Annotated in this window: 92 protein-coding genes and 12 pseudogenes (2 of these 104 running past the window's edge); 44 read left to right on the forward strand and 60 right to left on the reverse strand. The window is 58.3% G+C overall.

Annotated elements, in window-relative coordinates; genetic code table 11:
• Positions 1-3,712, forward strand: the 3' portion of a protein-coding gene (locus FS819_RS25980; protein WP_156551335.1) for a helicase-like domain-containing protein. 1,376 nt of this gene lie to the left of the window's left edge; the window shows 3,712 of its 5,088 coding nt (coding positions 1,377-5,088); its start codon lies beyond the left edge, outside the window; its stop codon occupies positions 3,710-3,712.
• A gap of 172 nt (positions 3,713-3,884) precedes the next feature.
• Here FS819_RS25980 and ligD read toward each other — a convergent pair whose 3' ends face one another.
• On the reverse strand, positions 3,885-4,931 hold the full coding sequence (ligD, locus tag FS819_RS25985; RefSeq protein ID WP_156551334.1) for a non-homologous end-joining DNA ligase: 1,047 nt from the start codon (positions 4,929-4,931) through the stop codon (positions 3,885-3,887).
• A 325-nt stretch (positions 4,932-5,256) separates the two neighbouring features.
• Between ligD and FS819_RS25990 the strand changes: the two genes are divergently transcribed.
• The 3 genes from FS819_RS25990 (at position 5,257) to FS819_RS26000 (ending at position 8,975) form a co-directional block, all read left to right on the forward strand.
• Positions 5,257-6,972, forward strand: a complete 1,716-nt coding sequence (locus FS819_RS25990) for a ParB/RepB/Spo0J family partition protein (RefSeq protein WP_156551333.1) — start codon at positions 5,257-5,259, stop codon at positions 6,970-6,972.
• 82 nt (positions 6,973-7,054) lie between these two features.
• Entirely contained in the window at positions 7,055-7,705 is a 651-nt protein-coding gene (locus FS819_RS25995) for a DUF7007 domain-containing protein (RefSeq protein WP_156551332.1), read from the forward strand.
• Between the two features lie 685 nt (positions 7,706-8,390).
• Positions 8,391-8,975 (forward strand): hypothetical protein, encoded by a 585-nt coding sequence (locus FS819_RS26000; RefSeq protein ID WP_197434243.1) that lies wholly within the window; start codon positions 8,391-8,393, stop codon positions 8,973-8,975.
• Positions 8,976-9,195: 220 nt separating this feature from the next.
• On the opposite strand, the gene FS819_RS26005 is transcribed toward FS819_RS26000, so the two are convergent.
• Both FS819_RS26005 and FS819_RS26010 read right to left on the reverse strand, forming a co-directional pair.
• Positions 9,196-10,551, reverse strand: a complete 1,356-nt coding sequence (locus FS819_RS26005) for a phospholipase D family protein (RefSeq protein ID WP_156551331.1) — start codon at positions 10,549-10,551, stop codon at positions 9,196-9,198.
• Between the two features lie 50 nt (positions 10,552-10,601).
• Positions 10,602-11,273 carry a hypothetical protein gene (locus FS819_RS26010; RefSeq protein WP_234624973.1) on the reverse strand — a complete coding sequence of 224 codons (672 nt, stop codon included), beginning with the start codon at positions 11,271-11,273 and terminating at the stop codon, positions 10,602-10,604.
• A 490-nt stretch (positions 11,274-11,763) separates the two neighbouring features.
• Here FS819_RS26010 and FS819_RS26015 point away from each other — a divergent pair, with 490 nt between their 5' ends.
• Complete coding sequence (locus FS819_RS26015) at positions 11,764-12,075, forward strand: DUF736 domain-containing protein (protein ID WP_156551330.1); 312 nt, start codon at positions 11,764-11,766, stop codon at positions 12,073-12,075.
• Positions 12,076-12,120: 45 nt separating this feature from the next.
• Here the strand turns inward: FS819_RS26015 and FS819_RS26020 are convergent, their stop codons facing one another.
• From FS819_RS26020 to traC, 6 genes are all read right to left on the reverse strand, one after another.
• The gene (locus FS819_RS26020; protein ID WP_012648969.1) at positions 12,121-12,399 is read right to left on the reverse strand and encodes an HU family DNA-binding protein; all 279 of its coding nucleotides are present in this window, start codon (positions 12,397-12,399) and stop codon (positions 12,121-12,123) included.
• Between the two features lie 83 nt (positions 12,400-12,482).
• Complete coding sequence (locus FS819_RS26025; protein ID WP_156551329.1) at positions 12,483-12,749, reverse strand: WGR domain-containing protein; 267 nt, start codon at positions 12,747-12,749, stop codon at positions 12,483-12,485.
• Between the two features lie 94 nt (positions 12,750-12,843).
• Positions 12,844-13,287 carry a thermonuclease family protein gene (locus FS819_RS26030; RefSeq protein ID WP_156551328.1) on the reverse strand — a complete coding sequence of 148 codons (444 nt, stop codon included), beginning with the start codon at positions 13,285-13,287 and terminating at the stop codon, positions 12,844-12,846.
• Positions 13,284-15,254 carry a Ti-type conjugative transfer system protein TraG gene (gene traG, locus FS819_RS26035; protein WP_156551327.1) on the reverse strand — a complete coding sequence of 657 codons (1,971 nt, stop codon included), beginning with the start codon at positions 15,252-15,254 and terminating at the stop codon, positions 13,284-13,286. Before traG ends, FS819_RS26030 begins: the two co-directional genes overlap by 4 nt.
• A complete protein-coding gene (gene traD, locus FS819_RS26040; RefSeq protein WP_197434242.1) occupies positions 15,241-15,456 on the reverse strand; it encodes a type IV conjugative transfer system coupling protein TraD in 216 nt (71 codons plus the stop codon). Before traD ends, traG begins: the two co-directional genes overlap by 14 nt.
• Positions 15,457-15,460: 4 nt before the next feature.
• Positions 15,461-15,757, reverse strand: coding sequence for a conjugal transfer protein TraC (gene traC / locus FS819_RS26045; RefSeq protein WP_156551326.1), 297 nt, complete (start codon positions 15,755-15,757; stop codon positions 15,461-15,463).
• Positions 15,758-16,014: 257 nt separating this feature from the next.
• Between traC and traA the strand changes: the two genes are divergently transcribed.
• The 4 genes from traA to FS819_RS26065 are packed head-to-tail and all read left to right on the forward strand — an operon-like array spanning position 16,015 to position 21,673.
• Positions 16,015-19,317, forward strand: a complete 3,303-nt coding sequence (gene traA / locus FS819_RS26050) for a Ti-type conjugative transfer relaxase TraA (protein ID WP_234624972.1) — start codon at positions 16,015-16,017, stop codon at positions 19,315-19,317.
• Positions 19,314-19,841, forward strand: coding sequence for a conjugative transfer signal peptidase TraF (gene traF / locus FS819_RS26055; protein WP_156551325.1), 528 nt, complete (start codon positions 19,314-19,316; stop codon positions 19,839-19,841). Before traA ends, traF begins: the two co-directional genes overlap by 4 nt.
• Before the next feature lie 16 nt (positions 19,842-19,857).
• Positions 19,858-21,027: a conjugal transfer protein TraB gene (locus FS819_RS26060; protein WP_156551383.1), complete on the forward strand. Its 1,170-nt coding sequence runs from the start codon at positions 19,858-19,860 to the stop codon at positions 21,025-21,027.
• A gap of 13 nt (positions 21,028-21,040) precedes the next feature.
• Positions 21,041-21,673 (forward strand): TraH family protein, encoded by a 633-nt coding sequence (locus FS819_RS26065; RefSeq protein WP_156551324.1) that lies wholly within the window; start codon positions 21,041-21,043, stop codon positions 21,671-21,673.
• 15 nt (positions 21,674-21,688) lie between these two features.
• Here FS819_RS26065 and FS819_RS26070 read toward each other — a convergent pair whose 3' ends face one another.
• Genes FS819_RS26070 through FS819_RS26080 form a run of 3 tightly spaced genes read right to left on the reverse strand, consistent with a single transcriptional unit; the run spans position 21,689 to position 22,489 of the window.
• Positions 21,689-22,012: a type II toxin-antitoxin system RelE/ParE family toxin gene (locus FS819_RS26070; protein ID WP_156551323.1), complete on the reverse strand. Its 324-nt coding sequence runs from the start codon at positions 22,010-22,012 to the stop codon at positions 21,689-21,691.
• On the reverse strand, positions 22,009-22,263 hold the full coding sequence (locus FS819_RS26075; protein WP_156551322.1) for a type II TA system antitoxin, ParD family: 255 nt from the start codon (positions 22,261-22,263) through the stop codon (positions 22,009-22,011). Before FS819_RS26075 ends, FS819_RS26070 begins: the two co-directional genes overlap by 4 nt.
• 55 nt (positions 22,264-22,318) lie before the next feature.
• Positions 22,319-22,489, reverse strand: a complete 171-nt coding sequence (locus tag FS819_RS26080) for a hypothetical protein (RefSeq protein WP_156551321.1) — start codon at positions 22,487-22,489, stop codon at positions 22,319-22,321.
• Positions 22,490-22,867: 378 nt separating this feature from the next.
• Here FS819_RS26080 and FS819_RS26085 point away from each other — a divergent pair, with 378 nt between their 5' ends.
• A complete protein-coding gene (locus FS819_RS26085) occupies positions 22,868-23,176 on the forward strand; it encodes a transcriptional repressor TraM (RefSeq protein WP_156551320.1) in 309 nt (102 codons plus the stop codon).
• A gap of 275 nt (positions 23,177-23,451) precedes the next feature.
• On the opposite strand, the gene traR is transcribed toward FS819_RS26085, so the two are convergent.
• The 8 genes from traR to FS819_RS26125 form a co-directional block, all read right to left on the reverse strand.
• Positions 23,452-24,156, reverse strand: a complete 705-nt coding sequence (traR, locus tag FS819_RS26090; protein ID WP_156551319.1) for an autoinducer-binding transcriptional regulator TraR — start codon at positions 24,154-24,156, stop codon at positions 23,452-23,454.
• Between the two features lie 296 nt (positions 24,157-24,452).
• Positions 24,453-25,757, reverse strand: coding sequence for a DUF3422 domain-containing protein (locus tag FS819_RS26095; protein WP_156551318.1), 1,305 nt, complete (start codon positions 25,755-25,757; stop codon positions 24,453-24,455).
• Between the two features lie 19 nt (positions 25,758-25,776).
• Positions 25,777-26,838 carry an ornithine cyclodeaminase gene (gene ocd, locus FS819_RS26100; protein ID WP_156551317.1) on the reverse strand — a complete coding sequence of 354 codons (1,062 nt, stop codon included), beginning with the start codon at positions 26,836-26,838 and terminating at the stop codon, positions 25,777-25,779.
• A 47-nt stretch (positions 26,839-26,885) separates the two neighbouring features.
• On the reverse strand, positions 26,886-27,968 hold the full coding sequence (locus FS819_RS26105; protein WP_156551316.1) for an NAD/NADP octopine/nopaline dehydrogenase family protein: 1,083 nt from the start codon (positions 27,966-27,968) through the stop codon (positions 26,886-26,888).
• A 76-nt stretch (positions 27,969-28,044) separates the two neighbouring features.
• A complete protein-coding gene (gene rocF / locus FS819_RS26110; protein WP_156551315.1) occupies positions 28,045-29,001 on the reverse strand; it encodes an arginase in 957 nt (318 codons plus the stop codon).
• A 47-nt stretch (positions 29,002-29,048) separates the two neighbouring features.
• Complete coding sequence (locus tag FS819_RS26115) at positions 29,049-30,467, reverse strand: FAD/NAD(P)-dependent oxidoreductase (protein ID WP_156551314.1); 1,419 nt, start codon at positions 30,465-30,467, stop codon at positions 29,049-29,051.
• Positions 30,464-30,757, reverse strand: coding sequence for a (2Fe-2S)-binding protein (locus FS819_RS26120; RefSeq protein WP_003523884.1), 294 nt, complete (start codon positions 30,755-30,757; stop codon positions 30,464-30,466). Before FS819_RS26120 ends, FS819_RS26115 begins: the two co-directional genes overlap by 4 nt.
• Positions 30,754-31,872 (reverse strand): NAD(P)/FAD-dependent oxidoreductase, encoded by a 1,119-nt coding sequence (locus tag FS819_RS26125; RefSeq protein WP_156551313.1) that lies wholly within the window; start codon positions 31,870-31,872, stop codon positions 30,754-30,756. The genes FS819_RS26120 and FS819_RS26125 overlap by 4 nt, the downstream gene beginning before the upstream one ends.
• 611 nt (positions 31,873-32,483) lie before the next feature.
• Here FS819_RS26125 and FS819_RS26130 point away from each other — a divergent pair.
• The gene (locus FS819_RS26130) at positions 32,484-34,520 is read left to right on the forward strand and encodes a hydantoinase/oxoprolinase family protein (protein WP_156551312.1); all 2,037 of its coding nucleotides are present in this window, start codon (positions 32,484-32,486) and stop codon (positions 34,518-34,520) included.
• 3 nt (positions 34,521-34,523) lie between these two features.
• Complete coding sequence (locus FS819_RS26135; RefSeq protein WP_156551311.1) at positions 34,524-36,479, forward strand: hydantoinase B/oxoprolinase family protein; 1,956 nt, start codon at positions 34,524-34,526, stop codon at positions 36,477-36,479.
• A 118-nt stretch (positions 36,480-36,597) separates the two neighbouring features.
• On the opposite strand, the gene FS819_RS26140 is transcribed toward FS819_RS26135, so the two are convergent.
• From FS819_RS26140 to nocP, 5 genes are all read right to left on the reverse strand, one after another.
• Positions 36,598-37,518: a LysR family transcriptional regulator gene (locus tag FS819_RS26140; RefSeq protein ID WP_156551310.1), complete on the reverse strand. Its 921-nt coding sequence runs from the start codon at positions 37,516-37,518 to the stop codon at positions 36,598-36,600.
• Between the two features lie 112 nt (positions 37,519-37,630).
• Complete coding sequence (gene nocM / locus FS819_RS26145) at positions 37,631-38,356, reverse strand: nopaline ABC transporter permease NocM (RefSeq protein WP_080868320.1); 726 nt, start codon at positions 38,354-38,356, stop codon at positions 37,631-37,633.
• Position 38,357: 1 nt separating this feature from the next.
• Complete coding sequence (gene nocQ, locus FS819_RS26150; RefSeq protein WP_045025159.1) at positions 38,358-39,068, reverse strand: nopaline ABC transporter permease NocQ; 711 nt, start codon at positions 39,066-39,068, stop codon at positions 38,358-38,360.
• Between the two features lie 72 nt (positions 39,069-39,140).
• Positions 39,141-39,992: a nopaline ABC transporter substrate-binding protein NocT gene (gene nocT, locus FS819_RS26155; RefSeq protein ID WP_156551309.1), complete on the reverse strand. Its 852-nt coding sequence runs from the start codon at positions 39,990-39,992 to the stop codon at positions 39,141-39,143.
• A 65-nt stretch (positions 39,993-40,057) separates the two neighbouring features.
• A complete protein-coding gene (gene nocP, locus FS819_RS26160) occupies positions 40,058-40,831 on the reverse strand; it encodes a nopaline ABC transporter ATP-binding protein NocP (protein WP_156551382.1) in 774 nt (257 codons plus the stop codon).
• 252 nt (positions 40,832-41,083) lie between these two features.
• Between nocP and FS819_RS26165 the strand changes: the two genes are divergently transcribed.
• Positions 41,084-41,986: a LysR family transcriptional regulator gene (locus FS819_RS26165; RefSeq protein WP_156551308.1), complete on the forward strand. Its 903-nt coding sequence runs from the start codon at positions 41,084-41,086 to the stop codon at positions 41,984-41,986.
• A gap of 136 nt (positions 41,987-42,122) precedes the next feature.
• Here FS819_RS26165 and trbI read toward each other — a convergent pair whose 3' ends face one another.
• Genes trbI through traI form a run of 12 tightly spaced genes read right to left on the reverse strand, consistent with a single transcriptional unit; the run spans position 42,123 to position 52,437 of the window.
• Positions 42,123-43,439 (reverse strand): IncP-type conjugal transfer protein TrbI, encoded by a 1,317-nt coding sequence (trbI, locus tag FS819_RS26170; RefSeq protein ID WP_156551307.1) that lies wholly within the window; start codon positions 43,437-43,439, stop codon positions 42,123-42,125.
• An 11-nt stretch (positions 43,440-43,450) separates the two neighbouring features.
• Positions 43,451-43,927, reverse strand: coding sequence for a conjugal transfer protein TrbH (trbH, locus tag FS819_RS26175; protein WP_156551306.1), 477 nt, complete (start codon positions 43,925-43,927; stop codon positions 43,451-43,453).
• Entirely contained in the window at positions 43,927-44,778 is an 852-nt protein-coding gene (trbG, locus tag FS819_RS26180; protein WP_156551305.1) for a P-type conjugative transfer protein TrbG, read from the reverse strand. The genes trbH and trbG overlap by 1 nt, the downstream gene beginning before the upstream one ends.
• Before the next feature lie 16 nt (positions 44,779-44,794).
• On the reverse strand, positions 44,795-45,472 hold the full coding sequence (locus tag FS819_RS26185) for a conjugal transfer protein TrbF (RefSeq protein ID WP_156551304.1): 678 nt from the start codon (positions 45,470-45,472) through the stop codon (positions 44,795-44,797).
• Between the two features lie 17 nt (positions 45,473-45,489).
• A complete protein-coding gene (gene trbL / locus FS819_RS26190; protein WP_156551303.1) occupies positions 45,490-46,677 on the reverse strand; it encodes a P-type conjugative transfer protein TrbL in 1,188 nt (395 codons plus the stop codon).
• Positions 46,671-46,898 carry an entry exclusion protein TrbK gene (gene trbK, locus FS819_RS26195; RefSeq protein ID WP_234624971.1) on the reverse strand — a complete coding sequence of 76 codons (228 nt, stop codon included), beginning with the start codon at positions 46,896-46,898 and terminating at the stop codon, positions 46,671-46,673. The genes trbL and trbK overlap by 7 nt, the downstream gene beginning before the upstream one ends.
• Positions 46,895-47,665: a P-type conjugative transfer protein TrbJ gene (trbJ, locus tag FS819_RS26200; RefSeq protein ID WP_234624970.1), complete on the reverse strand. Its 771-nt coding sequence runs from the start codon at positions 47,663-47,665 to the stop codon at positions 46,895-46,897. Before trbJ ends, trbK begins: the two co-directional genes overlap by 4 nt.
• A 10-nt stretch (positions 47,666-47,675) precedes the next feature.
• Positions 47,676-50,144, reverse strand: a complete 2,469-nt coding sequence (locus tag FS819_RS26205; protein WP_156551300.1) for a conjugal transfer protein TrbE — start codon at positions 50,142-50,144, stop codon at positions 47,676-47,678.
• Positions 50,145-50,147: 3 nt separating this feature from the next.
• The gene (locus FS819_RS26210; RefSeq protein WP_156551299.1) at positions 50,148-50,447 is read right to left on the reverse strand and encodes a conjugal transfer protein TrbD; all 300 of its coding nucleotides are present in this window, start codon (positions 50,445-50,447) and stop codon (positions 50,148-50,150) included.
• Positions 50,440-50,844, reverse strand: a complete 405-nt coding sequence (gene trbC / locus FS819_RS26215) for a conjugal transfer pilin TrbC (protein WP_156551298.1) — start codon at positions 50,842-50,844, stop codon at positions 50,440-50,442. The genes FS819_RS26210 and trbC overlap by 8 nt, the downstream gene beginning before the upstream one ends.
• Entirely contained in the window at positions 50,834-51,805 is a 972-nt protein-coding gene (gene trbB, locus FS819_RS26220; protein WP_234624969.1) for a P-type conjugative transfer ATPase TrbB, read from the reverse strand. The genes trbC and trbB overlap by 11 nt, the downstream gene beginning before the upstream one ends.
• Positions 51,802-52,437: an acyl-homoserine-lactone synthase gene (traI, locus tag FS819_RS26225; protein WP_156551296.1), complete on the reverse strand. Its 636-nt coding sequence runs from the start codon at positions 52,435-52,437 to the stop codon at positions 51,802-51,804. The genes trbB and traI overlap by 4 nt, the downstream gene beginning before the upstream one ends.
• Before the next feature lie 367 nt (positions 52,438-52,804).
• Between traI and repA the strand changes: the two genes are divergently transcribed.
• The 5 genes from repA (at position 52,805) to FS819_RS26250 (ending at position 57,729) form a co-directional block, all read left to right on the forward strand.
• Positions 52,805-53,992: a plasmid partitioning protein RepA gene (gene repA / locus FS819_RS26230; protein ID WP_156551295.1), complete on the forward strand. Its 1,188-nt coding sequence runs from the start codon at positions 52,805-52,807 to the stop codon at positions 53,990-53,992.
• A gap of 74 nt (positions 53,993-54,066) precedes the next feature.
• The gene (gene repB / locus FS819_RS26235; protein ID WP_156551294.1) at positions 54,067-55,053 is read left to right on the forward strand and encodes a plasmid partitioning protein RepB; all 987 of its coding nucleotides are present in this window, start codon (positions 54,067-54,069) and stop codon (positions 55,051-55,053) included.
• A gap of 153 nt (positions 55,054-55,206) precedes the next feature.
• The gene (repC, locus tag FS819_RS26240; protein WP_156551293.1) at positions 55,207-56,421 is read left to right on the forward strand and encodes a plasmid replication protein RepC; all 1,215 of its coding nucleotides are present in this window, start codon (positions 55,207-55,209) and stop codon (positions 56,419-56,421) included.
• A gap of 231 nt (positions 56,422-56,652) precedes the next feature.
• Positions 56,653-56,958 carry a hypothetical protein gene (locus FS819_RS26245; protein WP_234624968.1) on the forward strand — a complete coding sequence of 102 codons (306 nt, stop codon included), beginning with the start codon at positions 56,653-56,655 and terminating at the stop codon, positions 56,956-56,958.
• A 126-nt stretch (positions 56,959-57,084) separates the two neighbouring features.
• The gene (locus FS819_RS26250) at positions 57,085-57,729 is read left to right on the forward strand and encodes a hypothetical protein (RefSeq protein ID WP_234624967.1); all 645 of its coding nucleotides are present in this window, start codon (positions 57,085-57,087) and stop codon (positions 57,727-57,729) included.
• A gap of 334 nt (positions 57,730-58,063) precedes the next feature.
• Here the strand turns inward: FS819_RS26250 and FS819_RS26255 are convergent, their stop codons facing one another.
• From FS819_RS26255 to FS819_RS26280, 6 genes and pseudogenes are all read right to left on the reverse strand, one after another.
• A complete protein-coding gene (locus FS819_RS26255; protein ID WP_234624977.1) occupies positions 58,064-62,977 on the reverse strand; it encodes a glycosyltransferase in 4,914 nt (1,637 codons plus the stop codon).
• 259 nt (positions 62,978-63,236) lie between these two features.
• A complete protein-coding gene (locus FS819_RS26260) occupies positions 63,237-63,707 on the reverse strand; it encodes a hypothetical protein (protein WP_156551291.1) in 471 nt (156 codons plus the stop codon).
• Between the two features lie 99 nt (positions 63,708-63,806).
• Positions 63,807-64,082, reverse strand: a pseudogene (locus FS819_RS26265) (Tn3 family transposase); the annotation flags it as partial.
• 139 nt (positions 64,083-64,221) lie between these two features.
• Positions 64,222-64,956 (reverse strand): IS21-like element helper ATPase IstB, encoded by a 735-nt coding sequence (gene istB / locus FS819_RS26270; protein ID WP_156551621.1) that lies wholly within the window; start codon positions 64,954-64,956, stop codon positions 64,222-64,224.
• A pseudogene (gene istA, locus FS819_RS26275) lies at positions 64,889-66,455 on the reverse strand (IS21 family transposase). The gene istB (FS819_RS26270) and the pseudogene istA (FS819_RS26275) overlap by 68 nt, the downstream one beginning before the upstream one ends.
• A gap of 101 nt (positions 66,456-66,556) precedes the next feature.
• A pseudogene (locus FS819_RS26280) lies at positions 66,557-69,262 on the reverse strand (Tn3 family transposase); the annotation flags it as partial.
• Positions 69,263-69,406: 144 nt separating this feature from the next.
• On the opposite strand from FS819_RS26280, the gene FS819_RS26285 reads away from it, so the two are divergent.
• Together FS819_RS26285 and FS819_RS26290 are read left to right on the forward strand one after the other, a co-directional pair.
• The gene (locus FS819_RS26285) at positions 69,407-69,979 is read left to right on the forward strand and encodes a recombinase family protein (protein ID WP_156551614.1); all 573 of its coding nucleotides are present in this window, start codon (positions 69,407-69,409) and stop codon (positions 69,977-69,979) included.
• Positions 69,980-69,986: 7 nt separating this feature from the next.
• Positions 69,987-70,757, forward strand: a complete 771-nt coding sequence (locus tag FS819_RS26290; RefSeq protein ID WP_156551615.1) for a hypothetical protein — start codon at positions 69,987-69,989, stop codon at positions 70,755-70,757.
• Positions 70,758-70,813: 56 nt separating this feature from the next.
• Here the strand turns inward: FS819_RS26290 and FS819_RS26295 are convergent, their stop codons facing one another.
• The 3 genes from FS819_RS26295 to FS819_RS26305 all read right to left on the reverse strand — a co-directional run bounded on the left by FS819_RS26295 (position 70,814) and on the right by FS819_RS26305 (position 72,988).
• On the reverse strand, positions 70,814-71,320 hold the full coding sequence (locus tag FS819_RS26295) for a GNAT family N-acetyltransferase (protein ID WP_156551616.1): 507 nt from the start codon (positions 71,318-71,320) through the stop codon (positions 70,814-70,816).
• A gap of 8 nt (positions 71,321-71,328) precedes the next feature.
• On the reverse strand, positions 71,329-71,586 hold the full coding sequence (locus tag FS819_RS26300) for a YjhX family toxin (RefSeq protein ID WP_156551617.1): 258 nt from the start codon (positions 71,584-71,586) through the stop codon (positions 71,329-71,331).
• Positions 71,587-71,932: 346 nt separating this feature from the next.
• Positions 71,933-72,988 (reverse strand): tyrosine-type recombinase/integrase, encoded by a 1,056-nt coding sequence (locus tag FS819_RS26305; protein ID WP_492437105.1) that lies wholly within the window; start codon positions 72,986-72,988, stop codon positions 71,933-71,935.
• Between the two features lie 124 nt (positions 72,989-73,112).
• On the opposite strand from FS819_RS26305, the gene FS819_RS26310 reads away from it, so the two are divergent.
• The 4 genes from FS819_RS26310 to FS819_RS26325 all read left to right on the forward strand — a co-directional run bounded on the left by FS819_RS26310 (position 73,113) and on the right by FS819_RS26325 (position 76,227).
• Positions 73,113-74,066, forward strand: coding sequence for a DUF1403 family protein (locus tag FS819_RS26310; RefSeq protein WP_197434251.1), 954 nt, complete (start codon positions 73,113-73,115; stop codon positions 74,064-74,066).
• Positions 74,067-74,068: 2 nt separating this feature from the next.
• Positions 74,069-74,767 (forward strand): SMC-Scp complex subunit ScpB, encoded by a 699-nt coding sequence (gene scpB, locus FS819_RS26315; protein WP_156551574.1) that lies wholly within the window; start codon positions 74,069-74,071, stop codon positions 74,765-74,767.
• 285 nt (positions 74,768-75,052) lie between these two features.
• A complete protein-coding gene (locus FS819_RS26320) occupies positions 75,053-75,667 on the forward strand; it encodes a LysE family translocator (RefSeq protein ID WP_156551570.1) in 615 nt (204 codons plus the stop codon).
• A 140-nt stretch (positions 75,668-75,807) separates the two neighbouring features.
• On the forward strand, positions 75,808-76,227 hold the full coding sequence (locus tag FS819_RS26325) for an NUDIX hydrolase (RefSeq protein WP_322192782.1): 420 nt from the start codon (positions 75,808-75,810) through the stop codon (positions 76,225-76,227).
• Between the two features lie 64 nt (positions 76,228-76,291).
• On the opposite strand, the gene FS819_RS26330 is transcribed toward FS819_RS26325, so the two are convergent.
• Positions 76,292-76,987 carry a hypothetical protein gene (locus FS819_RS26330; protein WP_234625142.1) on the reverse strand — a complete coding sequence of 232 codons (696 nt, stop codon included), beginning with the start codon at positions 76,985-76,987 and terminating at the stop codon, positions 76,292-76,294.
• Between the two features lie 594 nt (positions 76,988-77,581).
• On the opposite strand from FS819_RS26330, the gene istA (FS819_RS26335) reads away from it, so the two are divergent.
• The 6 genes and pseudogenes from istA (FS819_RS26335) (at position 77,582) to FS819_RS26360 (ending at position 83,415) form a co-directional block, all read left to right on the forward strand.
• Positions 77,582-79,105 carry an IS21 family transposase gene (gene istA / locus FS819_RS26335; protein ID WP_156551572.1) on the forward strand — a complete coding sequence of 508 codons (1,524 nt, stop codon included), beginning with the start codon at positions 77,582-77,584 and terminating at the stop codon, positions 79,103-79,105.
• Positions 79,095-79,742, forward strand: a pseudogene (gene istB, locus FS819_RS26340) (IS21-like element helper ATPase IstB); the annotation flags it as partial. The gene istA (FS819_RS26335) and the pseudogene istB (FS819_RS26340), both read left to right, overlap by 11 nt.
• Positions 79,675-80,259, forward strand: coding sequence for a DUF5372 family protein (locus FS819_RS26345; RefSeq protein ID WP_409050160.1), 585 nt, complete (start codon positions 79,675-79,677; stop codon positions 80,257-80,259). The pseudogene istB (FS819_RS26340) and the gene FS819_RS26345, both read left to right, overlap by 68 nt.
• The gene (locus tag FS819_RS26350) at positions 80,253-82,358 is read left to right on the forward strand and encodes a recombinase family protein (RefSeq protein ID WP_060716681.1); all 2,106 of its coding nucleotides are present in this window, start codon (positions 80,253-80,255) and stop codon (positions 82,356-82,358) included. The genes FS819_RS26345 and FS819_RS26350 overlap by 7 nt, the downstream gene beginning before the upstream one ends.
• 1 nt (position 82,359) lies before the next feature.
• Positions 82,360-82,518: pseudogene (locus FS819_RS26355) on the forward strand (ATP-binding protein); the annotation flags it as partial.
• Between the two features lie 283 nt (positions 82,519-82,801).
• Positions 82,802-83,415, forward strand: a pseudogene (locus tag FS819_RS26360) (LysE family translocator).
• A gap of 273 nt (positions 83,416-83,688) precedes the next feature.
• On the opposite strand, the pseudogene FS819_RS26365 reads toward FS819_RS26360, so the two are convergent.
• Positions 83,689-85,081 (reverse strand): annotated as a pseudogene (locus FS819_RS26365) (IS1182 family transposase).
• A gap of 63 nt (positions 85,082-85,144) precedes the next feature.
• On the opposite strand from FS819_RS26365, the gene FS819_RS26370 reads away from it, so the two are divergent.
• On the forward strand, positions 85,145-85,903 hold the full coding sequence (locus tag FS819_RS26370) for a hypothetical protein (protein ID WP_071205905.1): 759 nt from the start codon (positions 85,145-85,147) through the stop codon (positions 85,901-85,903).
• Between the two features lie 182 nt (positions 85,904-86,085).
• Positions 86,086-87,151: pseudogene (locus FS819_RS26375) on the forward strand (IS5 family transposase).
• 140 nt (positions 87,152-87,291) lie between these two features.
• Here the strand turns inward: FS819_RS26375 and FS819_RS26380 are convergent.
• Positions 87,292-87,426, reverse strand: a pseudogene (locus FS819_RS26380) (DUF2867 domain-containing protein); the annotation flags it as partial.
• 236 nt (positions 87,427-87,662) lie between these two features.
• On the opposite strand from FS819_RS26380, the gene FS819_RS26385 reads away from it, so the two are divergent.
• Positions 87,663-90,905 carry a response regulator gene (locus FS819_RS26385; RefSeq protein ID WP_234625145.1) on the forward strand — a complete coding sequence of 1,081 codons (3,243 nt, stop codon included), beginning with the start codon at positions 87,663-87,665 and terminating at the stop codon, positions 90,903-90,905.
• A gap of 48 nt (positions 90,906-90,953) precedes the next feature.
• On the opposite strand, the pseudogene FS819_RS26390 reads toward FS819_RS26385, so the two are convergent.
• Positions 90,954-91,553 (reverse strand): annotated as a pseudogene (locus FS819_RS26390) (IS630 family transposase); the annotation flags it as partial.
• A 74-nt stretch (positions 91,554-91,627) separates the two neighbouring features.
• On the opposite strand from FS819_RS26390, the gene FS819_RS26395 reads away from it, so the two are divergent.
• Positions 91,628-92,659, forward strand: coding sequence for an IS110 family RNA-guided transposase (locus FS819_RS26395; RefSeq protein ID WP_060716676.1), 1,032 nt, complete (start codon positions 91,628-91,630; stop codon positions 92,657-92,659).
• Between the two features lie 207 nt (positions 92,660-92,866).
• On the opposite strand, the gene FS819_RS26400 is transcribed toward FS819_RS26395, so the two are convergent.
• Together FS819_RS26400 and FS819_RS26405 are read right to left on the reverse strand one after the other, a co-directional pair.
• Positions 92,867-93,253, reverse strand: coding sequence for a helix-turn-helix domain-containing protein (locus FS819_RS26400; RefSeq protein ID WP_060716675.1), 387 nt, complete (start codon positions 93,251-93,253; stop codon positions 92,867-92,869).
• Positions 93,254-93,682: 429 nt separating this feature from the next.
• Positions 93,683-95,473, reverse strand: a complete 1,791-nt coding sequence (locus FS819_RS26405; RefSeq protein WP_060716674.1) for a methyl-accepting chemotaxis protein — start codon at positions 95,471-95,473, stop codon at positions 93,683-93,685.
• A gap of 176 nt (positions 95,474-95,649) precedes the next feature.
• On the opposite strand from FS819_RS26405, the gene FS819_RS26410 reads away from it, so the two are divergent.
• Complete coding sequence (locus FS819_RS26410) at positions 95,650-95,853, forward strand: COMM domain-containing protein (protein WP_060716673.1); 204 nt, start codon at positions 95,650-95,652, stop codon at positions 95,851-95,853.
• A 6-nt stretch (positions 95,854-95,859) separates the two neighbouring features.
• Here the strand turns inward: FS819_RS26410 and FS819_RS26415 are convergent, their stop codons facing one another.
• From FS819_RS26415 to FS819_RS26440, 6 genes and pseudogenes are all read right to left on the reverse strand, one after another.
• Positions 95,860-96,822 carry an HD-GYP domain-containing protein gene (locus FS819_RS26415; protein ID WP_060716672.1) on the reverse strand — a complete coding sequence of 321 codons (963 nt, stop codon included), beginning with the start codon at positions 96,820-96,822 and terminating at the stop codon, positions 95,860-95,862.
• Positions 96,823-97,286: 464 nt separating this feature from the next.
• Positions 97,287-97,409 (reverse strand): hypothetical protein, encoded by a 123-nt coding sequence (locus tag FS819_RS26420; RefSeq protein ID WP_267967346.1) that lies wholly within the window; start codon positions 97,407-97,409, stop codon positions 97,287-97,289.
• Positions 97,395-97,682 (reverse strand): annotated as a pseudogene (locus FS819_RS26425) (transposase); the annotation flags it as partial. The pseudogene FS819_RS26425 and the gene FS819_RS26420, both read right to left, overlap by 15 nt.
• Positions 97,657-98,262, reverse strand: coding sequence for a LysE family translocator (locus FS819_RS26430; protein WP_060716671.1), 606 nt, complete (start codon positions 98,260-98,262; stop codon positions 97,657-97,659). The gene FS819_RS26430 and the pseudogene FS819_RS26425, both read right to left, overlap by 26 nt.
• 104 nt (positions 98,263-98,366) lie before the next feature.
• A complete protein-coding gene (locus tag FS819_RS26435) occupies positions 98,367-98,852 on the reverse strand; it encodes an asparagine synthase C-terminal domain-containing protein (RefSeq protein ID WP_060716670.1) in 486 nt (161 codons plus the stop codon).
• Positions 98,812-99,072, reverse strand: a complete 261-nt coding sequence (locus tag FS819_RS26440; RefSeq protein WP_060716669.1) for a class I SAM-dependent methyltransferase — start codon at positions 99,070-99,072, stop codon at positions 98,812-98,814. The genes FS819_RS26435 and FS819_RS26440 overlap by 41 nt, the downstream gene beginning before the upstream one ends.
• Positions 99,073-99,498: 426 nt before the next feature.
• On the opposite strand from FS819_RS26440, the gene FS819_RS26445 reads away from it, so the two are divergent.
• The 8 genes and pseudogenes from FS819_RS26445 to FS819_RS26480 all read left to right on the forward strand — a co-directional run bounded on the left by FS819_RS26445 (position 99,499) and on the right by FS819_RS26480 (position 110,138).
• Complete coding sequence (locus FS819_RS26445) at positions 99,499-101,577, forward strand: putative bifunctional diguanylate cyclase/phosphodiesterase (protein WP_234625146.1); 2,079 nt, start codon at positions 99,499-99,501, stop codon at positions 101,575-101,577.
• A gap of 28 nt (positions 101,578-101,605) precedes the next feature.
• Positions 101,606-102,490: an amino acid ABC transporter substrate-binding protein gene (locus tag FS819_RS26450; protein ID WP_234625150.1), complete on the forward strand. Its 885-nt coding sequence runs from the start codon at positions 101,606-101,608 to the stop codon at positions 102,488-102,490.
• A gap of 61 nt (positions 102,491-102,551) precedes the next feature.
• Positions 102,552-103,421, forward strand: a complete 870-nt coding sequence (locus FS819_RS26455; RefSeq protein WP_234823941.1) for an amino acid ABC transporter substrate-binding protein — start codon at positions 102,552-102,554, stop codon at positions 103,419-103,421.
• 177 nt (positions 103,422-103,598) lie between these two features.
• Positions 103,599-103,751, forward strand: a pseudogene (locus FS819_RS26460) (transposase); the annotation flags it as partial.
• Positions 103,752-104,235: 484 nt separating this feature from the next.
• Positions 104,236-107,670, forward strand: a complete 3,435-nt coding sequence (locus FS819_RS26465; protein WP_060716665.1) for a response regulator — start codon at positions 104,236-104,238, stop codon at positions 107,668-107,670.
• Positions 107,667-108,506 carry a CheR family methyltransferase gene (locus FS819_RS26470; protein ID WP_060716664.1) on the forward strand — a complete coding sequence of 280 codons (840 nt, stop codon included), beginning with the start codon at positions 107,667-107,669 and terminating at the stop codon, positions 108,504-108,506. Before FS819_RS26465 ends, FS819_RS26470 begins: the two co-directional genes overlap by 4 nt.
• Positions 108,503-109,069: a chemotaxis protein CheB gene (locus FS819_RS26475; RefSeq protein ID WP_234625147.1), complete on the forward strand. Its 567-nt coding sequence runs from the start codon at positions 108,503-108,505 to the stop codon at positions 109,067-109,069. Before FS819_RS26470 ends, FS819_RS26475 begins: the two co-directional genes overlap by 4 nt.
• A 7-nt stretch (positions 109,070-109,076) precedes the next feature.
• Entirely contained in the window at positions 109,077-110,138 is a 1,062-nt protein-coding gene (locus tag FS819_RS26480; protein WP_060716663.1) for a response regulator, read from the forward strand.
• Between the two features lie 184 nt (positions 110,139-110,322).
• Here FS819_RS26480 and FS819_RS26485 read toward each other — a convergent pair whose 3' ends face one another.
• Positions 110,323-110,904: a recombinase family protein gene (locus FS819_RS26485; protein WP_060716698.1), complete on the reverse strand. Its 582-nt coding sequence runs from the start codon at positions 110,902-110,904 to the stop codon at positions 110,323-110,325.
• Between the two features lie 137 nt (positions 110,905-111,041).
• Between FS819_RS26485 and FS819_RS26490 the strand changes: the two genes are divergently transcribed.
• Positions 111,042-114,008 carry a Tn3 family transposase gene (locus FS819_RS26490; protein ID WP_070167330.1) on the forward strand — a complete coding sequence of 989 codons (2,967 nt, stop codon included), beginning with the start codon at positions 111,042-111,044 and terminating at the stop codon, positions 114,006-114,008.
• On the opposite strand, the gene FS819_RS26495 is transcribed toward FS819_RS26490, so the two are convergent.
• On the reverse strand, positions 114,009-115,343 hold the 3' portion of the coding sequence (locus tag FS819_RS26495; protein WP_156551590.1) for an ABC transporter substrate-binding protein. The gene runs 15 nt beyond the window's last position; the window shows 1,335 of its 1,350 coding nt (coding positions 16-1,350); its start codon lies beyond the right edge, outside the window — the gene reads right to left on this strand; it ends in the stop codon at positions 114,009-114,011.

The raw sequence follows: 115,343 nt of genomic DNA on the forward strand, positions 1-115,343 counted from the left end.
AGGCAGCTATTTCATCGGCAAGGCCACGGCGCTGATGCAGGTGGTGGACGGCGTCGCTGTCCCGGTCGAGGTCAGGAAGGGCCGGAGCACCGATGGCATCTTCGCCAAGCATGCTCTCATTATCCGCAAGCTCATCCCGATCCGCGATGCGGTCCGGCTCATTCTCAAGCTTCAGGAACGCGACCAGCCCTGGCAGAAGGCGCAGGTGTCGCTGCGCATTGGCTGGTCGAGTTTCGTGCGCGAATTCGGCCCGATCAACTTCACCTCCGTCTCGACATCGGAGGATCCGGAAACCGGTGAGATCAGGGAGGTCCATCGCCGGCCGAACCTCGCGTCCTTCCTCGACGATCCCGATTGCTGGCTGGTGGCCTCGATCGAGGACTATGATCTGGAGACAAACACCGCCAGACCCGGGCCGATCTTTACCGAGCGCGTCATCGCGCCGCCGCCGGCACCAGTGATCACTTCGGCGCTCGATGCGCTCGCGGTTGTTCTGAACGAACGCGGCCATGTCGATCTCGATCATGTTGCCGAGCTGCTGCATCGCGACGTTGAGAACGTTCTCGGCGAGCTGGGCGGGGCGATCTTCTGCGATCCATCCGATGGCTCCTGGCAGATGGCCGACGCATATCTGTCCGGTGCGGTCCGGTCGAAGCTCACTGTTGCTCGCGCCGCCGCCGAACTCGATCCCGCCTTCGCCGGTAATGTCGCAGCGCTTGAGCGGGTGCAGCCAGCCGATCTCAGGCCCTCGGATATTACCGCACGCCTTGGCGCCCCATGGATCCCGGCCGATGATGTCGTCGCCTTCGTCAAAAAGATGATGGAGGCCGACATCTCCATTCATCATCTGCCGGAACTGGCGACCTGGACGGTCAATGCCCGTCAGCTGGAATGGTCGGCATCCGGCACCACCGAATGGGGCACCCATCGCCGCCATGCCGGCCAGCTGCTGTCAGACGCTCTCAACTCGTCCGTGCCGCAGATCTTCGACACGATCCGCGATGGCGAGACCGAGCGCCGGGTGCTGAACACGGTAGAAACGGAGGCGGCCAAGGAAAAGCTCGCCAAGATCAAGTCCGCCTTCCAGTCGTGGATCTGGTCCGATCCGGATCGCACTGATCGCTTAGCGCGGGTCTATAACGATACATTCAACAACATAGCGCCGCGATCTTTCAATGGCGACCACCTGCAACTCCCTGGCGCCTCTGGCGCCTTTTCTCTTTATGGGCATCAGAAACGCGGCATCTGGCGGATCATCTCAGCCGGCGCCACCTATCTCGCTCATGCCGTCGGTGCCGGCAAGACGCTGACCATGGCAGCGGCCATTATGGAACAACGCCGGCTGGGTCTGATCAACAAGGCGATGCTCGTCGTGCCAGGCCATTGCCTGGCGCAGGCTGCCCGTGAGTTCCTGGCGCTCTATCCCAATGCCCGCATTCTGGTCGCTGACGAAACGAACTTCGCCCGAGAAAAGCGTCATCGCTTCCTGTCACGGGCGGCGACCGCCAACTGGGACGCGATCATCATCACCCATTCGGCGTTTCGGTTCATCGCGGTGCCATCGGCCTTCGAGGCGCAGATGATTCAGGACGAGTTGGAGCTCTACGAGGAGCTCCTGGTCAAGGTTGATAGCCAGGATCGGCTTTCGCGCAAGCGCATCGAGCGCATGAAGGAAGGTCACAAGGAGCGGTTGGAGGCGTTGGCAACACGGAAAGACGATCTGCTGACCATCTCCGAACTCGGTATCGACCAGATTATCGTCGACGAGGCGCAGGAGTTCCGCAAGCTGTCCTTCGCCACCAACATGTCGACCCTGCGCGGTGTCGATCCGAACGGCTCGCAGCGCGCCTGGGACCTGTTCGTCAAATCCCGCTTTATCGAGACGAAGAACCCGGGCAGGGCGCTGGTACTGGCCTCGGGAACGCCGATCACCAACACGCTCGGCGAGATGTTCTCCGTGCAGCGGATGATGGATCCGGCAGCATTGTCGGAACGTGGTCTGCACGAGTTCGACGCCTGGGCCTCGACCTTCGGCGATACCTCGACCGAACTTGAACTGCAGCCGTCTGGCAAATACAAGCCCGTCACGCGCTTCAGCCAGTTCGTCAACGTGCCGGAACTCATCGCCATGTTCCGCTCCTTCGCCGACGTCGTACTGCCCGTCGATCTCAGAACCTATGTGAAGGTGCCCGAGATATCTGGTGGCAAACGACAGATCATCACGGCCGAGCCAACCGCTGCTTTCAAGGCGTACCAGAAGCAACTTGACGCGCGGAACAAGGCGATCGAGATGCGCGATGGTCCGGCCAAGCCCGGTGACGACATTCTGCTTTCCGTCATCACCGATGGCCGCCATGCGGCGATCGATCTGCGGCTGGTCGATCAGGCCATGGGCAACGAGACCGCCAACAAGCTGAACGCACTTGTCACTAACACCCACCGCATCTGGCAGGAAACCGGAGAGGCGGAGTATCGTCGCAAGGACGGCAAACCGTTCGACCGGCAGGGCGCCGGCCAGTTGATCTTCTCCGACCTCGGCACGATTAATGTGGAGGCATCCCGCGGTTTTTCCGCATACAGATGGATCCGCGATGAGCTCGTCCGCCTTGGCGTGCCGGCTTCCGAAATCGCTTTCATGCAGGATTACAAGAAGTCGGATGCCAAGCAGCGCCTGTTCAACGACTTTAATGCCGGAAAAGTTCGCGTACTGATCGGCTCGTCGGAAACCATGGGCACCGGCGTCAACGTTCAGGCTCGTTTGAAAGCTCTGCACCACCTCGATGTGCCGTGGTTGCCATCGCAGATCGAGCAGCGTGAAGGCCGTATTATTCGCCAGGGCAACCAGCATGACGAAGTCGATGTCTTCGCCTATGCGACACTCGGCAGCCTCGATGCTACCATGTGGCAGAACAATGAGCGCAAGGCCCGCTTCATTGCGGCTGCCCTGTCCGGCGACACCAGCGTTCGACGGCTGGAGGATATGGGCGAGGGGCAGGCAAACCAGTTTGCCATGGCCAAGGCGATCGCGTCCGGCGACGAGCGGCTGATGCAGAAGGCGGGGCTGGAGGCCGAGATTGCCCGTCTCGACCGCTTGCGGGCCGCGCATATCGATGACCAGCACGCCATCCGCCGGCAAATCCGCGACGCCGAACGGGATATCGAATTTTCCAGCCGCCGGATCGAGGATGTGGGCAAGGATATCGAGCTGCTGGCCCCAACATCTGGCGACGCCCTTGTCATGCAAGTTGGCGAAGACACATTCGACGAGCGCAAACTCGCTGGCCGCGCGCTGATGAAGGAAATCCTGACGCTGGTGCAGCTTCAGCAGGAGAAAGAGGTGATCATCGCCACCATCGGCGGCTTCGATCTCGCCTATCAGGGCGAGCGGTTTGGCAAGGATGGTTATCGCTATGACACCCTGCTCCAACGCACAGGTCGCGACTACGAGATCGATTTGGCCGTCACCACCACGCCGATCGGCGCGATCTCCCGGCTCGAACATGCGCTTGGCGGGTTTGAACCGGAACGCGAGAGCCATCGCAATCGGCTCACCGATGCCAAGCGACGGCTCGCCTCCTACACGCCGCGTCTGGGAGAGAGCTTCTCGTTGGAAGCCGAGCTCGAACTCAAGCTGAGCCAACTCGACGAGATCGAAAGGGATCTGGCGGCAACCGCCGACGAACCAGAGGAGGATCGCCAGGAAGCCGCGTGAACAGCGGCATACCCACCGTCACTTGAAACGAGGTCGGCCGATACACATCTATCGGTTATCACTCGTTTCGATGGTTTCCTGCAGTGGCGATTGCCGCGCGTTTGAAACCGTCCGGGTTGGAAGGGCGCTCCCCGAAAGGGTCGAGCGCCCTTTCGTTTTTTGCCTACAGGCGCTATTCCGGGAGTTTGTAGATCGCTGCGTTATCCTGCAGTTCCCGCAGGCCCTTGTACGAGGCGTGCCGCAATTTGCCGTCGTCGGTCCATGCGCGGTATTCGATCTCCGCAATCAGTGTCGGCTGAACGAAGACGGCCCCCTTCTTGTCGACGGCCACTGGAGCACGCCTGGTCTTCAGCGTGTCCAGCATCCGGCGCAGTTCGATTGCCTCTTTCTCTTTGAAGCCAGTCCCGACCGAACCGATATAGACGAACGCGTCGCCTTGGTAGGCCGCCAGCAGCAGACTGCCGATCCCGCCGCGTGCTGCAGAGGATGGCTCGTATCCGACAATCACAAAGCTTTCACTCTGGATGCATTTGATCTTCAGCCAGTCGCCGAGCCGGCCCGATCGATAAGTGCTGTCGCGGTGCTTGGCGATGATGCCTTCCAGGCCGTGCTCGCGCGCGGCCTCCAGAAGTGTCGCGCCATCCGCTTCGACCTCCTGCGAGACGCGGATCGTTCCTTCGCTCTCGCCGATCAGGTCTTCCAGCAGGTGACGACGTCCGGAAAGCTCCATCTTCGTCAGGTCGTGGCCATCGAAATACAACAGGTCGAATGCGTAGAGGATGGCATCGCCGGAGGCTTGTCTGCCCCCACGCCCGCCAAGCGACCGCTGCAGCGCGCCAAAATCCGAGCGGCCCTCGGCATCGAGCACGACGGCTTCCCCATCGAGAATGGCGGTCCCCACCCCGAGCTTGCGCGCGGCGGCTGCAATTGCCGGAAACCTGTCGGTCCAGTCATGACCGCCACGTGTGATGATCCGTGCGGAGTTCGGCTCGATGTGAACCGCAATACGATAGCCGTCCCATTTGATCTCGTAGATCCAGTCCGGTCCGGACGGCGGCTTTGCTTTCAGCAGCGCCAGGCACGGTTCGATACGATCGGGCATCGGGTCGAAGGGGAGCTGGGGTTGCGCCGGATCGCGTGGTTTGCGCGGTCGCGAGCGGATCGGGAGATCCGTCTCCCGCAAAAGCGGCTGGGATTTTTGGCGCGGTGGCTTTGTCATGGCCAGAGTTCAGCAGCAATTGCTTAAAATCGTGTGACATCGCTGGAAAATGGAAGGGAGGACGAGAGGGAGGGGAAGGAGAAGGACGAGGAGAAGGAAACCGGTTCGCTGGACGGTCCGACGGCTGCCGGTTCCCTCAATCGCGCCGGTCGCCGAGACCGGGCCAGCTTGTTTCGCAAGGCAGGTGTGCCTCGCTCTCCCGCAAGCCAGGTCTGCTCCGCCGCAATTGCAGCCGCCGTCCCGTCCTGCGGTTCGGAGGATGTCTTCGAGAAGAAGATGAGGAGGCAAGGACAGTCCGTCCGCCCGAAACCGAAAGGTCATTCCCATGCAGTTGATTACAGCCGATCCGCGCAGCCTGAAGGACAATCCCGGCCGGTCCCGCCAGTCGAAATCTTCGCCCCAGTCCGACGCACTGCTCTGCGCATCGATCCGGGCCATCGGTGTCGTCCAGCCGCCGATCGTCAAACTCGATCCGGATGGCGGCAACAGCTACATCATCGTCTTCGGCCATCGCCGTGCAGCACAAGCCATTGCCGCGGATCTCGTGGAAATCCCTCTGCTGCTGGCCGATCCTTCCGACGATCTCGGCGCCATGCAGTCGTTTGCGGAAAACATCGCCCGCGAACCGCTGAATCCGGTCGACCAATGGCGCGCCATCGAGCGGCTGGTAGCTCTCGGTTGGACCGAGGAGTCGATCGCCATGGCGCTGGCACTTCCGAGCCGGCAGATCCGCAAGCTGCGGCTTCTGGCCAACATCCTGCCGGCCATGCTCGACCAGATGGCGCGCGGCGACATGCCGAACGAGCAGCAGCTGCGCACCATCGCTGCCGCTTGCCAGGACGAGCAGGCCGAAGTGTGGAAGAAGTACAAGCCGAAGAAGCAGGATCCGCAGGTTTCGTGGTGGGAGGTCGCCCGCGCGCTGACCACGACCCGGATGCTGGCCAAACATGCAAGCTTCGGTGACGAACTGGCGCAGGCCTATGGCATCACCTGGGTCGAGGACCTGTTTGCGCCCGCCGACGAGGACAGCCGCTATACGACAGATGTCGAGGCATTCCTCGGTGCCCAGCAGGAGTGGCTTGCCAACAACCTGCCCAAGCGTGGTTCGGTCATCGAGGCCAACGAATACGGCCAGGCCAAGCTCCCCGCGAAGGCGCAACAGGTCTATGGCAAATCGGGCAAGGGTGACCTGACCGGCTGGTATATCAACGCGCGCGACGGCTCAGTTCAATCGGTTGCCTATCGCATGCCGGAGGCGAAGAAGCCCAAGCTGGTCAAGGAAGCCGATGGTGTCGAAACCGTCGTTGACGAAGTCGAGGTAACCAAGGCGCGGCCCGACGTGACCCAGAAGGGTCTCGACATGATCGGCGATCTGCGGACTGACGCTCTCCACGAGGCGCTTGCCCGCGCGCCGATCGAAGACGACACGCTGATGGCTCTGCTCATTCTGGCCTTTACCGGCACGAATGTCACGGTCGCCAGCGGCGCATCGGACAATCCCTATAGTCATGCGAAATGCGGGCCGCATGCTGCCCGGTTGATCGGCGAGAACGGCAAGCTGTCCTTCGATCGCGAGACACTGTTGCAAGCTGCGCGCTCGGTGCTGATCGAAGTCCTGTCTCTGCGGCGCAATCGCTCCGATAGCGGTCTGATCGCCCGCATTGCCGGGGATGCGATCGGCGCCGATCAATTCCTGCCCAATATGGCGAACGAAGACTTCCTCTCATGCCTGTCACGCATTGCGCTGGAGGCGACCGCGGAAACGGCGGGCGTGCCCGGTCGGATCAAGGTGAAGGATACCCGTGCGGCTCTGGTCGAGCATTTTGCCGAGGGAAAGCTGGTGCATCCGGCAGCGCTGCTGCCCCCATCCACGGACGACGTGCGGTCGTGGATTGGACGTTACACCAGCATCGACAGCGGATTGGAGGATGCCGACGACGTTCCCGATACGCTCGAAGATCAGCTTTCCGGTGGTGAGATTGTGGACCATTCTGCCGCCGAGGAAGAGGCGGACGAAGGTTTCCGCGAGGCTGCCGAATAGCATCGGTCGAACGAGTCTGAACCCGACGCCGCTGGCTGATGCTGGCGGCGTTTCTGTTTCGAGCAATCAGAAGGAGTTTGTCATGGCAAAGATCCGTGATGACATGGCCACAGAAAGAGCGGTGCATGAGGCGGAACTACGGACATTGGACCGGCCCACGATACAAGCAGGAGCGTCGACGCTTTGGGGCGTGGCGCAGGTCTCGCGGCGATATGCCGACGGTATCGTTCTGCATTCGACCGCCAGCCATGGTGGTTTCCATCTCGCCGAGAATGCCAATGCCATCGTCCATGCCCTCTATCGTAATGACGACGGATTCTACGAGGAGGATTGTGAATGGGCGAAGGTTGCCCATGCCTTTCCACAGTTGTTCACCGCCTATGAGCGGCGCTTAGCCGATCGCACACTTCGCGACTATTGCCCTGATGCCTACGAGCGCGTCACGGGCGCAATACTGAACGGCAGTCAGTCTCACATGCGGGACGCCCAAGAATTCGAGAGTGTCCACCGCAACGACTGGGTGGTGATCGCAGCTCTCAATTCCGATCAACAGCCTAGCTTTGTCGAGTGCATCGCGACGCTGGGCGGGATCCGTGGCGAGGTCGGCGAACGACGGTTCCTGGTTCCACGCTCTGACTACGTGATCGGCCGGCATGGCTTCGTCATCGATCCACTGAAGCACAAGCCATATGACGGTCCGTCCAGCTTCGTGACCTGGGCGGCAAGGCAATGACTGTCGCGTGTACCGGCATTCACCCTCCCCAAAATCAGGTGATCGATTTTATCGAGCTCTATCGCAGGATCTGGGCACGGCAGCAGGATCTCCGCTCCCGGCGGGTAGAGCGGACACTAAAAACGAAGGCGCGGTGGAAATGCAAGCACCGCATGGCCGCGTACCGATCACGGCAAGTAGATCAACGGAGCCGGGTGAGAGCAGAAAGTCCCGTCCAAGTCGAGGGCGCTGTGACGCTTTGATCGAAGGTGGAAGCCAGGGCAAGGCGGCAACTCGCTTGCGCTGGAGTGTGGTGTGGTCGAGATTTGTCGGGCCCCTTGTGAATGACGCAGCGGTGCCAAGTTCGGAGCGCCATGGCGATTGCATCATGCTGCCGAGCCAGTTCGTCGGCCGGCACAGCACCTCGGTTTTGCTGCGGTCTGACATGGGCGCGTCCCGGTCAAAGGCCGCTGGCGCGCCGCGTTGCGGCAGGTTCATCGCCTCGTCGCAAGGCAGGCCCGCGTCTGTTGCAGCCCGCAAGTGCGGGCAGCACCATCCGCAAACCATCCTCGCTCCTCCTGGCAATGCCCTGACCTTGGGCCGGGCCGCTGACGCCCATGTCCTTTTGCCCGCACCCGAGGGGCTGAGCCGGACGACAACCGGCACCCCGGGCTTCGCTGAAACATCGCTCATAAAGGATCCGATCATGGCACCGCTCAACCGCTCCACCCAGAAAAACCGTCCCGCCAAATCCCAGCGCGCCACCACACTCGAAATGGTCAGGCTCGCCTGCCCCGACGCCACCCAGGCACTGCGCATCTCCGAAAGCTTCGGCCTTGCCCTCATCGACAGCGAGGGGGTCCGCGACCTCCATCGCGGCCAGTTGATCGAAAGCGCCGATGCCCTGAAGGATGGACTCGCCGAAAAGGCCATGCAGATCCACATGCAGCGCATCGTCGGATCCTTCGTCGGATCCGCCTACGGCGCCGGTCAGTTCTACAGCCGCGCGGTCACAGAAGCCCGCGATCTCACCACGAAACTCTCCAACGATACCAGAGACGAGGACCTCGACGGCCCGGTCGGCTTCGACAGCCGCGCCCAGCGCAAGCGCGAGTTCGCAGCCGATATGGGCCTGCAGGCCCACGTGCTTCGAATGGCCGCCGAGGGTGCTGTCTCCGCTTACGAGGATATCACTGGCGAAACTTGGAAGCCTTACGAGCGCACGGTCGAGCAGCCTGCCAACTCGGTCGACAGGCAAGCCGCCACTGCCCAGATGTCAGCATTCGAATAAATGTTACGGCGGGGCCAAGGCCCCGCTTTCATTGCCGCTAACAGATCTTGCTCAGTCTCGCGAGCAAGAACGATAGCGTTTTAAGAGCAAACAAGAGGCCGAACTACCGGTCCGGTCTCACGGTCGCAGCCGGAAATCCATGCACAAGACCAATTAGTGCCCGAATGAATGAAATCATGATTATCCAGATGACGCTTTTGGTAAACCGTCTTCAATCTGATCACCCGACATGGACGGTTACGTCGTAGCCCAGAGACCGCAGTGCCTTGCTGGTTCGTCCGTTGCGAGGAGGAAACCGATCCGGAAGCGCCCAGCCGACAATCTCGCCGAGTGCGCTAACGCCTATCAACTCGATTTTCCTTTTCGGGTCGACTATGGCATCCCACAGACGTTGCGGAACATCGTCGATGCGCCCGCCGTAAAGGATGTACGACAAGGTCTCCAGAGCGGAAACACCGCCTCGTGTCGGAGCGCGATAGATTTGCCTTGCCAGAGCGTCCACCTTTTCAGGAATGTCATACGGCTGGCCGCCCTTGAGGCCAATTAGGCGATTGGGCGCACGGCGCGCGTATTCGCGAGTTGCATGGACTTTGCCAAGCACCTTGACGAACTGATCTTCAGTCAGGTGGGACAATAACTCCTCGGAAAACGCCCGACGCAGTGCCGGCGCTGTTTTGTTGAGCATCCTGTTTTCCGCAGAACTGTCCGGGAGTTTACGCCACCACTTAATCGTGGCTTCAACGGCAGCATCGGGGTCGTTGCGGTTTTTCGTAAAATGGCTTTCAAAGTCGGCCCGACGCCCGTCAAACGTGTTTTGGTAATAATGGGCATGCAGGAACTGATCGGCCTGAGCGCCCAGCGGAGCAGTGGCTCCCACCCAGGAAGGCCTATTGGCGTCGACGGAAATCTTAGCCGCAATGTCCCGGATGGTCTGAATCGTGCTGTTCCACTCGTCAAGGAAGGCTTGGCGGCGTTTTTCGTTGGCAGATTTGGTGCTCGTCCGAGCCAGTCCCGGAAAATGGGGAACTAGAGTTGTGGCGTTAAATGCTTCATCGGCTTCTTTGTGGGCTAACTTGCGCCTGGTAAGTTCCTTGTTGCGCGCCGACAGGAGATCGAAAAGTTCTTGGGTTAAAGGCGCAGCGTGCGCCTCGATTTGCGCGAAAAACTGCTCAAGCTCTAAATCGTGGCCGCCGTCGACAAGCTCCGTTTCACTTAGAAATACACCGGCTTCGACGTTGTTCCACCACGCGCTCTGAGTGAGATTTGCGGACCCGATGTAGGCACCGAAGCCTCTCCACCAGATGACCTTCGGATGAAACTGGCGAACGAGCTTGCAGACATACCTTCCGGATTTTCGGGATAAGAAACGTTCTAGTATCGGAATGCTGACGGGCACCTGCTCATCGAAACGCCCCCAAAATCGAAGGGGTAATTTGTTTTCCCAGCACCAGTCGAAAAGCAGATCATTCTCAGTTGCATAGGCCACTGCGGCATCGACGCGGTGCGTCTCTTCTGTGGCTTGGAGCAGAATATTGCGCAGGTAGTTTCCGTTAATCCCGTTCAGAAGCAGTTCCAAAACAAATCCTTTGTCGCGTTGACGTGCGTCGGTCTTTGGCTTCAATCCGATCAGAACTGGGTCGGTAGACCAGCTTCCAGTGCCGCTTCGCGCTCTGCCTGTTCCGGAAGCCACGTTGCGTTCGCTCGAATAAATAGGATGACCGTCAAGACCTCCGACAACATGTCAGAGTGGCCATCGTCGAGATCGTCGAAGTTTGCTTGACCAAACTTCAGGGCGACAGCGACGCGGCCAGCTGCGGCAAGTATCAGGTCGGGAACGTCATCGTAACCAATCGCAGCCTGTTCGAGTAGCCCGCCGATGGCGGATTTTCCGAGAGGCTCACCGGTCCTACGATCACGCCATCTTTTCCCTTCCAGATATATAAAGCTGTTTTCTGGCCCATTGCGCAATCGAATGACCGCATCCTCGTGCCCATGATAGTCGGCGGGCGGCGTTGCCATGGAAATGTCCCCGATGAGAGTATTCATGAGACCCGCCAGGCTCTCTTCCTCTTCCATGAAGACACCGATTGTTCCCGTGCGACGAAGTTCCCAGCAGGATGCGATGTGGGAAAGCGGGCGAAGAACAAACTCGTCGAGCCAATTGCTTCGTCCGAAGAAAGAAACGACCGCTTCAGATGACCAGGCGATTTCATTTTTAGATTGTCGTTTGTGTACCACGGGCTTTTCCTCTTGGCCGGATCTACCCGGACGATCTTTTATCGCACCACCGAGGATCATCTGATCTGGCATCGTACAGGACTGTACCGCGACAATCGACCCGGCTGGTTTCCAGCATCGCCCACTTTCAAATGCCCTGCTTCGGTTTCCGAGTCGATTTGATTGCGACAATGAAAAGCGTTGGTTCAGTCCACTATTGCCGCGCTATTTGCTGGCCTCGTTATGAACCTGTTGCAATGTATTCCGCCCAGATGGTTGCCATTGCCGTACCCCTTTATCTGCTAGCTGGCACGTCCACTGCGGTCTCGATGGGGCATGTCTGACCAAAGATCGCCTCACTGCTTTCGGCTCGATCGGCATCCGCAACGGCCGGATCGTTTTCTTCCCCTGTCGGCTTTGCCGTCATTCCTCGCGAGACAAGAAAGCCTCTCCTTTGGCCGTCCTCCACTCCGTTTCGGCCTTTCAGGTGCAGGCCGATCGTCCCCGGTCCTATCGACTGCCATCGAGGCCGCGATGGACGCGGCCCGAACAACCGAAAAGGAATACGACAATGGCAACCATCGGCTCTTTCACCGCCTCCAGCAACGGCTTCTCCGGCACCATCAAGACCCTCAACCTCAACGTCAAGGCAACCATCCGCACTGTTGAGCGCACTTCCGAAAAGGGCCCGGACTACCGCATCCTCGCAGGAGCTACGGTCGAATTCGGCGCAGCCTGGAAGAAGACCTCGAACGAAGGCCGCGACTACCTCTCGGTCAAGCTCGACGACCCGAGCTTCCCGGCCCCGATCTACGCAACGCTGATCGAGGTCGAAGGCGAGGAAGGCCTCTCCCTCATCTGGTCCCGATCGAACCGGGACTGATACCGGATGCCCCGCCCGCCAAGGCGGGGCTCTCCACGTCAGGGATCACTTGTTCAGTGCATCCTTGAGCGCCTTGGCAGGCGCAAAGGTCAACTTCTTCGAAGCGGCAACAGTCATCTTTTCTCCGGTCGCAGGATTGCGGCCCTCGCGCTCAGGTGATGCTTTCACCTTAAACTTGCCGAAGCCTGGGATCGACGTTTCTGCATCAGAGCCTGCGGCATCGGCGATGGCCTGGAACACGGCCTCGACAATACCCTTGGCCTGAACTTTCGTCAGGCCGTTGTCGGCTGCAATCTTGTCGGCGATTTCATTGGTGGTGGTCATGGAATTCCTCGTATCTTGTTGTCAAAGACAAAATCCGTGCCAGCTTCTGACCGGATTGTCATTGGCGACCACGGGGACGAGGATCAGATCCGCTGGATGTCCACAGGTGGTTTCGGCCGATAGCCCCGCTTACGCTTCTCGCGAAGGACATTGAGGAACAGGTTGATGGCCTGGCTCTCGTTGTCGAACAGATGCACCATCTGCTGTCCGCGCGTTCCGATCCGGCCCCAGGCGCGCACAAGAGACACCTCGCCAAACAGTGTCGGCTGAACGGCCAATGCGTAAAACCGCGCCATGTTCTTTTCTGGCGCGATACGCTCGACATAGAGGTGGTAGGGCTGCGTGATCATAACAGAAGAATCGCGCGTTCGGATTCGGCCGTCCAATGAGAGTTTTGAATCGGACAGGCATTATCGATTCACGACAGTGATCCGTGCATCCGTTTCATTCGCACCAACTCCGTCGTGATCCTTCCCACTTCCGAGCCAAGCCTTCGGCGACGAGAATATCGCCGACCGATCGTCGCTCGCGGTAGACGATCCTGAGCTTGCGACCGAAGCGATCTTCATCTCTGGCGGTCGTCTTGAACGAGACCGGACCCGAATTGAGGATGTCGAGCAGACGCTGTTTCGCCGCAAGTCCGCGCTCGCGTTCGCGCTCGCATCTTGGCGGGCTGAGCTCCGGCGTGTCGATGTCGGCGATCCTGATCTTCTCACCTCGAAACCAGAACGTATCACCATCCACCACGCAGGTGATCCTATGGCCGCCGTTGCACATCGAGAAGGTTTCACTTGCACTGCTTGAAGGCTGGGCTGAGGCGACAGATGCGAGGAAGCCAATGGCTAAGGGGGATAGGCTGGCAATTGCCGTAAAAAGTCTCAATGTCATGTCGCCTCTGTGTCTGTCGTCGGAGCGGCCTTATAGCTCTTCACCCCTTCTGTGATTTGCTTGTGAAAACGGTTTTCTCCAACGGACGCGCTCATATCCTTGCGTCTGAACCAGATGGCGCGTCCACATCTGAGCGGCGGATTGCCTGACGTGAACACGATCTGCTCGTCAGCGCGCATGCGCAGCACCTCATGCGGCAGCATCAGCGGCCGGCGGCTGAGCTGCCGGGAGCGTGAGCGCGACGATCCCTTCATCCCTGAAGAGCGGTTTGTCTGGTCGACTTCGACTGTCGTATCGCCGCAGCGTTTCGAGATATAGTCGGCCGTGTCGGGATCGTTGATCGCGGCAAACGAGATCCACGACGCGGATTCGAACCACTTGCTCGTCGCGTCCCGCCCGCCATAGGCCTCGCGCATCTGGCCGATGGACTGGAAGATCATCGTCAGCGTGATGCCATATTTGCGCCCGGCGTCGCGCGCGGTCTCTAAGATCCGCAGATAGCCGAGCCTGGCGACCTCATCAAGCAGGAAGAGCGCGCGACCTTTGACATCGCCATTTCGATTGTAGATGGCATTGAGCAGCGATCCGATAACCACACGCGCCAGTCCCGGATGGGCTTCGAGTACCTTCAGATCGAGCGCGATGAAGATGTCTGTCCCGCCATCGGCGAGATCGTCGGTCGAGAAACTGTCGCCCGAGACGAGCGCGGCATAGTTGGGATAGGACAGCCAGTGGGTCTCCTTCACCGCATTGGCGTAGACCCCGGAAAAGGTCTCGGGTGTCATGTTGACGAAGACCGAAACATTCTCCTTCACGAAGTCCGATTCCGACTGTTCGTAGATCTTGGTCAGGCGCGCCCGCAGCTGTGGCTCTGGCTCCGAAAGATTCTTCCGCACACGGCGCAGCGTCTGGTCTTCCTCGTCCGTGTGACCGGACAGGCAGACGTCTGCGATCAGGGCTGTCAGAAGCTGCATCGCCGATGCCCGGAAGAAGTCGTCGCGGGCAGACGCTGATCGCGGATTGTCGGTCATGATCCACGTTGCGACTGCGACGATGTCTTCTTCCTTCGTGCTGCCGTGTCGCCCGATCCAGTCGAGCGCATTGAAGCCGATGCCTGACGTCGAGGGATCGAGAATGATCACCTTCCGGCCAGCCTTGCGGCGATGCTCCGATACCATCGGCGCGACCTCGCTCGACGGGTCGAGGACGACGAGGCCGCCACCCCACTTGAGCGCGGTCGGGACCGTGACCGACGTCGTCTTGAAACCGCCTGAGCCGGCGAAGACGATGCCATGCGAGGAGCCGAAGGAGCCGTCGAAGCATAGGAGCGGGCTCTTGCCTCCCGCGCCCCAGGTCGACGGATCATCGGCGCGGAACGACACAGCCGCAACGCTATCGCGATCGACGCGATACCGTTCGCCGACGACGACGCCGCCTGGATCGGGGAAGAGCTTTGCAGCCTCCTGCACCTTCATCCAGTCGGCCTCGCCATGCACCGCTCGCTTTCCCCCAATCCGCCGTGGTGCGGCTTTGGCAAAAGCTGCGTTACCCTTCATCGCGACGCGCAGCGCGAAGACACCGGCAAGGAACGTTGTCGATGCGCCAAGCATCGTTGCGGGATCCACATATCCGAGCACGGATTGTCCTTCCGGAATTTCGCCGGCGATCCCGGCCAGGCGAACCCCCTCGCGCAGGAGAGCGATGAGGATTGCCACTCCATTTCCGCTGAAGACGCCCCATCCCGCAGCCTTGATACCCACTGCGCCATTTGCCGCGAACAGAAAGATCGTGCCGATTGCAGCCGCGATGGCATAGGGCAGCGCGAGGCCGATACGCCCGAGCATCAGTTTGGCCTGCGCCGTCTTTCCGAACGCGGCGAGCCAGTGTTCGACGCCCGGCATTAGAACCACTACGACGATCATCGTCGTGGCCGGGATGACGGCGAGGAACACTTTACTCGCCGTCATGAGCGAACGCCTCCGCGCCTATCGCCGTGAGGCGCGATTGCTCCGCATCGTCGCCCTTCAGGCGACGACTGGCATCGATCAGCAGGCCCAGCAGTAGTGCCCGCTTCTCATAGCGCAGTCCTGCCTTGACGATGAGGCCACCGAGCTCGATTTTTTCGCGCGTGTCTTTCTTTCGCGCGTCAGTCGTCAACGTGCGGGCCATCCGTTCAAGCCTCACCAGGCCTGCCCGCAGCCGCGCCAGACGCGATCGTCGCGGATGTTTCACCACCGGTACGACCATCCCCGGAATTCTTCTTCCCGGTCGCAACTCCTTTGACTCCGCGAAACCGCCCGGTGATCTCCTCGAACGCCGCCTGTAGTTCGGTCTCCTCGATCTCGATCTCACCGAGACCGGCCTTCAGCGCGATCCGGCCAATGCGTTCGGCCTCGCGTGTGTCTGCTTGTCTCAGCTGATCCTGCAATCTGGCGATTTCTTCCCTGATCTTCGATGATGGTTTCTTCATTCCGGTCGCATCTCCCTGGGAATCTTGCGGCGTTTGTCTCGCTGCAAGATTTCCCCAAAAGCACTTCCGAAGGAATGTGCAGATCTGCACGTCGGCAAGGCCGACACTTTGGAGGATGATCCCGCCGTTCCGAAGGAGCGGATCCAAGGGCGCAATTATACGTCGCTGATGCGACGTGCTTGCCCACGGCCCTGGCGGGGCCGTCGTAGGGTGGCCGCTCCCGACGAACGAAGTTCGAACCGGGAGTGCTTTACGCCGTGGCCATCGCCCATTTCTCAGCCAGCATCGTCAGCCGCGGCGGCGGCCGCAGCGTGGTGCTGTCTGCCGCCTACCGGCACTGCGCGAAGATGGAATATGAGCGCGAGGCCCGCACCATCGACTACACCCGTAAAGAGGGGCTTGTGCATGAGGAATTCCTGCTCCCGGCCGATGCCCCGAAATGGGTCCGCGCGATGATCGCCGACCGCTCTGTCGCCGGAGCTTCGGAAGTCTTCTGGAACAAGGTCGAGGCGTTTGAGAAGCGCTCCGATGCGCAGCTTGCCCGGGACCTGACAATCGCTCTTCCGCTGGAGTTATCGACCGAGCAGAACATCGCTCTGGTGCGTGACTTCGTTGAGAAGCATATCCTCGCAAAAGGTATGGTCGCCGACTGGGTTTACCATGATAATCCCGGCAATCCGCATATCCATCTGATGACCACATTGCGCCCGCTGACCGAGGACGGGTTCGGATCGAAGAAGGTGGCGGTCATCGGCGAGGACGGCCAGCCAGTCCGCACGAAGTCCGGGAAAATCCTTTATGAGCTTTGGGCGGGTTCGACAGACGACTTCAACGTCCTGCGCGATGGATGGTTCGAGCGGCTGAACCATCACCTGGCGCTTGGCGGGATCGATCTCCGTATCGACGGCCGTTCCTACGAGAAGCAGGGGATCGACCTCGAACCGACGATCCATCTCGGCGTTGGCGCCAAGGCGATCGAGCGCAAGGCGCAGGAGCAGGGCGTCCGGTCAGAGCTTGAGCGCCTCGAATTGAACGAAGAGCGGCGGAGCGAAAACACCCGCCGCATTGTGAACAATCCAGCCATTGTGCTTGACCTGATCACGCGAGAGAAGAGCGTCTTCGATGAACGCGATGTCGCCAAGGTTCTGCATCGTTATGTCGATGACCCGGCTGTCTTCCAGCAGATGATGTTACGCATCATCCTGAACCCCGAGGTTCTCCGGCTGCAGCGCGACACGATCGACTTTTCCACCGGGGAGAGGGTGCCCGCCCGTTATTCGACCCGGGCGATGATCCGGCTGGAAGCGACGATGGTGCGGCAGGCGTTATGGCTGTCGAACCGGGACGGTCATGCTGTCTCTGAAGCAGCTCTGGCCGCAACGTTCCGGCGGCATGAGCGGCTCTCGGAAGAGCAGAAAACCGCGATCGTGCGGATCGCCGGTCCCGCCCGGATCGCGGCCGTGGTTGGACGCGCCGGTGCTGGCAAGACCACGATGATGAAGGCGGCGCGTGAGGCATGGGAACTGGCCGGCTATCGTGTGGTCGGTGGCGCGCTTGCGGGCAAGGCGGCTGAAGGTCTGGAGAAGGAGGCTGGCATTCAGAGTCGCACGCTCGCGTCGTGGGAGCTGCGCTGGAACCGTGGTCGAGACGTTCTCGATGACAAGGCAGTCTTCGTCATGGACGAGGCCGGCATGGTCGCCTCAAAACAGATGGCCGGCTTCGTCGATACCGTCGTCAGGGCAGGCGCCAAGATCGTACTGGTTGGCGATCCCGAACAACTCCAGCCGATCGAGGCGGGTGCTGCCTTCCGCGCCATCGTTGACCGCATCGGTTATGCCGAACTCGAGACGATCTATCGCCAGCGCGAGGACTGGATGCGCAAGGCATCGCTCGATCTGGCCCGAGGCAACGTGGAAAAGGCGCTGACCGCCTATGATGCCAATGTCAGGATCACGGGAACGCGCCTCAAGGCCGAGGCGGTCGAGCGGCTGATCGGTGACTGGAACAACGATTACGATCAGTCGAAGACAACGTTGATCCTCGCGCATCTGCGCCGCGACGTGCGGACGCTGAACATTATGGCCCGCGAAAAACTCGTCGAACGCGGCATTGTCGGTGAGGGCCATGTCTTCAAAACGGCTGACGGCATTCGCCAGTTCGACGCGGGCGACCAGATCGTCTTTCTGAAGAACGAAGGGTCGCTCGGCGTCAAGAACGGCATGATCGCTCATGTCATTGAGGCCGCACCGAACAGGATCGTCGCTGTCATCGGAGAGGGTGATCAGCGACGGCACGTCATCGTTGAGCAGCGCTTCTACAGTAATCTCGATCATGGTTACGCCACCACGATCCACAAAAGCCAGGGCGCTACCGTCGACCGCGTGAAGGTGTTGGCAAGCCTCTCCCTCGACCGGCATCTGACCTACGTGGCGATGACCCGCCATCGCGAGGATTTGCAGCTTTACTACGGCCACCGGTCCTTCGCCTTCAATGGCGGCCTGGCCAAGGTACTCTCCCGAAAGAATGCCAAGGAGACCACGCTCGATTACGAACGCGGAAAGCTTTACCGCGAGGCGCTCCGGTTTGCGGAAAGCCGCGGGCTCAACATCGTCCAGGTGGCCCGCACCCTTGTCCGAGACCGGCTCGACTGGACGCTGCGCCAGAAGACGAAATTGGTCGATCTCGGGCAGCGCCTTGCCGTCTTTGCAGAGCGTCTCGGTCTGCACCACCCCTTAAAAATCCAAACAATGAAGGAGGCCGCGCCCATGGTCGCAGGCATCAAAACCTTTTCCGGTTCCGTCGCCGATACGGTGGAGCACAAGCTCGACACCGATCCAGCCCTCAGACAACAATGGGAAGAGGTCTCGACCCGTTTTGCTTACGTCTTTGCTGATCCCGAGACCGCCTTCCGGGCGATGAACTTCGATGCGGTTCTAGCGGATAAGGAAACGGCTAAACTGGCGCTTCAGACGCTGACGACCGCCCCGGCGTCGATCGGACCGCTGAAGGGCAAGACCGGCATTCTTGCCAGCAAGACTGAGCGCGAGGACCGTCGCGTTGCGGACCTCAATGTTCCGGCCTTGAAGCGCGATCTTGAGCAGTATCTGAGGATGCGCGAGACCGCCGTGCAGCGGCTGCAGGCTGACGAGCAGGTATTGCGTCAGCGCGTGTCGATCGACATCCCGGCACTGTCGCCGGCAGCGCATGTGGTGCTGGAGCGCGTGCGTGATGCGATCGACCGCAACGATCTGCCGGCGGCTATGGCCTATGCACTCAGCAATCGCGAAACTAAGACTGAGATCGACGGGTTCAACCAAGCCATCACCTCACGCTTCGGCGAGCGTACCCTGCTCACCAATGCAGCGCGTGAGCCGTCCGGAAAGCTGTTTGACAAACTCTCCGAAAGGATGCAGCCCGAGCAGAAGGAGCGTCTGAAGGACGCCTGGCCGATCATGCGCACGTCCCAGCAGCTCGCCGCTCACGAGCGCACGGTCCAGACCCTGCGGCAGGCCGAGGATTTGCGTCTCGCCCAGCGCCAGACGCCGGTGATGAAGCAATGAGGCGGCGGCTTCTTCTGTTCCTGGCCGGCGCGGGCGGGGCGATCGCCGCACTAGTGGCAGTCGCCTATATGGGCGGCTTTCGGTTGAACCTGACGCCGAGCGAGCCGCTTGGGCTCTGGCGTATCGTGGCCCTGCAGCGTCCGGTCGAAGCCGGCGATCTCGTGTTCATCTGCCCACCGGTGACCGCCTCATTCGAGGAGGCACGCCGCCGCGGCTATGTCAGGCGTGGCCTCTGCCCCGGCGGCTTTGCGCCGCTGATCAAGACAGTCGCGGCACTTCCCGGACAGCATGTCGAGATCGGCGTGAATGTCACTGTCGACGGCAGGCCTCTCGCCTCATCGATCGTTCGCGCGAGCGATGGCGAGGGCAGGCCGATCACACCGTTCAAAACCGGCATCGTGCCACTGAGAAATCTGTTCCTTCACTCATCCTTTGCGAGCTCCTATGATAGTCGGTATTTTGGGCCGGTTCCCGACGCGGGCCTTCTCGGCCTGGCGCGGCGGGTCCTCACTTTCGAACCGTAGTTGGCGGCGTTCCTGCCTGCTCATCGCGGTATCCGTCGCTTGCGGCTGGACTGCCTGGAGCGGTCATGTGCTGGCCCTTCCTGTCGCTGTGTTGTTCCCGACGCTCTGGGCGATGTCGCCGTCGCGGCTGACGGCGGTGCTCGTGTCGGCCGGATATTTTCTGGCTGCCTCGCGTGGGTTGCCGCAGGGCGTTGCCAACTTCTATGCCGCCGATCTCTGGCCTGGGCTTCTGCTTTGGGCAGCTGCTTCGCTCTCCTTCGCCGGCGTGCATGCAGCGCTCTGGAAGGCGCGACCGGAAGGCAAGTCTCCGGGAGAAGGTCGAACGGTAATGGCAATGGCGGCGCGCTATCTGGCGGCGGCGATGCTCATGGGATTGCCGCCCCTCGGCATCACCGGCTGGGCACATCCGCTGACCGCTGCAGGCGTGCTCTTTCCGGGATGGGGATGGTGGGGGCTGGTCGCGATGACAGCCGGCCTCGCGATGATGACATCGCAATATTGGCCGGCTGCCGCCATCGCCCTGGGAGGGTTCTGGCTCTGGTCCGCCGCTACGTGGACATCCCCTAATCTACCCGAGGGATGGAAGGGCGTCGACCTCGAACAGGGCTCGAGCCTCGGACGAGACGGCTCGCTCGACTATCACCGTGACCTGATCGCAACGGTGCGCGCGGCTGCGGGAGAGAAAATCCGCTTCGTCGTCCTTCCCGAAAGTGCACTGGGCTTCTGGACGCCGACCGTCGCGAGGTTTTGGCAGCAAGGTTTGCGAGGCTCCGAGCTCACTGTGATCGCCGGCGCGGCCGTCATTGATCCGGGCGGCTACGACAATGTCATGGTGGCGATTTCGGCTAACGAAGCTCGAATTCTCTATCGCGAACGCATGCCGGTCCCGGTGTCCATGTGGCAGCCATGGCGGGCATGGACCGGGCAGGGCGGAGGAGCCCGCGCCAACCTCTTCGGCAATGCAGTTGTGCAAAGCGACGGCCAGAAGCTTGCCGTGCTGATCTGCTACGAACAACTCCTCCTTTGGCCGGTCCTGCAGTCGATGCTGCATTCCCCCACCGCAATCGTCGCCCCGGGCAACGGATGGTGGACCGCGGGAACGTCGATCGTCGCGATTCAGAACGCGAGCGTGATCGCCTGGGCAAAACTGTTCGGACTGCCCGTCGTCACGGCGTTCAACAGATAAGGAATTGTTCGCGATGGTCGATGCCGCCCTCATCAAGGAATGCAGCGATCCCGGCCTGAAGCCGGCGATCGTCGAACAGTTCATCGAACGGGCAGGGGCACCGGACCCACTCGCTGTCGCAGTCCGCTCCGGCAACCGGGTGGTGCTCGTGCCCAGGCCGAAGACAGCGGAGGAGGCGTTGGCGCTGATCCGAGACAACCTCGGTCGCAATACCGTTCGCGTCGGGATCACACAATATCCCGCCGGGCTCGGCATCGTGGAGGCGGGCGAGCTGAAGCCGGACCTGGTCGATGCTTGCGAGAACATGCGCATGGGCACTGCACTGTTCGCCAAGGTCTACCGTATCGTCATCAAATGGTATGGAAATCCGACGGCCAAGGATGTCCTGCCGCAAGTGTTTGACGATGCGATCATCGCCTGGCAGACGGGATATTTCGAAGGAACGGCAGTGTTTCGGGCGGAGGATCCCGGTAAGATGAAACTCACCGATCCCGGGCCTGTGAAAAAGGACGGAACTGAACGGGCCAGCATTGAGGCTCCGGCCGGTGACGACGTCGAAAGTGCTAAACAGGGCGAAACTCCGTCCGATCCGAACACGGCCGGCATTCGCATCGATCTGTCAGGGCTTGGCGCTCGCAAACCGTAGGACTGGGCCGGGACCTTACGTGTTGGTCACACCCAGCCTTTCGCTCAGCCTCGTCATCAGGTCCATGCGCTCATGGAAAATCCCGACAATCAGCGCGGGCCCGTTGTCGCGCGGCAGGCAGAAGACATAGTGGTGCTCGCAATGGGCCATGCGCAGTGTCGGATAAAGGACGCCCACGTCTCTGAAAGGTTGTTGCCCCGAGGCAAGTGCGACAAAACCTTGCTCTAGCTTGGTAATGTAGCGGCGGACCTGCGCATCGCTCCACTGCTTGCGCGTGTATCGGATAATTTCGCGCAGGTCGGTTTCCGCGCCATTCGCCAGAACATAGGTTGTGGTCAACCGCGGCTATCCTTGGCCAGTTCCTCGTCAAGAACCTCGCTTACGCTACGGGTGGACACTTTTCCCGCCAGACTTTCATCGATGCGATCGCTCAGCAGCGATTTCAACTGCTGCCATGCCACTTCACCATCCGCGTCCCCGGGAAACAGGCGTTCGAGCGCATATTGCTTGATTGTCTTTCCCTGTAACGCGGCAGTTGCCTTCAGAGATTGGTGCTGCTGGTCGGTAATATCGATGGTCAGTCGGCTCATACAACAAGCTCCAGATGTAGTCACAAACCCACATTAGCACAAATGTCGGTCCCGGTCACTTAGCATTGAAGGTTTGCCTTGGGCCATCGCGATAATTCACGACCGCCCGCGTTTCACCAGCCGGCGTTGCGGCGGCAAGATTGTGTATGCGGCAGTTGGGCCCGGCGAAATGGTGTGTTTCTTCAACCGCAGTCAATGTCCAGTTCAGATGAGAAGGAATGTCCATCTCTTGTCCTAGGGATGGAACAGGTTTGTCCCATAAGAGCGTGGCATGGTCTAGGATGCCTTTAGCAGAAGATCGCATGTGAAGATTTGCACCACGGCGATTTCGATCCTCACTGGCGTCGTTCTGAAATTTTTCTTATAAGAGGGGCATGCAGTACGTGCTGCATTGCGGCTTAGAATCCGCAGATGAACGGTTGGCGCTGACCGGAATGGCGCCAGGAACCCTCTGACCTTGTGTCCGGGGGCCTGTGACGTATGTCCAGGCTCCGGCTAAAGGTCGCAGGGCCGATTCATCTCGGATTCTAACCCCCGGGCAAGGGTTCACAGGGTTCAACGTCAGCGGGGGCGCACCGCGGACAAAACCAGGGTTAGGTCACGAATGGAATCGAAAGATGCAACATTGACGAAAAAGGTCGAGCTTCGCCCGCTGGTCGGGCTGACGCGCGGACTACCTCCGGTGGAGCTGGAAGCGATCACGATTGATGCTATCCGGACGCACCGGCAGTTGGTGGAGAAAGCTGACGAACTGTTTCAGGCGCTTCCTGAGGCGTACAAAACCGGAAAAGAAGCTGGCGGTCCGCAGCATGTTCGCTACATCGAGGCAAGTATCGAGATGCATGCCCAGATGAGCGCGGTAAGTTCCCTGATCAGCATCCTCGGTTACCTCCCGAATGTGACCGTGAACTGATCCTGTTTCAGGACCAAGCCTGGTGATAGCCCATAAAAAGCTTTTGTGAGCTGGAAGGGTAAAGGTGTTGATTTCCACGCAGAACTGAGCCGGCGCCTAACCGGCTCAGTTCTGCGTGGAAACCAACAAGAAGGTATAAAATGTGTAGCATGTCCGTTCTGGCACATTTCCTCCATGAATCTCCGAAGGCGTGAAACCGCGACCGTGTTGGCCTATTCGATCGCCGCAAGACGGCGCGGATGGGTGTCACGCTTCACGGTGCGGTTTGGTTGCCCTCAAATCAGCTTTTTCCGTACTGCGAGCGCGGTTAGATGGGCCTTGCTTCGCACGTCGAAGCGCTTCATGGCTTCGCGAAGCTTGACGCGGACGCTGTTGTATTTGACGCCCTCCACGTCAGCTATCTCTTCCATCGTCTTGCCGACGGCAATCCATCTCAAGTACGTTGCCTCTTTCGGATCAAGCCAAGCCGCGTCTTCCGAAGTGGGCGTGGTTCGAAGGAAGGAGATCCGTGCATGAAGTTGCCCAACGGCTGCCGCTGCAGCAACGGGATCAATGTCCCGGCCGATATCAATCGTTAGCTTCTCCGACGCCAACGTGAACATCGACATTGAACCGTTGGCGGTCCTGATGGGGATAGTGATGCCGGAGCGGATGCCAAAATCGGCCGCTTGTGCATAGAAGCCGCGTTCTTCCTTCGAGAGCGCCGGCCTCTCCTGCTCGCCAGACCAGGAGAAGACGTGCTTCCTGGATCTTGCGCGTCTGACGACCGGGTCGAGAGCGTCAAATTTCTTGTCGAAGTAGAGCGACCGCCAATCGTGATGATAGTTGGTCACGGCGATGATGTGCTTGTGCTGGATGTGGAGATAAGCATAGCCGGTGAAGCCGAAATGGTCGGCGAAGTCCGCCAGTCCTGTTTTGAGGATGCACTCATCGCCCTCAATTGCTGTAAGGTCGGTCAGCTTGTCCAGCCAATGCTGCATTCTCAATCTCCTTCTAAGCGTTGCTAGTATCCTCGTCGTCGCTGTTCGTCCGACAGCCAGCTGCGAGACCGCTGTCAACTAGTTCTGCGGAAGCCGTCGAAGAACGTTTCTGTGCAAGGCAGGCAGACATAACCGCCCTTATTCCAATCGGCCGGTAGTTCGCGAGAAGATTCATTTCGCGTTCCTGTTCTGTGATAAACTCGCCCTCGGCTTGCTCAGCCATCTGTTGTCTCCAGAATCTCTCGTTCCAGCACCGATCCGAGAATTGCTTCTCAAACCGGCCTGTTTCATGCCTGCTAGGGCGTTTTTGATACCAAATGGGTATGTCGCGTGCGATGCCGCACAAACAAGGCGACAGCCACGATCGCAATCGGGCTTAGAATGCTCATTGCCAGTTCATCGTTTGAAAAATCAAGAGTATGGAACACACCCTTGAAGGTGTATCCGAGCAAACCGACAACATAGTAGCTGACAGCGGCGATCGAGAGACCCTCGACAGTTTGCTGCAATCGCAACTGCAATTGCGCCCGCTCGCTCATGCTCTCCAGAATCTCGCGATTTTGCTTTTCCATCGCCACATCGACCTTCGCACGGAGTAGCTGAGTTGCACGCGCCAGCTTCCGCGACAAGTTGATCTGTCGCTCCTCGATCGAAAAGCAGGTCTGCAATGCAGGCGCCATTCTCCGGTTGAGAAACGCCGGGAAAGTTTCCTGATCAGGCACCGGTTCGAAGCCGATGGCGCTGATCCGGCCAAGCACGATGTTCTGATAGGCACGGCTAGCCCCGAAACGGAACAACGACTTCGCTGCCCCTGCCTCTAGCCGCGCGGCGAGCACGACGAGCTTGTCCAGGAGACGTTCGTTGTCTTCCAAGGCGAGAGCGCCTGTCATTTCCTGGGTCGTCTCAACCAACGCGTTTTCGATCTCCCGGATGGAGGGCTCCAACCGTTGAGCTTCCGGAAGACATAGAAGTGCCAGCAGCCGATAGGTCTCGAGTTCCAGCAGACGCTGCACCAGCGCACCGATACGCATGGCTGTCACGTCGGTGTTGATGACCAGGATTTTCACGAAACCATGGCTATCCGGCTTGAAATCCGTCGCAACGGTGACCGCTCCCTTCTCAGCGGTCATAACGCACAGGGATTCCTTCGCGAAAATCGTGCCCAGCTCGTGTGTGGAAGAGGCTTCGACAATATGCAGATCTACGGCGACGAGGTGCGGGCCGGGCTGGGGGAGCGTATACATTTCGGGGGCCATGGAAGCCGCCGCGAGCGAGAAGCACTCTGGTCCAGGGTGTTTGTAGTACCAGCAATATGTCGTGAATTCGTTGTGCCGTTCCCAGCGCAGATGAACATTCTCGAATGACACGCGGTGATGTCGAGCGTGGGCCGGAATAGGCCCCTGGCCCTTTTCCTCGCAAAGCGCTGAGAGTATCCTGCGCTCCGCATCCCTGTCAGGCTCTACGGATTGAAACGCAAAATGGACAAGACGGGCTGGCGTTTCGATCGGGCGAAACGGGCGCGCATGAACCTCGCCGAGAACCGATGCACGATCGCGATGAGGCGAGAGCGCTTGTGTTGAATTCTCAGGCGGGGATGTCATATTGTGAGCCTTCCCAGGTTCAGGACGCGGCCAGCAGGGCTTGCCGCCGGAGCAGCATTCCGAAAAGATCCCTTGGCTCGTCTGGGTCGGCTAGAAGGTCGAGTGGGCTGCTGTGGCTTGATCCCTCAACGCGGTCGCGGACGTAGCGCAGCGCCGAAAAATCCTCGATCGCAAATCCGACGCTGTCGAAAAGCGTGATCTGCTTGTCGCTCTTTCGGCCGACGTCCTGGCCAGTCATTACGCGCCAAAGTTCCGTCACAGGATGATCTGGCGCGAGTTGCTGGATCTCGCCTTCAATCCGGGTCTGTGGCGGAAACTCCACGAAAATATCCGAACGCAGCAAGATATCGCGGTGCATCTCGGTCTTGCCTGGGCAGTCGCCTCCGACGCCGTTGATGTGGACGCCGGGCCCGATCATATTGTCGCTCAGGATCGTGGCGTTGTGCTTGTCGGCCGTCGCTGTCGTAATGATATCGGCACCTTCGACCGCCTGTTCCGCAGAGGTGCACGCCTCGATCTGAAACCCGAACCGCTGGAGATTGCGGCTGCAGCGAGCGGTTGCCTCCGGGTCGATATCGTAAAGCCGTATCCGATCGATACGGAGCAGCGCCTTGAAGGCGAGCGCCTGGAACTCGCTCTGGGCACCGTTGCCGATCAGCGCCATCGTGCGCGCATCTTGACGCGCCAGATACTTTGCCGCGATCGCGGAGGTCGCGGCCGTTCGCAAGGCCGTCAGGATTGTCATTTCCGACAGCAGCAGCGGATAGCCGCTATCGACATCGGAGAGCACGCCGAACGCGGTCACCGTCTGGCGTCCCGACTTCGTGTTTTTCGGGTGGCCGTTGACGTATTTAAAGCCGTAGAGGGTGCCGTCGCTCGTCGGCATGAGTTCAATCACGCCGTCCCGCGAATGCGAGGCGATGCGTGGAATCTTGTCGAAGCTTTCCCAGCGCCGGAAATCTTCTTCAATGTAGCCGGCCAGTTGGACAAGGAAGTTCTCGATCCCGGTGCTGACCGCCAGATCCATCATGTTTTCAACACTGATGAACGGAACGATGTTGAGGTTGGCAATTGCAGGCATCTTTTGGCCCCCTTCATTGGTTTGATAGACTGTCGGACGAGCACGGATCACAAGGGTTCGTCCGTGATCGCGTACCCGGCGATTACCCGTTTCCTGAGCGTGGGCAGATCGAGCGGGCCGAGGTCTGGAAGCAGGTCGTTTTCTTCGGAGAAGTCGCGTCCGTAGCAGGCGCTTAAGATCCGCACGCCGCTTTCATGCAAGGGTGCAGACAGGCCGGCTGCTTTTGCCAGATGCAGGGTCGGGATCAGACCGAAGGGAACGTCCTCGAGCACGTAGCGAGTATCGAGGCTCTTTGGGCCTGCCGGGTCGCTTCCGCGCTCGACCAGGATCGACGATATTTCCGAAACGGATTGGCCTGATATGTCGAACGACAATCGGAAGTGATCGAAGGTGGATCGGACCGTCTTGCCGAAGGCGGAAGCGATTGCCAGCCTCTCCAGATCGAGCGCTTCCAGGAAACGCCCGACGGCCGGGGTGACATTGGTGTTCTGACCCCAGTCCTCAGCTCGCTCGATACGTGACAGATTGCACAGCGCGATGCCCATATGGTCCTGGGGATTGAGATTGCTCAATGCGATCGTGAGGATATCGTCCTTCACGTCGAAGCGATCGCCGAACAGAGCGACACAGGTTTCGTGCGCCCGTCCTGCGAAACGTGCCGGCACGGTCGCCATATCGACCTTTGCCCGGATGGCGCCGATGTTGAACGTATCCGCCGCCCGCGGCTTGCATGTCAGCACAGTTGTGCTCCATGCCGTGATTGGGATCTCGATTCCACGCTCGGCCAACCCTTTGGCGAGGTAGAGCGCCGCAAAGGAAAGATGGGCGCTGATGATCACCGAATGACGTGCGCTGAGGTGCGGCAGAAGAGCGTCGAGAACAAAGCGATGACCATAGGCGGGCAGCGCCAGCACGATCACATCGGCTTCGGCCAATTCCCGGGCGTTCGTGCAGATATGCGGGTGGAACTCCGTGCTGATCGCACCCGTGATCTTCACCGGTGCGCCGGCAGAGAAAGCAGCAGTTCTTTCGCGTGAACGCGACCAGATCAATGGCTCATGTCCATTCTGCAAGAGGAACGCCGCATACCCAATGCCGATCGATCCTGCTCCGGCGATCCCAACCTTCATGTTCTTCCTCCTGGTTTCGAAGGGTTTGTCTCGATGCGAGAGGCAAACCTCGATAGCACCGGGCCGCACCCGGTGGTCAAAATGCTGTTGTCACCCTGTCGAACACGCGCCGGCCGAACAGGCTCGCGGTAAGATCCGTCATGAGGCGGGCAGTGCGCCCCCTCTCGTCCAGAAAAGGATTGAGCTCCGCCAGGTCAAGCGAGGTGACGAGGCCGCTGTCATGGAGCATCTCCATGATGAGGTGGGCTTCCCGGAAGGTCGCCCCGCCGGGCACGGTCGTGCCCACCGCTGGCGCGATCGCGGGATCGAGGAAATCGACATCAAGACTGACGTGCAATCTGCCGCTGACCTTACTTACGCGGTCAAGAAAAGCTTCGAGCGGGCGTACGACCCCTTGTTCGTCCAGAACCCGCATGTCGGCGACTTCGATACCGGTCTCGGCAACCCGGCGCCTCTCTTCCGGGTCGACGGACCGGATCCCCATCATCGATACGTTGCGCGGATTCACAGGCGCGGCCAGCGGCGGCAGCCCCTCGAAGCCGGATTGGCCCGTATAGTATGCTACAGGAGTCCCATGGAGATTGCCGCTCGCGGTCGTGTGGAGGCTATGCAGGTCTGTATGCGCGTCCAGCCAAAGGACGAATTGCTCCTTGCCGAGCTCGGCTGCTCGTTGGGCCACCCCGGAAACGGTGCCAGCAGACATTGAATGATCGCCGCCGAGAAAGACCGGAAGATCACAGCTGCGGGCCATCTCCAGAGCTTTCTGGGACAGACTGCGCGTCCATCCCACCAGAGCATCGAGGTTCTTCACCGCGGAATTGGCGTGGCTGAGTTCGGGTTCGACCGTCGGTGTCGCATCTCCGAGATCGGTGACAAGCCAGCCCAGCTCCGTCAAAACCTGCGTTAAGCCGGCAGTCCGAAACGCATCAGGTCCCATCAGGCATCCAGGTTGGGATGCGCCGCTTTGAACGGGGGCTCCCAGGATTTGGCACGTCTTCAACTCATTCTCCTTGCAACGCCGCGAGGCGTTCATTTCTTGACTGCAACTTTGGTCACCACGCTGTGGCGATGGCCGAACGATCACTCATGTGTCGACGCTGAAACGACTTCCTCGGCCTGCTGAGCTGCCAGCATCGACACCGTTAATGGAACGAAGGGAGGCCGCGGATTGAACAGGCCGACCTCGCCGGCGGTCAGCCCGGCGACTGACTTCACCAGTTCGTGCACCGGGTAGCCGCACTGCCTTCCCTGACAGGGACCCATGCCCGCGCGCGTAAAACTCTTCAGCTGGTTAGGGCCTCGGCAAGCGCCACGGACAGCAGCTTCCCTCAACACGCCCGCGCTCAACTCCTCGCACCGGCAGACGATCGTTGCGTCGTCCGGCGGGGTCCGCGCAATATTCGGCGGGTAGGCCCCATCCAGAAATCGCCGGAACGACTTTTGCCGGCCATGCTGTGCTCTCAGCGGTTTTGTCTCGGTATCCGCCTGAGCGGCCGTCAGGGCGCCGTCACGAAGAAGGACGCCGATCGCGGCGATCTCTCCCTCGATCTCGGCATTGACGGCGCCTCCGATCCGCGCACCGTCCCCGGCTATGTACAGTCCGTCCGGACCTGCGTTCATCCACTCGTCGCGCTCAAGCCGGAACGCTGACTGGCCGACATCCCACATCAGTTGCGCGCCGACCGACACCGCCAACTGATGGCTTGGCACCAGCCCCTCGTGAACAAGAAGGGATTTGACCTCCAATCGGTCGGACCTTCCGTTTGAAGTTTCGAACCGTACAGTTTCCAGTCGTCCGCTTCCTTTGGCGCTGATTTTGACCACGTTGCGTACGTGCCGAACGCCACTGAACTGCGGTAACCAGCCAATCCCTTTCAGGATTTGGCCGGTCTCCTGAAGCGCCCCGCGAAAACCGCGCAGCGAACGGCTGATGAGACCCCGAGGGGTCGTATCGAGATAAGCGACGGGCTTTGTCCCAGCGAGCCGCATCTGCTGCATGTATAGTAGGGGAAGGGGTCCGCTCCCGACCACGGCAACTGGCCCCTGTGGCAATTGGCCGGCCGTCTTAAGGAGAATCTGTGCGGCGCCGACCGTCATGACGCCGGGTAGTGTCCAGCCGGTGAACGGAACCGGGCGTTCCTGTGCGCCCGTAGCGAGCAAGAGATGCCGTCCCCTGACGGAGCGAATTTCTCCGCCCCAGACGTATTCCACCGTCCAACCTTGGCTGAGCCTGCTTACCTGAGCATCCGGGATGTAGTCGGCGCCACAGGCCAGAAATGCTTCGACTTGCCGGACGCCGCGTCGATATTCCGCCCCCAGAACGTTTATGATTGGGCTTGTAGCGTTGCGGCCGGCATTGCGCCAGATCTGACCTCCAGGCTGTGATTGCGAATCCAGCACGATGACGGATAGGCCTCCGCGCACAGCGCGCCTCGCTGCGGCCATGCCAGCGGGGCCGGCTCCGACGATCAACAGGTCGGCGCTCGAATGATGGTTCATTTCAGCCTCTTCGGATGGTCATGGCGTTCGACCCTCATGCCGGCGTGAACCGTTTGCTGACAGCTTCGGATCGTGCCGATGTCTTCGACGTGCACGACACATTCGAAACAGACGCCCATCATGCAGTAGGGCGCCCTGGGCTGGGCGGAAGGAAAGGAGGTCCGCGTATGGATGTCGTCCAGACGCAGAAAGACGGCGGCCAGAGGCTCTCCATCGCGAGCGGTCACGAGACGACCGTCGACGGTGATTTCCACGGCTTGGCCGGAGGGAAAGAGAATTTCACTCGTCACGCCGCGATTCCCATCTTGAATCTGCTGCCGCGGAAAGCGTCGTAGGATGGCTCCCTTCCACCGGCTGCCAACCATTCGGCAAAAGGACCTGCATGCAGAGCGGCAAGGGTGACGCCGGAATGGCATGCGACGACGTGGATACCTGGGTATTGCCGCGACCGATCGTAGACAGGCACCCCGTCCGGGGTGAGCACGCGTAGTCCCGCCCACTGTCGTATGACACGCAAAGCGCCGACGTCAGGCATCACATTGATCGCGCGATTGGCGATATGACGTGCGCCGGCAGCTGTCACGTCGGTAGACCGGCCCACACGTTCATTCGTAACGCCGAGCTGAAACGTGCCCGTCATGGTCTGACGGATACCGCTGGCGGCGTAAGGGAAAACCGGGGCGACCCGTTCCGTGATGAGAAGCTGCCCCTTTTCCGGGACGAGCAGAAGCGGAAGGTCCAGGCTCTTGGCAAAAGCCATGGAGTCATTTCCCGCTGCAATAATCACCCGCTCCGCCTCTATCGTGAGGCCATCCGTCGCCAGTCGGAAGCCGCCAAGCGTGGGCGCGATGCTGTCGACGTGTTCGCCCGTCATCAAGGTTCCACCGAGGCGCACAAATCCGTCCAGCATAGCGCGAAGGACCAGCAGAGGATTGACGTCACCGTCCATATGACTGAACGACGCCGAACACACCTTCGGCCCGAGACGGATGTCGGGAAGCATGCGCTCGATGCGCGAGCGCTCCAGCATCTCGAAGCGATAGTCAGGATGAATGGCAGCCATCTTCTCGCCGATCGCTTTTTCTTCTTCCGCCTGAGCTTCCGACGCACAGAAGAGCAAACCACCGTTGCGGCGGTACTCCACGTCGACACCTGTCAGTTCTTTCAACTCGGATGCAAAACCGGGCCACAGCTCAGCGCTTTGCCGTGTGATGCGATGATATTCAGGATATTCGTCGCCCTTGCCCTGAACCCAGATCAGGCCGAAATTCGTTCGGGACGCACGCAGCGCATCGTCCGCGCCATCGATGATGATCACCCGGCGCCCCAACTTGGCTAACCCGTATCCAATTGCGGCGCCCACTACGCCGCCGCCAACAATGGCTGTCTCGAACTCGTGATCCATTTAACCTTCTCACAATACGAAGGCTTCCGTGCCCGGTGCGAAACGTTCGATCCGTGGCCATTAGCCCCCAATGAGCCAGACGCATCCTTCAATCCTCGTGCGGTCGGCTATACAGTGTGTCCAGATGGCGCCGTTTGACGGCCAAGTTTTGAGGACCTTCTTTGCTTCGGTTTCATCAGTCTTGAACAGATGATCACCATGTGAAGCGGGTCGATTGCAGATCTAGCTATCTTGGAATTCTTGCCTTCCCGCTTAGGGATAAGGCGTCGCCGTCCATGCCACAAGGGCAGTAATAGGCATGCGGCGATGTCCAAATGTTATGAAGGCGGCACGGTCCTGGTGGCCGTCGCGAGCCACAGGATGCGGCCGTTTAATCTCAGTCACCTTCGTCGCCCTCAGTTTCTATAAGCAGGCGAGTCTCATCCGTTCTGATTGATTGCCGTTGCCAATCAATCGGTGGGATATGCAAATTCTCCAAACGGAGTGAGCAGCGTATTCATCGCTGAAATATCGCGATGATCATTCCGGGACGGAGACAGGTTTCATGCAGATCAGAATAGATCGAACTACCCCGCAGGCCGACCAACTGAAGAAGCGAGGGTGAGTGGCAGATGCTTAGAATCGGCGTTGATATCGGTGGGACGTTCACAGATTTTTGCGGGTGGCGTGAAGGAGAGGACATGATCGTCACTCTGAAGGTACCTTCGACTCCTCCCGCTTTCGAAAGCGGTTTCCGCGAGGGATTCGAAAAACTACTGGAACGGCTTGCGCCCGAGCCGGGCGAGGCAGCCTTCGTCATGCACGGCACCACGGTCAGCACGAATGCCGTAATCGAGCGAAAAGGCCCGAAGATCGCGTTCTTCGTAACGAAGGGATACAGGGATCTGCTCGAACTGCAGCGGATCGGCGTCCGCAACCCTCTGAACCTGTTCGAGACCCGAACCAGGCCGCTGATCGATCGCGAGATGGTTTTCGAGGTTGAGGAACGCCTGCTGCGCGGCGGCTTGGTTCGAACCTCGATCGACGAGGCCGCAGTCGAGGCACTTGCCCGTCGTGCAGCCGACGCAGGTGCTGCCGGCTATGCGGTCGCGCTGCTTCACAGCTACGCCAACCCGCAGCATGAACAAGCTGTCGCGCGGGCTATCCGTAAAGCGGTCGGCGAAGATGCCGAGGTCAGCCTGTCCAGCGAGATCTGGCCGCGGATCGGAGAATACGAAAGAGCGATCGTCAGTGTGCTCAACGCTTTCGTGAAGCGCCGGATGAACGAGTATATCGGTGCGGTCGAAACTTATGTGGCTGAACGGTTGCCAGGGTCGCAACTTTTCGTCACACGCTCGAACGGTGGTGCGATGGCCGCCAGTGAGGCGCGCAACTTCCCCGTCCATACGCTTCTGTCGGGTCCGGCGTCTGGCGTGACGGCTGTGCAATATCTCGGCCGCGCCTTGGGCGAACACAATATCCTCACCATGGACATGGGTGGCACCAGCACTGACATCTCGCTCGTGCGCGATGGCGAAGCTCTGACCTCGACTTCGGCCGAGGTGGGTGAGTTTCCGGTTGTCATGCCAGTTACCAGCATCGAGGCGATCGGCGCAGGCGGCGGTTCGGTCGTCACGATTGATGGCGGGGTGTTGCGTATCGGCCCGCGCAGTGCTGGGTCCCATCCTGGCCCTGCCTGCTTCAGCCGAGGCGGCACGGAACCCACGCTGACCGATGCCTTTTTACTTGCGGGCTATTTGCCTGAAGCACTTCTTGGCGGCGATATGCAGCTCGATCGTCATGCCGCCGAACGCGCTATGGCGCCGATTGCGGAGACTCTCAAGACGGACGTGCTCAGCGCCGCGGAAATGTGCGTCACCGTCGCAAGCTCGAACATGGTGGCCGGTGTCTTGCCTTATCTCGCACGCCAGGGCGTCGATCCCGAAGATCTGACGGTGCTCGTTTACGGCGGAGCTGGCGCGATCCAGGGGCCGCTCCTTGCGGCCGAGATCGGCGTGAACCGCGTTCTTGTGCCGGCGACACCTTCCGTATTCTGTGCCCTCGGGGGCCTTGTCTCTGATTTGAGCAACGACGCGCTCGAAACCGTCCACGGCCTTGATATCGATGGTTCTCTCATCGCGAAGAAGTTTCAGGTCCTTCGCGAGCAGGGAGCCGAATGGTTATCGCGGCAGGCACCGCCGGAGCGTCTCGTGTCGAAAACGTTCGAGTGCTGGGCCGAGATGCGCTACGTCGGGCAGTCCTTCCAGGTTGACGTGCGGCTGCCGGATACGGCGATCGAAGCGCACGACATTGCCGCAATGCATGCCGCCTTCCACCAAGAGCACGAACGCATCTACAGCCATGCCGACAAAGCGGCGCCAGTCGAATTCGTCGACCTGCGAATGCGCGTGCGTGGATCGATGTCGATACCTCAGCCCTCTACACCTGAAACGTCCGGGGCTGGCGGTGCGCTCAAAACGGTTCGGTCGATGCGCTTCCACAACAAACTCATTCCTGAGGTACGCGTCTTTGATCGCGCATCTCTCACCCCCAACGATGCGATCCAGGGGCCGGCCGTCATCGAGCAGCGTGATGCGACGATCGTCGTTCCGCCAGAGTTCGTTGCCCGCGTCGGAGCCTTTGGCGCAATCCTCATGACCCGGAGCTGATCAATGGATGCCGTTCGTACTGCCGTCATGAACAATCGCTTCAACGCGATTGCCGAAGAAGCCTCTGCCGCGATCTACCGCACCGCCCACACGACTTTTGTTAAGATCGTCCAGGATTACCAGTGTGCGATTGCGACTGCCGAAGGCGAAATGTTCGCTTATCCGATGTTGTCTGGTGTCAATGTCTTCGTCGGCTCCCCGTTGAAGCCGACGCTGGATGCCATCGGCCGGGAGAACCTGAAGCCAGGCGATATCATCATCACCAACGATCCTTTTGCCACGGACGGTCTGGTGACGCACCTGATGGACGTTACGCTGCTTTATCCGATCTTCTTCGACGAGAAGCTGATCGCGATCGGCTGGGCATTTGTCCATGCGTCCGATATCGGCGGCGCCGTTCCAGGAAGTATCTCGCCAGCCTTCACGGAAGTATTCCAGGAGGGCCTCCGTGTCAGGCCAATGAAGCTCTACGAAGGAGGGGTGTTGAACGAAGCGATCAAGTCGATCTTCCAGGACAACAGCCGAATTCCGACCGAGTTGTGGGGCGACATTCAGGCCATGATCTCGGGTCTGAAGAGTATGGACCGGCGCGTGAGCGAGCTTTGCGAGCGATATGATCGTGAGAGTGTCGAGGAGGGGATGCAGGACGTCATCAACTACGCGGAGACCAAGGCCCGCGCGGTGATCAGGACGATTCGAGACGGTGTCTATACCTTCTCGGACTATCTTGAAGGGATCCATGATGGTCAGCTGGCCTATTTCAGCGTGACCATGACGGTGAAGGACAGCGAGATCGAGGTTGATTTTACTGGCACGGATCCGCAATTGGCGGCCGCCTACAACCTGGTAACGGGGGCAACCACCCACCCCTACATTATTCAGTGCCTTTACGCCTACATCCTAACCGTTGATCCGCTGACGCCGCGCAACTCCGGTATCTTGCGGGCGATCCACGGCCATGCTCCGCGCGGCACGGTTCTCAACGCGGTCTATCCCGCATCCGGCGGGTCTCGTGCTGCATCAGCGACACGCGCCTACGACGTTATCCTGGGGTGCCTCAATCAGGCACTACCGGAGGGCCTTGCCGCAGCCGGTGGCGGTATGAGCGGGGTTATCGTCGTTTCGGCTCCCGATCCTCGTACGGGCCGTGACCGTGTCAACGTGGTGGGTACGATCGACGGCGGCGGCGGTGCCCGCCGTGGCGTTGACGGCCTGGACGGATCGGAAGTACGCTACTCACAGCGCAGCGTGCCAGTCGAAGTCATCGAGATCGAAACGGTGCTGGTCATGCGGGCGCTCCGCCTCGTGCCGGACAGTCGCCGCGCGGGAAGATTCGCCAGTGGCGCCGCGCTCGAAATCGAAATGGAAAACACGTCAAATCGCGCGGTCATAACGGTCAGAAACCTGAACCGGTTTGTGTTCGCGCCGTGGGGCTTCAAGGGGGGAGAGATCGGTCTTCTGGGTAAGGCAGTCGTCAATCCTGGCCGACCCGATGAGCGACCGGTCGGCAAGATCTCGGTGCTGGAGCTCGGACAGGGCGATATTCTCAGGATCACCAGTTCCACAGGCGGGGCGTTCGGCGAACCTCTTGAGCGGGATGTGGCGGCGATCGCGCGCGAGATCGAAAACGGCATGCTTTCCCCGGAGCGGGCCGCCGACGTCTATGCTGTCGTCTTCGACCGAGACGGTAAGATCGACGAGGCGGCGACCGCGGAACATCGCCGCGAACGCGGGAACCGAAAGTCAGACGACTTCAATTTCTGCATCGTACGCCAGCGTCAGGACCAGGTGTGGTCGCAGCAGACACGCAGGGAACTGGCATCGCGCGCACTGACCTATGAACAGCGCATCCGCAGCCAGCTCGTCGATCGCGTTCATCACCGCCTGTTGGCGAAAGGTGAGCGGGTCGATGCCGTGAAACTGGATCAAGTTATCGCCGAAGAAGCCGACCGGTTGTAGCGGCGGTGGTCTTGTGATCGTAAGCAGTTAGCTTACGGCGGGCGGAGAAATCTGACTATTGGAAGGAATGCCTCCTCCAGGAGGCATTCCTTGTTCATTCAGGATTTCACAAGCGCCGCTATTTTCGTGCTGAAATCAGGTTTTGCGCAGCCAACGTCGCAAACTCGACGAAAGGCAGTATCCCTGGAACCGGGCAATCTGGATTCCAGCCCACGGCCATCGAAATTTCGACGGACATATCGTCCACAACTCGGGTAACAACGCCGTCGGGGGCCATCGCAGACACCCACTCCGGCAGGAATGTGATCCCGACGCCGGCAGTCACCAGGGCCAGAGCTGTATTGGTGTCGGAGACCGCTATGTCGTTCTCGATCAGCAGGCCGGCGCCGACAAGTTGTTCGTATACAGTCTCAAAACACGATAGCTCGAAGCGCTTGAGCGCGAAAACACCGTGTCCAGCGAAATCTGATAATTTCAACGCGGTTTTTCTCGCAAGTACCGATTGGCGGGGCATGACGGCAACAAATCGTTCCGACAACAGGTGCTGAAACCGTACCAGATTGCTGTTGGATGGCGGTCGCATCAACCCGACATGGAAATCACCGCGCTCGATCCCACGCAGAAGCTCGATGGAATCGACCTCTTTGATGACAAGCCTAGTCCTGGGAAACCTTTGCCGGAAACGGCTCAAGATCAAGGGGAGCAATTGACTGGTGGCCGGGCTGATCGCTCCGACGATCAGCTCTTCTCCGCCGGGACTGAGACCGCCGGCTTCCAGCTTGGCATTGAGGATCGCCTCGTCGATTTTCAAAAGGATCTCGCGCGCGTGATCAAGGAATGATGCTCCCGCACGCGTCAGCTCCACGCGCCGCGTAGAGCGGATGAACAGTTGCACCCCCATAAGCTCTTCAAGCCGCTTGATCTGCTGGCTGAGCGTTGGCTGCGACATGTTCAGTCGGATCGCGGCTCTGCGGAAATGTAGTTCTTCAGCGGCAACGACAAAGCAGCGGATGCTTCCGATCTCTAGTTGATACGACATCCGCTCACCAATACAAAGAAACGTAACATTCAAACCCGATGATTTGAATGTTACGTCGACATTCGCCTGAGCGCACTCTTTCGATCGCTAATCCAACGGGGATTTCCAAGTTCTAATGCGTCTCGGCGGCCTTCGGAGCCGTTCCACCCACCCGGGCGCGCATGTGCGGATTGAGCCACCACTCCGCCAGCATGACCAGACGGCTGACAACGAACGTGATGGACAGGTAGATTGCACCGGCGACGATGAACACTTCGACCGGGCTGTAGGTGGCCGAGATGATCTGCTTCGCCAGACCGGTCACTTCGACGATAGTGATTGTCGAAGCAAGCGACGTCGATTTGATGATGAGCATCACTTCGTTGCCATAGGCCGGCAACGCTTGCCGGATGGCGATCGGGAACACGATTCTCCGAAACTGGAGAACTGTGGACATGCCGACAGCGCGCGCGGCTTCGATCTGCCCGAGAGGAACCGCCTGTATGCCGCCCCGGATGATTTCGCTGGTATAGGCCGCGGTATTGAGGGCCAGAGCGAGGATCGCACAAAACCACGGTTCGCGGAACGACGACCATAGACCAATTTCCGTGAGAAACCCTCTGAACTGAGCCGACCCGTAGTAAATCAGGAACATCTGCACCAGAAGCGGGGTCGATCTGATCAGGTAGACGTAGCCGTATGCTACCGAAGAAACGATGCGGTTTTTCGAAAGCCGCATAAGCGCGACAGGTACCGAAACAACAAATCCGATGAGGAGCGATATGAACGCGAGCGCCAGCGTCGTGGGGACGGCGGCAATGAGTTTGGGGAACGACTCGATGATGAGTTGAATATCCATATTATTGGCTCCTCACACCGCGGTTCGCCCACTTTTCAGCTTTGAGAAAGCCCCGGTTTGACACGGAGGAAAGAAGAAGGAAGATCACGAAGGCGGTGATGTAGAAGGTAAAGGGCTGCTTCGTCGAACCTGCGCCCATCGCCGCTGTCCGCATGATTTCGACCAGGCCGACAACGGAGATTAGCGACGTGTCCTTGAGCGTGAACTGCCAGACGTTTCCAAGGCCTGGGAGGGCGAACCTAGCCGCTTGTGGGATCAGCACCCGGCGCAGCCGCAGCCATGGACCCATCCCAATGGATTTCGCCGCTTCGATCTGGCCGGGGGGAACAGCGAGAACGGCAGCGCGAATGACCTCGGTGGCATATGCTCCGGCACTCACACTGATGCAGAGTACGCCGATCACGAAGATTGGAGGCTCGATGTACCCCTCGTATCCGAACAGTCCATTGGCGATGGTGCGCAGGAGTGTGCCGCCACCGAAGAATACCAAAAAGATGATGAGCAGTTCAGGGACGCCGCGAACGACCGTCGTATAGACGTCACCGAGCAGGCGTAGTGACCAGAAACGGGATAGCTTTGCCGCAGCGAAAATCGAACCAAAGATGATTCCGAAAAGGTACGAACAGGCTGCGACGACAACAGTCATCATCGCCCCGCGCACCAATTCATCGCCCCAGCCGGCGTCTCCCCATTGCAATAGTGTTAAATCCATCGACCACGCCTCAAGCTTGCGAAACGGATAGAGCGCCGGCCACATGAGTGCCGACGCTCCAACTGAAAGAGATTACTGCTTGGGAGACGCGTCGTAACCGAACCACTGTTGGGACAGCTTCTGGACGGTACCGTCTGCGATGGCGGCATCAATTGCTTTGTCGAACAGAGCTTTGAGATCGGTATCCTCTTTGCGGATGCCAACGCCGACACCCTTTCCGAATAGTCCCCCCGTCATCCTCGGCCCAAACATCTTCAGGTCCTTGTTGTCGGGCTTGTCTGTCAGAGGCTTCAGGAAGCTGACCGACGCCAGGCTCGCGTCGATCCGGCCGGCCTTCAGATCCATCACGACGTTGTCGATGGTGTCGTAGGTTGAGATCTGCACGCTGGGCATCATCTGTTTCATGAACGCTTCATGAGATGTACCTGCCTGGACGCCGAACTTCACGCCCTCGAAGACCTTGGTGAAATTATCCAACTCGGCTTTCTGTTCAGGGGTGATATTGTCTAGCGGAAGGTTCTCGATTGCCGCCTGGGTTTTCAGAAGCGGGCTGTCCGCTGTCGTCAGGAACGTCATCGGCGTGAGGAGATACGGGCGGGAGAACGAAATGACCTTTTCGCGCGCCGGCTGGATGCCCATCGCTGCCATAATGGCATCGTACCGACCCGCGGTAAGGGAAGGTATGATCCCGTCCCAAGCCTGCTCGACGAATTTGCATTCGATGTTCATGCGCTTGCAAAGGTCGTTTCCGAGATCGATGTCGAAGCCGATCAGCTTTCCGCCCGCATCCTTGAAGTTGTAGGGCGCGTAAGATCCTTCGGTCGCAATTGTGATGCTCTTGTAGTCCTTGGCCACTGACGGGCCTGCCGCGACAAGGACGCCGGTCACAATTGCCGCAAGCGCATTAAAGTTGAAGAATTTCATAACGTTCACCTCTGTTGCTGTTATTGTTCATTTTCGAATGTTGACTCTTCTGCGCGCCTGCTCGCTCACAGAACGCTGGAGAGGAAGGCCCGACACCTTGGTGACGTCGGATTCTGGAACACTTCTTGCGGCGTTCCCTGCTCTTCGATTTGCCCCTTCTCGAGGAAGAGAACCTTGCTCGATACGTCGCGAGCAAAACCCATTTCGTGCGTTACCACGACCATTGTCCGCCCCTCTTCGGCGAGCTTCCTGATCACCTTCAGGACTTCGCCCACCAATTCCGGATCGAGGGCAGAGGTTGGTTCGTCGAAGAGAAGCGCGCTTGGCTGCATTGCCAGTGCGCGTGCGATGCTGACGCGCTGTTGTTGTCCACCTGACAATTGAGACGGGTAGGCGTCGTGCTTGTCGGCAATACCAACCTTGTCCAGGAAATCCATTGCACGGTCGCGCACGTCGCCCTTGGGCTGTTTGAGAACGTGTACGGGGCCTTCCATAACGTTCTGCAGGACAGTCATATGCCCCCACAGATTGAAGCTCTGGAACACCATGCCGAGTTGCATCCGCATGCGTTCGATCTTTTTGCGATCGACGCCGATCAATCGGCCAGCCGCATCCGTTTTGACGACGACCTCTTCTTGCCCGACTGCGATACGGCCCTTGTTCGGGGTTTCGAGGAAGTTCATACAGCGCAAGAAAGTGCTCTTACCGGAGCCGGAGCTGCCGATAATCGAAACCACATCGCCTTTATTGGCCGTGAGTGAAATGCCCTTCAGAACTTCGAGCGTTCCGAAGTTTTTATGCACGTCTTCTGCCACCAAGGTGGGTTGAGTAGCGTCCATTCGCGTTCCCTTGTTTTTCATTCCTAATCTCTTGCAATGCAGCGCAAAACCCATCACGGCAGGACAGCCGAGAATTACGCCGCTGGCATCTGCCAGCATTGATTTTCAACGATGCAGCACGTGTTTACATGCCCGCCGAAGTGCATTCTTCGAGATTAGGACCCAGTTTTCTATTGTTACTAAAAGCTTGCCTTCCATATCGCAAGGGTAGTAATAAGCATGCGCCCATGCGCATATGTTATGGAGAGGACAATGATTCAATCGCGTCAGTTGGAAGCGTTCCGGGCTGTGATGCTGACGGGAGGTATGACGTCTGCAGCTGATCTTGTGAGGATCACACAGCCCGCTATTAGCCGGCTGATCAGGGATCTCGAAGACGAAATAGGGATCAGCCTGTTCGAGAGAACGGGCAACCGCTTACGCCCCACTCGTGAGGCCGGTATTCTGTTCAAAGAAGTGTCACGACACTTCAACGGGATTCAGCACATCGACAAAGTCGCGTCCGAATTGAGGAAATCTCACATGGGCTCGTTGAGGGTGGCCTGTTACACCGCCCCGGCCCTGAGTTTCATGTCTGGTGTCATTCAGTCATTCATCGCCGATCGACCCGATGTATCCGTCTACCTGGACACGGTCCCCTCGCAGACGGTCTTGGAGCTGGTCTCGCTACAACATTACGATCTTGGAATATCGATACTAGCCGGCGACTATCCCGGACTTACCGTCGAACCCGTCCCGTCGTTTCGCGCCGTCTGCCTACTGCCGCCAGGCCATCGTCTCGAAGAGAAGGGAACGGTTCATGCGACGGATCTTGAAGGAGAGTCGTTGATTTGCCTCTCTCCAGTGAGCCTGCTGCGCATGCAAACAGACGCGGCGCTTGATAGCTTCAATGTTCATTGCACCCGAAGAATAGAGAGTAGTTTGGCGCTGAACCTCTGTGATCTGGTGAGCAGGGGAATGGGGATTGGCATCGTCGACCCGTTCACTGCCGACTACTACAGTGCCAATCCGATTGTTCAGCGTTCCTTTGATCCAGTCGTCCCCTATCATTTCGCTATCGTTCTTCCGACCGACAGCCCGCCGCCTCGTTTGGTGAGCGAATTCCGGGCAGCGTTGCTCGACGCTTTGAAAGCCTTGCCCTATGAAACTATTTGATCGTCAGCTTTGCCGACATTGATCATTCATCTGGGGTCTTAGCCCGGCATCGTGGTCGAAAGCCTGCGAAGATCGCTGTGGCCGCTTACGGTGTTGCCAACCGGCAGCGAAGAGGATGCTCAGACGTCCGCATATCTCATCGATAAGCTCCAGGAAAGACGATGTCCTGATCGACAAGGACATTGAACTTGTAGCCAGGGCGAATTTCAAGCGTCGGCTGAACATCCATGTTCCGTTGGATGGTACGATCAGCGACCCGGCCGAACGTTTCTGCGAAATTCCGACGCGTCGCATCCGAGGCGGTGTCCTGGGTCGCGAGCGTCGAACTTTCCGGAACGGCCATGTCGATCCCTGTACCGATCAGGGCAATCAGCACCGCCGAGCCGAACGTTTTCAAATAATGGTTGTTCACCTTGTCGCTGAAACCACCATACCCTTGCGCATCCGTTCCTGACATGCCGCCCATCTGCAACGTCGAGCCGTTTGGGAAGATGATGTCGGTCCAGACAACAAGCACACGTTTCTGTCCGAATGACACTTTGCTGTCGTAGCGGCCGAAGAGTTTCGTTCCTTGCGGAATGAGCAGACGATGGCCTGTCGCACTGTCGTAAACGCTCTGGCTCACCTGGGCGGTGATCCGGCCGGGAAGGTCGGAATTGATACCGGTGATCAGAGTTGCAGGGATGACCGAGCCGCGCTTCAGTTCGAACGGCGATTGTTGGGGCACGACACGGTTCGGCAGGTAGCCAAGCTCTTTCAAGTCGGCATTGAAGAAGTCCTCCTTCGAGCCTTGCGCATTGGGATCAACGTTCTGGCCACCGAGCCCGGCGCGCAACGCGGCCGCATAGAGATCGGGACCACTTGCCGTGTTTGCCGACGTCGCGGCACTCGCTGCCGCGTCCGCACTCGCGTCATTCGTCACCGTACGCCCGTCCAGTTTGCCGCGATCGATGGCAAGCGGCGCATCATATGCAGCGTTGTTCGCCTGCAGGCGGGCCATACGCTGGCGCTGCTGCTCCCGCAAAACCTGTTCGTGTTGTTCTCGCAGAAGACGAGCCCGCCAGACGGCTTCCGCTTCGAGCTCTTGACCGCGCTGCTGCACCTCGCGCTGCCCCGGCTGCGGCGTGAAGGGATTGTTGGTCTTGTCTTCCGCCTGCTTTGTCTCGACCGGCGTCGGCTGGTAGGTGATCTGCTGCTGCGGCTCGCCTATAATACCATCGGTAACGCCGCGTTTGATCTGGTCGGCATAGGTCGACGCCGGGTTGCCCGAACTGGTCTCCGGGCCGCTGTCCTTGCCGAAATACAATCCGCGCGAGGCGAGCCCATAAAAGATGACGCCAAGAAACGTGACCGCCACGACGACAATGACGATGATCGGCAGACGGTTGATCCGCCGGATAGCGGCTGGGGCCAGGCTGTTTGAGGCGCCGCCGAGATTGAGAGATTGCACCATATGATCCTCCCTCACCCGCGCCGCATGAGCGACAAGGCGCTCGCTGGCGTCGCGCCACTTGCCGTGACGGAATAAGCGCGGCCGAGCTCGACGCTATTTGTCGATAGACGGGCCAGCACCTGACCATCGACGTTTAAGATCACATAGGCGAGCGGGATGACCGTCGCGCCGCTATCTGTCTTCTGGTCGGTGACGACGGCATAGCCCCATCCCTTCAGCGCCGCCTCCAGCGCCTGGCCGAAGGGCGAGGCATCAGTCTTCAGGATAACGGTCGCCTTTCCCGGCCCGATCTGTTCGGCAAGGCGGCTCACCATATCGCCGGCAATTGCGCTGGCGGCAGGACCGGAGATTTCCGGCGGCGCGGTGCTGGAAACGAGCCCTTCTGTTCCGGTCGACTGGCATCCGGAAAGAAGGGCGGCTATGGCGCAGGCTGCGGCAAAGTTGCGGAGGGGTTGCAAGGCGCGCGAATGGGAGAGGGGGATATTCATTACCGCCCTCCCCGCTTGATGGTGATCTTTTCCTGTTTCCAACCGACCCCCGACACGAGCACCGCGCGATCAACATGGTAATCGACGACCATCATGTCGCCTCTCATCCGGTAGTTGACGATCCGGTTCTGTCCGCCTGACGTGACAAACAGAACAGGCGCATCCTGACCGGAAATCGAGCGTGGAAACTGGATGTAGGTCTTGAGCCCATCGGAATAGACCCGCGTCGGTCGCCAGCCCGCGTTGCCCGAGACCGAATAGGAAAAGTTCAGCTGCTCGGCCGGGACGCCGGCACCCGGGATGGTCCTTGCTTCCAGCCGCGCATTGACGTCGGCGAGCTTCGCCGAAACATCCTCCGGATATTCAAAGCCGACACGTGCCATATACTGGCTCGGATGCGACTTGAGCTGGATGTGATAGGTGCGACGTGACGATGTCACCACCATCGAGGTCACGAGACCAGGCTCCGACGGTTTGACGATCAGGTGGATTGCCTGTCCGCCGGCAGCACCCGATGTCGCGGGCTCTACCTTCCAGCGCACCGTGTCACCGACCAACACGTCGCGGACGACTTCGCCGCCTTGCAATTCAATGTCGCAAACCTGCAGCGGCGAGCAGATAACGGAGGGCTGCACCTCGCCGTAGAGAAAGATCACCTTGCCGTCAGGGCCCTTGGTGACGAGACCGCGCGAGCCGCGCCACTGGGTGGAGATACCCATGCCCTTTGCTTCGTTGGCTGTGACGCCATCGGCAGCATATGCGTGCGGAGGAGCGACCACTGAATACGCCAACATTGCCGAGGCGAGCGCGCCCGTCAGGGTGGCCGTTGTTCTTGTGTGCGGGATGATCATGTTGGGGCCATGCCTTTCAAAGCTGTGCGGTCCAGTCGAAGTCGCGGAGATAGAGACCGATGGGGTTCAGGCGAATGACACCCTCGTCGTGCGGCGGCGTCAGGGTTACGGAGGCGATACCGCGGAAACGGCGAACGGCGGTTTCCTTGCCGCGCCGGTCGCGCTCGAATTCGGTCCAGTCCACCTGGTAGCTTTGGTTCGACAGCGCCACGATGTTGTTGACCTCAATGGCCACGGTCGAGTTCTTCGCTTTCTCAAACGGTGAGTTCGACCGAAACCAGGCATTGACCTTCTCGGTCGCCGGGTCGGATGTCCTCAGCAGCCCATAGGTTCTGTCGATATATTGCTTCTGCACGACAGCGTCCGGCGTGACGCTTCGAAAGTTGGACACGAAGCTGCCGAGGGTCGCGCGCACCACGCGCGGATCGGCATATTCGATCTGCTGCGGAAATCCGGCGTTGACTGATGTGCCGAGCTTGTCGACCTCGACGATATAGGGAACAAGTTTCACTTGAGTGCTCTGGTACAGCGCGTAGCCAAAACCGATCACCGCCATGGTCATGCCGGCTATGCCGACGATGCGCCATGCGGCGGCGGATCTGACATAGGATCCATAGCGCTCGTTCCACTCGTTGCGGGCGGCGATATAGGGATTGGCAGTATCGGGATTGTCGAGCGGATTGTGTCCGGCCATGGCTTATCGGCCTCCAGTTATTTGGTCTCGTTGAGTGGCGGTGGTGGAGGCGATGCGGTCCGACCCGACTGCTGGTCAAGTTTGGCATTGGCAAGCCCGAGCAGAGATCCGGCATAGGCGCCGGGTGACCCGACGGCCTTGTCTTTCGCGGCAGAACCGACCGCGCCGGCAGCCCCGCCGATGCCCGCTTCCATGCCGCGCATGGCGGCACCGCCAAGGGATGCTCCCCCTGCCCTCGCCGCGCCTGCTGCCTGGAAACCTCTGCTGGCTGCTGCTGTCGCCAAAAATCCGGCGCCTGCCGCAAAGGATGCAGCCTGTCCGCCATGGCGAATGGCTTCCATTCCCCCGGAGACGGAAGCACCCTGAACGACACCCTGCAGGATTGGCGGTACATACATGGCGATGACGAAGACTACGACTGATATGCCGGCGATCGCGAGCGTCGTGATGAACTGCTCCGAGGTTGCGGTCGGTGCCTCGGCCAGGCCGAGCAGGATGTCGGAGCCGATCTTGGCGATCATTACCAGCGCCATCAGTTTCATGCCGACGGAGAAGGCGTAGACCAGATATTTGATCGCGAAGTCCTTTGTGTAGGATGTGCCACCCAATCCGAGCATGATCATGCCGGCGAGCAAGCCGACATACATCTCCACCATCACCGAGACGAAGATGGCGGCAACGAGCGAGAAGCAGACGACGACCACGACCATGGCGAAAACGGCGGCGATCGCCAGGGAGTTGTCCTCGAAGAGGCCAAACTTCGCCTGTTCTGACATTTTGGTCGCAACACGAATACCGGCGTCGAAAATGTTGGCGGGCGAGGCCGACCCACCGCCGGCACCGATCTGGTAGAGACTGTCGACCACCGCCTTGGCAAAGGCCGGCCCCTCATTGAGAATGAAGGCGAACAGCCCGATGAACATGATGCGCTTGACGAGCTCGGCAAACCAGCTGTCGAGCGATGCGGCGTTAATTGCCAGCCATACAGCGGCGATGCCGACCTCGATGCCCGCCAGGATCCAGAATAACGAGCGGGCCGCATCCATGACCGTCGTCTCCCAGCCCTTGGCGGCGGCAACGACGGAGTTCTCCAGGGTCGTCAGCACTTGGCCCTGCTGCGCCAGAGCGGGCGTGCTCGCGATCAGGATGAGGCCGATCGCGATAAGGGCGGGCTCGATGCGCCGGGAGGGATAAACGATCACCATCTCGGCTTCATCTCCTGGCCGCCGCGAATGTCGCGAGTAGTGTCGCCGCCAAAGAACTTTTCACGGTGAGCACGGCGGTCGGCGTCGGATGGAGCCTCTGGCGATGCTTCTTCCGCTCCGGACATTGGAGTTGGTCCCGGCTGGACGATCCACCTGGCGATGCCGATACCGGACGCGATGATCCCCACGACAGCAAGGATGACGACAAGACGCGGGCTCACCAGCGCGGTTCCATCGTCTGCCCACCACGTATGTCGCGCTCGCTTCCGCTGAAGAATTGTTCACGGCGCGCCTGGGCGAGATCCTTCTGCGCCTGCTCCGACTGAAACCAGGTGCCCATCATCGTCATTTGCTGGGAAACCAGACCCCGAAGCTTCTGCATCTGCGCGACCTGCTGGGCTGCGATCTGATGCCCGACCTGCAGCGCCTTCATCTGCCCGTCGGCCGATTCCGACATGGAGCGCAGCGATGACATCGTGCTTTCCTCGCTCGAGAACTGGTCGGCAGTCAGGTTTGCGGCCTTCAGGGAACCGGCGATCGTGTCGCGGTTGGTGTCAGACCAGTTCTGATAGGTCGACGAGAAGCCTGCCCCGTCGGGCAGGTTGCTTTTCATCTCGGCAAAGCTTTGGAAACGCTGCTTGAGCACGTCGTCGATATTGCCCATTGAGAACGCGACCCCCTGCCCCTGCGCGACAACGTTTTGCAGGTTCTTGAGGTCGCTTTCGACCTGGCCCCAGACGTGGTCTGGCAATTTCGCGGTGTTCTGCAGCATGTTGTTGTAGATGTTGATCTGGTTCTGGATCTGCTCGGCAAGCTGCGAGATCTGGGTGATCTGGTTGTTGACCTGCTCAGTCGACTTGCCGACCAGCGAAATCAGTTCGGCATTGTTGGCGAGCTGTGTCCATTCGGTCGCCTCTCCCGTCACGCCGCCGGCCCGGGCCGGAAGTGGCAATGCAATCGCAAGCGCGGTCGCAACGACGACGACCATAGGTACGGTTTCAAGATGTCGGAAAAAATGTCTCGGCATGGGCGATCCCCCTTTGCTGGAGCCAAGGACAAGGCCACGCGGCCCCGTGTTCGGAGTGAAGGGTTCGAATGCGTTTCAGGTCTTCCTTACCGGTCGCCCCGACAAACGAGAGCGCGACCGGACCGAGCGACATGTTGAAGAGCCTTCGGCCCTCCGGTGAGACGACGTAATATTCGCGCTTTGGAATGGCGGTCGCGACGATCTCGATCTGCCGCTCATTAAAGCCGATGCGCTCATAGAACTCACGCGTGCCCGGTTCGCGTGCCGCGCCGTTCGGCAGGCAGATTTTTGTCGGGCAGGATTCCTTCAGCACATCGATGATGCCGGATCGCTCGGCGTCCGAGATGGATTGGGTCGCAAGCACCACGGCGCAATTGGCCTTGCGCAGCACCTTCAACCATTCCCGGATCTTGTCGCGAAACACTGGATGACCGAGCATCAGCCAGGCCTCGTCGAGGATGATCAGGCTGGGTGCGCCGGTCAGGCGTTTCTCGATACGCCGAAACAGGTAGGTGAGAACGGGAACGAGATTGCGCTCGCCCATGTTCATCAGTTCCTCGATCTCGAAGCACTGGAAAGCGCCAAGCGCCAGGCCGTCCTGCTCGGCGTCGAGCAACTGGCCCATTGGCCCGTCGACGGTGTAGTGATGCAGTGCGTCCTTGATCTCGCGCATCTGCACGCCGGAAACGAAGTCCGAAAGCGATCGGCCACGGGATTCCGCCATCAGTGCCAACTGCCTGGAGATGGCGTTGCGATAGTCCGGGGTGATGGCCACACCTTGCAGCGCCACCAGCATCTCGATCCACTCGGAGGCCCAGGCGCGGTCGCCGTCGGTCGACAGTTCGGCGAGCGGGCAAAAGGCAAGCGCCTTTACCTCACCACCAGCCGAGGGGCCGATATCGCCGCCGATCTGGTAGTGATCGCCGTCGATGCCCATCGTCAGTGGCATCATCGAGCCGCCCTTGTCGAAGGCGAACACCTGGGCATCCGCATAACGCCGGAACTGCGCGGCAATCAGCGCCACCAGCGTCGATTTTCCGGAGCCGGTCGGACCGAAGATCAGCGTATGCCCGACGTCATCGACATGCAGGTTCAGCCGGAACGGCGTCGATCCGGAGGCCACCTGCATCAGGGGCGGCGAGGCCGGCGGATAGAATGGGCAAGTTGCTACTGGACTGCCAGACCAGACGGAATTGAGCGGGATGAGGTCGGCAAGATTGCGGGTATTGATCAGCGGCTCGCGGATATTGGCGTAGGAAACTCCAGGCAGGCTGCCGAGAAAGGCATCCGTGGCGTTCAACGTCTCGATGCGTGCGCCAAAACCTTCGGCCTGAATCAGCCGGCGGATCGCCTCGCACTTTTCCTGGAGGCGGGTGGGGTCTTCTTCAAAGATGACGATGACCGGTGTGTAATAGCCATACGCGACGAGCTGCGAGGAGGCTTCGGCGATGGCGTCCTCGGTTTCTGCCACCATCAACATGGCATCCTGATCGACCGAGCGGCTCTGGGTTTGGAAAAGCTGATCGAAGAACGGCCGTACTTTCTGCTGCCACTTCTTCCGAGTGCGCTCGAGCCTTGCCCGTGCTTCCTCAGTATCGAGGAAGACGAAGCGGGACGACCAGCGATATGTGAGCGGCATCCGGTCGAGCGTATTGAGAATGCCAGGCCAGCTTTCAGCCGGCAGGCCGTCGATCGCCACCACACCGAGAAAACGGTTCTCGACCATTGGGGTCAAGCCATGCTGCAACTCGGCCGTCACTAGCCAGTCGAGATACATCGGGATGTCGGGCAGGCGAACCGGATGGTTCTCGCCGGTTACGCAGAAGCGAATGAACTGGAAGAGCTCGTCGTAGCGCGCGACGCGGAACCCGCCCCGTTCTGACGTCTCTCGCGTCATCATCCGGCGGATCGACACGACATTGGCGAGATACTGCTCGACCTCCCGGATCGAGGTCAGGAAACTTGTCAGTGCCTTGTCGGCGTAAGTGGCGGAGCGGCTTGCGGCATCCGAATAGATATAGCGCGTCAACCCGGAGCGCCGCGGCTCCGGAGGCCGCCAGGTCAGGATCAGCGCATGGCGGCTTTCGAAATGCCCCCTCTCCTTCTGAAAATGCGCCCGCCGCTCATTGTCGATGGCACGTGTGACAGGATCAGGAAAGTTCGAGTCCGCCTTGGTCGGGTAATCGCCGGCCGGCATCCTGATGGCCTCTACCTGGATCATCCATCCGGAGCCGAGCCGCGACAAGATGGCATTGATCTGTCGCGACACCTCGTTGCGCTCGGCGTCGGTCGAGCTCTCGCTATCCGGCCCGGCAAAATACCAGCCGGCCATCAGCGAGCCGTCCTTCAGCAGGATAACGCCATTATCGACGAGGCCGGCATAGGGCACGAGATCCGCAAACGATGGTCCGGAATGGCGGAATGATTTGAGCGCTACCATCTCTTAGAACTTGCGCCACGGCGACGACGTCGCGCGATACGACGTCTTGTAAGAGATGTGGCGGAGATAGACCCGCCGCATCAGCGGATCGGATTTGGCCATCATGCGCAGTGTTGCAACTGCAACCAGCCAGATCACGATGCCAAACAGGGCCGCGTACCAGGTCAGGACAACGAAGATCAGGATGATGGCGGCCAGCGCCGTCAGCAGCACGAGCTCGCGGTCGGCGCCCATCAACAGGTTCGGACGCGATAATGCCCTGTGCACACGCGAGCGCGCCAAAGAAGATCCGGCCTCAGCCATGAGCCCCCTCCCCCGCTGTGGCCGGCGTCGCCTTCGGTTCGGGAGTTCCCTGCTCGGCCTGTGCGTGGCCCTCGCCGATCGAGGCGCCGGTCGCGCCGAAGAGAGCAACGATCTGGGTGGCACCGAGGAGTACCCCACCCACCAGCGCCACATAGCAAAGCCGTCTCGCGAAATCATTCAGCTCGCCTCCGAAGATCAGCATGGCGCCGGCAATGGCGACAGCGGCCAGCGCGATAAACCCGGCGACAGGTCCGGTGATCGATTGCTGGATCTGTTGCAGCGGCGATTCCCAGGGAAGACCGCCTCCGCCCGAGGAAGCGAATGCGAAATCGCTAAAGCCGATAGAAATGGCGACAAGCGTCGCGCCGTTGAGAAGAATAGAGATTTTACGCGACATGGCTGTCCTCATCGATCTGGGCATAATGTTCGGTCTGGTAGCGGCCGTTGCGGTATCCTTCGATGTGGACCACCTCACGGACCCGCCTCCCCTTTCCCGTTCGTTCAATAGAGACGACGAGATCGACTGCCTCGCCGATCACCTCCTGCATCGGCTGCTGGCTGGCTTCTGCCGTCAGTTGCTCCAGCCGGCGCAAGGCTGACATCGCCGTGTTGGAATGGATCGTGGTGACGCCGCCGGGATGGCCGGTGTTCCAAGCCTTGAGCAGCGTCAGGGCCGCACCGTCGCGGACCTCACCGACAATGATGCGGTCGGGACGCAGGCGCATCGTGCTCTTAAGCAGGCGCGCCATGTCGATGGTATCGCTGGTATGTAGGGACACGGCGTTCTCGGCCGCGCATTGGATTTCAGCGGTGTCTTCGAGGATGACCATTCGATCGTCCGGGGACGCAGTCACGATTTCGGCGATGATAGCATTGGCGAGCGTCGTTTTGCCCGACCCCGTGCCACCGGAGATGACGATGTTCATCCGCGCATCGATCGCGCTTCGAATGGCGGACGCCTGTGCTTCCGTCATCACCTTCGACTTCACATACTCTGTCAGTGGAATGAGACGCGAGGCACGACGGCGAATGGTGAATGCCGGTCCGAATACCACCGGCGGCAATAGCCCCTCGAAGCGGTGTCCGCCGATCGGCAGTTCGCCAGAGATGATCGGACGTTCGTCGTCGGCCTCCGACTGCAAGGCGTGGGCGACACTGCCGATGACAACTTCGGCTGCGGCGGTGCTCATTGCGCCGGCAGGTGCCACGCCGTGCCCCAGCCGCTCGATGAACAGCCTGCCGTCCGGATTAAGCATGATCTCGACAACGGTGGCGTCGTCGAGGGCGATGCACAGTTGGTCGCCAAGCGCGTCCTGTAGTTTGCGGACGAGGCGGGGATGGGATCGGAGCTCGGTCACGCGGCGCTCCTGAGCAATGCCCCATCGATCTGCGGGGTCGAATGGTACCCCTGTGGGCAAACCCGCTCAAAGCTGCCACGGTCGGCCGGCAGGCTTCCGGCGATAGCGATGGTGTTACCAATCGTGGCCGGTTCACCGAGACGCTGCATCGGCCATCCCGCTCGCTTCAGGATGCGTTCGAAGCGGAGATCAGTGGCCGTGACGATCTCGCTGTAGCCACTCGCCATCGACCATTCGATGATACCGGCGAACAAGGTGAGCGTCGCAAGATGCAGTTGGCTTGCTCCCCTCTGTGAGACAGGTGAGGTATCGACGCAGAAGCGTGAACTCTCGACCATCCCAGAATGAGGGCGAAGCGAACCTGCATCGAGAAGCTGGGGGAAGGTCTGCTCCAGCATTGTGGGACCAGAAGCGGGAAGGAGGCGAACGCAACCTGCGACCTTTCCACCGTCGGCAATTGCCAGAAGATAAGTCGGTCTGCAATCATCGTACTGGTCACGCTCTTCTCCCGCGGTGATGGAGACGTCCCAGGCGAGACGTCCGCCAAATACCGTCGCGCGAAGACGGTGCATCTGTCTCAGGAAGTCGCGATGGCGCTCGTATTGGTCGGGTGCAACGGTCAATATCCGCATGATTATCTCCGCTTGAACTGGGTCATGCGGACAGAAATCATCTCCTTGAGCATGTGCCTATGTGCAGATCTGCACCTCAGGTGATTCTAGCGAGTCGCTGGTCTCGCACTTAGAAAGTGAGCGTATGGTGAGTTAAGGCGGAGGAGATTCATGTGCAAATCTGCATTTTGCGATGACTAGGCGAAACGGAGTAAATCTGACTAACTCACGGTAAATGATCGCAGATTCGCCTTGGGCGATGGAATCGGGAAATATCCGTTAACTCCTTGTTAACCTTAAATCCCTTGCCCAGAGATGGGAATCGGGCAATTGTCACGATAATTGGATCAGTTCCTTGAAATTATCGTGACTAGAGGCGAATAGCTGAATGAACGTGAAAATGGCCGCTTCGGAGAAAGTGTCGAGTTTCGCAGATATTATCCTCGCGCAGGGCGGAGATATATCCTCGAAACTCGACATGCTGCGGCGCGAGAAATTCCCGCCCAACGCACAGAAGTCGCTCCGCCAATTCTCATTAGCGGAAGTCGCGGACTTTGTCGGCGTCTCGCAGAGCTACCTCAAGAAGCTGCACCTCCAGGGAAAGGGAGTCGAGCCAAGCACCACCTCGACCGGCCGACGCTACTATACCGCAGATCAGGTGAACGAACTCCGCCAACTTCTTGATCGGGTTCCGCACCGGCAGGCTGATGAGAAACTGCAGGTGATTGCAGTCGTCAATTTTAAAGGCGGTTCGGGTAAGACCACGACCTCGGCTCATCTCGCACAGTTCTTGGCGCTGAAGGGCTACCGAGTTCTAGCTGTCGATCTCGATCCTCAAGCATCGTTGACTGCGCTTTATGGCATTCAGCCAGAGTTGGACGAAAAGAAGTCCTTCTACGAAGCGCTGCGCTACGACGACGGACGCAAGTCGATCAAGGACGTCATCCAGCCTACCAATTTTCCAAACCTCGATGTAGTGCCAGCCAATCTCGAACTACAAGAATATGAGTACGACACGCCAATTGCTATGCAGCGAAAAGATTCGACTGCCGGCAAGATGTTCTACACCCGTATCGGCGACGCGTTGGCAGAAGTCGACGATCGCTACGATGTAGTTGTTGTCGACTGCCCTCCCCAGCTTGGTTATCTGACGCTCACGGCGCTGACGGCAGCAACATCGGTCCTCATCACGGTGCACCCGCAGATGCTTGACATCATGTCGATGTCCCAGTTCCTGCTCATGTTGGGCGAGATCCTAAAAAGTGTCGAAGGCGTCGGCGTTGACGTTTCCCTTGATTGGTTCCGCTATCTGGTCACGCGGTACGAGCCAACCGATATACCGCAGCAACAAATGGTCGGTTTCATGCAATCCATGTTCGCCGAGCACATGATGAAAAATCATATGGTCAAGTCCACTGCCGTGTCCGACGCAGGTCTGACCAAGCAGAGCCTGTATGAGGTCGAGCGCGCTCAGTTCACGGCCGCGACATATGACCGAGCCCGTGAGTCGATGGACGCCGTCAACAATGAAGTTATCGAGCAACTTCAGAAGGCTTGGGGGCGCCGCAATGTATAACCCGTTGTCAGCCGTACAAACTGCAATTTTCCGCAGAGAAATCAGAAAGATGACCAAACCCGGAGTGTGGGTCCATGGCTCGTAAGGACATTTTCGCTAACATAACGTCTCCTGCAAACGCGGGTATAGAGCGCAAGGCAACGCCTGGATACGCCACCCATGGCGCTTCGAGGTCGATGATCAGCTCCTTGAGCGAGCTTCGAGACAAGGTTGAACAGGCTGCGCAACAGGTTCCAGGCGAGACTATCATCGAGCTCGATCCCGAGGTGTTGGATTCCTCTTTCGTCTCAGACCGGATGGGCATCGATGATGTCGCTTACGCCGAGCTCGTCGAAGCGATCCGGGAGAGGGGACAAGACACGCCGATACAGGTCCGCCCTCACCCGACGGCAGAAGGTCGCTATCAAATCGTTTTCGGGCATCGTCGCGCGCGCGCGGCCAAGGATCTCGGACGCCCGGTCCGCGCTGTTGTAAAAGCAATCTCAGACGCAGACCACGTCATCGCCCAGGGGCAGGAAAATTCGGCGCGAGAGAACCTGTCTTTCATAGAACGCGCAATGTTCGCGCAGCGATTGGTCGAATTGGCATACGACCGGGCGACGATCCAGGCCGCCCTCTCCGTAGATGCGCCGATGTTGACCCGGATGCTGTCGGTATCAGGTCGCGTACCAGCTGAAATCGCGAATGCGATTGGCGCGGCGAAGTCCGTTGGCCGTGATCGGTGGACTGAGTTTGCGCAGCAGATCGAAAAACCGACAACGCTTGAACTGGCGCGGATCCTAGTCGACGATCAAGCATTCCTTTCTCTCGAATCAGACGCTCGTTTCGAGTTTCTAGCTAGAGGCATCAAGAAGGCAACGAAGCCTTCGACGCGGCCAAGCAATGCGAGCGAATGGCGCGCAGATGATTCAAGTGTACGGGCAGAGTTTAAGGGAAGCGGGAAAAGCTACTCTATCGCACTGAAGGCGAACGACGCGGCAAGGTTTGGTCGGTTCATCGCCGAAAACCTCGGTCGTTTTCATCAGGAGTTTCTGAAATCAACTGAAACAGAAGGAAAATAGCGGCAAAAGAAAAAGGCCCCCAAACGTCGCCGTCGTGGAAGCCTTCCTCATGTCTAAGCAGCCTGAGAATCGCATTTCCATGAATCACAGTCAAGAGTCTTTGGCGCCAGTTTGGTGAGCGGATTTCCTTTGCCTTTAGAAAGGTGAGAGAAAATGCAAATAGGAAATGTGACGACGCCATTCGGGCGGCGGCCGATGACGCTTGCCTTGGTGAAAGGTCAGCTTGCCACGAGAAATATCAAGGCGGGTAAGTCCGTCGACAAGTGGAAAGTTTATCGCAGCGCATGCGAGGCAAGAACGACTCTTGGTCTGCGTGACCGTGCTCTTGCTGTCTTGAATGCCCTGTTGACGTTTTACCCAGAACAGGAGTTGAGCGAAGAGAGCAATCTTGTCGTCTTTCCATCGAACGCGCAGCTGGCGATCCGAGCGAACGGGATTGCAGGAACGACGCTACGCGAAAACCTTGCTATTCTTGTCGAGGCTGGGCTGATCCAGCGGAATGACAGTCCGAACGGCAAACGTTACGCTCGGAAAGGAAACGACGGTGCGATCGAAACCGCCTACGGTTTCAGTCTCGCACCACTCCTTGCCCGCGCAGAAGAACTCGCAATCATGGCTCACCAAGTCGCCGAGGAAAGCAGACGGCTGCGCGCCATTAAAGAGCGCATCACGATAACCCGCCGAGATATTCGGAAGCTCATCAGCGCGGCGGTGGAAGAAGGCGCCGCAGGAAATTGGCAAGCTGTCGAAGACGCTCTCGTGTCCGCGATTGCTAGTCTCAAAACGGCAAAGACAGCAGCGGCCCTCGAAGCTTGCCTCGACGAACTGACATTGTTAAGCGAGGAAGCTATCAACATGTTGGAAATCCAGCTTATTTCTACAGAATCCGACACCAATGATAGCGGAAACCGTCATCACATACAGAATTCAAATACCGAATCCTTAAATGAACTTGAACCTAGCTCTCGAAATGAGCAGGGCGAGACAACGGCGCCAAAACGGAGATCGGCTGCCGAACCGATAAAGGCTTTCCCGTTGGGTATGGTGCTGCGGGCTTGCCCGCAGATATCGGATTACGCGTCGGGCGGTGCAATTTCACATTGGCGGGATTTGATGACCGCGGCGGTGGTAGTGCGCACAATGCTCGGTGTTAGTCCATCGGCCTATCAGGAGGCCTGTGAAGCGATGGGACCCGAGAACGCCGCTGTCGCAATGGCCTGCGTCCTAGAGCGGGCCGGGCACATCAGTTCACCCGGGGGATACTTGCGTGACCTGACAAGGCGGACGGAGAGAGGCGAATTCTCGCTTGGGCCGATGCTGATGGCATTGCTTCGAACACAAGAACCAGAGGGGCGCAAGTCGGCTTGAAGCTTGCGCGGTTAGATCCACGTTAAAGCTGTAATGCGAGAGGTCTAGCCATGAAATCCAGTTGTCAGCCGTACAGATGGATGTTTTCATAAATGAATACAAGAAGATGACGCGTCGCCCCAAACGAGTGCCTATCGTAGGCGTCGCGACATTGAGGAGACGATTTGCAACTTTCTCGCGCGGATGAAAAGATGAGATCGCTACAGCTACTTATCTGATCCGGATGAAACCATGCCGCTTCTTTTTTGCAATATCGCCTGGATGAAGAACTATGCAGGCCGCGATGCCGATGACCCTCCGAAAGGTGGAGGTGGCTACGTCGTCTCTGAGGGAAGAGCCGGGGAGGAATTGAACTTTGTGGAAGCGGACGATGGCTATGTCTATGGCCACTTCGAAACAATAAAGGACGACGTCGATCGCGATGTCAAAATCGAAAGATTGGGGACGTCGGCCTCAGCCGAGTTCATCGATGGTGTCGATGTCGTCTGGACCGCTCCTGTCGATGGCAAGGATCCGCGTTGCGTAATCGGATGGTAGGAAAATGCGCGGGTCTATCGCAAACGCCAGCGGTTCGATGGTGTATATCCCTCCGGTCAGCATGAGCTTGACGAAATCTTGAGCTTCCGAGTGCGAGCGCGGGCCTGGGACGCGCACCTCATTCCCTTGAACAAGCGCGATGAAGGCCTTTACCTAGAGCGTGGAAAAGGCTGGAGCGGGCAGGCGAGCTGGTGGTATGCGGACGACACCGCCGACCCGGCAGCAAGGAACTTCGTAGAAAGAATCCATGCTATAATTGGCGGGAAAGTCTCGGCCTTTGATCGGCCACCTGCGCGCAGTCGCGTCAAGCATCGGGCCGGGCAGGCAGCGGCCGAGGGCTACACAAAGTATGTGAAGCGTCATGAGGTTGAAGTTAGCCCCCGGCACAACAAGCTCGAAAAGCTATTTAGAGACTATCTCCGACGGACACTCGGCGACCATAAGTTTCTTCCTACCTTCTGCGACGATATGCGATTTACAGATGGAAAAGGCCAGGACGTCATGGTCGAGGTCAAGCCGACAGAGGTATCGACAGTGCGGTTTGCCGTCCGCACGGCTATGGGTCAACTCCTCGACTATCGTCAACAACAACGGTGGGAAGGGAAGCAGTTGATAGTCGTGGAAACTGAAGTTTCCAAGGCCGAAGATAGGGCGTTGGCTCTCGAAAATGGGTTCGGCCTTGCATGGCCGATGGAGAAGGGCGATTTCAAGATCCTCTGGCCAGAAAATCAAAGTTTAGCTCGGCCATCGAGGAAGAAAAAGTTGATTTGATGGCAGGTGTGCTGACGACGGCACGCTGATTCAAATGACGGTTTTCGGATTCCCGTCAGTACGACAGGCTTGGCAGGTAATATCGCTTCTGGTTAGGTTTGAGAAAACCGCTTCATAGTATTCTCTGCCACAGTTCTCGCCACCTTGAAACGATATCTGACTTGTTACCAGCGCCGACAAAGCCGTCACCGACTAACTCTGAACCATGTTTGGATGCCATGGCCGTGCAAAAAATCGTTCCTTTCTCGACTGTCCTCGGCAAGTTGGAAATCATCATTGATCAAAGAGCCAGACTCGCATGTTCACAGTTGGCAGCGGGGGAATGACATGACTGTCAAAGTGCGGAGAACTCGCTCGAAAGCCTTCGTGCTGCATGCTCCCATGTCAGCCGAAGTCTCAAGGCCTTCCGTAAGTCTGCTGCACGCTGGAAAGCCTCCTCGCGATTGAACAAGGCGGCGTCAACCTTCTCAGCCCAGGCATTTCTTGTTTCCTCTTCGGAAAGATGAACTGGCGCGATACAGGATTCTACCAGCTCTCGCGATAGCCCATCGTTCGTGACGGCTCCACGCAGATAGTCGGCCAAGCCACTTGAGCTCGAGATAACAACGGGAACGCCCGCAGCGATTGCTTCCAGCCCGGTAAGGCCAAAACCCTCTGCCACGGAGGGCATCAAGATCAGCGCGGCTTTCAAATAGCCATTTGTGAGTTTCAGAGGATCTGTCGTGAACGAGCGGGGTTGCACAAACTGGGCGTAATCTGAAAGCTCCCCGATGCGGGCAAACTCGGCATTCGCATCTTCCGAAAAACCACGCATGATCAGGACTGGGAGGCCGTGCACCGTCCACTCGCGCCCGTTGCCCACGATTTTAATGACATTGCATGCCAACATGCCGCCTTTTGCGACCGCATCTTCCATGCGCGCTGACATGATGCACATGTTAAGATGCAACTTCGCATGATCTGGATTGAGCGTCAGAAGATCAGGGTTCAGGCCAGGTACTAAAACACAAACCGGCGGAGGGTCTATTGCTTCCGCCAGAAAGCTTTTCTGGATCCGCGGGCCAATGGCAACCACTAGATTTGCCGCGCCAGCGAGGTCCAGTTGGTTCTGCAATTTTGTCTCGCCCCCGAGAACATTGCGAGGTCGATCAGCTCTGGGGCTTTTCAAGCCTTCATTCTCTTGCGGGATCGTGTGTAGGAAGTGCACGTACTTAGCGTGAAAACGCGTCGCAAGAGCTTTGGCAAAACGACCCGTAATGTGATCATGTCCGAGGACAAGCTCTGGCAGGCCGCCAATATCTGCGGCTTGGCAAAGCAATAGTCGGTCGATGCCGGCGATACCAACAGATTCGGGACACGCGACCAGGTTCACCTTTACACCGGTCGCATCATTTATTTCAGCTTCTGTGGCATCTGGAACCAGGCAGATAACCGTGTGACCTAAGGCTGCCAAAGCTCTGCAAAGTTCTCGATTGAGAGTTGAGATGCCTCCGTGGAGGGACATCCACTCAGACGCCACCGCTAAGATGGTTTTGCGCTCCGCTTCAGGAAGCGCTCCCGCCTCTCGGACCTTCGGAGCGGGAACATCGATCTCGATCTGACCGTCTGCCAAGGCGTCAAGGTGGGATTTTCTTCCGCGATCAGCCTGCAATTCTTCTGGCGCTGATTGAAGCCCCATAGTGGAGATGCGTGCAAGGACATCCGCTGGATCGTCCCGTCGAACATGGTTTGCGCGGACATTCCGACGCGCTTCCTCAATTGACCATTGCAGAGCCTCATGCCCATCGGGAACGGCGTGTTTAACTCGGTGCAGTTGTTCAAGCGACACGTTCGTGCCACGCCCTACGAGCCTGCTAAGCAGAATACTGCGTAGCTGTTCGACAAAATCTGGCGACCGCAGAAGCCGCCCTCCAGCCTCCTGGGAAGGGCGCTCTGGTAACAGAGAAACTAGGTCGATATATCCTTGGGCGAGGTCGTACTCAGACAAAACATCGAGCTTCTGACCTTGATTGAACGCCACTTGTTCTGCAAATTGTGCCCAGATCGCCCTTGCAAGTTCTTCGTCTTTACCTCGCAGCTCAAGGAGCTTCAGCCAAATTTCTTGTGGGTCGCGGCGCAATAGTTCGACCGTGGCCTCCGCGATCAACGCAGTTTGCGAGGGCTCCGGTGGTGTGTCACTTCCTGCCTTTTCCAATGCCGCGATGACGCTCGCTACCGCCTGACCGTCACCGTTTCGGACGAGAAAACCCAGTATTGACGGCGTCTCCTCGTGGCGCGTGAGGTCTTGCGATTGGTCGAGGTCCCGGAGGAAGCTTGCCAAACGCGAATCAAGTGCCCACTCCAACAGATCGAGCACACGAGAAGAAAGACCCTTTGAACCACTGCCAGTTGCAATTTGCTGGACTGCAAGCATGACCGCAGCCGGAGCTTTCCGATAAGCCTCCCGGACGAGATGGCGCTGCGCATCATCTTGGTTGAAATCATTTCCAAGGAACCCGACCGCAGCTGGAGACCAAGTGGCCCAGGTCTCGTCACTCAATGCAGCAAACGTGTCAGGAGCATTCTCCCAAAGTAACCGCAGGGCGCGCAAGCCAGCATTGGCCGGTCGATGGCTGGTGTTGGTGCCGAGCCAACTTGTCTCAGCAAGAGGTGACTTCACGAGATAGTCTGATGCGGTCCGTATAATCCTTGCCTGCTGGCTCGCTTCAAGTGCGCCCCAGCCGGGCGTCTGGGTAAGATCCGACATGAACTCAAAGTGGGGATCGAAGCTGCCTGTCGGTTCCTGGAAAAGCTGGAGGTTGAGCTGCCACCAAAGTTGTGCGTCACCTGCTTCGATCCGGTTGAGCAGCTTTTCGATACCGTCCCTCCAGGCGGACGATTTCAGCTTTTCGGATGCTCGGAGCCCCTCAGCATCGCGTTCCCTTTGGAATTTTTGGCGCATGTAGTCAGACGCCGGAGAATCTAAAGTGACTGAGTAATGCGCAGAGAGGGTTTGTTGCAATGGTGGGATATTTAAGGCGGCATTCCACACCTCTTCCATCGTATCGATCGGCAATTGCAGACTCAGCTCAACGATGATGCGAGACAGCGCGAGTTGAAGGGAATCATCGCGAGTACCAGTAATCTTCGCCAAGTATTCGCTGAGATCGTTCGGTACAAGTAGATCTGGGAGGGTTTGAAATATGAGGATGACGCTACGGAGTGCATCTTGGCTTCGCTGAAGAATTTTGTCCACGAGCGTCGCACGCGCCAGCGGAGCGTTCGGCCAATGCGAAGTGCGGTCTCCTCTCTCAATTGTAAAGCGTGCCACATTGCGATCTGCGGCAACGATGAATGCGGCCATCGCATCTGCAACTTGGGGCGCTGCGACCTGGCCCGCAGATGCCCAAAACAGTCGTGTTCCAACGGTTTCAAGATAATTCTGTCCGTCGCCATCGGCGTCCAGCCTCAGATTTAACCACTCTATCGTTTCAAGGGCCTGCTCCGCTGTCATCTCTGGCGCTTCGAAACGGGATAGAAACATCTGGTATGGGCCGATCAGATTGCTTCGCTTAGGAGCCGTCAGCGCGAGGAGCAATTGCCGGAAGGAAAGGCTGCCGGGCCAAGACGCTTGCAGGACAGTGCCACGTAGGCGATCGTCGGTGTCGCTCGTGAGATCAGAAAAAAGGATCGGAGCCAGAAGTTCGTCAGACTTGGTACCAATGAGCTTTCGAACGGAGCGCGCCGCGATAGTCCGCAAGATGCCATCAACGCGCGGCGCGGTAGCCACATCCAGAATAACACCGGAGAGCGAGGTTTTTCCGGCTTCCGCCGCCAAATCAATCGCTGCCCTGCGTTGAAAAGGTGGGGTGTCGTCTCTCGTAATCAGTGGGAGAAGCTGCTCCTCCAGTCCGTCGTGATCGAGCCGGCCAAGGAGCGGCAGTATCTCGTTATACCGGTCTAGGAGCTCCCCGTTGGCTAACCGATCGAGCAATGCCTCCGTCAAGCGTGCGCGGTCGGCGGGTTCAAGCGCCAATGCCTGAGACTGAAGCAACACATCTGGCTGTCGGTCGATCAGCTCGCTGAAGACGCCTGGAACCATCACAGCGGTCCATCCAGCCACTTCGGTGAGGTGCAGCGCAACACCACCTGGCCCTCCAATCTCCGGCACGATCAGGAGCGACAGGATTTCTTCTGCTGACAGCCGGTGGTCTGCAAGGTAGCGAGCTGTTAGGAAGTCGCTGAAAATTCGATGCGACCACTGGAAAGTTTTAGGCGCGACTTCGACGAAAAGCGGAGATTTCAAGCAAAGCGAGAACTGTGCCGGTGTTGCGGTGACCAAACCTCCGTTAGTCGGTTCGATGCCGCCCGCAATACTTGAAACAGACAACGTTTCAGTGTCGGTCGAGCCTACCGCCGTCGTCAACCGACGTATATCGGAGAATGTGCAGGCGGCCGCTAGCCGACCGGCCATCGCCAATTGAACGTCGACGGATGATCCATCGACCGAACCGAGGGCCGCAAGAATTGCGGTGCAGATCAGATCAGCTTGTCGTGTGGGGAAAGTGCCGCCTTTCCTATATTGGTCCAACAGGATTGCCAGCAGTAACGGCCGACCTGCGACCGCACGCATTTTTTCGTTCGACAAGTGAGCCGTCAGGATGGCCCGGTTCTCTGCTGACAACTCAAAGCTATTGATCGCCGAGAGAATCTGACTGTCCGCCAGAGGCAATAGCGAAAGGCGTTTGTGAGCATCTGGCGGCCATCGGTCTTTGACCATTTGATCAAGTTGGTCGGTCCACGCTGAGGTGCGGCAGGTAAAGGCAATCTTGAGGCGGCCGCGTTTGCCGAGTGCGAAGAGCCGATCAAGAAAGCCCTCCAGCAGGCGCTTCGGATCCAGCCCCCCGGCCAATTCGTCCACACCGTCGATTAAGATGTGCCATTCCCGGTGTTCATCCGTCCAGCCCAGGCAATGGTCGGAAACCAGCAAGGCATCAAGGACCCCGGCAAAGTCTGGATCACGGACTGAAACAAGATCGACTTGCTCGCCTCTGTCACGCAGCGATTGAGCGAGCGAAGCTAACTCCGAAGTTTTTCCCATTCCCGGTTCGCTCAAAAGCACCAGGCACGGTGTATCGGCAATATCAAGCAGTGCTACAGGAGCGGATTGTTGCCCCGCGTCTTCCGGGCCAGAGCTCGTGATGACCTCGTATCGTAAGACCAACGGCATCCATTCGCGGTTCCAGCTGAACCCGCTATTTATCCCCACATTTGCCAATCTCTATCACCTCATGGACGCAGTACACCCATACTACCCATCTCAGCCTTGGGTTCAACGCATCCTTCTGTTATATTTGATTAATCGGGATGGCTGCTCTCCCAATTATGACCCCTGTTGGGTCGAAACGAGGGCGAGTATCAACTCCACCAGCATACGTCTCAAAACATCCGGAGCGTTGACGTTCCCATCAGGACGCAAGATCGATCAGCCATCGACTAGTGGGACTGCTAGGAGCTGTTGTGCTCGACTAGTAGAAGAGCAGGTTGGACTTTGCCCAAAGCCACTGCATCTGTTCCGTGGTCCCTGCCAGAACCGACACGATCCCGGCGAACAAGGTCTTGAAATAGTAGCCCATGTAGCCTGCAAAGATGGACGCGCGCATGCCAATCGGGCCGTCCTGGTTGTCCTGAAACTGAAGACAAAGGCCAAAGATACTCAGGGCGAGGCAAATAAGCTGGATAAACACCAGTCCCGCCAGCAGGCCAGAATTGTAGCTTGGATCTTGGGAAAGGAGATACGTGTTGTAGAGCCCAGCGACGCCAAAGGCGACCCCGCCTGCCCCAATCAGGAAGCTTCGCAGATCCCAGGCTCTTACAACTACCGAGACAGAGGCCTTCTCAATCGGATAGAAAACAACGTCGAACCAATGATCGACGGTGTGAACCCATCCCCCGACCAGATCCCAGCACCGCCAAGCCCATTCCTTTAACCGCTCCATCACAACCTCATCACATTACCCCGATTGCTGGTTGAAGCATGAGGCCGTAGCGTTGGAAGTACACTAAACAACGGCAAGGGCGAACGACGGGAGAACATCCTATGCGGCACGCATGCCCCTCGGCAGGATGAGGGATTTCCGCGCCTTAGCTTGCGCGGCTCGATCCCATAGGAAATCGCCCGAGAACGCAATGTGCTCCCAGCCCACCGGAGACGTGTGCGCCATGAGATCGTCGGTCACGGCATTTCCGGCTGAGCGCAGATGTGTAAGGGCATCTGCCATGTAAGTCGAATTCCAATAGACGATTGCGGCAATGACGAGATTGAGGCCGGATGCCCGATACTGTTGGGCCTCGTGGCTACGATCGACGATCCGCCTGTCAATCGGCTCGGAATGTTGACCCCTTATCGGCGTCCAATCTTCACCCCCCTGTAGCCGATCAGCGCTTGGCCTGCCCGGCGCTGGCCGGGGTTGCAGAGGGTAGGCCAAGTGCGGGTGATGTCGTTCTTCGTCTTTAGCTTTGAGAGCGGTTCTTGAAGCGCCAGGATTCGTTTCCGGTCTCGACGATCTCGCAATGATGGGTCAGGCGGTCGAGGAGCGCCGTCGTCATCTTGGCATCGCCGAACACTGTCGGCCATTCACCGAAGGCGAGGTTCGTGGTGACGATGATCGAGGTGCGCTCGTAGAGCCTGCTGATGAGGTGGAACAGGAGTTGGCCTCCGGCCTGAGCGAAGGGCAGATAGCCGAGTTCATCGAGGATGATGAAGTCCAGGCGATTGAGGTAGTCGGCCGTTCGTCCCTGCTTTCCGCTGCGCGTTTCCGTTTCCAGGCGGTTGACCAGATCGACGACATTGAAGAAGCGACCACGCGTTCCGTTGCGGATCAAGGCACGGGCAATCGCAATGGCCAGGTGGCTCTTTCCTGTTCCCGTGCCGCCGACGAGAACGATGTTACGTTGGTCGGCGACGAAGGTGCCGGCGGCCAGCTCCCGGACCAGGGGTTCATTGACGGGTGTATCGGCGAAGTCGAAGTCGTCGATGTCCTTGGCCAGAGGCAGCTTGGCGATGCTGAGCTGGTAGCGAATGGACCGGGCCTGCTTCTCGGCGATCTCCGACTGCAGGAGGTCACCGACAATGCGCGGCGGTTCGTGCTGTCGCTTGATGCCGTTGCCCATGACCTCGTCATAAGCGCTGCGCATTCCGTAGAGCTTCAGCGTGCTCATCAGTTCGAGAACCTGTGTGCGTTCCATCAGCTTGCCCTCCTGAGCCTGTCATAGCGGGCGCAGTCGGCGACCGGCTCATGGGTCAATCGAAGCGCATCGGGGGTTTGAAGAGTTGCCGCTGGAGCCGGATCACGACTGCGGGCCAGAATGTTGATGATCACCGAAGCAGAGCAAACGCCGTGATCCAGTGCCTCTTGGCAGGCCGCATCGACAGCCGTCAGACCATCGGTCGGAACGCAGGCAAGGATGGTAACCATTTGCCGATCACCGGCATGGACTGACTTCAGGCGCTTGCGGACCTTCTCCATCGCCGCTGGCAGTGCCCAGTCCCTGAACGGTGCACCATTGCGCAGAGCTCCGGGTTTGCGAGCCAGAACAGGCACATAATGCCAAGGATTGTAGGCTGTCTCGCCCCGGCCAAAACAACGCTGATGCTCTCCGACATTGACCCCGTCCTGCCGGATAACGATCCGGTCGGCATAGGCATGCACCTCGACGGGGCGGCCGACGGCAGTCGAGAGAACTGAGTATTTGTTGTTGTCGAAACGGACCGTGCAGGTCTTTGACACCGAGGCCGGGACGCTGTGGAAGCCGTCGAACGGCCCGACGTAATGCACGAGGCTGCCGCGCTCCTCCTCGAACACCTGCCAGATCATTCGCTCGGTCTGCTCGGGATGACGGTGCGCCCTGGCATAGGCGATGCATTTGTCGAGTAGCCAGACATTCAGCTCATCCAGGCTTTTGACCCGTAGGCGCGGGGTGAAGAAGCGTTCACGCACCAGACCGACCTGGTTCTCGACTTGCCCTTTCTCCCATCCGGATGCCGGCGTGCAGGCAACAGGTTGAACCAGATAGTGGCTGCACATCTGCAGGAAACGGCGGTTATATTGCCGTTCCTTGCCGACGAACACAGTCTCGACCGCGGTCTTCATGTTGTCGTAAATGCCGCGCGTGCAGGTGCCTCGGAAGAAGTCGAAGGCCTTGTCGTGCGCATCGAACACCATCTCCTGGCTCTCGCGCATATAGGCTCGGGCAAACATCATCCGGCTGTGGCAGAGCCGGACATGCGCTACCTTCACAGTCGTCGTCACCCCGTTGATCAGAATGATCTCGTGACTCCAGTCGAACTGGTAGGCCTCGCCTGGCGCGTAATAGAGCGGAACGTAGGCCTCAGCTGTGACAGCTCCCCGGCTCCTCGACCAGCCTTTTGCATAGCGCCGGATCGCATCGTAGCTGCCGTCATAACCAAGACCCCGAAGCTCCTCGTAAATCCGGATCAGAGTCAGTTGCTCCCGAGAAGGCTTGCCCTCGTTGGCGGCCAGAAAGCGTTCGATCTCAGCCTTCCAGATGCCGGTCTTCGGTAATGGTTGCCGTTCTCGCTCATAAGAGAAGTCGGTCTCATTGGACCGCAATATCTTGCGGACCGTGTTGCGCGAGACATGCAGCTCCCGGACGATCTTCTTCACCGACCAGCCCTGCACATGGAAGGCTCGACGAACACGCGCAATCGTATCCACTCGCTTCAACTCCTCCTCCATCCGTCGTCAAAAAACGGATGGTCAGACGAAACATGAAGGGGGTCAAAATTGGACGCCGATCACCCCGCCAGAGGGGTCAATATTCCACGCCGAAACACAATCCGCCCCTGTCGGAATGTGCAGATAGCCTGTGTGAGGGCATGGCGCTGCTCGCTTTTGTTGAGGCCCGCCTGGCAACGACGGCGCAGGGCAGGATTTTCCAGCCAGTCGAGCATAAACAAGGTGCGTTCGATCTTGCCAATTTCCTGCAGGGCGACATCAAGCTGGTTCTGCCGCTCGTAGGCCGCCAGTTTCCGCAGCATGGTTGACGGGGCGACGTGGCCCGCCTTCAGGGAGGCTACGAGCCGCAAGACATCACCCCAATGCTCCCGGATGGTTTCGGCGCGAACGCGTTTCCCGAGAAGTGGGATCAGATCGGGATAACTGGCAAGCGGTTCGATTGGGACAAGTCGCCGATCCGGAAAATCCCGTAATCGTGGGCAAAATCGGAATCCGAGCATCGCGCAGAGCGCAAAGACGTGATCTGTGGCGCCACCCGTATCGGTGTAATGCTCAGTGATATTGAGATCTGTACCGTGGTGCAGGAGCCCATCAAGGACATAAGGAGCTTCGTGGGTGGCGGCCGAGATGACCTTGACGTGATACGGACCGTGCTGATTGGAAACATGGGTGTAGAAACTGAAGCCGGGATCGACGCCATAGCGGACGTTCACGTCGCCACCGGCACGGAGGCGTTTTCCACCCCGAAAGAACTGGCCATCCGAACTTGAAGTCGTTCCCTCTCCCCAGACCGACGAAATCGGCAGGGCGTGATGGGCGTTGATGATGGCCGACAGCCCAGCGCCGTAGGTATCTTCTCGGATATAGGCGTCCTTAGCCCAGATGAGCTGGTCGCGCGTGACGCCCTGGCTGGCATTGGCCATGCGCGACAGCCCCAGATTCGTTGCGTCCGCCAAGATCGCCGCCAGAAGAGCGCTTTCATTCGGGCATGTTCCACCGGTCCTCAGATTGGTGAATGCGCCGAGGAAGCCAGTGTGCTCGGCAACCTCATTGAGCAATTCGGTGATACGAATTCTCGGCATCATGGCGTCGAGTTGATTGGCCAGCGCTTCGCCTTCGCTGGAAACACCGGCCTTGACGGGTGTAATGCTCAGACGGTTACCATCGAAGCTGACGCCTTCGAGCTGGTTTTTCATCAGTCGTTTCGAGAACCGCTTCAACCGCCAATCGAGTTCCCGGCCGCGTTGCTCCAGCCAGTCGTCAGCGGATGTCGGAAGATCCAATTCTGCGATGATCGGGGCAGCTGCCGACGCTGGCAGAAGATAACTATCGAACTGACGATAGGCGGATGAGCGCTCAACCCATATATCTCCCGATCTGAGCTTGTTGCGCAGATGGGCCAATGTCGCCACTTCGTAGAGCCGCCGGTTGATCTTGCGGTCGGAGCCCATCACCAGTTTCTGCCATTCTTTCTTGAACGGCAACGGTACATCTGGCGGCAGGTCGCGCTTCCCGGACCTGTTAAGATCGGCCAGCAGACGTATTGCGGCAAGTGTGCGCGTATTTCCACGCCCCGCCTTAAACTCAAGTGCCTCGATCAATGCGGGCGCAAACTTCCTGAGCGTCGTGTAACGATCCGCCGCAAGGATAAGCGGGTCCTGATCGGCGGTTTCGGCGATCGCCTCGACTTCATGGCGCACGCGCAGCAATGTTGCCCATCCCACGGAGGTATCAATAGCTTCCAGAGGATCGGAATCGCTTTCGATGGCATTGGCCAGGGCGTCGATCGTGCCGCGGAACAACCGCATCAAACGGGAAACGTCCTTCGACGTCGCGACATATCGGCGGGCCTGCGAATTCTTCGCGCGGGTGAACATCGAGCCGATCAGCTTGTCTGCCATATCGATTGCGGCGTCGGTCAGGCGTTCCTCGATATCGATCAAGAACGCGACCACGGTGGCGCGCCGTCTCGAGGGAGCATAGCGCTCGATCATATACGCTGGTGACATCCGCGCTTCGCGGACGAACTGCAGATACCGATCCGGATGTAGGGTCGAACCGGTTTGTGCTGGAATGCCTATCTTTCGCACGAACATCAATCGGTCGATGATTTCCCGAACGTTATCCGGCTTTGACACGACCGGAATTGCCTTCAGCCAGGCAAGAGGTGATGTGCCGGTCGCCGGGTCGGCGATGGACAGTTTATCGAGCATCTCCACTTGAGCGGGCTTCAAGCCTGACATGAGGGTCTGTGTCGCAAGCTTGCGAGCCCGCGCCCTACCGGCAATTCCGGCACGTTCGATCGTGGCAGGCGCCGGCAGCACGATCTTTGCTTGGCGAAGTGCTTCGACGATACCCTTGGCGATCGGCATACCCTTGTCGGTCGCCCATGCAGAGGACGCGGCAGCTTCGATCATCATCGGAATATCGGATCGAGCAGCCGGACGCATTCCTAGCGCAAGAGCCAGCTCGCGGGCATGATCCGTCATGGTCTGGCCCCGCAAACCGTAATCCGACAAAGTTTGTACAGGGATGCCGATCTGCTCCGCGATGAAGATGATCAGATCATCTGTAAGGGCGCCACTATCGAGCATTTGCGCCATTGTCATGCCGGGATACCGCAGCAATGCCAGTTGCAGCGCAACGCCGAGGCGATTGTGATCCTCCCGGCGTTGGCGGATCAGATCGATCTCCACCGGCTCGAAGGTATAAAGCCGGACGAGGTCGTCCCGGTTCTCCGGAATGTTTAGAAGCTGCTTTCGTTCGCCATCATTCAGAAGCTCATGTTTACGCATCTGGATCACACCTTTCTGTCCACAAAAGGCCCATTCAATCTATGGACAGAGCGGAGTAAAGAGACGTATTCTGTGGACGGGTTTCCAAGGGCCAGCTGGTCCGTTCGTGATCGTCCACAGAACGACCGTTTCGGGGACAGTATTATGGCAGGCATTCTCGGCTACGCCCGCGTTTCGACTGGCGATCAGGATGTAGCCGGCCAAACGATGCGTCTGAAGGAGGCCGGTGCCATCAAGGTGTTCACAGACATCAAGTCAGGCAAAACCATGGATAGGCCGGGTCTGGTGGAACTACTCGATTATGCTCGTGCGGGCGACACACTTGCGATCGTGCGCCTGGATCGGCTTGGCCGGTCACTGGCGGAATTGCTCGAAACCGTAAAGATGCTCCGCGAGCGGCAGATCGACCTGCTGAGCCTTGAGGAGAAGATCGACACGTCTTCGGCCGCTGGCGAACTGATCTTTCATGTCTTCGGCGCCATTGCTCATTTCGAGCGTCGGCTGATCTCGGAGCGAACGAAGGACGGGATCGCGGCCGCGCGGGCAAAAGGGAAGCTACCCGGTAGGCAGCCCCTCGACATCAAAAGGGTCGAGGCGGCAATCAAACTCATTGAAGCAAAAATATCTCCGGCGGAAGCAGCCCGGCAGCTTGGACTTGGACGCTCCACTGTCTATCGGGAAATGCGCCGCCTGGGTGTCAGGCGCTCCGAGCAATAGGTTTCTTATGATACGCAACTCCCTACAAGGCAATGTCCCGAAAAACGCGATACGGTCCGATGCAGAGAAAGCGCGCATTTGCGCCGCCAATAATGCAGACCTGTATCAGGCGGTCTTTCATTCCCATGGACTGCCCGATCAGCGAAACAATGCGTTTTGGTCAAGCGACGCGATCGCACCTCCATACTATTCCAACATGACGACACTCAACCCAGATGCAACAGAGGAACAACTGGTTGAAATCGGTCGGCTGACAGATCGGCTAGGACGGCGACCTGGCTTGAAAGACGGCTTTTCCAAGCTCGAACTCGGCGACAAAGGGTTCCAATTGTTGTTTTCCGCATCATGGATTTGGGCTGAACCTCATGGAATTTCAGCGTCTGCGCCTCAAGAATGGGCACGCATTCGCGATGCGGCGGCGCTGGATTGCTGGGAACATTCCTGGAAAGAGTCTGGTAGCCCGACCGATGCCAATGTCTTCACACCGGCCCTGCTTTCCGATCCGGACATGCATATATATGGCCGGTCGGCCGGCGGCGGCTTTGATGCAGGCTGCATAGTAAATCGATCGCCCGAGGCTGTAGGGATATCCAACATCTTTAGCTTGACTGGTACGCCGCAGGCCTTCCGGGATGCCGTTTCGCTGGCCGCTGTCGCCTTTTCACCCGATCTGCCGCTTGTCGGATATGACAGTGGTGCAGCGCTGGACGAAATGACAAAGTTGGGGTTCAAGTCAGTCGGGCAATTGCGGATTTGGCTATCTGACAATGGTTCCTAAGTAAGCCTGCGGTGGAGACCGTGGCGGCAATGGCCGCCACGGAAGCCCTCGCTACGCTACTGCGCAGAGAATGCTTCGTGATAATGGATTGAACCCGATATTGAGGAGCCATCCAAAGATAGCTTCATGAAATATTCCGGCGGAGCGCCTTTAAATTTGACGGCGGGGTCATTTTCGAATCCGAACCGGCGGTAGTAGTTGGGATCGCCAAGGACGACGCACCCTTTGGCTCCAATTCTCCGGATGTGTTCTAGACCTTCTCGGATGAGTGCCACGCCCACTCCCTTTCCCTGGAATTCCGGACTGACTGCGACTGGTCCAAGACCCATCCAGCCCGTTTCATATTGAGCCGCCTTTACTGGTGAGAAGGCACAATGTCCGATGATTTTGCCATCGATAACTGCAACCAACGATAAGTTGAGAGCATTGGCAGAACGAAGTGCGTCAATAATCGCGCTTTCGGTGCCATCGCTATGTTCCGCCATGCTAAATGCATGCTCCGTCACCTTTCGTATCTGTCCAATGTCCATTGGGCTTTCGGCCCTGATGGTAAACGTAAACATGATCTGTCCTATCGATTGTCTTGTTGTGAGCGAACTGAACGGCGACCCTTCTCAGAAATCTGGTAGGGGTTTGAAGCTCGTGAAGAAATAAGGCGCTTGCGGCGCAACTTGAGAAACACATCTAGTGTGCAGTCGGCCAGGACGTGGCCGTTCCGTGTAAAGCAGAGGATCTCGATAATTCGGCCATTATCAGACCGATGATGGCGGATGAATCCGCCTTGGGCGAGCACGTGTAAGACACGTTGCTCCAGTCGCGAGATGTTCATGAAAGTAGCCTGTGAAATGAACAACACCCATGCGTCTTGTACTGCACGATAAGTTACCGTGCAGGCGACGCTTACGTGTCTCGACAATTCGAGACGTTTAGCGGGTGGTCACAAGCTCCAACATCTACAATTCCCTATCCAGCATTGCTGATGGAAAGGGAATAAACTTTGACGCCGATGAGGTCAAGGGAACGGGTCGTTGGCGATGGCAGCACACTGACAGGCCGATGGACTCGAATCGAGGGCGGGACGCAAAAATGACACAGACGATCCTCGCCTTAGGTAACGTTCCTAGGCATCTTTCTCTATCTGTTCTCAGAAAGCGTTGTTTAGCGGGAAACTAACGCTACGCCCTCATGTAGCGTTCGTCGACTTCGGCGGAGGAGGCGAGACCGGCGCGAAGCGAATGGCCGGAGAATTTGAAGGCGCGTTCAATCTCGCTGAGATCGCCGCGAACCCCGGCAGCCATGGCGGTCCGCTTCACCAGCCTTGCCACTTCCTTATCGTTCAAGCGGTCCGGACCAATGGACTTGCCTTGTCCTGTGACGCGGCGGAAGAGGGGGCCATGGGCAAGTCTGGCAAAGGTGATCCAGGTTTCCACAGCCACCACCGGGCAGGTAGCATCGGAGGAGCCACGGCCGATCTCGACCTCGCGCCAGCCGGTCTTGCCGCGCAGGGTGACGAGCATGCCCTTGTCGAATATTTCGATCCAGCCTTGTCCGTCTTCAGTCTGGTCAGCCTTGATGTCGAGCCCGACAATCTCGGATCGCCGCAGGCCACCGGCATAGCCGATCAGCAGCATGGCGCGATCCCGCAAACCTCTGAGGTTTCCCCGATCGAGTGTCTCGATCATGGCGATGATATCCTCGGCCAGCACCGCTTCCTTCTGCACGGGTGGGCGTGCGTGGCTGTTGCGAATACCGGCCATCACGGTGGCGATATGCCGATCCTTGCGATCGAGCATCAACCCGCGCTGCGCATAGTTCCAAGACAATGACGAGAGGCGCCGTTCGATCGTCGAGACGGAGTTGGCCTTGGCACCCCTTTCTGCTGAGCCCGAAGCGCAGGCCGTGATGTAGAGCCCCACGGTTTGGGGGGCCGGGGGGAGGGGAGCCAGGTTCGATCGCCGGCACCACGCCGAAAAATGCTTCCAGTCGCAGGCATAGGCCTTGCGGGTATTTGCAGAACTTGCCGCCTCCACATAGTCACGGGCGCGGCTCGCCAGGCTGGCGAGATGCGTTGGCATCTGCTCGTCGGTGGAGGAGAGGGGAGGGGCCTGCATCGAGGTGTCGGCGGCCGACACCTGCGAGGTGGAAACATCACCCCCAGCCGCCGTGCCGAGCGACGGCGCAGGGCTCTCCTGGAGGGGAATGTCGCTGTTCTGCTCGATGAGCTGGGCCATTTCATTATAATGACAAAAATGTCCGATAATGCAAGATTATCATTCATTTTTTCAAACAGACAGGACGTGCAGTTTTGCGCGAATTTACTGGCCTAAACTGCGCATCTGATTTATGTTTTGCGGCATGGATTCGCTCACGCACGCCGCTCCAACGACGTCGACATGGTCTCACCGCTTGCCGGGCTGGACACGGCAGCATGGCCGTGACATCAGCGAAGCGGACGCCGCCTTTGCCGCCGGTATCGCGCTGAAATCGCTTGACGATCTGATCCGTGCCGACCCGCCATGGCTCGGCTGCTGGCGCGATCGACTTGCGCTTAAATCGGCCGCCGTCGCTGCCCAAATGCTCGGCCGCAGCGAGGAAGAGACTGCCATCCGTGACGCGGTTTTGCTGACCTCTGCAGGCGACGATCCAGGGCCGGCTGGGAAACTGTTTCTGGCCACACGATTGCTGGCGCGCCGATCCGGTACATTCGCGACACCCTTCGTTAGTGAAGTCACCGCGCTTCTGGGGATGACGTGGAACGACAGCCTTGCGTCGATCCCCGAGATCGTCGATTCTGCAAATCAGTCCGGGCGAGCAGCACCCTTCGCGGTGGCGGACCTGATAACGGCGATCTCTGCCGTTCGCCCGGACGCCGAGGTGTTGGCGCTCGGTCTGGGCGACGTCATCCTGGCGCGCCAGCTGAATTGGCCGAAACCGGTGCCCCTACTGTTGCCTGAGCGCTTTGGCCCCGCCTTCCGCACCATCGGTGGCCGCGGTCGCGTGCGGCCGGGGGAGCTGGCTTATCCGAAAGCGATGTGCCTGGCACTTGTCGACGGCGTTGAGGCTGCGCTCCGCTCCGCCGGTGAGGTCGATCGCCGCGCCGCGCGGTTGTTCGCCGTAGCATCAAAGGTGCGAACAAAAGGCGCCGAACCGGTGGTCCGCAGGTTGCTCACCGAAGATGCGATTCCAGCCTCCGCGCCCGACTCAAAACTGTCGCGCTGGGCGGCAAACCGGCTGTTTGAGCGGCTCGAAAGTTTTGAGGCGGTACGAGAACTCTCCGGCCGCTCTTCTTTCCGGATCTTTGGGTTGTGACGATGGCCGGATCAGCTGCAGCCAAACAATCCCGCAAGAATAGGACGAACGTCGCAAGCGAAAGCTTGTTTGATCGGGAGCTGGAAGACCTGCCGCCCGAGTTACGCTGGCGGGAATGGATGCTGCGGATCGAGGCGGTGATCTTTGCCTCGGCCGAGCCTGTCAGCCGCGAGACGCTGGCGCGTGTGGTCGGAACGGATTGCAGCATTGATCTGCTGATCGACGATCTCGTCGAAGAGCTGCGGGATCGGCCCTACGAGCTGGTGTCCGTGGCTGGCGGCTGGCAGCACCGAACGCGTTCGCGTTACGCAGCCGCGATCCGGGCGTCAGCTGCTCCAACGCGCGGCGCGGCAACGATGTTGTCGGAGTTCGAGGCGATGGTGCTAATGGCGGTGGGATATTTCCAGCCGGTCACCCGCGGCGAACTGTCGAAGATTTTTGGCAAGGAAGTCAGCCGCGACGTCATCGGTAATTTGCGGAGTGCTGGTTTCATCGGTTCAGGGCCGCGCAGCCCGACGCCGGGCGCGCCCTATACTTATGTGACGACGCTACACTTTCTTTCCGCCTTCGGCATGCAGACACTGCGTGACCTGCCGAACATCGAGGCACTCGAGGATGCCGGACTATTGAGCAGATATGCCATAAAAAATGCGGTCGAAACGACAAACGGAGAAGAGGATGAGGACGAACATGTATTGTGACAGTTCAACACCGCCGATCCGAAGCGGGGGTAGGATATTGCGACGGCCGGGTCTATGAGGCAAACCGGGAGGCACTGGACAAGTGCATCGCGGATATGTTCAAGGCCCACAAGGAACAGCGTTGCGCGCTCACATTGCCCGTCGTGCAGAGTTCGAGCCGATAGCAGGGATCATGACTACAGGCACGATGCGCCTTGGTCCGGAATTTTGCTTCCTTCCCTTTCGCATGAAAGAAAACTGCGTATCCTGAAAGCCCGGAAGCAATCATAACTTTCGAGAGGTTCCATGGATATTTCGACCTTACTCGCCTTCGCAGCGGCCTTCTTCATGTTCGCCGCCAGTCCCGGCCCTGACAATATGACGATCGTCGCGCGCACGATCTCGCACGGCGCGGTTTCTGGCATCGCCTATGGGGCGGGGACGGTCGTCGGCATCCTGTTCTTCCTGATGCTGGCCGCTTTCGGTCTTTCCGTCATTGCCGCCGAAATGGGCGTCGTGATGATGATCCTGCGCTATCCCGGTGCGGTCTATCTGGTCTGGATGGGCATCAAGCTCTGGACGGCCGAGCCTGTCGTGCCCGAGCTGCAACCTGTTTCCGAGCGGCGCGGACTGCTGGCGGTTTTCGCGACTGGTATCGCGCTCAACCTCGGTAACCCGAAAATGCCGCTGTTCTATGTGGCGCTGTTGCCGAACGTAGTCGGCTCGTCCCTCACCCCCGGCCACATCGCGGCGCTGGCCGCCGTCATTCTCGCGGTCGAGGTCGTCGTGATCGGCGGGCATGTCATCCTTGCCGGCCGCGCCCGTAGCCTGCTCCGGACACCAACCGTTGTTCGCCGCGTGAACCGGACAGTCGGGGGTGTCATGGTCGGCGCCGGCGTGGCAGTCGTGGCGGCGCGATAAATAGCAAATCGGCTAAAGCTTGCTAGGTTGTTTGTCGCGGGTTTTGGCTTTGCGACAGTCGCATTGAGCTAATTGCAGCTTGTGACGCTATTCTATATTTCTCGCGCATGACAACGTGGCGACCTGCACCCAGAATCCGTTTGAAATCGCTCGGTCTCCACTGGCGTGGTAACAGGCTTCTTGCTGCCGAGGTTCTGGATGACGCCGGACGAGTGAAGGGTGTGCGCCCCCTTGGCGGCACGGTCGAATTCGGTGAGACGGCAGAGGCGGCGGTTGTCCGCGAGTTTCGCGAGGAACTCGGGATCACGGTCGAGACGCTCGGCCCTCCTGTTTTTATGGAGAATATCTATACCCATGAAGGCAGTCTCGGACATGAGATTCTAGCGATCTTCAATGTGTCGTTTCCTGCTGATGTCTTTGCCCACGAGAAGCGTATCGAGTTCAAAGAGGGTGATGGCACCAAGTGCTTTGCAGAGTGGTTTGCGCTCGACACACTGGACTTGCCTGACCGGCCTCAGCTCTACCCGGCAGGGCTGAAAGCGCATCTACTGAAGGCTTGATGAGCGTCCGCTCTGTTGTTCTGCACAGCGGATCGTCTGTTGCAGAAATCCTGATTTTTGTTGATCAAGGATTAGCGAGTGTAGAGGTGAATTCCCTGAATTTGCGGACATCGAACCGGAAGGGGTTGCTTATCCTCTCTTTCCGATCTGGCAAGGCTTCCGGAAGGCTCCACGCTACACGACCGCCCAACGCGGTCTCTAACGCCTGATACCAGCGAATGAGGGTGGGCTGTAGACGAACATGTAGGTCAAAGCGGTCGCGTGACCGCGTTGTGTCGCCATCTCTCTGTTGGCGTGCAACATCAGGATCAATGATCTTCACAAGGTATAGATCAGCAAAACCCAACTTCCGATCTGCGATCGCCTGTTCCGTGCTCGCAAGTTGAAGCTGCCATTGCGTTTCTGAAGCCTCACCAATCTGCCAGAGTGACCATAAAAAATGAAGCTTCAGCGGGTCCGTATCGCATACAGCTTGGCCTTCGCTCTTTTCAATCTCGACTGCATCGCCCCATCGCTTTGCGTTCCAGTTTGTCCAGTATTGTGCGGCTTGCTGCCCTTCGGACGGCTGCCGGTGCCTATCACCAGGAAAGGTCTCGGGCACAAGCCGTTCCGGCGCATGTCGCCGGCACCATGTTGTTTTTCCGGCAGCGCTGATGCCTTCAACTACGATAATCACAATCAGCTCCAAAATTCGCAAAAGTCGGAGTTTCACGAAGGCGATTTTTGCTGCAAATGTTAGAGGATCTTCACGACGACCCATCGGAAGATCCGGCTCGCCAGGGCACGATTCTGACCGGAAACATGTCCTCGCCGTAATGATGGAGCCGAGTGTGATGCCGTCGGCATAACCAACGGACTTTTAGAGGGTCATCATACTGGTCATGGTGAGCGTCCACGGTCTCGACACTGGCGGGTGTCGGTTTTCAGCATTGCCTCGTCCTGCTGTATGAGCTTCGGTTAGAAACCATATCACGACTTCGCTTCATTTAGCCTTCAGCACGACGTCGTCGCAAGTGGCGGACAGAGCGTGTCAAAAGTCCGTCGATAGGTGATTATCAGCGCCGCCCGCGTGAGGTTAGGTGTGATGCCGCCAGCATATTGTGGGCTATGGCTCAATGGGAAATGGTGCTGACGACCAGATTGAGGCCATATGAGCGGAAGGCCTGTCTCTCGGAGGTTGGGTCACGAATCTCGCCGCGTTCCGCTGATAGAATTGTTAATTGCAAAAACTATCCCGTCTTTTGTTGGTTTCCACGCAGAACTGAGCCGGTTAGGCGCATAATTTCCATTGAGAATTGAGCCATGTGAACCTTCCCCCAACGCGGAGAGCGACGGGGGCAACGGAGTGATCCACATGGGACTTTTAAACATCATCCGTCGGATGGCACTGCGTGAGAAGCTGTCGGTGCGCGAGATCAGCCGGCGCACCGGGCTGTCACGTAACACGATTGCAAAGTATCTGAGCGCGGGTACGATCGAGCCGACGTTCACGGTACCGGAACGACCGAGCAAGCTTGATCCGTTCGCCGACAAACTCTCTGCCTGGCTGAAGACCGAGGCCGGAAGGTCACGCAAACAGCGCCGAACGCTGAAGCAACTTCATGCCGATCTGACGGTTCTGGGCTTTACCGGCTCCTATGGCCGTGTCGCCGCCTTCGCCCGTGAGTGGCGGCGGGTTGAGCAGACGACGGCGGGCCGCGGCATATTCGTTCCGCTATCATTCCGGCCAGGCGAAGCATTCCAATTTGATTGGAGCGAGGATTATGCGGTGATCGGCGGCGAGCGCACGAAGCTTCAGGTGGCGCACATCAAGCTATCGCACAGTCGGGCGTTTCTGGTCAGGGCCTACCTGCTGCAAACGCACGAGATGCTCTTCGACGCCCATTGGCACGGGTTCCGCGTGTTCGGCGGTGTGCCTGGTCGCGGCATTTACGACAACATGAAGACCGCGGTCGATCGTGTTGGCCGCGGCAAGGAACGACAAGTCAACGTCCGCTTCCAGGCAATGACGAACCACTACGTCTTTGCGCCCGAGTTCTGCAATCCCGCCGCGGGATGGGAGAAGGGCCAGGTGGAGAAGAACGTCCAGGATTCTCGTCCCCGCCTATGGCAACAAATGCCCGACTTTCCGGATTTGGCAACGTTGAACCTCTGGCTGGAGCAGCATTGCCAGGACCTGTGGCAGGAGACAGCGCACGGCACCTTGCCCGGCACGATCGCGGATGTTTGGGCTGATGAGCGGGCAGCATTGATGGCGCTCCCCGCTATGTTTGACGGCTTCGTCGAGCAGAGCAAGCGCGTCTCCCCCACCTGCCTGATCACCTTCGAGCGGAACCGCTACAGCGCACCTGCGTCTTTTGCGAACCGACCCGTCAGCCTGCGGATTTATCCCGAGCGGCTGGTCGTCGCGGCCGAGGGCAATATCCTCTGCGAACATCCGCGGGTGATCGAGCGCAGTCACGACAAACCGCCGCGAACGATTTACGACTGGCGACATTACCTTGCGGTCATCCAACGCAAACCCGGTGCTCTGCGCAATGGCGCACCCTTCCTGGAATTGCCGCCCGCCTTACGCAAATTGCAGGACCAGATGCTTCGCCGCCCCGGCGGCGATCGTGAGATGGTCGACATTCTCGCACTCGTTCTTCATCACGATGAGCAGATCGTTGTCAGGGCTGTGGAACTGGCTCTGGATCAAGGCGTCGCGACCAAGACGAATGTGCTGAACCTGCTGCATCGCCTGATTGACGGCAAAACCACTGACGGTCCTGACATAGACACGCCACAGGCACTGACCTTGCTGCGTGAACCCAAGGCCAATGTAGAACGCTACGATGGTTTGCGGGTCCGGATCGTAGGAGGTCGTCATGCGTCATGATCCTGCCAGCGCCGCTGTCGTCATCATGCTGCGTAGCCTGAAGATGTATGGCATGGCCCAAGCGGTCACGGACCTCATCGAGCAAGGAGCCCCAGCGTTCGATGCGGCCGTGCCGATCCTGTCCCAACTGCTGAAAGCCGAAATGGCCGAACGCGAGGTCCGCTCCATCGCCTATCATATGAAGGCTGCCCGCTTCCCCGCCTACAAAGACATCTCCGGATACAACTTCGCCGCCAGCGAAATCAACGAAGCAACGGTGCGCCAACTGCACCGATGCGAGTTCATCGACGGAGCGCAGAATGTCGTGCTCGTCGGCGGACCGGGTACAGGCAAAACACATGTCGCGACCGCCCTCGGTGTCCAGGCGATTGAGCATCATCGCCGAAAGGTCCGCTTCTTCTCGACCATCGAATTGGTCAATGCGCTCGAGCAGGAGAAGGCCAAAGGCAAGGCAGGCCAGATCGCGGAGACCTTGGTTCGCCTCGACCTGCTGATCCTCGATGAGCTCGGATACCTTCCGTTCAGTGCCTCAGGCGGAGCGCTGCTGTTCCACCTGCTGAGCAAGCTCTATGAGCGCACCAGTGTCATCATTACCACCAACCTCAGCTTCAGCGAGTGGGCAACCGTCTTCGGCGAGCCAAGCATCGCAGACTGCCGCTATTATCGACGGGGTGGTGCATTATGTAACCATCATTGACCCGCGCCACGGCCTTGCGGGTCAGCGTCTTGAGCTGGTGTCAGTCCAATCCGGACGCGGGCTGGCATTTGTTGTTGTGCGATTACCTGACGGACGCCGCCGTTCCATTCGCCGGTCGGTCACCGACCTTGTAACCGCTTCGCCTGACGCGCGGAGCGAGTTGGAGTCGGCGCCTCGCATCAGCGTTCGAACCCTGCTCACATTGATGCGCCATTTAGACAGCATGGTAACCTCCCGTTCCAAGGAGGTGATTCGCGATGACCGTGCAATCGAATCCGTACCGGTATCGTGTAGCGTCTCAGTCCCTCGTAAAGCTTCTGACCCCCAATACGACACTCCCGCATCCGTGGCCCGATCTGCCGCCAGAAACGCAGAAACAAATCGCTCAAAAGTTTGCACCCCTGTTGATGCGGATGCGGTCGATCCGCTCGTCGGCAAAGGTGGATCGACATGCTGAGAGCGACGAATAGCCCGGACGAGCGTATCACTGCCGAGCATCGCGGCAAGCTCGCCTACATTTATGTCCGCCAGTCTTCTGTAAATCAGGTGCGGCATCATCAGGAAAGCACGCAGCTTCAGTATCGTCTCGTCGAGCGTGCCGTCGGCCTTGGCTGGCCACATGAACGCGTGCACGTCATAGATGACGATCTGGGCAAATCCGGTTCGGGCAGCGTTGAGCGAGAGGGCTTCAAGAAGTTGATCGCGGAGATCGGGCTGGGCAATGCTGGGCTTGTCATCAGCCTCGACGCCTCCCGGCTCGCCCGCAACAATCGTGATTGGCATCAACTCCTTGATCTGTGCGCATTGTTCGGCGTTATTATCGCCGACGGAGAACGGCTCTACGACCCTTGCGCTTACCACGACCGCCTGTTGCTCGGCCTATCTGGCATCATGAGCGAAGCGGAGCTGCACCAGATCAGGCAGCGCCTTCATCAGGGTGAGCGCCAGAAAGCGGCACGCGGCGAATTGCGGCTTTGCCTTCCTGCTGGATTGGCTCATGACCGCTCGGGCCAGATCACTCTCAATCCCGACGAGGAAGTGCAGGCAAGGCTCGACCTCGTCTTCGGCAAGTTCCGCGAATTAGGAAGCGCGCGGGCTGTGATGCGCTATCTGCGAAAGGAGAATTTGCCGCTACCAATACGCCCGCTGCGTGGTCCGGCGCCGCACGAAGTCGTGTGGCAAGAGGCCACCAACCCACGCGTGCTCAGCATTCTCCATAATCCCGGCTATGCTGGAGCCTATGTCTATGGTCGGCGGCGGCAAACTGGCGGGCGCATTCGTCAGGACGTGTATCGGCCGCGGACGGCCAAGGTGCCCATCGAAGACTGGGAGGTCTGTTTGCAAGCTGCCCATCCTGGTTACATCGGCTGGGAGGAGTTCATGGACAACCAACGACGACTGGAGAACAACATCAACCACTACGAAGCCGGCCATACGGGAGCGCCACGCAAGGGCGCCGCACTGCTGCAGGGCATCGCTGTTTGCGGGCGGTGCGGTCGGCGGATGAGTTTGCGCTATAGCGGCCCTGCAGGGAACTATCCCGTTTACACATGCCGTGCCGATCGCGGTCACGACGGAGGGCCGTTATGTCAGGAGGTACGCGCTCTGCCCGTCGACGCACGCATCGAAGGCATTCTACTCGAGGCTCTGGCCCCGGACAGGATCGCTATTGCCATCGCCGCACTGGGTCAGATCGAAGAGGAAGCACACCAGCTTGAGCGTCAATGGGCATTGCGGCGTGAACGGGCGCGCTACGAGGCGGAAAGAGCCCGACGCCAATACGACGCAGTCGAACCCGAGAACCGCCTGGTGGCCCGGTCGCTGGAGCGAGCATGGGAAGAGAAGCTACGTGCAGCCGAGGCCATCGAGCAGGACTATGAACGGTGGCGCTCCGACGAGCCCCTCGTCCTGAGCGAGGCAGATCGCGACGGGTTACTGGCGCTCGGGGAGAACCTGCCTGGCATTTGGCGTGCCCCATCGACCACGGCGGCCGAGCGAAAGAGCATCCTGCGCCTCATCATCTGCGAGGTCGTTCTCGACCAGAAACGGCTGCAAGGACAGGTCTGGATCAAGATCCTGTGGCAAACGGGAGCGACAAGCGAGCACTCTGTCCAAAGGCACGTTCATACCTATGGCGACTATATCGATGTCGATAAATTACGAGCGCGCGTGGCGGAGCTGAACGCTGCTGGCAAAATGGATAAGGAAATCGCCTCATCGCTAAACTCGGAAGGCTTTCTTGCGGCACGGAATTGCGCCTTCAAGGGTGAGAATGTCTGGCTCTTGCGCAGGCGTTGGGGCATTCCAACCGTCAAAATCAACGGCACGAGCTCCAATCCCGTCAGGTGGCCGGACGGAACCTACTCCGTTCAAGGGGCAGCCGCGGCCTTGGGCATCACACCACAGGTCATCTTCGATTATCTCGCCCGCGGATGGCTCAAGGGACACCAACACGCCAAGGGCCAGCCATGGCAGATCGAATTGACGCAGGACCAGATCGACATCCTGCGCGCTCGCGCTCAACGCAATAGACGATCGAGGAAACAGGCATCATGAAATCATTGGTGACGCCAAGATGACGACCGCTCTACTCGATCGTTTGACCCATCGTTGCCATATCCTGGAAACCGGGAACGACAGCTTCCGCTTCAAAGCCAGCTCGGCCGCAGCAGCACACAAGAGAGGAGAAAAAGCCAATCCCTTGACCAAAGCCTGATCAGAAAACCATATTCAGAGGTGGCTCACTTCTCGGTGGAAAAACCGGCTCAGTTCCGCGTGGAAACCAACAATAGGCGGTTTCAACGATATGACGGCGTTTTTCGGCAGCGTCGGCGCGCAGTGGCATGGCAAAACCTAAGTGATACAGATCAGTATCACTTGCGCAGAACCTGAGCATTGGTCAATGTGCGATCGCGAGGATTTCGCTCCTACCCACTTCCGCATGGGGAAAAACCGCGTATTCTGAAAGCCCGTAAGCAATCAAGACTTTCGGGGGTTCCATGGATATTTCGACCTTATTCGCGTTCCAGCGGCCTTCTTCGTGTTTGCCGCCAGTCCCGGCCCGGACAATATGACGATCGTCGCTCGTACGATTTCACAAGGCGCGGCCTCTGGCATTGCCTACGGGGCAGGAACTGTCGTCGGCATCCTGCTTTTCCTGGCGCTGGCCGCGTTCGGCCTCTCGATCATTGCCGCCGAAATGGGGATCGTCATGGCAATCCTGCGCTATGTCGGCGCGGCCTGTCTGATCTGGATGGGCATCAAGCTTTGGACGGTCGAACCTACCGTGCCAGAGCTGCAACCTGTTTCCGAGCGGCGTGGACTACTGGCGGTCTTCGCGACCGGTATTGCCCTCAACCTCGGCAATCCGAAAATGCCGCTGTTCTACGTGGCGCTGCTACCGAACGTGGTCGGCTCGTCCCTGGCCCCCGGCGACATCGGGGCTCTGGCGGCTGTCATCCTCGCTGTCGAGATAGTTGTAATCGGAGGGCATGTTACCCTCGCCGGCAGAGCTCGCAAGCTTCTCCGGACGCCAACCGTAGTCCGCCGCGTGAACCGGACAGCCGGGGGAGTCATGGTAGGTGTTGGCGTTGCGGTTGTAGCGTCGAGGTAGACCGACAAATTGTCGCAAAAGTTGGTCGCAAAACTCAGACTTCTACGTCTGAGTTTTGCGACAGAAATTTCCCTTAAAATTCAGGGGCCGTCGATCTGTCGCAAATGTTCGGCAGACCGTCCCAAAACTCTGCGGATAGCTAATTATCTGTACCTGTTGGCGCGGGGCGCTATGGAACGCAAAATCTCATAATCTCGATCCCGAGAGAGGAATGCGAAGCGTTTCCCCGGTATGTCGGACTTTCTGAGTTCAAAATTGACGAATATCGGCCCCTCACGCCGGAACAGCGGCGATGAGGCCGGGAACGCCGACGAGAGTGATGGCTCTTCTAATATTATAGGCATCATAAAAGCACCGTGGCACATCCATTGCTTTATCGTTGGGAATGGATGCTCGACGCTTTCACGTCGCCGGTCGAGAACGTTAGGTCTCGCCGTCAAGCGTGCCGCCATGCGATCAAGGACGGCCTCGTTCTCAAGTCGGGAGACGCGGCGATAGGGGTTGTTCGTGCAGCGTGGCTTTAGGGCGCAGCCCTTGCAAGCGTCCCTGTTGCAATAGTCGAACTTCACGTTCTCGCGTGACTTGCTCTCGTAGCGTGGGTAGAGAACCTGCTCGGCCGGGCAGATATAGACATCCTTGTGCGGGTCGTAGCGGAACGCCTCCTTGGTGAAGAAGCCCTCGCGTGCGGCCGGTCCGCGGATCGGCTTGGGAATATAGGCACTGATGCCGGCCTTCTCACAAGCCTCGATGTCCTCGATCTTGAAGTAGCCGCGATCGGCCACCGCCTCTATTTTGTCAACGCCGAGCGTTTCCATGGCAGCTTCGACCGTCGTCGCCAACAAACCTATGTCGAGGACCTGGTTGCACACTTCCTGTTCGACGATCAGCTTGTGCTTCACATCCACGGCAAGCTGGATATTGTAGCCGACGCCGACCTTCGTCATGCGGGCCATGGCGCGAGCTTCCGGATCTGTCACCGAGATCTGGTCCTCGCCGGTTTTGTCTAGTTCATCCAGTAGCGCCTTATGGCGATCGCGCTTGCCTTTGATGGCCGCGATCTTCTCCGCAAGTTTGCCATCGCCGCGACCAGATCCATTGCCCAGCTTCTTTTCGTCGATGTCACTTTCATCGAGCCACTTCATGTAATCGAAAAGCTTCTCGTCGGCCTCGGTGATGAACTTGGTCACTGCGCCACGGGTGAAGTTGCGATCCTTGTTGTTGACCGCTTTGATCCTCGTGCCATCGACCGCCAGAAGTTCTTTTCCGAACAAGTCGAGCTGCGGCATAGGATGACGAATTCCCGGAAGACCTGCCGGAATGCGGACCAGTTGATCCTGCGGAAGGCGGCGATGCTGCGAAAATCCGGCTTCAGGTGGCGCAGAAGCCAAATCACCTCGATGTTGCGATGAGCCTCGGCCTCCAGCCTCCGGCTCGACCGCACCCTATTGAGATAGCCGTAGATGTATATTTTAAGCAAATCCGACGGATCGTATCCAGGACGGCCGGTGTCTTTCGCCGCCACCCGCACAAACCCGGCGGCAACAAGATCCAGCCCTTCAACGAACGCCTCGATGAAGCGAACCGGGTTATCGGGACCAATATAATCCTCAACTGCTTCCGGTAGAAGCAGCATCTGCGAGCGATCAACTCCTGATAAATGTGCCATGGCAAATTCTATCATGGCCCGCTACTCTGAGGAATCCCCGATGGCGGCCTTGGAGACAATTGCGTGTTTGAAGACCAGTCATTTAGCATCAAGGTTGATCAGATCGAATGCCACGTATTCGGTATCTTTCAGCTTTCCGAGACTGTCGAGGAAACAAGGAAGGCAAGTTGGGAAGCTCTTCTCATAAAGAACCCCGCCGCCTTCGACGGAGCTTTGCTACGTATGGCGGATCATCGAATTGATGACGGCAGGTTAATTGTCGCTGCAAATAGCACGTCGTTTTCTGCCTATGTGGCAACACGTCATCCCGGATTTGGTGACAAGTATCCGCACGCGGCCCGAGCTGATCCGCTCGGAATGACTGCTGTTGTCTTGACAGCAGACGATTGTATCATCGTCACCAAGAGAAGCCTCATGGCGGATCAAAATCCTGGGGGGCTCTATTTTATCGGAGGATATGCCGAACCCTGTAAAGGCTCCGACACGGTCGATCTTTTCGAGGAAGCTGCTCGCGAGATCGCAGAGGAAATTGCTGTACTTGATCTTACCCGATCTGCATCGTTCGCAATTGGCCTCGCTTATGATCCCGTATTCTGCCACCCAGAACTATTCCTGTTGATGGTGAGCAAATCGACAGCCGCTGATGTTTTAGAAGGCGCTCAAAGTGCGCCAGATCGAAATGAGGCCGCTCAACTCCTTGCGTATCCAATGATCGACGTTCTTGATGAGGACGGGCCATTGGCAATGGCGCCTAAAACATGGAGCTTCATCAAAGCCAGAAATTTTCTTGCACAGCATTTACTGGCAAGTGATGCTATTTAGAGTTTTCGGACAGTCTGTAGGAGTTGTGTAAAACCATTCTTGCTGAAGCCGACACCTTCGCATCCAGCATTTTTTCAGGCGCTTGAGATCACGACCGACAATTAGCTGGACACCTCTAAAAACCTCCCCTTTTTTCGGGATTCGTGATTCACTTCGGCTGTGTGATTTGCAGGGAGCGGATGATGCGGGGACAGCCAGGGTTCTGGGATTTGGACGAACGTTACGAGCGGCTGAGTGCCGTTGGTGATCCTCTGGAAAAGCTCAACGCGATCATTCCCTGGCCTGTGTTCGAGAAGCCGCTCGCCAAGTCGCTGAAGCGATCTGATGGGTCGAAGGGCGGTCGCCCTGCTTTCCCGTCAGTGCTGATGTTCAAGATCCTGGTGTTGCAGGCGCTTTACAATCTCTCCGATGATCAGGCCGAGTTCGTTATCCAGGACCGATTGTCTGTCGGAGAAGGTGCCGGACGCCAAGACGATCTGGCTGTTCCGCGAAAGCCTGGTGCGCGCCGGTGCCATCGATAACCTGTTCGCACGCTTCGACAAGCACCTTTCACGTTCGGGCTATCTGGCCAAGGGCGGGCAGATCGTTGACGCGACGATCATCCAGGCTCCCAAGCAGCACAATAGCCAGGATGAGAAGGCCGCGATCAAGGCTGGTGAGGTCCCGGACGAGTGGAAGGACAAACCCGCCAAGCTCGCGCAGAAGGACCGCGACGCGCGCTGGACGGTGAAGTATTCCAAGGCCAAGCAACCGACGGAAACACCGACAACGGCCGCGACCAAGCAGCATGACATTGCCATCCCGATGTTCGGCTACAAAAATCATGCGGGGATTGATCGGGTGCACGGCTTCATCCGGGGGTGGACGGTAACGAGTGCGAGCGCCCATGACGGGGCCCAACTCCGCTATGTCGTGACAAAGGACAACACAGCCTCGACCGTCTGGGCCGATAGCGCCTATCGGTCGAAGACCAACGAGGAGTGGCTGGAAAAGAACGGACTGAAGTCGGACATTCACCAGAGGAAACCGAAGGGCCGCCCCATGCCCGAGGCTATGTCGCGGGCCAATGGCCACCGCTCGAAAGTTCGCTCCGCCGTCGAGCATGTCTTTGCCAGGCAGAAGGACAAGATGAAGCTCTTCATCCGCACCATTGGTATCAGCACGGCAAAGGTGAAGATCGGCGTGGCCAATATCGCCTACAACATGCTCCGCTATGTCTGCCTGACCGGAAAACCGCAGATGGCGTGATGCTCGTTGGCCGAAAGGCCGGAATGCAAGCCGCCAAGGCGGCAATTATCACCCAAAACTAACAGGTCGCTTGCCGAATTCACCGCCGAAATGGCTTTGTCAGCTCTTGCAACCGTCCCATGCCGGTAAATAGAGGTGTCCAGCTTATGAACAGGTCCGACCGGCAACATGTAAATGCGGCCAAAGGTATTATGCGTGACGACAGACGATGTGATTGTAAGCACCCAATCTACGATCGAAAGGCAGAGCGTCACGTCCAAGTGCCGATTGACCTCTGCACGCGTCGGAATGTCAGCGATACCAGCTTGACAGAGCGTTCTCCGACAAGCAGCCGAGGCCATTGGGAAGACTCCCGTCCACTGTCAGTCCTGTAAACTATCCAAGTCTCATAAGCCCATGCAATCCTAACCTAAAACCCTAATTGCGGGATCCTTCCGGTACTGATAGATCAGTACCTGTTGCTCAATAATCAGAGGAACTGTTTCCACTCAAATTCTTGGCTCAGATGACGATGTCGCCCAAAGCCTCAAATAACTTTCTGCCGCTCGGCAATCCGTGCGCGGACGCGATTGCTCGCTTCGAGTGGAGCGACACGCCCTTGGGCGACCTTGGCCAGTGGTCAAGCCTGCTTCGGAACATGACGTCCTACGTCCTTGGATCCGGTGTTCCCATGGTTTTGCTGTGGGGTGCCCAGGGCACAGTCATCTATAACGATGCCTATGCGAGTTTTGCGGGCTCCCGCCACCCGGGATCGCTCGGACAGACCTTAAGGAGGGCCTGGCCTGAACTGTTGGAGCTTGATCAGAACTTTCTGACAACCGTCCTCTCCGGCAAAACCCTTTCCTATCGCGATCAGCATCTCGTGGTCGAACGCAACAGCGCTCCTCACGATGTCTGGCTGAACATCGATGCCAGCTGCGTCCGGAATGACGACGGCGTACCCTGTGGTGCTGTGATCATCCTCAAGGACACGACTGCCCGGGTTCGTGTCGAGCAGAGACTTCAGATGGCCCAGAAAGCCGGGGGCATCGGCACATTCGAATGGTATCCCGATACGGGCCTGCTCGAGGTTTCCGACGAGTATCGGCGCATCTGGGGACTGTCACCCGACATCGAAGTGACCGATACGCTTTTGGTGAGCCTGCTTCATCCCGACGATCGTTCGAACACAGGACCGGCAAAGCTCGGCAGCGACAATCCGCTCGACTATGTCGAATACCGCAGGCTTTTCGAGACGTCCGGCGAGGTGAGATGGATCGCCCGCCAGGGGGAGGTGGTTTCAGGCTCCGGTGGGGCCAAGCGGTTTGTCGGCGCTGCGATGGACATTACGCCCCGAAAGGCGATCGAAGCATCTGTTCGCGACAGCGAGGCGAAGTGGCGAGAGCTGTTCGAGCAGATGCAGGAAGGGTTCTTCGTCGGTCGCGCTGTGCGTGATGCCGCCGGCCACATGCATGATTTCATATTTGAAGAGCTGAATCCAGCCTTTACCAAGCAGACGGGGATCCCCGCAGAGGACGCCATCGGTCATCAACTGGGCCACATCGTTCCGGACGTTCCCCGCGATCTGATCGATGGCTATGCCAGGGTGGTGGATACAGGTGTCGCGGAGATGCTGGAGGCCCACGTGCCATCGCTCGACCGGTGGTTCGAGGCGCGGGCGCGCGCGCTCGGCGGCGACCGATTTGCGGTGTTGTTCCTCGAAGTGTCCGAGCGCAAGCGCGCCGAACGTCTGGTGGCGGAAAGCGAAGCGCGGTTTCGGTCCCTGGCGCAATCGATGCCCAACCACGTCTGGACGTCGCCACCGGATGGGGCGCTCGATTGGTTCAACGATCGGGTCTATGCCTATAGTGGATCCGCTCAGGGTAGCCTTAACGGTGATGGCTGGGCAGCTATGGTTCATCCGAACGATATCCCTGCGGCCGCCGAAGCTTGGTCCAATGCCCGTGCGATGGAACAGCCTTACGAGGTCGAGTTCAGGCTGCGGCGCCATGACGGGGTCTATCGCTGGCATATCGCCCGCGCGGTTCCCATCAAAGCGAGCGATGGAAAGATCGATCGATGGATCGGCACCAATACCGACATCGACGATCAGAAGGCGGCGGAAACCGCCCTTGCTGAATTCGCGCTGACCCTGGAGCACCGTGTCGAAGCTGGAACTGCGGAGTTGGTGAAGGCGCAGGACGCTTTGCGCCAGGCCCAGAAGATGGAGACAATCGGCAATCTGACAGGTGGCGTCGCCCACGATTTCAACAACCTCCTACAAGTCATTGGCGGGAACTTGCAATTGCTGGCGAAGGATATCGCGGGAAATCACCGTGCTGAAACGCGCGTCGAGAACGCAATGGAGGGTGTGTCTCGCGGCTCGAAGCTTGCGTCGCAACTCCTGGCATTCGGCCGCCGGCAGCCATTGGCACCGAAGGTCGTAAGCCCCGCGCGTCTGATCCGAAACATGGACGAGATGCTGCGCCGCGCGCTTGGCGAATCCATCGAGATCGAGACTGTTATCGCCGGTGGTTTGTGGAACACGCTTATCGACAGCGCCAATCTCGAGAACGCCCTGCTGAACCTGGCGATCAACGCGCGCGATGCCATGGATGGGCAAGGCAAGCTGACGATCGAGGCGGGCAACGCCTTCCTTGACGATGGATATGCGCGTTCTCATGTTGATGTGTCCGCCGGTCAATACGTGATGCTGGCCGTGACGGATACCGGCTCCGGCATGTCGGCGGAAGTCTTGGAAAAAGCGTTCGATCCGTTCTTCAGCACCAAGCCCGAAGGCAAGGGGACAGGTCTCGGCCTCTCGATGGTCTACGGATTTGTCAAACAATCCGGGGGACATATCAAGATTTATAGCGAGCTCGGCCAGGGTACCACCATCAAGCTCTATCTGCCCCGCTCTAGCCAGTCCGAGGACGTTCTTGTCAACATCGATATGGGTCCCATCGTAGGTGGGACGGAAACGATCCTGGTGGCGGAAGACGATAATGCCGTGCGCGAGACTGTCATGGCGACGCTGAGCGATCTCGGTTACCGCGTCCTTCAGGCGCCTGACGCGCAAAGTGCTCTTGCGATTATCGAAAGCGGTATGGCGATCGACCTCCTATTCACCGATGTGGTGATGCCAGGAAATCTCAAAAGCACGGAACTGGCGCGCAAAGCTGTCGAGAGGCTGCCGCAGCTCGGCGTTCTCTTTACGTCGGGCTATACCGAGAATTCTATCGTTCATGCCGGACGGCTGGATCCGGGCGTCGAACTGTTGAGCAAACCCTACACACGTGAGGCTTTGGCGCGAAAGTTGCGTGCCGTATTTGCGAACACGAAGCAACGTATGCTTACCGCCACGACGACACAACAATCCATTCCATCTGTCCCCGGTGATCCGCCGGTGCGATCCCTTGTGGTGCTGATTTGCGAGGATGATGCCCTGATCCGAATGAGCACGCGGGATATGCTGGAAGAGCTGGGTCATTCGGTTCTCGAAGCCGGCGACGCGAGAGAGGCTCTCGGCATTATCAATTCAAATCAGATTGATCTTTTGATGACCGATGTCGGCTTGCCAGATATGTCAGGGGTTGCACTGGTCGAGCGCGTGAGAACAATCGCACCCGATCTGCCTGTACTTTTTGCGACGGGACACGATCGGGTGGAAGGCACGGCGATGGGACCCATGACCAGGCTCGTTCGCAAGCCATTTGGATCAGACGATCTGTCCAAGGCTATCTTGGCGGTAGTCGGGGGAGTGAGCGAAGGATAGTCCAGGAAGCCGTATTTGTGCGACAATAATCCCTAGAGTCTGTCAGGTTTAATATGAACCATATCCTGCATGTCTGAGATAATTTGAGCATTCCTGTGGTGTGAAGAGCTTGAGCAGTTCGCCAATGCGCCTCCACGTTGTTTCGACGGTTCGCTCTTCGGCCTTTCTGACGAGCGTCTTGAGCTTTGCAAACATCATTTCGATGGGGTTGAGATCGGGGCTGTAGGGCGGCAGGAAAAAGAGATGGGCACCGACATCCCGGATCGCGTCACGGGCAGGCTTGCCTTTGTGGCTGCCCAGATTGTCCAGAATGATGACGTCGCCTGCCTTCAATGTGGGAACCAGGCATTGACGGATCCATGCGGTGAAGGCAAGGCCATTGATGGGGCCGTCGAGCACGAAGGGGGCAACGATGCCGTCGCGGCGCAGGCCAGCCAGAAAGGTCAGCGTCTTCCAATGACCATGAGGGACTTTTGCGATGAGAGGCTCTCCGCGCTGACACCAGCCGCAAGTGCGCGTCATGTTGGTCTTGACCCAGGTTTCGTCAATGAAGACAAGCCTGTCCGGGTCAAGCCGATGCTGATGGGTCTTCCACCGCGCTCGGAACCGGGCCACCTTCGGCCTGTCCTGCTCGCTTGCCACCAGTGTTTATGGAATGGCCCGCCCCTTTCCCCAGCGTCTGTTATGATGCTGGCGTGTGAAAGGAAGAAAGGAACGGACCAATGAACATAATGATTCTCGGAATTGATCTGGGCAAGAACTCCTGCAGCGCAGTTGGTGTCGACGCAACTGGTGCGGTGGTTACTCGCCGGACGATGCGTCGCGAGACGCTGATTGATTACGTAGCGAAGCTCCCGATTTGCGTGGTCGCAATGGAAGCATGCTGCGGTGCCCATCATCTGGGTCGCCTGTTTGCTAGACAAGGCCACGAGGTCCGGTTGATGTCGCCGGAGTACGTTCGCCCGTATATCAAAGCCCAGAAGAACGACGACCGGGATGCTGAGGGTATTGCCGAAGCTGCATCTCGACCAACCATGCGTTTTGTCGACCTTAAGAGCGAGGAGCAACTGGACATCCAGACGCTTCATCGGGCGCGTTCTCGCCTTGTGACTGAACGAACGAACCTCATCAATCAGCTTCGCGCGATCCTGTTGGAGCGTGGGGTAATCTTTCCGGTTGGGAGGCGAAAACTCGAGCTTGGCGTGGACAGCATGCTTGCAGGGAGCAATGAGGTCTTGTCGTCGCGACTGTGCCAGCTGGTTGGCGAGTTGCGTGCAGAATGGAAGGAACTCGACACAAAAATCGCAGCTCTGAATACCGAATTTATCCAGTTGGCTCGCGGTGATGCCGCTATGTGCAGGCTGACATCTATCCCTGGAATCGGTGTACTCAATGCGACGGCCCTGGTCGCTGCGGTGGGTGATGCGAGCAGCTTCGCCAAGGCTCGCGATCTGGGCGCTTGGCTCGGATTGGTCCCCAGACAGTACAGTACTGGCGGTAAACCCCGACTGCTTGGGATATCAAAACTAGGCAACACCTATCTGCGCACTCTACTTATTCATGGTGCTCGCGCGGCGTTACCGTCGCTTTCAACGAGTAACACGCCTCTCGGGCGATGGCTGAAGGCCATGATAGAGCGACGCGTACACCGTAACGCTGTGGTTGTAGCGCTGGCGAACAAGCTGGCACGAATGGCGTGGGCCGCCTTGCGCAAGGAAACAGCTTTTGACCGCAGTTACCCGGTAGCTGCGTAATCGGATTGGCTACGCACTATGAAACGCGCAGCCCAACGAAGTTTGCAGGAAGGATCGTGAAGATGGCCTGACAGTCGAACGGCGTTTGGAAAGCCCGGTTAAAAAAATGGCACTGGGTGCCGAAGTGTTTATTGGGGCTCTGAACGTGCGGATGTCCATCTTGGCCATGAGCTTACTCATGAGACCGTATACGTTGACGCAGACTGATCAGCAAATCGTAGAATGCTCTTGCAAGCGGGGCGGGCCATACGTTTTGAAGGTCTTGCCTTCTGCGCGCAGGAACCGCCAGACCGTGTCGTGGGACACGTTGATCCCTGAAGCCTTCAGGTCCGCCGACAGGGCACGCACCGTCCAGTCTGACTTGACCTGCAGCCGCTGACGCACTGCATCGGCCGCAGCCCCCCTCAGGGTTGGCTTGACATAGCCGCCGATCTTCGCTTGCAGCAAGCCTTTGCCCGAACGATTCAACTGTCCGATCCGCACAGCAGATGCCGCCGATATGCCAAACCGCTCCGCTGCGCGGACCGTCATGCCACCGTTCAACGCCCCCGCAATACGCGTTCGTAAATCCAAAGAAAGAGGTCTTGCCATCATCACCGGCCTCCACACCAGCAATGATCTTGAATCACAAAATCAACCACAGGGAATCTGGAGGGTTATTTGAGGTCGCATCGGACGGCGCGGCGAATTCGGGCGGCCTCATGTAAGCCGGATTGAACGAAGGCGCGGGTTGTTTGGCGCTATGGGGATTTAGCCGCGGCGGTGGATGGTGGTTGGCAGGATCGAGCCTTGCCGGAACGCGTCGACAGGTCTGGAAGGAGAGTCGTGCCGGTATTTGCGGTGTCTTTGATGCCCCTATCGGTTGGCTTGCATCGACCGAACTCTTGGTGCTGTTGCGTTTTACCTCGCGCAGGCACGATTGGCCAAAGCACTCGCCTCGCGGCCTGCGTGCCGTACGGTGATGTTCCCAGGCTTCAGAAACGGGCTCCAATGACGCGCCCAGCATAGATCGGCAGTCAGCGGTTAAAATTCCTCCCAGTTTGATTCTTTCGTGGCCAATGCCGCGTTACCGCGTGCGGCCGAGGACGAAACAGGTCTGCGGCTGGCTGGGGGTGAAGACCGGGGCAGGGGTCGCAGCGGACCACCGGTCGATGATGGCATCGATCTCGGTACATCATCGAACCTGAATTGCTCCAGCAGTTCGAACAGCGCGGCTGCCTCACGGGCCAGACTGTGGCTTGCGGCAGTTTGCTCTTCGACCATGGCCGCATTCTGCTGGGTCCCCTGATCGACGGTATTGACCGCCTGATTGATCTCTCCAAGGGCGGTAGATTGCTCGCGAGAGGCTTCGACGATCGCAACGACATTCGTGTTGATGTCGTGCACCTGAGTGGCTATCTCCTGCAAGGCGGAGCCCGCCTTCGTCACGAGAGAAACACCGTTTTGAACCTGCCCGCCCGAAGCAGTGATCAGCATCTTGATTTCCTTTGCCGCCGTCGCAGATCGCTGTGCTAATTCACGAACTTCCTGGGCGACGACTGCGAAACCCTTGCCGGCTTCACCGGCGCGGGCGGCCTCGACGCCGGCATTCAATGCCAGAAGATTGGTCTGGAAAGCGATCTCATCGATGACGCCGATGATGTTGGAGATTTCCCGCGACGAGTTTTCGATCTGATCCATGGCACCGATTGCGTCTCGAACGACCTGACCAGAGTGCTCCGCATGTTCGCGGGCGCGACTGACGAGCTGTCCGGCCTCTTCGGCGCGGCGGCTGGAGTCCTTCACAGTCGTCGTAATCTCTTCAAGTGCCGCAGCTGTTTCCTCGACAGAGGCTGCCTGCTGTTCCGTCCGTTTCGCCAGTTCATCGGCTGCGGTGCGAATCTCGCTCGAACCGGCCGCGATCGCACGTGCATTGTCAGCGACCGTCGCCATCGCTCGCTTCAGCTTTTCGGAGGCGGCATTGAAATCGGTTCGCAGGCGTTCCAGGGACGGGATGAATGGCTTTTCGATATTCTGTGACAAGTCGCCGTTGGCAAGATTGTCCAGGCAACCTGCAAGCTGGTCAACATTTTCGACGCGCCCGGTCACATCGGTCGCAAACTTCACCACCTTGAAGACATTGCCATTCATGTCGAAGATCGGATTATAGGAGGCCTGGATATAGACCTTGCGCCCGCCCTTGCCGATCCGCATGAACTCGTCCGCCACCAGTTCGCCTCCGGCAACCTTCATCCAGAAGTCCCGGTAGGCGGCCGAATTGACGTAGGAACTTTCGCAGAACATCGAATGGCGCTTGCCCTGGATCTCGGACAGGGCATAACCGAGGGTCGACAGGAAGTTTTCATTGGCTGTCAGCACGTCGCCGGCCGGAGTGAATTCGATGATCGCCTGTGCCCGGGACAGAGCCTCTAGCTTGCCGGCATCTTCGGCAGTCTTGAGCTTCTGAGCAGTGATGTCGGTGGCGATCTTGATCACCTTCACTGGCCTGCCACGGCGAATGACCGGATTATAGGAGGCCTCGATCCAGACTTCCTTGCCGCCTTTGCCGATGCGCTTATATTGCTGCTGATCATATTGACCGGCTGAGAGTTTGGCCCAGAATGCCTTGTAATCCGATGACCGCGCATAGCCCTGTTCAACAAACATGCTATGCTGCTTGCCGACGATTTCCGATAGCTCATAGCCGAGCGCGCGGCAGAAATTTTCATTGGCTGTCAATATCTTGCCTGAAAGATCGAACTCGATCATGGCTTGAGATTTTGATAGCGCAGAAAGAATTGCGACAGCATTGGCACCACGATTGAGAATATTCACGGGCGATCCTCCATGGAGACGTTCGTGGCTATACGTCGAGCCACAGTACGAATACTCGCACACTGATATTAATTCGGAATTAATTATAATCGTAACGGTTGCAGTCCAAATACGCGTAGAGATTCGCGAGTGACGGAGAGAAAATACCACAACCAGACCTTGATGAACGAGGGCGCATGGTCGCGCCCCCGCTTCGGGAATTCAATCGCTACATCAAACAGGGAATGTCCTGCATCGTAAACCTCAAGATCGACAAACCGGGCGGAGATACGCAATCGGTGCAATTTTCGATGACACCGGAACAGTGCAGAGAAATCGCCAACAATCTGATGATCTGCGCGCAGGTCATCGAGTTGGAAAGGCCGACTGCCCCGCAATGACGCCTCTCAGTGGATCGTGCCGCTGATAACCATTCTGGAAACGAAGGCCTTCAGCAGATCCGGGTCGAAATGCCCGGTTGAATGTATCATCGTGTCAATTGCCTCCGCCTGCGTCCAGGCCCGCTTGTATGGCCGCACAGTCGTCAATGCCTCATAGACATCGCAGATAGCGGCGATCCGGGCGACAAGCGGAATATCGTTTCCCGCCAATCCATGTGGATAGCCAGAACCGTCGAATTTCTCGTGGTGGGAAAGACATATCTCAAGGACGGCGTTTGAAACGTAGGGCTCTTTCTTCAACATTTCGTAGCCGCGTTGCGGATGAGTGCGGACTAGCGCCAGTTCATCGGCCGTGAGTTTGCCGGGCTTGCGCAACAGTTCCACCGGTAACACCATCTTTCCGAGATCGTGAACAAGCCCTCCAAGGCCGAGTAGGCGGATCTTCTCCTCGTTCAGTCCAAGGTTTCGGCCGAATGTGATCATCAACGCGCTGACGGCCAGCGAATGAAGAAAAGTCCCTTCATCCTTGTCCTTCAGCTTGGCAACGCCGATCAATGCACTTGTCGTCGACATGGCGTCGGACATGACCTTTTCGACGGCTAGACAGGCGGAATCGAATTGAAAGGCGTGATGAAGCTGCGCCTGGACGAGGACGTTTCGAACATAGGGTCGCGTCTCCTCAATAGCCCTTTGCGCCAAGGCAATTTGCTCGCCTGAGAAAAAGCTATGCAGATGGGCTTGAAAGGCGGCGGGGTTCAGCCCCTCGGGAGGGAACGCGGTATCGGTGTCGATGCCCTTCTGTGTGTCAATGACGACGCTGATAGCATGGCTTGCCATCATGCGATCGAGATCCAGCGAGGATTTAATCAGAAACCGCCCATGCGGTTTCGCAGGGTCGAGAGCTGTCCCTTCCAGCTCCTCGACAAACATTCCCACGCGGACCTGATGCAGCCTGATCCTCTTTCGCAACTAGCTCTCCCCAGAAGTCTCCCTTTACTGCCACGCGATAATGAGCATTCTTCCTACGATATGACTAATAGTCCATGGTGTGGAGTGGGGCAATCACCTGAGGCACCAACCCGGGCAGCGCTCGCAATCTACATGTGCGCCGAACCGGAACGCGGATTTCGATAGCCTGTGCAGGAGGCTGTTCAATCTGAATGAGCCACCGGAGCGCCCTGCCGGACCTGGAATTCCGATCGACGGTTCTGGATAGAGAGGCCTGACATAACTCGAACAGGAGGTGGCAATGCCCGAAATCCCTGCAAAGGGCTCTGCCGTGGCCAGAACGATGTCCATGCCATTGGTTTGGAGTGGGCAACTGAGACCCGAACCTCCTCCAGATACTCTTCCTATTGTCGGAGGAAGAGCTGGATGTCGGCGAACTGGCTATGCGGGTGGGCCTTGAGCGATCGGAGGTGTCGCGGCATCTATTAAAGCTCGCGCCATCGGCTGCGTTCGAGCGTGCCGATGTTTCCACGGTGTTCTCTATGTCTGTCATACGAGAAGGTGAAGTCCTGGGCATCTGCGCCCTTTTCGCCGGTGCTGTCGATCATCAGCCATTCCAGGTCAGCTTCGCGCGCCAGAACCCGAAAGCATCTGGTCAAGTACGCCCATCTCGATCCAGCGGTAATAGCGCCGTTTCACCGAGCGATAGTCCCCCAGCCGCGCCGGCAGGTCGCGCCAGCGTCCGCCCGAACGGCCATCCATAATAACGCATCAAGGAAATCCCGGTCGTCGGTGCGCGGACCACGACGACCTTTGGTCCCACTAGGCACAAAAGCCTTGATGCTCCTGATGTTATTAGCGACTTGCAACCAGCACGCCAGCGCCAATCATGAGCGCCCCAGCGCCACGGTTCAACACGCCGAGCTTCTTCGGATCGGTAAGAGCGGATTTTGCCCTCTGTCCCAGATACACGTGCCCACCTACGACCACGACCTCGATGAGCGCGATGATCGCCAGCAATTCCAGTGTGTCAGACACTGTTAGTGGCCGAATGCCGAGAACTCCCGGTAGGAGCGCGAGGTAGAAGATTGGCATCTTGGGGTTGGATATGTTCAAAAGAAACCCGGTTAAGAAGAGCCATACCAAGCCGCCGCGCATCACCCGGGGCTTAATGTCCGGTTTCGATCTCCACATCATAACGCCTGTGTAGATCAGATACATGGCACCCACATACTGAATGAATCGCAGCTTCTCGTTCATGTATTGGGCAATTGCATTGAAGCCAATTGCCGCGAAGATGACGAACAGAAAGATGCTGCAAACGACCCCAACACCATACGCAATTCCGTGCGCCGGGCCGTTGGAGACAGTTTTGGAAAAAATCGTAAGGTTGTCCGGGCCTGGGCTCGCGGCGAATACGAAGAAAGCCAAGCAAAACGTAAGAATTGTCTGAGTGTCCATTCGCTGCTCCTCTGTTCGCTAAATTCATCGAAATTAAAGTTGCCGCCATCGAAATAGTCAGTGCCGACTTTCTTGTGTCGTTCGGTAGGCGCATTGTACCCGAATTAGAGAAACATCGCCAACGCGTTGCGAATTTGAGGACCGTCGATATTGTCTGGGAGCAGTATATCAGAAGGGCGAGTGGCATCGGTGAGCGCACGAAATATTTGGTCGTGGATCCCAATCCCTTCCGGTATTCTAATCTTAGGACGGTCAATCATATAGTCCGGAATATCACCCCGGAATGCTTCGCGGAGTACGAACTTCTCAACGCCGGTCCTGACCTTCAAATCGAAGGGGAAAGCCATGGCGAACTCGATAAGCCATCGATCTAGGAATGGGAACCGGCACTGGATCGAGCTTGCCATACTGCTGCGATCGGTACGCTGAAGATCCGTACGGAAGAGATTATTCAGCCTGTAGGTCGAGAGAGCGTAGGGATCTTTGGCCGTTTTGAATAGACCATATCGCGCAAAAATCTCATCGCTTCCATCTCCCGACAGCGCAATCTTAAAGCCATTCGCCCGGACCCCGGCATAAACGGATGCCATTTGTTAGCATATCCGAGATGTCGACGGGCTCGAAGAACTCTCCGCTGAAGATTGAATTGCGAATGTTGCGTTTGTTCTGTCCACTTTGAAATTCCGTCACGATATGCGGAATGCCGCGCTCGGCGCAAAAACGCCGCGCATATTCCAGATCTGTGGAATTTTGAGTGCTGATCGGAAACGCTGTGACGTCCCGATGATATTTTGCGGCCAGATGGAGCACGATTGTGCCGTCGAGGCCGCCCGAGAAGATCAGTCAGTCTGGAATGTGATTTGGACACCTTTGGGAAGATCAAAACCTTAAATCGTCACTACGCCCTAAGGACAAATGCCGTTTTCGCGTGTCTCGCCGCCCACCGTTAATCAGTCTTCAAGCGATCTGATCCACCATAGTAAATCGTGCAAGTTGCTTTTGCCGGTCTTCCATAGTCCTGCGTTTTGATGATGGAGCTGATAGATATTGATGACCAGGGATTCCGCGCATGCAATACCGGTTGCTGTGTTATCCCCGTTGCGCAATCGGCCGCGCATCCAGAAATTGTCGCTTGTTGTTCGCCAGTGGCGGCGGTCGCTTGGGGCGAAAATCACCCTCGTGCTTCTGGTTGGTGTAATCTTTGCCTATGGCGTCGGAGCGATGCTTGGTCTGACAATGTTCGTGTCCGCCGCCCGTGAACAACGCGAGACCCAAGCGAAAATCAACATACAGATCGCCAGCGCCGCACTCCGTAGCGTCTATACTTACGTTTCAGCCACTGTCGATGCCAATGGCCGGATCGCCCGCATCGTCTCCTCCCAACCTGTCGGTGACGATGCGTCCGTTCTGTTGACAGGCTTCAGCCCCGTTGACGTACTGGCATCCATTTCAGCGCAGACCACGAACAATGCGTGGCTGTTCAGCTATGACAGCCAGACAAAGACGTTCCTTCCCATTGCCTCGTCATTCACCGGCACCGAAAACCCTGAAAACATTACCGTTACGGGAGACATTTTCTCGAAGCTGGCCGATGACCAACAGCTGACAACAGGCTTTGCCTCGATTGGCGGGACGATGCACTACGTCGGCTTGCTGCCTATATCCGACGGCGCCGGCCGACTGATGGGAGCGGTTGCCACGAGCATCGGCAGGGCAGACGAGCTTCGTCGCGCTCAGGAAGCTCTCATTCGTAATTCCCTTATCGTGTTTTTCGGCATTCTCTGCCTGACAGGCTTTACCGTGACCTCCATTGCGCGTCGCCTTTTTAAACCGTTCCCCCAGCTCGTCCACGCGACTTTGCGGGTAGCCCGCGAAGACACCGATATCGTGACGCCCTTTCAAAATCGCGCAGATGAGATCGGCGACCTTGCGGTTGCGATTGAAACCTTGCGGGAGGCGGTTGTGGAGCGCGCACGCCTGCGCGAGATCCGAGACATGGCGATACAAATGGAGCATATGGCTCACCACGACGCCCTAACCGGCCTGCCGAACCGCGCTTTGCTGATGAAACGTCTCGACGATGCTGTAGCAAGGTGTTCTGCCATGCAAGGCGGATCTAATATTCTTCTTCTCGATCTGGACCGGTTCAAAGCCGTCAACGACACGCTTGGCCATGGCGCTGGCGATGCGCTTTTGATTGAGACTGCAGACCGTATCCGGTCCTTGATCGAGGTCGATGACGTCGCGGCTCGTCTTGGCGGCGACGAGTTTGCGATAATTCAGCGGGTAAGGGCTAACTATCGCCCGGAAGCAGAAGCTCTTGCCAAGCAGTTGATCGAAAGTCTCTCGCAGCCGCTTGCGATCGGCAACCAACAGGTAAAAATCGGGACCAGCATCGGCATCGCCTCCATGCCTGTCCACGGGGTGTCCGCAGACCAGGTTCTGCAAAATGCCGACCTCGGGCTTTACCGCGCCAAGTCCAAAGGGCGCGGCACATTTGCCTTCTTCGAGGAGGGCATGGACATGGCTGTTCAAGGGCAGCATGCCTTAGCAATCGAACTTCGAACCGCGATACAAAAGCAGGAGTTCGAGCTGCACTTTCAGCCCATCGTCGACTTCAGCAGTGGGGCCACCTGTGCATTCGAGGCATTGATCCGCTGGCGCCATCCCAAGTTAGGGCTGGTTGCGCCGGACCGATTTATCTCCTTGGCGGAGGAGACGGGTTCCATAACCGAACTGGGAAATTGGGTTCTGCAAACTGCTTGTGCCGAGGCGATGAGGTGGGAGAAGCATATTAAGGTGGCAGTCAATATTTCCGCCCTCCAGTTGCGCGAGCCGGATTTCGCACCAGACGTCCTCAGGATGCTGAGCGTGTCCGGGTTGGAACCAGAGCGCTTGGAACTTGAAGTGACTGAAAGCCTCGTCCTGGAAGATGAAGTCAGTATAGCCGCATTGACTGCCTTGGCTAAGGCCGGAGTTTCCATCGTCCTCGACGATTTCGGGACAGGTTATGCATCGCTCATCTCGCTTCTGCGCGTGCCGTTCAAGAAATTAAAGATCGACCGCGCCTTCGTCTCCGGGTTGCCACACGACGCTCCGTCGGCGACAGTCGTCGCAGCGGTCATTGCCTTGACGCGGCAATTAGACATCACAGTGACTGCCGAAGGGGTGGAAAACGAGGCCCAGGCTGAAATCCTCAGGCTCTCCGGCTGCACGCAAGGGCAGGGATACCACTTCGGCCGACCGTCTCCTTCTGTCGTTCCCGGCATCCATAGCAGCGAAACACGTCCGGATTCGCGGTCAAAAATTTCATAGGAAAAAGCGAGGATTTTGCATGCGCAGCATTGGTACCGCACTGACCGCCCTGACACTTGCTTGCGTGGCAACTGCTAACGCGCTGGCTGGCGAAGCCACGCTCGACAAGATCGCAAGGAGCGGTGTCATTACTTTAGGCTATCGCCAGACCGAACCTCCGTTTTCGTACAAGACGCCGTCCGGAGACATCATCGGGTTCTCGATGGACCTTTGCCAGCATGTTGCGGCGGATATTGGCAAGCACCTCAAACGAGAAGATCTCAAATTAGAATATGTTCTTGCAACGCCGGCGACACGTTTCATCCTCGTCAAGAACGGGACGATCGATATCGAGTGCGCGGCAACCACCAACAATGCCGAACGGCGCAAAACAGTTGAATTTTCCTATCCTGACTTTCTGACCGCTACCCAGTTTGTGACGCGCCGAAGCGACAGCATCACGTCAATCGAGGATCTTACCGGTCGAACAGTGACGTCGGCGTCGGGTACGGTGAATATCGATCAACTCAATACTATCAACCGTGAGAAGAAGCTCAGCATAGCGGTGATAGCGACCAAGACCAATGAGGAGGCCTTCAATCTGGTCGTGTCCGAGCGGGCGCATGCTTTCGTGATGGACGGTATCCTACTTGCTGCCATGATCGCCCAGTCGGATGATCCGTCAAAATATTTGCTGTCCGAGGATATGCTGAGCAAGCCAGAGCCTTACGGCCTGATGCTTCGGAAAGACGACGAGGCGTTCAAAACGGTCGTCAACGACAGTCTGCGTAAACTGTTCATGAGCCCTGAGATGGATGCTATCTACGCGAAATGGTTCACATCACCGATCCCGCCGTCGGGCATGAACCTCAATCTTCCGATGTCTGGGGTCCTGAAGAAGGCTTATGCTGATCCAGTGGAGTATAAGGATTGACGTCTTTTCTACTTTGAGGGGGACATTGAATATGTTGAAGACGAGACGCCTGAGACTTCTGTTGGTATTCGTTCTGGTTGCTTTTACCGGAAAGGGGGCTTTTGCAGAAAATTCTCCGATACTCGATAGAATTCTGCAAACCGGGATCATCCGGATAGGATATTCGACAGATGACGCACCTTTCTCGTTTCTGGACGCGTCTGGTAAGCCGATCGGTTACTCGATCGATTTATGTTTGCGAATTGTCGACAGCTTGAGGCAAAAGTATACTCGGCCAGACCTGAAGATCGAATACGAGCCACGCTCAGCGGCGAACCGGTTTGCAAAGGTCATGGACGGGACGATTGATATCGAGTGTGTTTCGACCACGAACACCGCCGAACGTCGAAAGAGCGTGGCATTTTCCTATGCTCATTTTTTGACGGCGACCCAGTTCGTTTCTCTCAAGGCGAGTAACCTACATAGAATTGAAGATCTCGCTGGTCGAACGGTGACTTCGCCGGTGGCCACAAACAATATCGGTTATCTCAATAGCATCAACCGCAGCCGAAATCTCCACATCGCGGTTGTGCCAAGTAGCGACCAGCCGACCGCTTTTGCGATGGTGACCGAGGGGAGGGCATCGGCCTATGTCATGGATAGCATTCTGCTGGCAGTAACCATAGCAAACTCCGGAGCTCCGGAGAAATATAACCTTTCAGACGACTCTCTCATGGCTCCGGAACCCTACGGCCTGATGTTCAGGAAGGGCGACAATACTTTCAGGGAAGATGTCAACGCGGCATTGCGTCAGATTTTCCAAGGAGATGAAATCAAGGACACGTACGATCGCTGGTTCATGTCACCAATTCCACCCAACGGAATCAATCTCAATTTCCCGATGTCGTCGGCCCTGCGAACGATCCTGCATAACCCCGCCGATCAACAGTAATACCGGATTTCGCTGATCGCCACCTGGGGTCAGGACGTATTAATCTTTGAGTTGACTTCAAGGAGATGATTCAAGGTTGCAGGAGGATACTGCCTTGTCTCACTTGCTGATGATGACTTCGGAACAGATGCGCCGGATTGAGCCTTATTTCCCGTTGTCGCACGGGGTGCCGCGAGTAGCGATCGACGGGTTTTGAGCGGCACCCTGTTCGTGATCCGCAATGGCCTTCGATGGGGGGATGCCCCTGCAGACTATGGCCCGCACAAAACCATCTACAATCGCTTCATCCGGTGGATCCGGCCTGGTGTGTTCAATCGCATCCTTGCATAACTGGCAGCTCAAGGCGGGGAACCAGACAATCTGATGATCGATGCAACCCATCTTAAAGCGAATCGCACCGCTGCCAGTCTGCTTAAAAGGGGCTCTACCCCGATGTATCGGACGCAGCCGTGGCGGACTGATCACCAAGCTGCAAGTAGTCTGCGGCGGCCATGGCCGCCACGTCTGTTACATCTAAGCGAACGGCAGGCAAACAATCACAAAACCGCTGCAGCCGTAGTCCATGACTTTCCAAAAAACCCACACCTTGCTCGCCGATAGGGGGCCCAAAGTCATAAGGGATTTTAAGAGCGTCTTCTGGCCATGGAGTGTTATCTTCCAGCTGCTCAGACTTATCGCTCCGGGGTTTATGGCAGGTGATCGCGCGTGGCGGTCTTTTCCAGTTGACACCCACAATGGCATGCTCTTCACAGGAACGATCATTTCTAATCGCTTGCTGATCCCTTCCCGCCCACCCTGAAAACGAGAATCACCTATGAAGAAAAGCGCTGCGCCCGATCCGTCACGCCGAAACCTCGGTCTCGATCCCGGCGTTGCCCTTGGCCTTTTAGGCGCGATAATCTTCTTCCTAATCAGCGGGTTTGTTGCCAATTTCAACCTGCAGGCTTTGCGCGATGGCAATGAGAAGGTTGTCCAGACGCATGTCGCCATCGTCGCGCTGGACGAGCTGCTTTCTCATCTGCAGGATGCTGAAACCGGACAGCGGGGTTTCCTGCTGACCAATAACGAAAGTTATCTGGCACCCTACAATGCGGCGCTACGAGCAATCCCGACGCAACTCGATAAAATCGCGCAGTTAAGTGGGTCCAATATCGGACAGAGCCCGCGACTGACTGCGCTCCGGCAGCATGTCGATGGCAAACTTTCCGAACTTAACGAGACGATCGAACTTCGCCGCACGGCAGGGCTGGAGGCGGCACTTGCCGTCGTCAACTCCGACCGCGGGAAGCTCGAGATGGATGCTATCCGCGCTCAAATCTCCGCCTTGGCGCAGGGACAAACAGAGGTTCGGGTGCAGCGGCTCGCCGAAATGAACGCTGCACAGCAGAGAGCACTTCTCAGTACGCTTCTAGCGGGGCTGCTCGGCATCGGACTAACAGTGGCGATTGGCTTGTTGATGCGCAGGGCCACTATGGCTCGGAGACGAGAAGAATGGCTTCAGTCCGGAGAAGTCGGCTTGTCCGGCGCTTTGTTGGGCGATCAACCGATGGAACAGCTCGGCAATAGCATCCTCGACTTCCTGACGCGCTATGTCGGCGCTGTCGCGGGAGCCGTATTCACCGGCGCCGGCGATCACTATCAGCGCGCTGCCGTCTACGGCATTCCGGATGACGCTAGCGTCCCGATGCGGTTCAAAGCCAGAGAAGGTCTTTTGGGGCAAGCTGCTGCTGAAGGTAGAGCAATGATGGTGGGCGAGGTGCCAGATGGCTATCTCGCCTTCGGCTCCGCTCTTGGACGGGATAAGCCGAAGCATCTGGTCATCCTGCCGGGACGCGTCGACGGCACTGTCAATTCCGTCATCGAGCTGGGCTTTCTGCGTCCGATCGACGAACGCATCGTCACGCTCCTGGAACGCGCTTCGGAAGCCGTCGCCATCGCCGTGCGGTCCGGAATTTATCGCAGTGAGCTTCAGAATCTGCTCGAAGAAACGCAACGTCAGTCGGAGGAGCTGCAGACCCAGAGCGAGGAGCTGCGCGTATCGAATGAAGAGCTGGAGGAGCAGGGCCGGGCGCTGAAGGAGTCGCAGGCGCGCCTTGAACAGCAACAGGTTGAACTTGAGCAGACAAATTCACAGCTCGAAGAGCAAGCCCAAGCGCTGGAGGTTCATAAGGATGATCTTGAACGGTCAAACGCTTCTGTTCAGCTCAAGGCGCGGGAGCTTGAGCAAGCAAGCCGATACAAGTCTGACTTCCTCGCCAACATGTCGCACGAACTGCGCACGCCGCTCAATTCCTCGCTGATCCTTGCGAAGCTGCTCGCCGACAACCCGAACGAAAATCTCACCGCCGAGCAGGTCAAGTTCGCACAGACGATCCAGTCTTCAGGCAACGATCTTCTGAACCTGATCAACGATATTCTCGATCTGTCCAAGATCGAAGCTGGCCATGTCGACATACGGCCCGAAGTGGTAACGGTCGAGCAACTGGCCGGCAACCTGCGGCAAGTCTTTCAACCCTTGGCAGCCGACAAGAAGCTTGATTTTTCGGTCGAGATTGGCCCCGATTGCCCCGCGACCATCGAGACCGATCAGCAGCGCCTCGAACAGGTGCTGAAGAACCTCCTTTCCAACGCCATCAAATTCACGGAAGCCGGCCGGGTAAGACTGTCGATCCGATCGGTTTCCGACGGTCAGGTTGCCTTCTCCGTGTCAGACACTGGCATTGGCATCGCCAAGGAGCAGCAGCGAAGCGTTTTCGAGGCGTTCCACCAGGCTGACGGCACGATCAGTCGAAAGTATGGGGGCACCGGTCTGGGACTGTCGATTTCCCGTGAGCTCGTGCGCCTCCTGGGCGGCTCTCTCGGACTGGAAAGCCAGCCGGGCGAGGGCAGTACCTTCACGCTCGCCATTCCGCCAGCCTACGATCCAGCCAAAGTCGCACCGCGCGACGCGCCCCCAAGCGCTGCCGTTGAGTCGGAGCGGCCGTCGTCGGAACTGGCCCGACCGGTAACCCCAAGACCAGCGTCGAAGGTCGAGGATGATCGTGATACATTGACCGACGCGAAACGCGTGCTTTTGGTCATCGAAGACGACGCATCATTTGCTGGCATCGTCCGTGATCTGTCTCGTGAGATGGGATTCCGCTCTCTGGTCGCTGGAACGGCCGAGGAAGCCTTGAACCTCGCCAAGGAATATATGCCGAGCGCGATCATCCTCGATGTCGGTCTACCGGATCAGTCCGGGCTTGCCGTCCTCGACCGGCTCAAGCACGATGTGCAGACGCGCCATATCCCAATTCACATTGTCTCGGGCAGCGATCATGCGGAGACCGCTCTGTCGCTTGGCGCAGTCGGATACGCCGTCAAGCCCGTCATGCGCGAGCAACTGGTCGAAGTGCTGGAGAAGCTCGAGTTCAAGCTGTCCCAGGGCGTACATCGGATCCTCATCGTCGAGGACGACCCGGTGCAGCGCGATGCCGTTGCAAGGTTGCTGAGTTCTGGCGATGTCGAGACTGTCACCGCCAGCACCGCCGCCGAATGCCTGGAACTGCTCAAGCAGCAGACCTTCGACTGCATGGTGCTGGATCTATCCTTGCCGGACGCCTCCGGCTATTCCCTGCTTGAAACGCTGAGCCGCGAGAGCGCCTACGCGTTTCCACCCGTTATCGTCTACACTGGACGCGACCTTTCGGCCGACGACGAACAACGTCTTCGCCGCTATTCAAAATCGATCATCATCAAGGGAGCAAAGTCGCCCGAGCGCCTGCTCGACGAGGTGAGCCTGTTCCTTCACAAGGTGATTTCCGAACTGCCGGACGAACAGCAGAAAATGATCCGCAAGGCCCAGAACAGGGATTCGCTTCTTGAAGGCCGCCGCGTTCTCGTCGTGGAAGATGACGTCCGCAATGTCTATGCCCTCACCAACATCCTTGAGCCCCGCGGTGTTGTCATTCAGATTGCGCGTAACGGCCAAGAGGCACTTGATGCTCTCCAGACCGCATCGTCGGCGGCAAGCGCGGCGATCGATCTTGTGCTCATGGACGTCATGATGCCCGTCATGGACGGCCTCACCGCCACGCGAGAGATTCGTAAAAATCCGGCATGGAAGAAGCTGCCAATCATCACGCTGACTGCCAAGGCCATGCCCGATGATCAACAGCGTTGCATCGATGCCGGCGCCAACGACTATATGGCAAAACCATTGGATGTCGAAAAACTATTGTCGCTCGTCCGTGTGTGGATGCCGAAATGAGCGAGACGCCCGCGCCGGAAAAGATCGAAGACATCGAGATCCGCCTCCTGCTGGAGGCCTTGTTCCTCAAATACCACTACGACTTCCGCAACTACGCGATGGCCTCGATAAAGCGACGCCTCAAGCAGGCTCGCCAACAGCTTGGGTTCGAGACCTTTTCGGCAATGCAGGAAAGTCTGCTCCACGATCCCGGTATGTTGCCGAAGCTCCTACGGTATCTTACCGTCCAGGTCAGCGAGATGTTTCGCGATCCGAGCTATTTCAAGGCGATCCGGGAGAAGGTGGTGCCGCATCTGCGAACCTATCCTTCGCTCAAGGTTTGGGTTGCCGGATGCAGCGAAGGTGAGGAGTTGTACTCGCTGGTTATCCTGTTTCGCGAGGAGGGCCTGGAAGACCGCACGCTGTTTTACGCAACCGATATCAATCAGGAGGCACTGCAGTCGGCCGAGGCAGGTATCTATGCTTTGGAGCGGGTTCAACTTTTTACCGAGAACCACCGAAAGTCCGGGGGGAAATCCTCTCTGTCCGATTACTACCAAGCCGCCTATGGCAGCGTGGTCTTCGACAGCACCCTGCGCCGCAACGTCCTGTTTTCGGATCACAGCCTCGTCACCGATGCTGTGTTTGCCGAGATGCAGCTGATCTCCTGCCGGAATGTCATGATCTACTTCGATCGTCCCTTGCAGGACCGAGCGCTTGGACTGTTCAAGGATTCTCTCGCTCGCAAGGGTTTCCTCGGCCTTGGCTCCAAGGAGAGTCTCCGCTTTTCGAACCAAGGTGGTTCTTTCTCGGACTTTGTGCGAGAGGAGAAAATCTATCAGAGGCGGGGTGAATGATGTCGGTAAATCCCGAAGCGATCGTAATCGGTGCGTCAGCCGGCGCTCTTGAGGCACTATCGGCGATTTTGCCGGTTCTGCCGCGAGACTTCCGATTACCGATCATTGTTGTCGTGCACGTTCCGCCGGACAAACGTAGCGTCATGGCCGAGCTTTTCCAGGCGAAGTGCCAACTTTCGGCGCGTGAGGCCGAGGACAAGGAGCCGCTCGCCGGCGGGACGATCTATTTCGCGCCGCCGGACTATCATCTACTGCTTGAAGCCGATAGGAGCCTTGCACTGTCTAGCGACGAGCCCGTCCTCTTCTCCCGCCCCTCGATCGACGTTCTATTTGAGAGCGCCGCGGACGCTTACGGGCCGGCCTTGATCGCAATCGTGCTCACGGGCGCCAACAGCGATGGCGCCAAGGGGTTGCAGGCTGTAGTAGACGCAGGGGGAGCGGCGCTTGTCCAGGATCCAGCGGATGCGTTCGCGTCCGCAATGCCCGAAGCTGCCATTCAATTGTGTCCGAGTGCCCGTGTCTTGTCGCTCGACGCGATCGCAGAATATTTAAGAGAGGTTTAAGACGAATATGGAGCCTGTGCCGTTTCTACTGGTCGATGACCTTGAGGAAAACCTCCTGTCACTGGAAGCGCTGCTTCGTCGCAATGATCTTCTTATTCTCAAGGCAAAATCGGGCGATCAGGCTTTGGAAATTCTGCTGCACAACGACGTCGCTCTGGCGCTCGTCGACGTGCAGATGCCGGGTCTCAATGGGTTCGAGCTTGCGGAGTTGATGCGCGGCAATGAGCGAACCCGACGCATCCCGATCATCTTCGTCACCGCAGGCACCACCGACGCGCATCGCCGCTTTCGCGGTTACGAGGCAGGTGCCGTCGATTTCATTCAGAAACCGATCGAACCGGATATTCTGCGCAGCAAGGTTGACGTTTTTTTTGAGCTCTATCGCCAGCGGCAACAGCTTGCAGCGCAACGCGACGAACTCGTAAAACATGCCCAAGCGCTGAAAGATGCCGCCGGCCACAAGGATATCCTGCTCCGCGAGATCAACCACCGCATCAAAAATCTCTTCAGCCTGGCTGCCGGGCTGATATCGCTGAGTGCCCGGCCTGCCACCAGTGTTGCCGAGCTTGAAACCGATCTTCGGTCTCGTATGCATGCGCTGGCACGAGCCCATGAACTGACATTACCCGACTTTGAGACAGGCAACGATGGTGGCCAGATCGCGACCACGGTCACCGCACTGCTGAAAGCGATCGTGGCGCCGCATGATCACGCAGAGGGTTCTCGCATAACGATCACCGGTTCGGACGCGCCATTGACAGGCACCGCCCTCACATCGCTTGCACTACTTTTGCACGAACTGACCACCAATGCCGCCAAGTACGGTGCACTATCGACATCCGAGGGACGCCTGACCATCGATGTTACTGCGGCCGAAGAACTTCTGCATTTGAGGTGGGACGAGAGAGGCTCTCCGCCACCGCCCGAAGTATCGACAAGGGCAGGCTTCGGAACGACCTTGGAAAAAGCTGCCTTGCAAGGATTGAACGGCGCGATCTCCAGGGATTGGACGAGTGAAGGCCTATCGCTGACGCTCGAAATTCCGTTGGAAAGTTTGGTCAAGACCTGACGTCGTGGGAGCCGTGTGCCCTTGGAATGTCAAATTGGAACGCGAACTCATCTGCCTTATCTCTTGAACGGGAGCCGACCGCGGTGCCTCCCATGGTCGCCGAGTTTAGATTCTGGGTGGACATCTCTGGCTTCACGACACGAAAGTGGCGAATCTGTCCGACTTTTAAGAACGTATCCGGAACTCAGGTTGGTTTGACCGTGGATGTCGTTGCTTTTTCGGCCTTGAGAGCTTCGTAGAGGGCGGTTTTCCCGATTTTCACGCGGGCCGCGGCTTCCCGGACGTTCAAACCGGCCGCCAGATGCTGGCGGGCTTTGGCAAGTTTGTCCGGGGTTACGACGACTTGTCGGCCACCGCGTCGGCCGCGTTCCTCTGCGGCTTGCAGACCGGCACGTGTTCGTTCCCGGATCAGATCGCGCTCGAACTGTGCCAGCGCGCCGAACAGGTGGAAGACCAGGCGACCGCCGGATGTCGTGGTGTCGATGTTTTCGGTGATGGATCGGAAGCCGACGCCTTTGGCCTCCAGTTCGGTGATGATCTCGATGAGGTGCTTCATCAACCGGCCGAGGCGGTCGAGCTTCCAGACTGTGAGCGTGTCGCCGTCGCGAACGTAGCGGATCGCCTCCGCCAATCCGAGTCGGTCAGTCTTCGTGCCGGATGCCTTATCCTCGAACAGCCTTTCACAACCTGCTTTGCGCAAAGCGTCGAGTTGCAGGGCGGTGTCCTGGTCGCCGGTGGAGACCCTTGCATAGCCGATAGCGGTCATGAGACGTGGTTTGTCCGATTTGCCGTTTCATGACAAGGTTTGCGGACAAGAACTGTGGATGCCGCGAAACGTTCGTTTGTCGGACACGCATTTTCCGTTTCGCTGCACTCTCCGCGGCGAAACGGGAAGATCAGAGAATGGTGCGAAGAGCATTACTGAGCGAGGCATGGTGGCAACAGGCGACGATCATCCCGGATAACGAAAGGGAGATCGCCAAACATTACACGCTGGATCGATCGGATCTCGACCTGATCATGCGACAGAACAAGGCCTCGAACAGACTGGGCCTCGCCTGTGTTCTGGCCACGCTACGATACCCTGGCCGACCGCTTGCGGATGGCGAGGTCCTGCCGGCTGGCGTCTTACGATTTCTGGCGCGGCAGATCGGCGTCGATCACCATGAGATCGAACGTTATTTCGAGCGCCCACAGACGCGGCGCGAGCATCTGGCCCTGCTTTTCGACAGAATGCAGATGCGTCCGTTTGTGCCTTCGGACGTGCGGGCACTCACAGGCTGGCTGACACCTGCCGCACAAACCCTGCGCCACGCCGATGTATTGGCGGATATGGTCGTGGAAGAACTGCGACGCAGGAGAATTCTCTTGCCAGCGCGGCCAGCGCTCGAAGCCATCATTCATGTGGCGATCAGGCGCGGCATTCGTATTGCTCATCGGGCCTTGGCCGGCGGGATCTCAGAAGGCCAAAAGCTCGATCTGGACAAGCTTCTCGATCCGCGTGAGGGGACAAGCGTGACTATTCTTGCCTGGGCGAGAACGCCAGCATTGTCGCCAGCCGCCGTCAACCTCGACAGAATTGCCGAGCGCATTCGCTTTCTCCGGTCTCTGAACCTGCCGACGACGTTGATGGATCGCATTCCGGCCAAGGTCTTTGACGAATTTGCTGCAGAGGGGACGCGAATGAGCGCGCAGCATCTGCGCGACCTTAACACCGAACGCCGACATGCTGTCCTGGCTGCAACAGTGCTCCACCTTTCCCGCCATCTCACCGATTGCGCGATCGACATGTTCAAGAAACTCATGGGCATCCTGACGCGGCGAGCCAATAACCAGGCGGCTGCTCGCGTCACCCGATCCGTTCGGGAAGTGCAGACGCCGTTGAAGGACGTTTCAAAAGTCTGCCATGCGATCATCAAGGCCAGAGAGAAGGGTGAGGACATGGCCAAAGCGCTTGATCTGGTCATCCAATGGCCAGCTTTTACAACCAGTGTCCAGGCGGTCGATACGCTGATCGCGCCGGATGTTATCGACGGTAAAATCGAAATGCTCCAGCGCTATCCGACGATCAGGAAACTGGCGCCACAGTTTCTCTCCACTCTCGTGTTCCGCGGTCACGCAGTGGCGGCGAACCTCTTGCGGGCGCTATCCGTGGTCGCGGGTCTATATCGTACGGGCAAAAGGACCATACCCGACAAGGCACCGATCTCCTTTGCGCCGAAGGGCTGGATGCCTCTCATACTCAAAGATGGAAAGATTGATCGCAGGGCTTATGAGCTTTGCCTGTTCAGCGAATTGAAGCGCCGGCTCGATGCGGGCGATGTCTGGGTGGAAGGAGCCAAACGCTTCCAGTCTTTCGAAAGCTTTCTCATTCCCACGCCGACATTCGAGCTGATGCGTGAGGAAGGACCGCTTCCAATCGCCGTTGATACCGATGTCGAGACGTATCTTCGCCAACAGCGCCAGCTGCTGAACGATGGACTGGCTGACCTCTCGCGTCTGGCCGCAGCCGGCGAGCTCGACGATGTAGAACTGACCGGGGCGGGGTTTAGCGTCACGCCGCACAAGGCTATGTTTCCGGACATCGCCAAGTCGCTGAAGCTAAAGGTGGAAAGCCGTCTGCCTGCGATCCGCATCACTGACCTTTTGCTCGAGGTTGACGCCCGAACGGAATTTTCGAACGCCTTTACCCATTTGCGCAGCGGTCGGACGGCCGACAACAAGCTTGCGCTCCTCACCGCCATCCTGGCGGACGGGATCAATCTCGGTCTCACGAGAATGGCGGACGTTTCCCCCGGCATTACGATGCGCCAACTCGCCTGGGCGCACGACTGGCATATTCGCGAGGAAGGTTACACGGCCGCGCACGCCATTCTCGTCAACGCCCAGAGGCAATTGCCTCTGGCAAGCTTGTGGGGCGATGGAACAACGTCATCCTCCGATGGCCAGTATTTTCCGGCGGGCGGACACGCCGAGGCGATCGGCGACCTCAACGGCCGCTATGGTCCCAACCCCGGCGCCAAATTCTACCGGTTCACCTCTGACCAGTACGGCGCTTTCTACATCATCGCCATGAATGCCAATGCGAGCGAAGCCATCTATGTCCTCGATGGACTGCTCTATCATGGCAGCGATCTCGCCATCGGAACCCACTATGTCGATACCGGCGGGGTAAGCGATATGAGCTTCGCCCTTTGCCATCTCGTTGGTTTCCAGATTGTGCCTCGGCTGCGCGGTCTCAAGGATCGCAAGCTCTATCTTTTCCCGCGCGACGCGCCTCCCGAAAACCTGGCGCCGCTCGTTGGCGAGCACATCAACGTCGAGCGGATCAAGGCAAACTGGAACGACATCCTGCGGCTGGTCACGACGATCCGTTCCGGGCAGGTTCGGCCTTCGACCCTGTTGGCAAAGCTGTCCGCATTCCCACGCCAGAACGGACTGGCGTTGGCGCTACGCGATCTCGGTCGCATCAATCGGTCCATCTTTCTGCCCCAGTGGTGGCAGAACCCCGAAATGCGCAGGAACGCGACGGCCGGCCTCAACAAGAGCGAATCCCAGAACACCTTGGCCCGCGCACTGTTCTTCAATCGCCTCGGAGAATTGCGCGACCGGACTTTCGAGAGCCAGTTCTACCGAGCATCTGGACTGAACCTGCTAATCAACGCCATCGTCTACTGGAACACACTCTATCTTGAACCGGCGTTCGCCGAGCTCAACCGAGATGGCATTCCCACGCCGCTTGACATCATCAAACACATTACCCCACTCGGCTGGCAGCACATCAGTCTCACCGGCGATTACATCTGGACCCCAACAGACGGCGTTGATCTCAGGCCATTGCGGCGCGAAACATCTATCCTCGCAGCGTGATCACCATACGTTCTCAAAAGTCGGACAGATCCAACACTTTCGTGTCGTGACGCCCACGAGCGCTTGATCCACTGTTTGCTGGCCGGTGAGTGCGGCTGCAATCTGCTGGCCGACCTCTGTACCGATGCTCTGGTATTCCGGTATCGAAGCATAGGTTATGCCCGTATATGGTACAGGATCCTTGCTGGGCTTGGTTGGGTCCGCCGACAGGATCGCGTCCTTGACGAAGTTCGCGAAGGGCGCAACCTTCTGGTACTCGGCAAGATCATAGGTGGACTGCCGAGTACCCGGCGGGATCACTATCCAGCCCTTCTTCTCACCCACAGCCCGGATATATTCCTTCGAGGTCGCCCAAGCCATAAAGCTTTTTGCAACGTCGGCCTTACCTGACGATTTGGGAATGGCGAGAGCCCACGCCCACTGCAGCGCGGCGCCGTTTGGCACATCAGCGATCGGTGCCTTGGTAAATCCGACCGTGGCAGCGACTTTACTTTCAGCCGGATCGAAGAGGTAACCCGCGGCGACCGTGGCATCAATCCACATACCGCAATTACCACCAGCGAAAAGCGCCCGCGTCTCGTTGTAGCCGTTGGATGTCACCCCCGGCGGGCCGTATTTTTTGAGCAGGTCGACATAAAGATTTACAGCCTTGTGCCAGGCCTCGGTGTTGATCTGCGGTTTCCATTCCATGTCGAACCACTTGCCACCATGGGTGTTGACCGAGGTCATGATCGGCACCATGTTCTCGCCCGAGCCCGGCTTACCGCGAAGGCAAAGGCCGTAAACCTTCTTGGCGGGGTCGTGGACCTTAGCGGCGAATTCGGCGATTTGCGCATAAGTCGGCTGTTCGGGCATCGTAATCCCGGCTTTTTCAAACAGGTCGCGGCGATAGTAGGTCATCGAGCTTTCAGCGTAGAATGGCAGGGCAAAAAGCTTCCCTTCGGTAGAGAGGCCCTTGCGTACAGTCTCGAAGATATCGGCGTAGTCATAGTCAGCACCGAGATCATCGACAGGGAATAGCCAGCCGTTCTTTCCCCAGATCGGCGCCTCGTAGGAGCCAAGTGTGATAACGTCGAACTGGCCGCCATCGGTAGAAATGTCGGTTGTGACCCGCTGGCGTAGCACGTTTTCTTCCAGCACAAGCCAATTGATGGAGTTGCCAGTCTTCTGCTCCCAGTCGGAGGAGAGCTCCTGCATGATCACCATGTCCTGGTTGTTCACCGTAGCGATAGTGATCTCTTCTGCAGCCGCCTGTGAGAGGCCTAGCGCCAAGATCGCGGCAGCGCAGACCGTTCGCCCACTGGCGCGGAGGCGGGACGATGAACCGATGTATTT

It is taken from the genome of Allorhizobium sp. Av2 (assembly GCF_021462805.2).
In the GTDB taxonomy this organism is placed as follows: domain Bacteria; phylum Pseudomonadota; class Alphaproteobacteria; order Rhizobiales; family Rhizobiaceae; genus Allorhizobium; species Allorhizobium vitis_G.

What these genes read in the sequence shown, in the direction of transcription:
- FS819_RS26395 (WP_060716676.1), top strand. Translation starts at nt 91,628, where the DNA reads ATGAACATAATGATTCTCGGAATTGATCTGGGCAAGAACTCCTGCAGC.
- FS819_RS26205 (WP_156551300.1), bottom strand. Translation starts at nt 50,144, where the DNA reads ATGGTAGCGCTCAAATCATTCCGCCATTCCGGACCATCGTTTGCGGAT.
- nocP (WP_156551382.1), bottom strand. Translation starts at nt 40,831, where the DNA reads ATGGACGCTACTCAACCCACCTTGGTGGCAGAAGACGTGCATAAAAAC.
- FS819_RS26165 (WP_156551308.1), top strand. Translation starts at nt 41,084, where the DNA reads ATGATTCAATCGCGTCAGTTGGAAGCGTTCCGGGCTGTGATGCTGACG.
- FS819_RS26465 (WP_060716665.1), top strand. Translation starts at nt 104,236, where the DNA reads ATGAAGAAAAGCGCTGCGCCCGATCCGTCACGCCGAAACCTCGGTCTC.
- traG (WP_156551327.1), bottom strand. Translation starts at nt 15,254, where the DNA reads ATGACGGCGAGTAAAGTGTTCCTCGCCGTCATCCCGGCCACGACGATG.
- traR (WP_156551319.1), bottom strand. Translation starts at nt 24,156, where the DNA reads ATGCAGCATTGGCTGGACAAGCTGACCGACCTTACAGCAATTGAGGGC.
- FS819_RS26065 (WP_156551324.1), top strand. Translation starts at nt 21,041, where the DNA reads ATGGTCGATGCCGCCCTCATCAAGGAATGCAGCGATCCCGGCCTGAAG.
- ocd (WP_156551317.1), bottom strand. Translation starts at nt 26,838, where the DNA reads ATGCCTGCAATTGCCAACCTCAACATCGTTCCGTTCATCAGTGTTGAA.
- FS819_RS26430 (WP_060716671.1), bottom strand. Translation starts at nt 98,262, where the DNA reads ATGGACACTCAGACAATTCTTACGTTTTGCTTGGCTTTCTTCGTATTC.
- FS819_RS26480 (WP_060716663.1), top strand. Translation starts at nt 109,077, where the DNA reads ATGGAGCCTGTGCCGTTTCTACTGGTCGATGACCTTGAGGAAAACCTC.
- repB (WP_156551294.1), top strand. Translation starts at nt 54,067, where the DNA reads ATGGCTCGTAAGGACATTTTCGCTAACATAACGTCTCCTGCAAACGCG.
- FS819_RS26485 (WP_060716698.1), bottom strand. Translation starts at nt 110,904, where the DNA reads ATGACCGCTATCGGCTATGCAAGGGTCTCCACCGGCGACCAGGACACC.
- FS819_RS26210 (WP_156551299.1), bottom strand. Translation starts at nt 50,447, where the DNA reads ATGGCTGAGGCCGGATCTTCTTTGGCGCGCTCGCGTGTGCACAGGGCA.
- repA (WP_156551295.1), top strand. Translation starts at nt 52,805, where the DNA reads ATGAACGTGAAAATGGCCGCTTCGGAGAAAGTGTCGAGTTTCGCAGAT.
- FS819_RS26010 (WP_234624973.1), bottom strand. Translation starts at nt 11,273, where the DNA reads ATGATCCTCGGTGGTGCGATAAAAGATCGTCCGGGTAGATCCGGCCAA.
- FS819_RS26290 (WP_156551615.1), top strand. Translation starts at nt 69,987, where the DNA reads ATGATACGCAACTCCCTACAAGGCAATGTCCCGAAAAACGCGATACGG.
- traD (WP_197434242.1), bottom strand. Translation starts at nt 15,456, where the DNA reads ATGGCCCGCACGTTGACGACTGACGCGCGAAAGAAAGACACGCGCGAA.
- FS819_RS26000 (WP_197434243.1), top strand. Translation starts at nt 8,391, where the DNA reads ATGGCACCGCTCAACCGCTCCACCCAGAAAAACCGTCCCGCCAAATCC.
- FS819_RS26105 (WP_156551316.1), bottom strand. Translation starts at nt 27,968, where the DNA reads ATGAAGGTTGGGATCGCCGGAGCAGGATCGATCGGCATTGGGTATGCG.
- trbL (WP_156551303.1), bottom strand. Translation starts at nt 46,677, where the DNA reads ATGGTGATCGTTTATCCCTCCCGGCGCATCGAGCCCGCCCTTATCGCG.
- FS819_RS26125 (WP_156551313.1), bottom strand. Translation starts at nt 31,872, where the DNA reads ATGGATCACGAGTTCGAGACAGCCATTGTTGGCGGCGGCGTAGTGGGC.
- FS819_RS26320 (WP_156551570.1), top strand. Translation starts at nt 75,053, where the DNA reads ATGGATATTTCGACCTTACTCGCCTTCGCAGCGGCCTTCTTCATGTTC.
- FS819_RS26095 (WP_156551318.1), bottom strand. Translation starts at nt 25,757, where the DNA reads ATGACATCCCCGCCTGAGAATTCAACACAAGCGCTCTCGCCTCATCGC.
- FS819_RS26475 (WP_234625147.1), top strand. Translation starts at nt 108,503, where the DNA reads ATGATGTCGGTAAATCCCGAAGCGATCGTAATCGGTGCGTCAGCCGGC.
- FS819_RS26305 (WP_492437105.1), bottom strand. Translation starts at nt 72,988, where the DNA reads ATGGCCCAGCTCATCGAGCAGAACAGCGACATTCCCCTCCAGGAGAGC.
- FS819_RS26295 (WP_156551616.1), bottom strand. Translation starts at nt 71,320, where the DNA reads ATGTTTACGTTTACCATCAGGGCCGAAAGCCCAATGGACATTGGACAG.
- traI (WP_156551296.1), bottom strand. Translation starts at nt 52,437, where the DNA reads ATGCGGATATTGACCGTTGCACCCGACCAATACGAGCGCCATCGCGAC.
- FS819_RS26020 (WP_012648969.1), bottom strand. Translation starts at nt 12,399, where the DNA reads ATGACCACCACCAATGAAATCGCCGACAAGATTGCAGCCGACAACGGC.
- FS819_RS26030 (WP_156551328.1), bottom strand. Translation starts at nt 13,287, where the DNA reads ATGACATTGAGACTTTTTACGGCAATTGCCAGCCTATCCCCCTTAGCC.
- nocM (WP_080868320.1), bottom strand. Translation starts at nt 38,356, where the DNA reads ATGGATATTCAACTCATCATCGAGTCGTTCCCCAAACTCATTGCCGCC.
- FS819_RS26300 (WP_156551617.1), bottom strand. Translation starts at nt 71,586, where the DNA reads ATGAACATCTCGCGACTGGAGCAACGTGTCTTACACGTGCTCGCCCAA.
- FS819_RS26445 (WP_234625146.1), top strand. Translation starts at nt 99,499, where the DNA reads ATGTTCGTGTCCGCCGCCCGTGAACAACGCGAGACCCAAGCGAAAATC.
- traC (WP_156551326.1), bottom strand. Translation starts at nt 15,757, where the DNA reads ATGAAGAAACCATCATCGAAGATCAGGGAAGAAATCGCCAGATTGCAG.
- FS819_RS26015 (WP_156551330.1), top strand. Translation starts at nt 11,764, where the DNA reads ATGGCAACCATCGGCTCTTTCACCGCCTCCAGCAACGGCTTCTCCGGC.
- nocT (WP_156551309.1), bottom strand. Translation starts at nt 39,992, where the DNA reads ATGAAATTCTTCAACTTTAATGCGCTTGCGGCAATTGTGACCGGCGTC.
- FS819_RS26085 (WP_156551320.1), top strand. Translation starts at nt 22,868, where the DNA reads ATGGAATCGAAAGATGCAACATTGACGAAAAAGGTCGAGCTTCGCCCG.
- FS819_RS26420 (WP_267967346.1), bottom strand. Translation starts at nt 97,409, where the DNA reads ATGATCGACAGCACCGGCGAAAAGGGCGCAGATGCCCAGGACTTCACC.
- FS819_RS26330 (WP_234625142.1), bottom strand. Translation starts at nt 76,987, where the DNA reads ATGGGTCGTCGTGAAGATCCTCTAACATTTGCAGCAAAAATCGCCTTC.
- trbH (WP_156551306.1), bottom strand. Translation starts at nt 43,927, where the DNA reads ATGAATATCCCCCTCTCCCATTCGCGCGCCTTGCAACCCCTCCGCAAC.
- nocQ (WP_045025159.1), bottom strand. Translation starts at nt 39,068, where the DNA reads ATGGATTTAACACTATTGCAATGGGGAGACGCCGGCTGGGGCGATGAA.
- trbI (WP_156551307.1), bottom strand. Translation starts at nt 43,439, where the DNA reads ATGGTGCAATCTCTCAATCTCGGCGGCGCCTCAAACAGCCTGGCCCCA.
- FS819_RS26025 (WP_156551329.1), bottom strand. Translation starts at nt 12,749, where the DNA reads ATGATCACGCAGCCCTACCACCTCTATGTCGAGCGTATCGCGCCAGAA.
- FS819_RS25990 (WP_156551333.1), top strand. Translation starts at nt 5,257, where the DNA reads ATGCAGTTGATTACAGCCGATCCGCGCAGCCTGAAGGACAATCCCGGC.
- ligD (WP_156551334.1), bottom strand. Translation starts at nt 4,931, where the DNA reads ATGACAAAGCCACCGCGCCAAAAATCCCAGCCGCTTTTGCGGGAGACG.
- FS819_RS26400 (WP_060716675.1), bottom strand. Translation starts at nt 93,253, where the DNA reads ATGATGGCAAGACCTCTTTCTTTGGATTTACGAACGCGTATTGCGGGG.
- FS819_RS26470 (WP_060716664.1), top strand. Translation starts at nt 107,667, where the DNA reads ATGAGCGAGACGCCCGCGCCGGAAAAGATCGAAGACATCGAGATCCGC.
- FS819_RS26285 (WP_156551614.1), top strand. Translation starts at nt 69,407, where the DNA reads ATGGCAGGCATTCTCGGCTACGCCCGCGTTTCGACTGGCGATCAGGAT.
- trbJ (WP_234624970.1), bottom strand. Translation starts at nt 47,665, where the DNA reads ATGGTCGTCGTCGTTGCGACCGCGCTTGCGATTGCATTGCCACTTCCG.
- FS819_RS26310 (WP_197434251.1), top strand. Translation starts at nt 73,113, where the DNA reads ATGGATTCGCTCACGCACGCCGCTCCAACGACGTCGACATGGTCTCAC.
- istA (WP_156551572.1), top strand. Translation starts at nt 77,582, where the DNA reads ATGGGACTTTTAAACATCATCCGTCGGATGGCACTGCGTGAGAAGCTG.
- FS819_RS26490 (WP_070167330.1), top strand. Translation starts at nt 111,042, where the DNA reads ATGGTGCGAAGAGCATTACTGAGCGAGGCATGGTGGCAACAGGCGACG.
- FS819_RS26185 (WP_156551304.1), bottom strand. Translation starts at nt 45,472, where the DNA reads ATGGCCGGACACAATCCGCTCGACAATCCCGATACTGCCAATCCCTAT.
- FS819_RS26075 (WP_156551322.1), bottom strand. Translation starts at nt 22,263, where the DNA reads ATGAGCCGACTGACCATCGATATTACCGACCAGCAGCACCAATCTCTG.
- rocF (WP_156551315.1), bottom strand. Translation starts at nt 29,001, where the DNA reads ATGAACGCCTCGCGGCGTTGCAAGGAGAATGAGTTGAAGACGTGCCAA.
- FS819_RS26115 (WP_156551314.1), bottom strand. Translation starts at nt 30,467, where the DNA reads ATGAACCATCATTCGAGCGCCGACCTGTTGATCGTCGGAGCCGGCCCC.
- FS819_RS26140 (WP_156551310.1), bottom strand. Translation starts at nt 37,518, where the DNA reads ATGTCGTATCAACTAGAGATCGGAAGCATCCGCTGCTTTGTCGTTGCC.
- FS819_RS26130 (WP_156551312.1), top strand. Translation starts at nt 32,484, where the DNA reads ATGCTTAGAATCGGCGTTGATATCGGTGGGACGTTCACAGATTTTTGC.
- FS819_RS26135 (WP_156551311.1), top strand. Translation starts at nt 34,524, where the DNA reads ATGGATGCCGTTCGTACTGCCGTCATGAACAATCGCTTCAACGCGATT.
- repC (WP_156551293.1), top strand. Translation starts at nt 55,207, where the DNA reads ATGCAAATAGGAAATGTGACGACGCCATTCGGGCGGCGGCCGATGACG.
- FS819_RS26435 (WP_060716670.1), bottom strand. Translation starts at nt 98,852, where the DNA reads ATGGCATCCGTTTATGCCGGGGTCCGGGCGAATGGCTTTAAGATTGCG.
- traF (WP_156551325.1), top strand. Translation starts at nt 19,314, where the DNA reads ATGAGGCGGCGGCTTCTTCTGTTCCTGGCCGGCGCGGGCGGGGCGATC.
- FS819_RS26350 (WP_060716681.1), top strand. Translation starts at nt 80,253, where the DNA reads ATGCTGAGAGCGACGAATAGCCCGGACGAGCGTATCACTGCCGAGCAT.
- trbG (WP_156551305.1), bottom strand. Translation starts at nt 44,778, where the DNA reads ATGATCATCCCGCACACAAGAACAACGGCCACCCTGACGGGCGCGCTC.
- scpB (WP_156551574.1), top strand. Translation starts at nt 74,069, where the DNA reads ATGGCCGGATCAGCTGCAGCCAAACAATCCCGCAAGAATAGGACGAAC.
- FS819_RS25995 (WP_156551332.1), top strand. Translation starts at nt 7,055, where the DNA reads ATGGCAAAGATCCGTGATGACATGGCCACAGAAAGAGCGGTGCATGAG.
- FS819_RS26260 (WP_156551291.1), bottom strand. Translation starts at nt 63,707, where the DNA reads ATGGAGCGGTTAAAGGAATGGGCTTGGCGGTGCTGGGATCTGGTCGGG.
- istB (WP_156551621.1), bottom strand. Translation starts at nt 64,956, where the DNA reads ATGGAACGCACACAGGTTCTCGAACTGATGAGCACGCTGAAGCTCTAC.
- trbC (WP_156551298.1), bottom strand. Translation starts at nt 50,844, where the DNA reads ATGTCGCGTAAAATCTCTATTCTTCTCAACGGCGCGACGCTTGTCGCC.
- FS819_RS26345 (WP_409050160.1), top strand. Translation starts at nt 79,675, where the DNA reads ATGAGCGCACCAGTGTCATCATTACCACCAACCTCAGCTTCAGCGAGT.
- FS819_RS26410 (WP_060716673.1), top strand. Translation starts at nt 95,650, where the DNA reads ATGGTCGCGCCCCCGCTTCGGGAATTCAATCGCTACATCAAACAGGGA.
- FS819_RS26245 (WP_234624968.1), top strand. Translation starts at nt 56,653, where the DNA reads ATGCCGCTTCTTTTTTGCAATATCGCCTGGATGAAGAACTATGCAGGC.
- FS819_RS26080 (WP_156551321.1), bottom strand. Translation starts at nt 22,489, where the DNA reads ATGGACATTCCTTCTCATCTGAACTGGACATTGACTGCGGTTGAAGAA.
- FS819_RS26385 (WP_234625145.1), top strand. Translation starts at nt 87,663, where the DNA reads ATGTCGCCCAAAGCCTCAAATAACTTTCTGCCGCTCGGCAATCCGTGC.